We start from the raw sequence: 115,343 nt of genomic DNA, 5'->3' as shown, positions 1-115,343 counted from the left end.
AGGTGAAATATAATGACCACTGATTAATTTTAAAAATTCTAAAATAAATGCTTGTGATTTTTCTGTATCATCTACTAAAAATGGATTGATAATTTGTTTGTCCGGTTCTAACCATTTGCCTTCTATTGCCTCGATAAAAATTTTAGAATCATTATTATTAGAGATATAAATTATTGTTGGATCGTATTTAGTCGATTCTGATATTAAAAAGTTCAATAATACGGTTTTGCCGGTTTTCCCCGTACCAAAGATGCAAGTATTACCTTTATTCGTTTTATCATGAAAATTCATGAAATATGGAGTACCTTTCTCGGTTCGCAGTAAAGTTATAGCCTTACCCCAAGGATTATATTGATTACCGAGTGTAGTATTATGAAGAGCGGTAAGAGAAGCAATATGCTCTACGGATAATGGCGACATTCTACGTATAAAGGCAAAGTTAGCAGGTAATTGCGACCAAAATATTGGCTCAATATTAATATCTTCTTTTACATGAATAATACCAAGTTTAAAAAGTTCAGTTGATGCTTTAGCTACGGCTGCATCTAGTTTATTTTCATCTTCTTCTATAACGGCAATTGAAATTTGCTGATTACAAAATTGAAAATCTAAATTAGCTGCCTTAAGCTTATTAATCCCTTTGTGATTAAGTAAAGTTGAGTCGTTAGTAATTTTTAGAATATAATCTTGACCACGCAATTTGGATATTACTTGTTTTTTGCTCACAAAGTAAAATATTTCAGTTATTATTAATTCAATCGGTAACTGTAAAAATTTATCCAGTGTATTAGAAGGAGTTTCATGATATTCTTTTATAGATAGTAAAGAAACGAATTTATTATTTTTCTCATGATCCGTAACTACCATTTTATCGCTGCTAATTGTATAAATACTTCTACCTATTGCATCGGATAAATCTATTATAGGTACCAAACAATCATTATTATTAAGGTTAGCTATGCGATTATATAAAAATAAAGGATTAGAAAAAACATTATCATTTTCAAATATTATACCGAGTTTTTCAGCACCGAATTCGTTTAAATCATTTAAAATATTATTAGTGATATTGTCTAATTTTTGAAAAGCTGAATCTAAGTAGTTATTTTCAAAATCAGTAATTAATTTATTAGATAAAGAATTTATTAAAGAGTTAAAATTTGTGATGTTAACTTTAGCAGAATCATGTACTATAGATATATATAAAGTATTAACGAATTTATCATTCCAATGGTTTTTTCTTTGCCATAAGGTATGAATATTTGCCGGTAATAATTTTTTGTAAGGAGTTGAATCGTCTAAGTTTTGTTTTTCTCTTATTGTATGTAGCCAAAAAGCAAAATCATAATCGGTTATATTCTTTTTTATAGAAACTCTAACCATTTCACGTAAATTTTGTATATTATCGCTTATTTTCTCTGAGGTAATGCCATGTATTTTGATAATTTGTAGTAATTTACCGTCTTTGGTAAGTAAAGTATTTTCATTATAATGACATGCTATAGGTATAAAATTAGGAGCATTATAATTATATATATCTTTGTCAAATTTTCGTAAACCACTAAACACAAATAACCTGAATTTAAATTATCGTTTTGTATACTAGTTCAACTTGAAAAATTGGCTACGTCGTCTTTGTAAGTCCTCGGATGCTCACGTATTAAGTATACGCTCCGCCCCTCGGCTTACAGGCTCCTTGCTCTTTTCCAAGTTGAACTTCGTATAATAACTCTTCATTTCACAGGAGTATATACTAATGAACTTTGCCTGCGTGGATGCTAGGGGCGTCATTGCGAGCAGCCGTAGGTCTCTACTCGATGTCATTCCCGCGAAAGCGGGAATGACATAAGAGCCATGCAACAAAGCCAATTTAACAACAACTAGAAACTTTATATTTTATATTTAATAAACAATTATTCACTATAGGCAATGATTTTTTGTAATCCTCCCATGTAATTTATCAAGACATCCGGTATAGTTATTGATCCATCTTCATTCTGATAATTTTCAAGTATTGCAACCATAGTTCTTCCGATAGGTAATCCTGAAGCATTTAAAGTATGAACTAAGGTAGTTTCGTTACTGCCGAATTCTTTATATCTTGCTTTCATTCTACGTGCTTGAAAATCTCCACAATTAGAACAGCTAGCAATTTCGCGATATTGCTTTTGTCCCGGAAGCCATACTTCTATATCATAGGTTTTTTTTGCCGCAAATCCCATATCTCCGGTGCAAAGTAACATAACACGATAAGGAAGATTCAGTTTTTGTAAAATAGTCTCTGATGCATTAGTTATATATTCATGCTCATTTGTGGATTCTTCAGGGGTAGTAATAGATACTAGCTCAACTTTACCGAACTGATGTAATCTAATCATACCTCTTGTATCTCTACCGCTACTACCTGCTTCTGATCTAAAGCACTGGGTGTAAGCAACATAACGTATCGGTAATTTTTCTCTTGGTATAATAGTATCGGCGACCATATTTACTAAAGATACTTCTGCGGTTGGAATTAGTCTGTAACCATTGGTTGTTGCAAAAGACTCTTCGGCAAATTTAGGTAGTTGTCCTGCATTATACATAGCATTATCTCGAACTAATACCGGAGGTGATATCTCAAAGAAATCCCACTCTTTAGTATGAACATCAATCATAAAATTAATTAAAGCACGTTCTAGCTTTGCTAAATCACCTTTTAACGTTACAAATTTAGTTCCAGAAATTTTAGCAGTTTGTTCAAAATCCATTAAATTTAATTTTATACCTAGTTCAAAATGCTGTTTATTCAAAGCATTTGGATTTGTCTCTCCGTAAGTACGAACTAATTTATTCATACTTGCATCCATTCCGTAAGGTACTTCTTCGTCCGGAATATTAGGAAACATATTTAATAGTTCATTTAATTCGTTATTATTATTTAGATCATGTTCAAGTGCTTCCAACTTCTCATTTATATGTTTGACATCTCTTTGTAACCCTTCAAATTCTTCGCCGCTTTTAGAGGCCATATTACCTAAAATCTTTGATTTTACCTTACGTGCATGCTGCAATTCTTGAATTAAACTCGTAATTTTTCTTTTCTCTCCGTCGAGCATAGCAATTTTACTAGACATAGGTTCAATAAATCTTTGACTAAGCTTTTCATCGAACAATTCTTTATTTTCTCTAATCCATTTGATATTTAACATTTAGTGTCCTCAGTTTTTCTATAAAATTACATATAATTATTGAAGTTTCATATAATAAAAGTAGCGGTATTGCAAGAGCAAACTGGCTTAAAATGTCAGGAGGCGTTAATATTCCTGCAATAATAAAGTTAATTACCACGGCAATGCATCTTTTTTGCTTAAGTGTTTGTACCTTAACTATTTTTAGTATATTTAATATCATTATCACAACCGGCAGTTGAAAGGCGACTCCAAAAGCAATAATTAAATGAATAACTAAATTTAGATACTCGCTAATTCTTGCTTCCAAAACTATCGGTAGGATCATATCACGTTTTTCAAAACTAAGAAAAAAATTCCAAGCTTTCGGCATTACAAAGTAAAAAACAAAAATACTACCGCACCAAAATAAAATAGGCGACATAAAAAGAATAAAAGCGATAATTTTTTTTTCATGGCGGTGTAACCCGGGACTGATAAATAAATAACACTCTAAAGCAATTATAGGTATAATAATAGTAAAAGTAGTAAAAGCTGCAAGTTTAATATAGGTAAAAAATGCTTCTGTAAGCCCTGTATAAATTATATTTCGTACCGTATCACCGCTTAGCTTAGCAAGCGGTTTTAATAAAACACTATAAATATTGTCGCTAAAATAATAGCAAATAGCAAATATAATTATAAACGCAGTAAATATTCTAAGAAGCCTTATTTTTAATTCTAATAAATGTTCTTGAAAACTATATAGTTTCATAAAAATTCTGACTCTTCATTTCGCAGAAATATATATATCAATATTATAAACTTTTTTTAATAATTGTCATATGTTTTTAGAAACATTCACAAAGCCTAGTTTCTTTCTATATATTTTATAAAATATCGGGATAAATAACATGCTAAACAGAGTATTACCTAAAAAGAATACAGGCCAAGTAAGATATTTTGCACAAATACCGCCAAGGCTAGCTAGAATAATACGGCTAAGCGAGCTAAAAGATGCAATAATAGAATATTGTGTGGCAACAAATTCACTATTGCAAAGGCTAGCAAAATAGATAGAGATAATAGTTCCTGCAAAGCCTGCACAAAAATTTTGTACTGTAACAGTTATTATAAATGTCTTTATATCATAGCCGATAGTAGCAAGAATCATAAACATAAGAGGTGACAATAATTGAATAACTCCACCAATTAAGACACTATGAAATATACCCATTTTTGCAGCTAAAACGCCGCTTAAAGCTCCTCCGACGATCATGATTAGTAACCCGTAAGCTTTGTAAATAACGGCAATTTCATGAGTAGTAAAACTTAAATCGAGCAATAAAGGCGAACTCATAGCCATAGGTATAGAATCTGCAGCCTTATATAAAAAGATAAACAATATAATTAGCAGTAAATATTGCTGTTCATTTTTTAAGGAGATAATACTTTTTTTAATAACTTCAAAATATTGTTGTAATCCTATTAAATGAGTAGTTGTATGGTGTATTTCTTGTGATTGTGGTTCTTTGATACATAAAATTACTATAGGTCCAATTAGAGTAATGAATAGAGCCGATTTATATACTGTATTCCAGCCGAAAATAATTGATGAATATAAAGTACCGACGCTGCCAAGTAACATACCTAAACGAAACCCTATGCTACTAAAGGTAAAAGCCATTGAAAGCTCTTCTTTAGATGTAGGTCTCTCAATTCTATATGCATCAAGTACAATATCTTGTGTAGAACTGCAGGATGAAATAATAAATAAGATAATTGCAGTAATATATAAGTTATTACAAGGGCTTATGTTTAAGAACCCCGTCATCGCTAGGATTAAAAATATTTGTGATACCAATGCCCAGCCACGCCTGTGACCGAATTTAGAACATAAAAAAGGTATAGAATATTTATCTATAAAAGGTGACCATATGACCTTTAAGCAATACGGAAAGGCAGCTAGTGATATCGAACCTATTATATCAGTGGTGTATTTTGCTTCGGATAATTGATATGGAACTGTAAAAAAAATTAAATTGAACGTAAGACCGGAAATTAAGCCTAAAAGTAAAATACCGATTAAATATATATGGTTATTTATGTCATTCTTGCATGAATTGATCTTCAACGTCATTGTGAGGAAAAACTGTAAGTTGCGACGAAGCAATCCAGTAAAAAATTCTGATTTACAGAATATTCTATTATTATTTCTGGATTGCCACCACGCTCCTTGCAGTTGTGGCTTTGTTGCATGGCTTGCTTCCACTTCTGTCATCCCGCAAGTTTGTAGCAGGCCCCAGTTAAAAATACTAATATTGTTAGTATTTTTAGTTGTTTTCTGGATACCGTGGTCAAGCCATGGTATGACACCGAACACGTTTTTTGAGCCATGCAACAACGCTTTCAGTCGCTCGCAATGACGATTAGGTACACACGCAATAATGCCTTGCAGGAATGACATAAAGGAATGATTAAAAATTTTGTACATGAAATCTAATAGCTTTAAATAGTTACTTAATATTTCATTTTTAGGTAGTAAGGAGCGACTTTGGAAAATATTTTACCGACTACCGGTATTTTAGTTACAATAGTGCTGATTAAGAAAAAGGAAGGAATAACATTTCCTTTAACCATAATTAATTGCTGCTTGGTATCAATATTACCTGTCATAGTAAAATCAAAGAACGGTCCATGTGCTTCCGTATCAAAAATTGTAATTATATTTCCTCTATAATTAAATTTACCGATCATATCTTCAAATAAAATATTTTTATTATTAGTTATTGAACTAAGAAAACCTGGCAACGAAACAAAGGAAACAAGCCGTGTTAAAAAAGGAGTATCGACTACCGTAAAATGTTTTATAGAAAATTTGCCGTCTAATATTGGCACTATTTCACCTTTTTTTACTTCATATCTTTTTGTATTTAAGTTGATGTTAATTTGACCGTTTTGCATAGTGGTATACATTCCAAGTCCCTTAAGCAATGCTCCGGCATTATCGGATTCAATGAACCATTGTTCAAACGTTTCCTTAGCAGTAAGCGACATCTTAACTTTTTTATTATCAATATTAGCATTTAGAAAGCCGGAGAAACACCGCACTTTATCACATTTAATTGCTAAATCAAGATTATCTAGAATTATATTATTCTTTAAAAGTATTTTTGATATATTAGTTTTTAAATTAATATTACGTGTAGAATCTCCCGCTTTTTCTAAAAACTGCATCATATTAGCATTTGATAAATCTAATCTGTTGCCATAAAGTGTCGTATTAAGATTATGGTTATCTATAATTATGTTTCCTTTTAAATCCGTATGATTATGTTTAACAGAGGCTAGATTAATATTATAAATATTTTTCTTAATTAAGGCATTACCGTTAATTTTTAGATTATCCTGCCCTGAAAGGTTAAATACAATATTTCTATCGAAATTTTTATCATTTAATTTAGTATATAAATATAAATTGGCTTTTTTATATAATTTTTTATGAATAGATACTTTATCTATATAAAATTCTAAATTATTAAGATTAGAATTAACAGTAATAAAACTCTCATTATTATGCTGTTTTTTATACTCAAAATTTAAAACGGTGCTGCCTGAAATTAATTTAAATACTCCAAATCTTTGATTATTTGCCGCAATATTGCTTTTTATTTTAAGTAAACACTCATTATTTTTATCCGATATATCATGATCATAAGTAAAGCTGCTTGCATAATTATTAATGTTACCTTTACCGCTAATATTTAGTTTATTATCTTTAAAAATACCTTTGGCTTCACCGTTTTGTAATAGGATATTATTGTCTAAGGTGTTAAAAGAGATATTTGTTAATGTTGACAAAACATTATAGCTATTAGGGATATTGGGGCTAATAGGAATTATTAGCTCTATTATTGAATTTGCCGTTCCTTTGATTTTTTTAAGATCAATATTTTGAGCTTTAATATTTTGATATGCATCATTTGGAACAAAGGCAATTAAGTCATTAATTTCACCTTTAGCAGTAGCATTAAAAACAAATTGTGATTTATCCAGTCCTTCCCATTTGAAAGTCATAATACCGTCTGAAATGACACTTTGACCGCTATATGCTTCATTAATTAGAAATTTTATTTCCGGTCCTGAAATGATTATATTAGTATCAACTTTAGTCAAAGGTGGTAAATCTGTATGATATTTATATTCAAAATTCGAGATATGTAAATTTGCTTTTAAATTATCTTCTACTAAAATATTTTTTTTAAAAAATTTTTTATCTAATTTAATATTTAATTCTCCGTTTTGGATGTAACCTTGTTTTATATGTTCTCGTAAATATGAGATTATAGGATTATTAGGAATGATTTTTTCGACTGTTTGATAAATTATTAAAGGCATATTTGCGGCAGCTGCACTTGCATCGATATTTTTATTGGTTATTATACCGCTTAGTGATAAAAAAGCTTTGTTCCCAAAGGTGAGTTTGCAATTAACAGTCTTTGGATTATCTTTAGAATAGGTGGTTTTATATGAGCATAAAGCATTTCCTAGAGGTAAGTCTGCTCCTTGCTCATCAGTTAGGATATCACTTTTTATTGAAGTTAGTCGTATGTCGGTTAGGGAATTTTTTTTAATTATATTTAACGCATAATCACCGGTCGTTGAAGTATTTATAATCTCTTCATCGTTATTTGAAATTACGGAAATTTTATCGATATTAAAATTAGCCTCTATTAACGAATTAGAGAAGAAATTTTTGAAATTAAAGAAAAGATTAAAATCGTTAATTTCTCCTCTAGCATTATCTATAAGACTTAAGGAAATTTTATCTATGGATAATCGGTTTTCTTTAAATTCTAAATTATGTAGTACAGCCTTTATATCATTTTTACTTAAATACAATTCAATTATTTTTTTCAAAGGTTTATTTAAGTGTCCTTTATTTGCACTATAAACAGTTAGAGTTATAGCCAAAGATAATGAAATCAGAATTATAAAAATACTAATAAAGGTTTTTTTAATAAAATTCATTTGAGCTTGTAAATCTATTGAAATATGATAAAAGCTTTATATACTCGGGTAGAACTGCAAAAATTGGCTACATCATCCTACAAGTACTCCGGTACTCACGTATTAAGTATACGCTCTGTTCCTCGTCTTGTGGACTCCTTGTACTTTTTGAAATTGAGCTTCGTCTATACTACTCTTCATTTATTTGAGGTATACACTTGGAATATAAAGTATAATTTTAAAATTTAATATAAAAATCACAAAAAATTATGAATATTACATTTATCGGTAGCGGATATGTGGGATTAGTCTCAGGTATTATTATGGGCTATTTAGGTCATAATGTTACTTGTCTTGATAATGATGAGGTTAAAATATCCAAATTAAATAAGCGAATATTACCGATTTATGAAGCTAAACTTGATGAGTATCTGAAGCAAGCTTTAGAATCTGATAGGTTAAAATTTACAAATATTTATAATAATGAACTTCACAATGCTGATGCAATATTTATTACGGTCGGTACACCTTCAAAAGGGTTGGGAGAAGCGGATTTAAAATATGTTTATGATGCTATTGATAAAGTTTTCGAGCATATAAATAAAGATTGTTTAATAGTCATAAAATCTACCGTTCCGCCGGGTAGTTGCAGTAATATTATAGCTTATTTAAAATCAAGAGGCTTTTCATTTAATGTTGCTTCTAATCCTGAGTTTTTAAGAGAGGGTAGTGCGGTAGAAGATTTTTTATATCCTGATCGTATAGTTATCGGTGTAAATAATAAAGAATCAGAGGAAATATTGCGAAAAATTTATGCACCTTTACAAGGTGCAAAGTTTGTGGTTACCGATTTAGTGACGAGCGAACTTATTAAATATGCTTCAAATAGTTTCTTAGCTACCAAAATTGCTTTTATTAATGAGATGGCTGATTTATGTGAAAAAATCGGCGGTAATATTAAAGATTTATCTCAAGGTGTAGGACTTGACCAAAGAATCGGTCAAAATTTTTTAAATGCAGGACCTGGTTTTGGCGGTTCGTGCTTTCCAAAAGATATTCTAGCATTAAATAATCTTGTAAAAAATCATCATATAGATTGTAGGATTCTTAAGGCAGTCATTAAAAGTAATAAGCAGCGTCCAAGTAATATGGTAGATAAAATAGCTACTTTGTTAGACGGAGATTTAAAAGGTAAAAATATAGCAATTTTAGGCTTAACATATAAAGCAGGAACAGATGATGTAAGAGCAAGCCCTGCCATCGCAATTGTAAAGATCTTATTAAATAAAGATGTATATGTTAAAGCATTTGATCCTATCGGTCTTGAAAATGCTAAAAAGAATTTGGAACATAAAAATTTGCTATATTTAGATTCAGCAGTTGACGCCTGTAAATCAGTAGATATTATAGTTATTGTAACTGAATGGTCAGAATTTAAAGAACTTAATTGGCAAGAAATTTATGATTTAGTAAAATCGCCGATAATCATTGATCTTAGAAATATACTAGATAATGAAGCAATGAAAAAAATCGGTTTTAGATATTATGCAGTCGGAAGTAAAATTTAGTCTTGTCGTTAAGGCTTCCGATGTTATTCCCGCGTAGGCGGGAATATTTATCTCGCTTTACCCTGGATTCCCGCCTATGCGGGAATGACATAAGGAGTCATACAGTAAGACAATAAACTTGAACATTAATTTAAAATGCGACCTGAATTTATTCATTTAAGAACTCAAAGCTCTTATTCTTTTCTAGAAAGTGCATTAACGATTGAGAAGGTAGTAGAACTTGCTTCATCGAATAAAATGCCTGCTATTTGTTTGGCAGATAAGGGAAATTTATTCGGCTCATTAGAGTTTGCATTATGTGCAGTAAAAAAAGGACTGCAGCCGATACACGGAGTTATTCTAAATATAAAATACGATATAGATATTTTTGCTCAAATTTTGCTTATAGCTAAAGATGAAACTGGTTATAAAAATTTACTCAAACTATCAAGCCTTACTTTTACTAAAAATGATCGTAAGATATGCGATCATATTAATTTTGAAGATTTAATCGAATATCAAGAAGGATTAATAGGATTATGCTGTTATACCGACGGTATTGTCGGAAAATGCTTGCTAGCTCGCAACGAGGAGCAAGCGATGCTGTTTGCACGTAAATTACAGGAAATTTTAGGAGATCGTTTTTACTTTGAGATTATGAGACATGAGCTACCGGAAGAACAGTTTATTGAGGATAGTTATATTAGAATTGCTGCCGAGCTTGCTATTCCGCTTGTTGCTACTAATAAAGTTTTGTTTAGTGAGAAAAGCATGCATGATGCACATGATGTATTGTTATGTATATCAGCCGGTGTTACTAAAGAATATCTGGATCGAAAAACAGTTAGCGAAAATTGTTATTTTAGATCACCGCATGAGATGATAGAGCTTTTTTCCGATTTACCTAGTGCCATCCAAAATACCGTGAATTTAAGAGAGCGTTGTTATTTTGCCGCACATGCAAACCCGCCGATGCTGCCTAATTTTGCCACCAAAGATATTAGTGAAACGGATTTAATTAAAAAAGATGCAACAGAAGGGTTGCTTGCAAGGCTTGCTGCAAAGTTTAAATCTGAAAATATTGCGTTAGAGAATCAAGAAGCATTGAAAACCGAATATTTTGCTCGTCTTAATTATGAGCTGGATATTATCTGTAATATGAATTTTGCCGGTTATTTTTTGATTGTATCGGATTTTATTAAATGGAGTAAAAAAGAGGGGATTTTAGTCGGACCGGGTAGAGGATCGGGAGCAGGCTCGGTTGTTGCTTGGAGCTTGCTTATTACTGATCTTGATCCGATTAAATTTGGCTTATTATTTGAAAGATTTTTAAATCCTGAACGTATTTCAATGCCTGATTTTGATATTGATTTTTGTCAGGAAAGGCGTGAGGAAGTAATTAATTACGTACGTTCCAAATACGGTAATAATAGAGTAGGACAGATTATAACTTTCGGTAAGATGCAGGCAAAGGCTGTAATTAAGGATGTCGCTCGTGTGCTTAGCTTACCTTATAAATTCGCTGATTATCTAACGGAGCTTGTCCCTTTTAGTGCAGTTAATCCAGTTAGCTTAGAACAGGCAATGCGTGAAGTTCCGGAGCTTGCAAATGCCGCTAAAGGTAATGGGTTGTATAATTTAGATGGTGAAGCGGAGTTAATTAAGTTAGTGATTGATACTTCGTTAATTCTTGAGGGGCTGCATAGGCATTCCTCAACTCATGCTGCAGGAATCGTAATAGCAGGTACTGATTTAGTCGATATAGTACCGGTATATAAAGATTCTAACTCCGATATGCTGGTAGTCGGTTATTCTATGAAATATTCCGAGATTGCCGGTTTAATTAAATTTGATTTTTTAGGGCTACAAACCCTAACGGTTATTACCGATTGTAAGAAACTGCTTAAAGAGCAAGGGATAGAAGTAGATTTTAACAATATGACGTTTGATGATAATAAGACTTATCAAATGTTGTGTAAAGGTAAAGGAGTAGGCGTTTTCCAATTTGAAAGTATCGGGATGAAAGATGCACTTAGACGCCTTAAACCTGATTCTATACATGATTTGATAGCTCTTGGTGCGTTATACCGTCCTGGTCCTATGGAAAATATTCCTACCTATATAGCTTGTAAGCATAAATTACAACAGCCTGATTATTTACATGAGCTATTGAAACCAATCTTAGAAGAAACTTACGGAGTGGTGATATATCAGGAGCAGGTACAAAGAATTGCTCAGGTTCTTGCAGGTTATACGCTAGGAGCTGCCGATTTACTTCGGAGAGCAATGGGTAAGAAGATAAAAAAAGAAATGGAGGAGCAGGAAGAAATTTTTGTTAAAGGAGCAATTGCTAATAATATTTCAGAATCTCAAGCTAAATCCATTTTTGCGACCGTGGCTAAATTTGCCGGATACGGTTTTAATAAGGCACATGCTGCGTCTTACGGTGTTATTTCATACCAAACTGCATATCTTAAAGCTAATTATCCTGCTGAATTTTTAGTAGCATGCTTAAATCTTGAATTGAATAATCACGATAAAATTAATTTATTTTTACAAGAAGCAAAAGATAACGGCATAAAAATTATTGCACCTAATATTAATATTTCTGAAGGGTATTTTAGTGTACAGTTTTCGGACACTGTCATCCCGCATAGCGTAAAGCCTGTCATACCGCGACTTGATCGTGGTATCCAGGAAATTTCAAAAGATACCGTGGTCAAGCCACGGTATAACATCGCGGGTGCAATAATCTTCGCCTTAGGTGCTATTAAGGGAGTTACGCCGAATTTCGGTAAGTTAGTAACGGATGAGCGAAAAGCAAGAGGGGCGTTTAAATCAATTACTGATTTTATTGAAAGATTACCCCCAAAATCTATTAACAGTAAATTATTGGAAAATTTAATCAAGTCAGGCTGTTTTGATGAGCTGCATGATAATCGATTGCAATTATTGTCAAGCATTCCAAAATTGCTTTCTTATTCAACTGCATATCACGAAGAGCAGGAATCTAATCAATTTAGCTTAATTAAAGTTTCTAGTTTAAGTCCAACTATTTTAGTATCAAGCGATTATGCCGATAAAAATACTTTAGCCTTTTATGAATTTGAGGCTATGGGTTTATTTATCTCTAATCATCCTCTTACGGAATATCAAGAAATATTTAGTCGTTTAAATATTTTAAATACTGCGGATTTGCATAATAACTTACCTGATGGTACTAACCGAGTAAATCTTGCCGGTGTAATACAAAAAAAGGATTCCCGTATGTCGGCAAGAGGTAGGTTTGTGACGCTTGTGCTTTCCGATCCTGAGAATATCTTTGAACTTAGTATTTTTAGTGAGGAAGTTTTAAAAGATTATGTACATTTACTTGATGTTAAAAGTTTGGTAGTTGTTAATTGTGACATAGTTAAAGATGAGGGAGGAATAAAACTAACGGCAAAAAGCTTTTCATCAATTGAGGATGCAATTAATAATAAACAATTTGAACTACAGTTTTATCCACAAAATCATGAAGAATTACGGCAGATAGTAAACTTGCTTGCAGCTCGTATAAATAATGAAGATCAGAGTAATGCTAAAGCTACAATCTATTTACAAAGCGCAGATGTAAAGAATTTTGTAGCAAAAATTACATTACCTGAAAAATTCTTGCTCCAAGGGCAAGATTTTGAGATTTTAAAAGGATATAGTAAATAGCGTAGTTGTTGAGTGGTTCGGTTTTCCACTATCATTCCCGCAAGGCATTGTTGTGTGGATATCGGGTCATCATTGTGAGCAGCCATAGGCTGCGTGGTAATCTCATGAAATAATAACAAACTTGAGATTGCGGACGTACAATTACTTCGTAATTTTCCTCGCAATGACGAAAAAACCGAGCCATGCAACAAAGCCAATGCCTCGCAGGAATGACATCGAAACCTTGAGTCAACTTTTTATAGACAATACCTGAATTGACAGTAAAATGAATCTATAATATATAATTGAGTAATATTCTTTGATGTTTTTTTACCGCTAAATACTGCATTATTATTTTTATTATCGCTAAGTTCCATATATTTTGTTAGTCGATGTTTGTCTGCTATTAACTTTGCTTCTTTTTCTAAATTGATATTTTGCTCAAGATTTGGGTCTTTAATTAATTCTTTAAAATAATTACTTATGGATTTTAATCCCAATTTTCTCGTTAATTTACTTAAATACTTATAAAATTTATTTTTGATAGTTTGTTTTTTAGGTTCTGAATTTTTATTGAATGTATTATCGGTTTTAACTTCTTATTTTTTATCTTCTAATACTCCTGTATTAATTGATCTTTTGGTGTTTGATTTAGTTTTGAATTATCTGCTCTTACCCCAGCACCGGCATTATATATATACGATAATTTTTTCCGTTTTCTTTAGAATATTTTATAACATTTGTATGTAATCCTGTATTAGTAGGAGCATTAGAATATGATAAATATGCTTCTCCGGTTTTTTGCAGTTTATCATATATTTCATCTGTAGTTTTTTCTAAAAATTTTTTTAACTGTTCTGCTGGTGGTAATTCAGTTGAGCTAGTTAATTTACATAAAAAGGATTGCTTATAAATCTCATCTAAGCCATCCATAAAATGGTCTAATTTTTTACCTGTATTTTCGTCAGGATTTAAAGCTTTATACGCTTAGCCGTTATAAATGAACTGAGCCTAAATTATAATCTTTTGTGGATTTATCATAGTTACGGGCATCGTCAAAAATTTCGCAGTACTGAGTTGCTTTTGCTTCATACTCATATTTCCATATGTTATTTAAGGCTTGAGTGATATTTTCATAATGTTCTTTCAGCTTATTCTTGTTTAGAGCAGTATTTGTAAGTTGATTATCATAATTTTCTAAGTTACCGAACTTTCTATCATTATTTACATTAACCATATTTTCAACTAATTGGTTAAGCAGAGATCAAAATAATCATGTATTATGAATAAATGTCAATAATTACTCACCTCAATATATCTACTTTATCTAATTGTTCCAATGTAAAATTTGCGTCTTCTCGGCCGAAATGACCGTAAGAAACAGTTTGTTGATAACATGGAGTGCGAAGCTTAAGATGTTTAATAATTCTTCCTGGACGCATATCAAAATGCTGTGTTATGAGCTTAGTAATTTGTTCGTTGCTTAATGTGCTAGTACCGCAAGTTTCAGCATAAACAGATACGGGAGCAGCTACGTCTATTGTAGGATATTTGTATTTCACAGCGATCGGTAAGTTCTGCTCCTACTATATTCTTAGCAATATAGTGTGCCATGTAAGCAGCCGATCTATCTATTTTTGTTGGATCTTTTCCAGAAAAGCAACCGCCGCCGTGTCTTGCCATTCCTCCATAGCTTTCCACGATAAATTCCCTACAGGTTAAACCGCAATCTGCAACGGGACCGCCTATAAAAACCGACCCGTCGGATTAATTAGGTATTTAGTGTCTTTATGCAGTAAATTGCTTGGTAATGCCTGTTTAATAATTTCTTCCATTACTGCTTCAATAAGGTCTTTTTGTTGTATTGCCGGATGATGCTGAGTTGATAAAACTACTGTATCAATGGCAATTGGTTTGTTATTTTCATATCGTAACGTGACTTGAGATTGTGCATCGGGTCTAAGCCAAGACAAGATATTTTGTTTACGTAAATATACTTGCCTTGTCATTAATAAATGAGCGTAGTAAATCGGTGCGGGCATGAAACTATCCGTTTCATTACAGGCATAACCGAAAACCATACCTTGGTCTCTATTTCATCTTCATTTGCATTGTCAACACCCATAGCTATATCGGGTGATTGTTAATGATAGCTGAAATTACGATACAACAGCTACCGTCAAATCCATAATTTGGATTATTATAGCCGATTTCTTGTATCTTGCTACGTACTATTTGCTCAATATCCACATAGGTACTAGGCCGCTCACTAAAACTAGACCGGTGGTTACAAATGTTTCACAGGCAACACGACCGTTAGGGTCTTGTTTTAGTATCTCATCAAGTACCGTATCTGAAATTTGATCGGCAATTTTGTCCGGATGCCCTTCAGAAACTGACTCAGACGTAAATATAAAATTTTTCATACATTACGCTCCTTTTAAAATTCTTCAACTGTTATATTAATATATTTTTATATGCTTATTTTATCAAATATGTATACTGTATTATATGTTGAAGTTATTTTTCTGGATTCCCGCTTTTGCGGGAATGACAGCAAGTCATGCAATAACACCGCCTTTAGCTAGGAATGATATACCTTCAATGAATTTCCATCCAGTTATTACCTGCTCTAATTTCGGTTATAATCGGTACATCCATATTAGTAGAATTTTCCATGATTTTTTTAATAATAGGTGTTATAATTTCTACTTCATCAATCGGTGCTTCAAATAGTAATTCATCATGAATTTGCAGTACTAATCTTGTTTTAAGTTTACGTTTTTCTATTTCTTGATCTAGATTGATCATAGCAATTTTAATTATATCGGCATTAGTGCCTTGAATCGGAGCATTAATAGCCGCACGTTCTGCGAATTGTTTAAGCTTTTTATCATGAATTAGAGGTACAAAACATTTTCTGCCAAAGCAATTTGTGACATAGCCGTTGCTACTTGCAAAAGCTTTTGTTTGCTCCATATATTCTTGTACTCCTTTATATTCAGCAAAATATTTCTTGATATATGCGGATGCTTCGCCGTGAGTAACGTTTAATTGCTTAGCAAGCCCAAAAGCACTTATACCGTAAATGATACCAAAATTTATAGCTTTTGCTTTACGCCTATGTTCGCTAGTTAGTTCGTGTTTTTGTAAGTTAAAGATCTGACAAGCAGTTTGAGTATGGATATCGTCTTTATTGATAAATGCTTGTTTTAGTGCATCTATATTTGCGATATGGCTTAATATTCTAAGCTCAATTTGAGAATAATCGGCAGATATTAATTTATAACCTTCTTCAGCAATAAAAGCTTGTCTGATTTGATTCCCCTCACTAGAGCGAATAGGTACATTTTGTAGATTAGGTTCCTGTGAGCTAAGTCTTCCTGTAGTGGTAGAAGTTTGTAAAAATGTCGTATGTACTCTATGTGTTATATTATCTATCTGTTTCGGCAAACTATCGGTGTAGGTATTCTTTAATTTTGTTAGTTGCCTCCATCTTAATAACAAATCTGCAATATTATATCCATGCTCACTAAGTTTTTCTAATATTTCCGCTCCCGTTGAGTAAGAGCTTGCTTTAGCTGAAGCTTTACCGAAAGGTAATTGCATTTTTTCGAATAAGATTTCGCCTAATTGTTTTGGCGAACCAATATTAAATTTGGTTCCGCTAAGAGCAAAAATTTCTTCTTCAAGTTTTAGAATTTCTGTTCCAAATTCAGCGGATAATTGTTTTAGGTAATTAGCATCTACTGTAATACCCACTTTCTCCATTTTATCTAAAATAAAACAAATAGGTAAATCAATGTTGCTATAAAGTCTAAAGGTTTTGTTGTCTTTAAGTTCCCATATAGTTTGCTTATAAAGTGTGATAAAGTTTATTACTATTTTTGCTGATTCGATAATTATATTTTCTATCCAAGTTTCTTTCAAAACTTCTTTAAATAAATTTTTCTGTGATAAACCGGCAGATAACGCATACTGCATTAATTCTAAATCTTCTATAGCCTTAATGTCATGAGATTGGTTTGCATAAAATTTAAGTAGAGGTTTAAGAGAGTAAGTAATTTTTTTTATGGATTTATCGGTTAGTAAATTGAAGATTATATCCGAAAACCAGTTGTTATTAGTTTTAGTATTATAAGAAAATAGATCATGAAAAGTGTTTGAAATTTTAATAATATAGCTTTGGTTTTGCAGTGATAAAATAAAAGCAAGATTAGCTCCTTTATGCTGTAATAAATATATCCCGAATATTCCTATTTTCGTGGCTTCTTTAGCAAAGTCTGCTAACTCATTAGCATTATTAATTTCTTTTATTTCCGTTACTTTATTATCTGCTATCTCTTTGTAGTCGTTAATTTTAATATCCAATAAATTTTCTACTCTTTTATATAAAGATCTAAAACCGTATTCCTGTAAAAATCCTGTTAATTTATCGCTATTTGGAGGTGACCATTCTAAATTATTTAGCTGAAAATCTAAATCAACATTAGAATTAAGCCCTATTAACTGCCATGAAATTAACGCCGTTTCTCTTGAATTTTGTAAAGTTTTACGTTGTTTTACGCTTGAGACTTGGTCTAAAGAGTTAAATATATTTTCTACAGAACCAAATTGTGTTATAAGACTACTTGCAGTTTTTGGTCCAATAGATGGTACACCCGGAATATTATCCGATCTATCGCCGATTAAAGCCATTACTTCACGTAATTTATCAGAAGTAGTGCCAAATTTTTTAACCACATCATCCTCCGTAATATATTTCCCTTTTAACGGATCATATATCTTGATGTTTTCAGTCATTAGCTGTAATAAATCTTTATCGGAAGAGATAATGACTACATGTTCGCCAAGTGCAGCAGTTTTAGTAGCAAAGGTTGCGATAATGTCATCGGCTTCATAACCGTTCTTCTCTAGAATAGGAAAATTTAAGTTACTTGCAACATCACGAACTAAAGGTAATTGTACAATTAAATCTTCAGGGGGTGGAGGGCGGTTAGCTTTATAGTCGGGATAAATCTGATGGCGAAAATTTTTCCCGCCGCTGTCAAATACTACAGCGACATGTTTAGGCTTAAAGTCGCTCAGTAATTTTAGCAGCATTGAAGTAAAACCGTAAAGAGCACCGACAGGCTCGCCTTTTGGTGAAGTTAAAGGCTGTTGTGCATAATAGGCTCTAAAAACAAATCCGTATCCGTCTATGAGCAATAAGGTATTTTTTTGAGTCATTTTATGATTTTATTTTTAATTAGATCGTAATTGCGAGGAAATTACGTAAGTAATTGACGAAGCAATCTCAGGAGTTTATTATTACTTCATGAGATTACCGTGTAGCCTACGGCTACTCGCAATGACAACTCAATATTCGTGCGGGCAATGACGTAGCAAAACCTCACAACCCCACTATATTTCTAGCAAAATCATGTTGGTTGAATATTTTTAAGTCCTCTATCTTCTCACCTATACCGATAAAGTATAAGGGTAAATTAAATTTTTGTACTACTCCGACAATTACGCCCGCTTTAGCACTGCCGTCTAGTTTAGTCACGATAAGCCCTGTCAAATTAGTAGCATCATTAAAATGTTCTACTTGGTTATAGGTATTTTGTCCGGTAATAGCATCAATGACTAAAACGCTATGAGTGGGGGCATTCTCGTCTAGTTTTTTTATAACTTTTACAATCTTAGACAGTTCATCCATCAAATTTTTCTTATTATGAAGCCTACCTGCTGTATCGATAAAAAGTATATCGATATTTTGTTTTATCGATTCTTCCATCCCGCGATAAGCAACACTTGCGGGGTCAGCCGATTCTTCACCGGTAATAAGTAGTGCATTTGCTCTATCTGCCCAAGTACTTAGCTGATTTACAGCAGCTGCTCTAAAAGTATCGCAGGCTGCAACTGCTACTTTTTTACCTTGTGCCGAGTACATTGCAGCAAGCTTACCTATAGTCGTGGTTTTACCTGCTCCGTTAACACCGCAAACTAAAATTACGTTTAATTTATTTTCGCTTAAAGTAAAAGGAATTTCTGATTTTGATAGCTGCTGCTCTATTAATTTAGCAAGGGCTTCTTTTACTGTATCACTATCTATTTCTTTGTCAAATTTTACCTTTTTAAATTCTTCAATAATATTAGTTACTACCAAAACACTCATATCACTTGAGATAAGTAGCTCTTCTAGCGCTTCTAGAGTTTCTGCATCTAATTTTTTCTTGTAAAATATTTTGTCGATACCTTCCGATATTTTATTAGAAGTTTTAGATAAACTTTGTTTTAATTTACTAAATATCGAAATCATATTAGATAGTTTTTTGTTTTATGGATGTTGGTGTTACGCCTGCATGAGTATCAAATCGTAATTGCGAGGAAATTACGTAAGTAATTGACGAAGCAATCTCAGGAGTTTGTTGTTATTTCATGAGATTGCCACGCAGCCTATGGCTCGCAATGACGATTAGGTATCTACACAGATAAGCCATCTTGCAATGATGACTAAGGTACTTATCTCTTTTTCTTATTTTTGCTTTTGTTTTTATTTCCGTCAATGGTTTTATTGAATCTACCTAAATTTTTAACAAATTTTTGTAGTCCGTTAAGTTCTGTTCCATATGTCCTAGTATATTCATGGACTATTTCTATATCTTGTCTATGAGAATCATCTATTACTACTACTTCCTGCATAAAGTTATTAGCATCAAACGTAATTTTTACTATCTTCTGCTTTTCAATTTTTGGATTGAGCCAAGCTCTTTGAGACATAACTCTTTCAACATAATACCAGGTATTTTGGGAATATTCCGGTACTATAGTAGGCGTACCTATTAACTCTACGACTTCTGTTTTATTTAGTTTTTTAGACTCTAATTTTACAAGTGCCGAATCATCTATAGATTGCCCTCTATTTTCGATAGTTTTGCAGCCGCTTAAGGAAAAAAAGGCTAATATACTAAAAATGTATGTTATAAAAATTTTCATAAGTTTAATTTTATCTAGATTTTATTACAAGATTATAATATACTGCTTCACTAATTTGACAAATACTTTTTAATTTATATTTAGAGAGGCTAATAATGGCAGTTCCAAAGAAAAAAACATCAAAATCAAGACGTAATATGAGACGTTCGCACTTAGCACTTGGCAAAGTTAACGTAATAGTTGATTCGCAAACCGGTGAATATAAGCTTCCGCATCACGTTTCTTTAGTCGACGGTACTTATAATAATCGTCTAGTAGTAACAAAGAAAATTAAAACTGAAGAAGAAGTAGCCTAAAAGATTTATGACCTGTAAAATTATTGGTTGCGGCGGGTATCTTCCTTCAAAAATAGTTAGTAATGATGAGCTTGCAAAATTCGTAGATACTAACGATGAATGGATTAGAACAAGAACAGGTATTACGCAGCGTCATATAGCAGGTGATACAGAATATACTTCCCATCTTGCTTTAAAATCAGCTGAAAAAGCTATAGCAGATGCAGGGATATCGGTAAATGATATTGATTTAATTATTACATGTACTACTACTCCCGATAATAGCTTCCCTTCGGTTGCCTCTAAGCTTCAAGGTTATCTTGGTTTAACTAATATACCGTCTTTTGATTTACAAGCAGTATGTGCCGGCTTTGTTTATGGTTTACAAGTAGCAAATTCTCTTATCTCATCAGATAAATATAAAACTATTTTGCTTATAGGAGCCGAGAAAATGACGTCGTTATTAGATTGGAATGATAGGACTACTTGCGTTTTATTCGGTGATGGGGCCGGTAGCGTAATATTACAGCGTAGTAGTGATGATTCCGGTTTAATAGATAGTAATATCTTCTCAAGCGGTGCTGATTATGATGAAATATTATACACAAACGGTGGTGTAAGTATGAACGGTATTAGTGGCAAAATAGTTATGCAGGGGCAAAAATTATTTCGTCATGCAATAGAAAAAATGCAACAATCTATAAAAGATTTACTGCATGCTAATCAATTCAGTGTAAGCGATATTGATTATTTTATACCTCATCAAGCAAATATCCGTATTATAAATAAACTCGCTGAACTATTAAATATAGAAGAGCATAAAGTAGTGAAAACCGTAGACAAACATGCTAACTGCTCTGCTGCTTCTATTCCGCTTGCTTTGAGTACTCTCAAAGCATCAGGCAAAATAAAAAAAGGTGATATTCTACTATTTTCAGCTATCGGTGCAGGTCTTACTTGGGGCAGTGCATTCATTAGATGGTGAATATACTCGTTTTATTAGACATCTTTGGAAACTCTACTACTAGAGGTAATTTGTACGTTGATCCTGTACTCGAATCCTCACGTACCTCTATGTACGCTGCGGTTCTGCGTGCCGTGTCTCCTTCAAATTCCTCTCTATAAGCGAGTTTCTGAAGATGTCTATTTGAAAAATTGGCAACACTACTTATTTGCTTATAATTCTCACATATTATATATACGCTGCGGTTATAAGCTTCAAAATCGATTCCTCTTTTCCTCATTAAACTGCATCTATCTATTTATCCAAAGTATATACTTGTATTAAATGATATTTTTACCACATTTATACATGAGTAATTGCATTTTATAATATTTTAGCCTTTAAACTAATAAAATAATGATATATACTAACTCACATAGCTTTTGGTTAGTTTAGTTTTATGACTAGCTAAAATGAATTCAATATTAATAAATTATAATCTCAAGGAGTTTAATTATGAAAACAAAAATTACATTAGCTTTTCTTGCATTATGTATGCTTGCAGGGTGTAATACAACAAAAAGAGCACCGCAATTTGACGGTAATATGAACCAAAGTGAAGAAACTTCATTAATGAAAGATTTCGAGAAGCATGCAGGAAATGCAGTATGGTTTGCTTTTGATAGCTCTGATTTATCACCAAAGGCTAAAGAAGCCCTAGAGAGACAAGCTTGCTGGTTATCAAAGCATCCTGAAGTAAAAGTTACTGTTGAAGGACATTGCGATGAAAGAGGTACCAAAGAATATAACTTAGGTTTAGGTGAAAGAAGAGCAGCAGCAGCGAAAAAATTCTTAGCTCATAAAGGAATCGATCATAACAGATTAAATACAATCTCTTATGGTAAAGATAGACCTGCTATGATGGGTAATACTGAAGAAGCTTTTGCCTATAATCGTAGAGCTGTAACAGTTTTACACCACTAAAATTATTTACTGATTATAGTATCCTAAAAGGTCGAGTTTACTACTTGGCCTTTTTTTTACTTATAACTTGATGTTATTATTGCGAAAGCGTTGATGCGTGGATACCAAACCGTCATTGCAAGCCATAGGCTGCGTGGCAATCTCATGAAATAAAAACAAACTCCTGAGATTGCTTTGTCAATTACTTTGTAATTCCTCACAATGATGAAAACACTGAATCATATTGTCCTGTTTTTTAGGCGATACCTCAAAAATATAAAAATTTTACTAGACTTAACTGCATAATAATTATATAAATTTCAAATGAAAAGGGGCTGTAGCTCAGTTGGTTAGAGCACGCCGCTCATAACGGTGTGGTCGTAGGTTCAAGTCCTACCAGCCCCACCACACAAATTCTTATTTAAATTCGCATTAGCACTGAATTTATAATGATTAATCTAAAAACACTTTCTTGGTATCTTACTAAATTATATTCTAAGTGTTTCTTTATTATATTATTTCTTTTAATCGGGCTATTAATTATCTCAAATGTTTTTGATCTTTTACAAAAATTCAAAAATATTTATGTTCCTTTTAGTTTTTTTTTGAGACTTATCTTATATAAGATTCCTTATTTACTAGGTCAAGTATCTTCATTAATTAGTTTTACCGCTATGTTATTTTTTCTTAGAAATCTAACAAAAAATAATGAATTAACGGCTATGTTATCTAGCGGTATTCATATTTGGCAAGTGCTTGTTATTCCATGTATTGTAACTTTAATGTTAGGTATAGTTTTTACGACTATATTGAATCCTATCAGTACTATAGGCTTACAAAAATATGAGTTATTAGAAGCAAAACTAACTAAAAAAGCCTTGAGTGAGGGTATAATATCTAAATCAGGCTTATTATTTTTTGAATCTTTAAATGATGAAACTCAAATTATCCAAACACAATTTATTAATGTTGCCGAGAAAAAATTAAATAATATTACAATTTTATTTGTTGATCATAATAATTCTTTTTTAAAGAGAATTGATGCATTATACGGTATTATTGAAAATAAAATGTTACATTTAAGTAGAGTTAAGGTTTTTACAAAAGAAGAAACTAAGGCTTACAATAATTTAACTATGCAGACAAATTTATCAATTAATAGTTTAGTAAATAAATTTATTCGTCCTGAAATGGTTTCTATTTGGGCTTTACCTAAATTAATTAATGAATTATTAAATTCAGGTTTACCGGCTATTAATTATCAAATTTATTATTACAAGCAATTATTTAAGCCTATAATGATGATGGCAACCGTAATTTTAGCAAGTTGTTTTATTAGTCTTAAACAGCGTGATAATTCCCAAGAAAAAATACTGCTATTAGGTTTATTTTCAGGTTTTATAGCATATTCGTTATCAGAAATATTATTAAAAATACTTACTTATAATAATTTGTCTTTAATTGCTGCTATTTTATTACCTAGTATGCTAATATTTTTTATTAGTAACTTTATTATGTTACATTATAAAGAAATTTGATATAGACGAAGTTTAATTTGAAAAATTGGCATTGTCGCTTCTCATTGTTGATCCTCACTTAGTATTCTACGCTGCGGTCAAAAATTCCGAGGCTTCTTGCTCTTTTCCAAATTAAACTTCGTCTATATCAAATTTTTATTTACTATGGGACTGTTTATTTTGTTAACAGTTCTATAGAAGTGTTTTTAGAATTTAGAGAGAAAAAATAAAATGATAATGAAATTTTTGGAAGGGTTTTCTTCCGGTATGGCCATAGATCTTGGTACGGCAAATACTATTGTCTATCAAAAAAATTGTGGAATTGTTCTAAGGGAACCTTCTGTTATTGCGTTAATAAAAAAAGACGGTGCTTTTGTGCCTTATGCTTATGGTCATGAAGCAAAAATGATGCTTGGGCGTACTCCTACGGATATTGAAGCAAAAAGACCTTTAAAAGATGGTGTTATTGCCGATTTTAAGGGTGCAGAGGAAATGATAAAGTATTTTATTAGAATGGTACATAATCGTCGCTCTTTTTTTGGGCCGACAATTGTTATTTGTGTGCCTTCCGGTTCTACGCCAGTTGAGCGTCGTGCTATCCAAGAAGCAGCAGAAAGTGCAGGGGGTAGGGATGTCTATTTAATTGAAGAACCTATGGCGGCAGCGATCGGGGCAGGGCTACCCGTAACGGAAGCAACCGGTTCAATGATTGTTGATATTGGAGGAGGCACTACCGAAGTTGCAGTTTTGTCACTAGGGGGCATAGTATATGCAAGGTCGGTAAGAGTCGGCGGTGATAAGATGGATGAAGCTATTATCTCATATATAAGAAGGCACTATAACCTATTGATAGGTGAGGCTACTGCCGAAAAGATAAAGCAAGAAATAGGTACGGCTTATGTAGATGAAAACGCTGAGCCGAGAAAGATGGAAATTAAAGGACGTGATTTAATTTACGGTATTCCTAAAGAAATGATATTGAACGAAAGACAAATTGCTGATAGTCTAATTGAACCGGTAAGTCAAATTGTTGAAGCGGTAAAAGTAGCACTAGAAGCAACACCTCCTGAATTATCTTCAGATATAGTTGATAAGGGAATTGTTTTAACAGGCGGCGGCTCATTATTACGAAATCTTGATTTTGTTCTTAGTGAAGCCACTAAATTGCCAGTAATAGTTGCAGATGATGCCCTCTCTTGTGTGGCACTTGGAACAGGAAAAGTACTTGAAGATTTTACAAAGCTAAAACATGTACTATTTAAACAGGATTAAAAATGGCAATACTTGCAAATAGAGTAAAAAATTCTTCAAATTCATTAGAATTAATAAGAATAATATCAAATACTCTTAAGCGTTTTTTTGTTATATTTGGGCTTGGATTGTCTGTATATTTATTTTTTGCTACACCTAAAAAAATATCTAGTATATCACTTGAAGTAACCGGTAGTATAGTATCAATCGGTTTAGCAGTGTATGAAGATATATTTGAATATATAAATTCAATAACACAAAAATTTGTTTATTTTCAAGATTTAGAACGAAAAAATATAGAACTTAAACTTGAGATAGCAAGATTACAACATTTACAAAGTGAAGTAGAATTGGTAAGAGCCGAAAACATTGCATTAAAAGATTTGTTAACGATTGCTGAGGAAGAAGAATTTGAATATATTACTACTAAATTACTGAGTGTTTCCTTTAATCCCTTTTCTAGAACTGCTTTGATTTCTGCAGGTAAAAAGCAAGGCATTGAACCTGATCAAATCGTTGTTAATGCAGGAAAATTAGTAGGAAAAGTAATAGAAGTGAGTAATAATTATGCGAAAGTAATGTTAATTAGCGATGTTAATTCTAGAATACCTATTAAAGCTAATTCTTCAAGAGAACAAGGTATTTTAGCAGGTAATAATAATAATAGTAAAATTTTATACTTGCCTAACAATCATTTAGTACAGCAAGATGAGGAGATAGTAACCTCTGGATACGGTAATATTTATCCTGCAGGTATTTTAGTGGGCTATGTGTCTAAAGTGACAGAACATGATGTTATGGTAAACGTAGCAGCTGATCTATCTAAAACGGAATTTGTACAAGTATTATTGCCTAAGGAGTAATTTCTGTTTTGTTTGTACTCTATGTCATTACCGCGTAGGCATTGTGGCATGGATCGGTACAATCCCCTGTGTGTCACCCTGTGGCTTGACCACGGGGGGTCTAACAATAAAAAATACTAGCAACAAAGTTTTCCCGTGTAGGTGGGGATTCAGCAAAATAACTTCAATATTGCTACAGAAGTTATATATTTGATAAAATAACCATATAAAAACTTGTTTTTATATGGTTTTACTAGATTTTTGCCTATGCGGGAATGACATTGAGTAGGCTTTTCGATCCATGTAATAAGGCTGGTAATACTCGACACACTTTGTATATATCTATCCTTTATTTATTCAGAGGTTATTAATATGGCACTTGCTACTAAAGTAAAAGAATTTTTAGAAGAAAAATTAAAACAAGAAAAGATAGATCGTAAATATCTTGCCGAAGTCACTAATATCCCTTATACTACTGTTAGCAGGATTATGAGAGCGGAAGCTAATCGTGAATTCAACCCTGAAATAGATACTATTTTAAAAATAGCAAAATATTTTAATTGTACTATGGATGAGGTAATAAAAAGAAAAGTACAGAATAATTCATAAAGCTTGATACAAGCGAATTTTGCATGACTCGCCTGTACTCACGCACGTAGTTTACCTATTGCTTTCGCAGGCTTGCATTTAAATTCATCTTGTCTAAATCTTTCTGAAATATGCTGTACCTACGAAATAAAACATAAAATATGACAACAAAAAATAAAAGAGTTCTTCAGAAATGCGCTTATAGAGAGGAATTTAAAGGCGACATGGAACGTAGCACCGCAGTGACGTCTAAATTACCTCTAGAAGTAGAACTTTCGAGGAACTCTAAAGGACTGATTATAATTTTATCTTCCCCTTCAGGTACAGGTAAGTCGAGTTTAGCTAAAGCATTATTGAAAATAGATAATAATTTGCGTTTATCTATTTCGGCAACTACAAGAAAACCACGTTTAGGAGAAGTAGAGGGCATAAACTATTACTTTAAGACCGGTCTAGAGTTTGAAGAATTAGTTAAGCAGAATAAATTCCTTGAATATGCTAAAATATACGATAATTATTACGGTACGCCTAAAGAATATGTCGAAATGTTATTAAATCAAGGCTTGGATGTTTTGTTTGATATTGATTGGCAAGGAGCACGGAGTATTAAGGAAAATGCTACTAATGTTGTTGCTATATTTGTATTGCCTCCTAATATTGAAGTATTGGAACAACGCTTAAGAAATAGAGCGACCGATAATGAAGAAGCAATAAAATTACGTATGCAGTCGGCACAAAACGAAATATCACATGCTAATGAGTATGATTATGTAGTTACTAACGATGACTTTGACCGGACGCTTAAAAAAATACATGCGATTATAGTTGCAGCACGAGACAAAGCGTTTTGACTTTGTCGTTTTTTCTTTCTATACTGAGCATTAGACGTTATGTTTCTAATTTTCATAGTACTAATTTAAATGTTTAGAAAACAATTCCTTTCATCAATAATAAAACATTTTAAAACTCATAAAGTTTGTGCCTTGTTAGGACCAAGGCAGTGCGGAAAAACTACACTTTCTAAACAATTCGTAGAAGCTTATAATATTCCTAAAATCAATATTTTTGATCTTGAAAATCCTTTAGATTTAGCAAGATTAAATGAACCGATGCTTGCTTTGTCTGATCTACAAGGATTTGTTATTATTGATGAAATTCAGTATAAACCGAATCTATTCCCTATTTTAAGAGTTCTTGTTGATACAACTGATATTAAATTTTTAGTACTAGGCAGTGCATCAAGAGACTTAATTAAACAAGGTTCTGAAACACTAGCAGGTAGAATAGGTTATATTGAAATGACACCGTTTACCTTATCTGAAGTGTCAGGTACTCAGCAATTATGGATACGCGGCGGATTTCCTTTATCATACCTTGCAGATGATGAAGAGTTAAGTGCTTTATGGCGTCAGAATTACATTAAAACATTTTTAGAAAGAGATATACCAAATTTAGGTTTTACAATTCCGTCTCTGCAGTTACGTAGGTTTTGGTTAATGCTTTGCCATTATCACGCTAATATATTGAATGCTTCAGAACTTGGAAATTCTTTATCTATCTCATATCATACCGCAAAGCATTATTTAGATATTTTAGAGGGAACTTTTATGATCCGTATTTTGCAGCCTTGGTATGAAAACCTTAAAAAAAGACAAGTTAAGACTCCAAAAATCTTTTTTAGAGATAGTGGAATATATCACGCTTTATTAGGCTTAAATAATTATGAAGCTTTAAGCACTCATCCTAAAATAGGTGCATCATGGGAAGGATTTGCCTTAGAACAAATTGTTAGATATTATAAAGCCGAACCCGAAGAATGTTATTTTTGGTCATCTCATAATGGAGCGGAAATAGATCTTTTAATTTTTAAAAATGGGAAACGTTTGGGGTTTGAAATTAAATATACAAATACACCGAGCATTACAAAATCAATGCAAATATCTTTAGAAGATTTAAAACTTGATCAAATTAATGTAATATTTCCAGGTGAGATTAGCTTTAAATTGTCAGAAAAAATACAGGCAATAGGTCTTTCGAGCTTAATTCAAAATGATACAAAAGCTGCAACTATATAGTTACAGCTTTTAGAATGTTATATAATGTTATATTATTTCACATACGCCTTTAGAAGCTTTACCGGCAAGTTTGATATCTTTGGAAGTATTATCCACACAATTACCTAAATCTTGATTATATTGATGGACTTGACTACTCGCTTGCATAGCTTCTTTAAATATTGCGTTATGTTTTTGCTGTTGTTCTTCAAATTGTACTTTTGCAGCTTCTAAAGCTGCTTTTTTTTGTTCAGGAGTTAAATTTTTAAATTTAGACATAATAATTACTAATTTAGTTAAATTCCTCTCGTTTTATTATTTGTAACTTTAATATTAGGAGTACGAGTAGGAGATAAACTCCCAGTATTAGTATCTTTTACTTGTGTTTGTTCTCTGATTTTATTAGCTAAAGATTTAGTTTTACCCACGTTAATTTTATTTAGTACTTTATTATGATGCTCTATATCTTTTACAACGCCGTCTGTCTTAATTGCTTTATGCTGATGTTTTAGAACTAAATATTTTTCATATGCATCTAAATATTTTTCTGGTTCTTTTTTATAACGCTCTTTAATATCACTTCCTAATTTCTTTATTTTATCTTTATTTATGTTGTGTTCTTTTTCATGTTTAATAATTTCTTGATCTAATATTTTTTTACTATTTTCAATCTTCTCTACATATGCCTTATGTATTTTTAACATTTCTTGGTGAAATTCTAATTCTCCTTTTAATTCGTTAACTTTTTTGGGTGCTAAGCCTTTTTCTTGTAATTGTTGTGATAAATTCGTTATTGTTTTATTTAATTCATTTAATTCTGTATGTGCTTGTTTGTGTTCTTCAGTTATTTTTTTATGGTTTTTATGTAATACTTTATACGCTTGATTTAGTTTAAATATTTCTTCATGAGTTAATATTTCACGATTTAACTCTTCATGATCAATAATGTTTTCCTTTTCTAGTTTATTTATTATCTTATCTAAACGCTTATTACTTTCTGCAATTCTTTTAGTATCTTTAGTAATATTTTTTATAAATTCATTATGCAAATTATTAAGTGCAGCAACTCTTTGTGCGATTTCTTTTTCTTCTTCGGCAAGTTTTCTTGCTCTTTGTGATTTTAGAAATTCTTCTTCTTGAACCCTAGCTTTCTCAATAGATTGTTCTACTTCATAGTGCTTGAGCTTAGTTTCAGCAGTCTCTTTTAGATTGGATATGTCAAAATTCAAGCCATATGAAGCTGCTTCGCTTTGTAAACTACTCAATGCTCCTAGAATTATTTCTATTTGAGAGCGAGAATAAGCATTGTTAAGATGCTCTTTTAAATTATCGAATTTATATTTTAATGTAGCTGTTATATCAGATATGCTCATCATCTTTAATATTAACGCTAAAAAACGTTAACAAAAGTTAATAATTAAGTCAAGAAAATTTTAATAAAAATTAATCTTGTATTTCTAGCCATTGATTTAATAACTCGTCTAGTTTGTTTTGATCATTAATTAGTTGGCTAGTAATGCTGTTATATTTTTGAGGATTATCTAAATATAGATTAACGTCTTCAAGTTCTTTTTCTAAGTGTTTGATGGATATTTCTAGCTTTTCAATATAGTTGGGCAATGTTTCAAGCAAACGCTGATATTTATAAGATAGCTTTTTATTTAGAGGTTCTTTTTGAGCAGTTAGTGGTAGTGGTTTTGAAGCTTTTTTTGCTATAGGAGAGGTAGTAAAATACTGCTTATAATCTTCATAACCTCCTGTTAAATCATGAATTTTACCTTGAGCGAAAACTAAAGTTCTAGTAACTAACCTCTCTAAAAAGTCACGATCATGGCTCACGACTATTAAAGTACCTGAATAATCTGTAAGTATATCTAGTAAAATTTCCAGACTATCCATGTCGAGGTCATTAGTCGGTTCATCTAAAATTAACAGATTGCCAGGGTTCATTAGAATTTTTGCAAGTAATAATCTATTAGCTTCACCGCCTGATAAAATAGCGGTTTTTGCATTAAGTAGTTTAGGATTAAACATGAATTGTTTTAAATAACCGGCAACATGCATGGTTTTACCGTGTGGCAAAAATACTTGATCACCGCCTGTAGGACATAAAGTTTGTTGTAATGTATGATTAGGCTCTAGTTTTTCTCTATGTTGATCAAAATATGAAATATCTAAATTACCGCCATATATAATTTTGCCGCTTTCAGGGGTAAGCTGTTTTGTTAGTAGTTTGATAAAGGTAGATTTGCCTGAGCCATTTGCACCGATTATACCAATTTTCTCGCCGTTTTTTACACGAAAGCTAAAATTATCAATAATTTTAGTATTTTTATAACTAAAAGTAATATTATCTGCTTCAATAATGAATTTACTTTTAGCTATATTTTCGGCAAGCTCTGCCCTAACTCTTTGTGTTGAACTAGCTAGTTTTGCAGTCTGTTCTTGTGTTATTGCTCTTAAAGCTTTCAAATCCGCAAGTCTCTTTTGATTTCGTTTACGTCTAGCAGTAACACCGGCATTTAACCATTCATTTTCTTGAGATAATTTTTTATTTAATTTCCGAAGAGCGGCTTCTTCTTGGTCTATGATAATTGTTTGCCATTCATCAAAAAATTTAAATCCTTTATCGGATTTACGTAAAATTCCTCTATCAAGCCACCAAATTTTATTAGTAACATTTGAGAGGAATGTTCTATCATGACTAACGCAAATAATAGCACCCTTATAAGATTTAACAAATTCTTCTAACCATTCGATTGTTGCAATATCTAGATGGTTAGTTGGTTCATCAAGTAGTAATATTTCCGGCTCTAATATTAAAGCTTTAGCAAGGCTTGCTCTGCTCAGTTGACCGCCTGAATAAGTGGATAAATTATCTGTTCCGTTGATTTGTAATTTTTCTAGAATTATATCGATTTGGTATTTATCTATTTCTTTTGTACTATCTGTTTGTTGTAAGACAAAATCATAAACAGTTAGATGAGTTTTTATAGGAATATCTTGTCTTAAATAACCGGTTGTAACTAAAGGATCTTGAAATAATGCACCGTTATCTAACTCATAATCACCTGATATGACTTTCATTAAGCTTGATTTCCCGCAGCCGTTACGTCCTATAAGACAAATCTTATCGCCTGTGTACAAATAAAGCTCTAAATCAGATAAAATTACTTTATCCGCAAAACTTAAGTTACCGTCTTTAATGTAATAAATTGGGGTCATAGTTGATTATTGGCTAGTTTTTATGTCATTCCTGCGAAAGCAGGAATCTAGAAAAATAACCTTAATATTGGTACAAAATTACATATTTGATAGAATAAACATATAAAAATAAGTTTTTATATGTTTTACTGGATTCCTGCTTTCGCAGGAATGACTTTAAGTTAAAGGTTGGTAAACGAAGTTTAATTTGGAAAAGCACAAGGAGTCCATAAGACGAGGAGCGGAACGTATACTTAATACGTGAGTACAGTGCTTATAGGACTTTGTGCCAATTTTTTAAATTAAACGAGTATACTCTTAATCACTAAACTAGCATTAGTACCACCGAATCCGAACGAGTTGGAAAGCACGTAATCTATCTTAGTTTTCTTAGCTTTCAGTGCAACTAAATCTATATTCACCTCATCCATAGGGGTATCTAAGTTTAAGGTTGGCGGTGCAATCTGGTCTCTAATGGCAAGAGCTGAAAAGATAAACTCAACACTTCCTGCTGCACCAAGCAAATGTCCTATTGATGATTTAGTAGAAGACATTAAAACTTTAGGATTCGCTTCTAAAAATAATTTTTGTACGGCTGCTAATTCTATTCCATCACCAAGTGTAGTAGAAGTACCGTGTGCATTAATATAATCAATCATATCGGGCGTGATAGTTGCATCTAGCATTGCGTCTCTCATCGCTCTATAAGCTCCTCTACCTTCAGGATGTGGAGCTGTCATATGATAGGCGTCACCTGTAGAGCCGTATCCTATAACTTCACCGTAAACTTTAGCCCCTCGATTTAAGGCATGCTCATATTCTTCTAAGACTACAACGCCTGCTCCTTCACCCATAACAAAGCCGCTGCGGTCTTTATCCCAAGGTCTTGAGGCTTTTTTAGGATTATCGTTATATTTAGTACATAATGCTCTAGCAGCAACGAAACCTGCAACTCCGACAGGTGTAACTGGAGCTTCCGCACCGCCTGCTATCATAACATCGGCATAGCCGTGCTTTATCATACGCATAGCATCGCCTATAGCATGTGCCCCTGTAGAGCAAGCTGTTACTGCCGTTTGGTTTGGACCGCTAAAACCGTATTTTATAGAAACAAGACCGGATAAAAGATTAATTAATGAAGCGGGGATAAAGAAAGGACTAACTTTGCCGTTATTTTCTTGATAAAGTTTGATAGAGGTATCTTCGATCATTTTAAGCCCGCCGATTCCTGAACCTAATATCAAGCCAGTTCTATCACGAGATTTTTCATCGTCGGGTAACCAGCCGCTATCTTCAACTGCTTCGGTTGCGGCTGCTACTCCGTAATGGATAAATTTATCCATTTTACTTAGTCTATTAATGTCATCTGCTTGTGTGAAATTTTCAAGTTTAAATCCATCTTTCTCAGAGTTATCTATAAGTCCAGCAATTTTACACGCAAGTTTAGAAGTGTCAAATTCTGTAATAGTTTTTATACCGCTTACTCCATCTACAATGTTTTTCCAAGACGAGTTAACATTAAGCCCAACAGGAGTAACAAGTCCAAGTCCGGTAATAACTACTCTTTTATTTACTCTTTGATTCGACATTTTTAATTATCTATTAGGGATTTGTTATGCAGATTAAGATTGGCGTTCTTTGATATATTGTATAACATCGGATACGGTTTTAATTTTAGTGGCTTCATCATCAGGGATATCAATACCGTATTCAACTTCTATTGCCATCATTAACTCTACGGTATCAAGGCTATCAGCTTTCAAATCTTCTATAAATCTTGAATCCGTAGTTATTATCGATTTATCTTTATTTAGCTTTTCAGCAACCATTTCAATAACTTTCTGTTCGATCTTATCCGTTGTACTCATAATTTTGAACTCCATAAATCATTTAATTTTATATGCTGTATAATAGCGGTTATTCAGCTATTAGACTTTATTTTAACTGTATGAATATTTATTTAAAATATGCATCGCATTTTATCTTTAAAAGAACTTCTAGCACAAAAAATTATTTTATGCTAGCACAAAATAATCTTATTAATTTTTATACCATTAACATACCGCCGTTTACATGTATAGTTTGACCGGTAATATATGATGCCTGATCGCTTGCTAAAAATGCAACTGCGTTTGCCACGTCTTCCGGCATACCGTAAGTGCCTAGCGGAATTTTTTGTACTATAGCTTCTCTTTGTTTTTCATTTAGTTTATCGGTCATATCTGATTTAATAAATCCTGGAGCTACTGTGTTAACCGTAATGCCTCTGGTTGCAACTTCGTAAGAGAGTGATTTGGTCATACCTATTAAACCTGCTTTAGAAGCACAATAATTAGCCTGCCCGGGGTTACCTGAAATTCCTACTATTGAAGAGATGTTAATAATACGTCCATACCTGTTTTGTATCATTTTTTTTATTGCTTCACGATTTAAAATAAAATTTGCTTTTAAATTAATATCAATAACTTTGTCAAAATCTTCATCTTTCATTCTAATTGCTAGCGTATCGCTAGTAATACCGGCATTACATACTAAAATATCTAACTTTGATGCTTTAGATATTAAATTGCTACATTCTTCCTTATCGGCAAGATTACATACTTCTATCGTATAATTATCTTTTACAACCTTTCCAAGGGATTTTAATTTTTCCTCATTACTACCGCTAATAATTACATGGCTTCCGAGTTTGTGCAGTAACCTCGCTATAGCTCCGCCTATGCCTCCTGAAGCTCCCGTAATTAAGGAAGTTTTACCTGTTAAATCAATCATTTTCTTCCTCCGTTTGATCAAGATTTATATTAGTAATTTTTGACGATTTTTCACGTATTATTTTCTCAATTTCGTTGGAAATTTGTGGATGTTCTTTTAAATATTGTTTGACGTTTTCACGCCCTTGACCTATACGTACGTTCTTGTAGGAAAACCAAGAGCCGGATTTCTCAACAATATCAAGCTTAACTCCAAGGTCGATTATCTCGCCTTCTTTTGAAATACCTGAACCGTACATTATATCAAAATCTGCAGTTTTAAATGGAGGAGCTACTTTGTTTTTGACTACTTTTACTTTGGTTTGGCTGCCTATTACTTCTTCTTTGTCTTTAATGGAGCCGATTCTTCTTATATCGATCCTAACAGAAGCATAGAATTTTAAGGCATTACCGCCTGTCGTAGTTTCAGGACTACCGAACATCACACCTATTTTCATTCTGATTTGATTGATGAAAACAGTAATACAATTGGTGCGATTAATTGATGCAGTAAGTTTACGCAAAGCCTGGCTCATTAACCTTGCTTGAGAAGCCATTTGAGCATCACCCATTTCGCCCTCAATCTCTGATTTCGGTACTAAAGCCGCAACACTATCTATTATTATCATATCAATACCGCTGGAGCGAATTAACGTATCGGCAATTTCTAGGGCTTGTTCACCTGTATCGGGCTGTGAAATAATAAGCTCATCAATATTTACGCCTAATTTTTTAGCATAAGCAGGGTCTAATGCATGCTCGGCATCAATAAAAGCACATGTACCACCCTTTTTTTGAGCTTCTGCAATTAAATGCAATGTTAGAGTGGTTTTACCTGAGCTTTCAGGACCAAAAATTTCGATGATTCTACCTTTGGGAACACCGCCGATTCCAAGAGCTATATCTAGCCCAAGTGAGCCGGTCGATACGGCCTCTATATCAACATGCGGACGCTGCCCTAGTTTCATTACCGAACCTTTACCGTAGCTTTTTTCAATTTGTGCGAGTGCTGCGGCAATGGCTCTTTCCTTATCTGTATTTGACATAAATTTCCATATTATAAACTTACCAATTAAAATATAAGCTTGAGAAAGAAAAATCAAATTTTATTTATGTTATTGTGCTTGTAAGATTAAATCTTGACTTCCATAATAGGTGATGCTTAGATGTTAAATTTACTTGTGTTATGGTTAATTGATTTGGACTTGCTTACTATGTTACCAACTGAATTAACCTAGGACTATTAACAAAAGAAATTTTAAAGCTAATTAAATTACTTGTTAACAGTCCCATAGTTCTCGAAAAAGATAGATTTAGTAAAACCCTTATTAAATAACTTATCACATATGGTACCATAATTTCTGCAAACTGAATATATCGCTAAAGATAATTCATCATCTATATCTTATAAATTTAGATGGCATATTTTAATTATTTTAAGCATTTGCTTACTTTTGGTATCGATGGATGCTACAGTCTTGTATGCTGTTATGCCTACTATAATCCTTGATTTAAAACCATCTAATTTATAACAATTATGGATAATCAATGCATATGCATTAATATTATCAGGTCTTCTCATTACCGCAGGTGCATTAGGGGATAGATTTGGTCGTAAAAGATTATTACTTTAGGGGCTTTTAGTTTTTTCCATCGCTTCAATGTGAGTTTATGTATTTGATAGCTCATGGGGATTAGTATTATGTCGTGCTTTACTTGGGTTAGGAGGATCAGTGATGATGCCTTCCACTTTATAATACACATGAACGTATGATCGCAATATCCGTGTGGGGAATAATGGCAACCGTAGGAGCAGCTATAGGACCAGTACTAGGAGGAGTATTGGTTGAGCTTTTAAGTTGGCAATTTGCATTTTTTAATAAAAATGCACCTATTGCATTAGTAATTATTGTTTTTGGTATAGTTTGGATTCCTAAATCATCTAATCCTAGTAATGAACCCATGGGATTGGATAGGAGTATTTCAATCGTTTTTTGGGATGGCAGCTTTAGTTCAAGGCATTAAGATGTTGGCTAAATACGGTATTATGAATCTAGCATCCGGCTGAATGCTATTAATTGGCATTGTGTTACTAATAATATTTACCTTACGTTATGCCAACTTAAAAGTGATGATCCGTTAGTGGATATGCATTTATTCTTAATTAGCAATTTTAGTATAGGAGTAATAGTTTATTTGCTGATTACGTGTGTCTTAGGATCCATAATGTATCTTATGTCCTTATGGTTACAGTTTATCAAAGGGTTAAGTCCTTTGTATGCAGGTCTTTATATGTTGCCTGCAGCAGTTTTTGCTTTAATTGCATCTTTAGTTATGCCATATTTATTCACACGATTTATCGCACGTGTAATAATGTTTAGTAGGCTTATCTTTACTACTATATAATTGATTGTACCTAGTATATTAGACTATAGAGATTTATTATCGAATACTATATTATATATCTTGGATTGCTTGGTATAGGAAGTAGTCTATGCCTCTCTACACCGTAACAGTTATGATGAATGCAGTACCGGCAGAGAGATCTGGAGGTGCAGCAGCATTACAAGAAACAGCATATGAATTAGGTATAGCTGTTATTGTGAGTATTACGTCTTTATATATATAGTAACAATTTAGTAATGCCTCACGGTGTTTCTGTATCAATTGCAGAAATAGCTCATGACTCAATCGGTGAAGGAATAATTATTGCGCAACAACTACCACCTTCATTTGCTCACGAATTAATTAAGGAGGTTAATATTACTTTTATAAATGCATTTAATATAGTAGCTATTATTCTAGGAATAATCATGCTAATATTGGCGGGTGTGATTATGTATGTTCTTCCTCCTTTTAAAGCATCTACCTCTCTACATTAATATGATGAAACTGGTATAGAAACCTTACCGTCTTTTGCTATTTTTGCACTATTTACCATAATGGTTAATAATGATCTTAGTGCTTATTTTTATAGTAGGTAGTTAATAAAATGAGATGATGATATTGTCAAGGTTATAAATCATTACTAAATATTTTTTCTCATTCTGTTAAGCGTTGTTCTATTCTTTCGATATAGCTTTTTGTTATAGGTCTTTCTAGTAAATCTGCTATCTCGGCTCTTAGATTTTTTTATTTTCATTTAAAATAAATTCTATGATGAGTCTTGAGATGGTTTTAGTATTGTGGTCAGACATATTTGTTCCCGATTAATTAAACTTAAACTGCTTAAGTTTCAACCACCGAAGAGAAATAAACTCTTGGTAGTCGGGGGAGTAAGAAAAGCATCAACGATAGCCATAATAACCTTTAGGTTCTAAGCTTAAGCTTTAAACCTTGGACATAACTATTATAACCCCGACCGTGAAGTCGAGGATTACATCAGTTTTGTAAGAAATGTTCTCACTTTTGGCAGAGGTTTCGACACCCCGAAATAGCACTTTGCTACTCTAAGCATCATTTTATATATAACTTTCAAAAAGTCAATTATGGTTTGTTATGGTACTAACAACGTTCTAGGTTTCTATACCTAAGGAGTTATATGGTGATGATACATCGGCTAATAACGGCATTTCGCAATTTTGATAGTCAATCTCTGTGTAACAAGGATTAAATAGCTCAAATATTTCTATAATGCTTTCTTTATATTCTTCAGACTTGGGATTTGCTGTTCGTATAATTGTTATTAAGCGTGCAAAGTTGCTGATAGTCTGAAAACTATCATCACCGCCAAGACTCTTACATATTTCATGCAATATTCCGCTTGAATCATCTAAGTTTATTGCTATAGCGGATGGGGAATTTAATTTTACAATTTCATTATTTAAATTAATTAGTGGTAGTATTGAGAATTCATATTCCTTAATAGATTTTGCTAGTTTTATAATATCATGTAAATTATTTATTTTTATAACTTCATCGAATATAACTGCATTCTGCTTAAAATTTTCATATAGTAGTTCTACAAATGCTAATTCTTTATTCTTCATTACTAAATCTAAATTTTCATTTTTTATATTTCTTCCCTTATACCAATCCCATCCATATTTAATGCAATACCCTAAGATCGTACCTACAGCTAATGTTCCTAATGCTATTCCAGCTATATAAGCACCGCTGCTATATCCACCGTCATTTGTATCATTGTTAGGTCTTTCTGTAGTAGTAGGGTCAGTGTAAGCTTTACCGAGTTGATCTAAAATATTTTTACCTAGTGCTGTAGGAGAGACATTATCTAAAGAGAGACCTAAGTGATTTAGAGTATTTTCAAGAGTATTTATAAACGATTCACGAGGGATTAAAGTTTCTTTATAAGCGTTATAGTTTTGTAAAGCACTCATAGCTTCTTCTTTAGTGCATTCATTTAAACCTAAGAAATCAGCTCCGCTAGTTTCGGTAATATTGCCTTGAGAGAATATATAATCATTCATTACTTTATAAAGTTGACTAAGAATACTAACCGTACCGTTTTGATGAGGTGTTACGGGTTGTTGTAAAAGTATATGAGGATTATTTTCAGCATCGATAAAAACATTATGTATTGGAATATTTAAACCATTGTTGCACTCTTGGTGTAGTATTGAAAAATCATTTGGGGACTCATTGAAAGATTGTTCAATGTTTTTCCAATTACACTGTGTATTATCCACTATATAACCTTTTTTAAAAGCTCCTTCAATAGTACTATATACTGATGAAAATATAGTACTGCTTAATTTATGAATGATGTGGTTTACATTACCCGGTAAACGGCTTACTATTTCATTGCTAAATATAGGCATAACGCATTTAAAATTTATATTTAATATAGATACCATAATGTTACTCCTTTAATTAATGAAACGTGGTTTCTAAAGTATGTTAATGTTTTTGTCAAGATAAAGTTAAAATAAATGAATATATGGAAAGATTTGAGAAAGATGATTGTTATGCTGTAATGTTTCGTTTTTTCGTCATTGCGAGGAGAGACACAGTCTTGACGTGGCAATCATTTTGTACTAGACTTCTTGCATAACCTATCTTATAAAAAGGAATTTACAGGAAACGGATGTGAGTACCGGATTGAAGTACAAATTATCTTTAGAAGGAGGTTATGCAAGAAATCTACTGTTTCATGAGGTTGCCACGCTCCTTACAGTCGCTCGCAATGATGATTTGGTGTCCATGCAATAATACCTTGCGGGGATGACATAGAACGAGCTATACAATATTACTTGCCTATGCAGAAATTTTTAAAGATCTCGCCTAGTATTTCTTCTACGTTGATAACACCCGTAATGGCACCGATGCAGCGTGCCGTCATTCTAATATCTTCAGTTGCTAGAACTAAATCATTATCTAAGCTAAAAGCCGTTAAATGTGAGAGAGCTTGTTGTAAATAGTTACGATGACGCTGATTTGTTATATAAGGAGTTTCGGTAAATCCTGCCATATTTTCGGCAATATTTTCAATATTTTTTAATATACTTGAAAGAGCAATATTATTTTTTACTGAAACTCTTAAGCATTTATATTTATTTTCAATAGAAAAGATTTTACTAGCTTCGATTAAATCGATTTTATTAATTATTGTGATAGTATTTTCATCAATTAAATTAATAATATCTTCATTTATAGAGGAGTCTAATTTTTCGGCATCAAACATTATAATTTTAATATCTGCTGTTTTAGCTGAATTTATAGCTCGTTTTATACCTTCCTGCTCGATAATGTCACTACTTTCTTCTCTTATACCTGCTGTATCCTGTAAAATAATAGGATAGCCGCCAATGTCTAAATGTCCCTCAATTATATCTCTAGTAGTTCCTGCAATATTTGAGACAATCGCTATATCTCTCTGCATTAAGAAGTTTAGTAAGCTAGACTTACCAACGTTTGGCGGACCGATAATTGCAAGCTTAAGACCACTTCGTAGTAATTCTCCTTTTCTGTTATCATTAAGATATTCCGATATTGTATTTACAAGAATTGTATGAGTATTAGTAACTTCATTAAGGACGGTATCAGGTATATCTTCATCCGGGAAATCTATATAAGCTTCAAGCAGAGAGAGAATTTTTAAAAGCTGACTACGCCAATTATTATATAATGCTTCAAGTTTGCCGCTTGCTTGTCTAATTGCTTGCTTATGCTGCATTATAGTTTCGGCATTAATTAAATCGGCTATCCCCTCTGCTGCTGTTAAATCAAGTTTGTTATTTAAAAAAGCTCTTTTGGTAAACTCTCCTGCTTCTGCCAAACGAATACCAGCTATATTTAATAATGCATTTGTCAGCATTATAGATATAGCTTTACTGCCATGCGTGTGAATTTCGACTACGTCTTCCCCGGTAAAGCTACCAGGTGACTTAAAATAAACAACCATAACATTATCGATTAGCTCCTTAGTTTCAGGGACTGTAATTTGTTGATAATACATTAATCTCGATTTAAAGTCCTTTCTACCGGTAAGTAGCTGTAAAACTTCTAAACTTTTAGGACCAGAAATCCTAAAAACTGCTACGCCTGCTTTACCGAATGCAGAGCTTTGTGCAAATATCGTTTCCACTTATTTTCTATGCCTCTTGCTTAAGTTATTTTATATAATATAATAACAACAGAAATAATCATATTATTATTTAAGAAAATCATGACCCCAAAAACAACCTCTTTAAACTTTAGCCGTTTAAATTGTCAAATCCCGAATTATAAAACTAAAATTCTAGAACTTAGCAAGGAACGTGAGTCAAGTTCCATATATATAGATTTTGTTCAAAAGTTTTTAAATTATATTCCGATAGATTATGATTTTGAGAATAGAGCAAAATTATTCCAAAATTTTGCAGATGAAGCCTTTAAGTTTTTTAAGCAAAGGATAGCAAGAGCAAGAAAAATAGCAATAACAAAGGCAGTTATCGAAAATGATCCGGCAATAAATGTCTTGATATTACTTGATAATAAGCCGCATATTGTTGATTTTATCATATGTCTGCTTAAAAACATGAATTTACAAACTAAGTTTTTACTCCATCCGGTAATAAACTGTGTCCGAAATAGTAAAGGAGAATTAGAAAAAATATTAGAAAATTCTGTGTCGGATGAAAAATCAGAATCAATACTACATTTAACCATTTTAGGAAATTTTGACGATAAAACTACTACATTTTTAACCGAGGCTATAAATGAAAGATTAGAAAAGTTAGAGCAAAGCTATAGCCATTTACCGCAATTACGCACAAAATTACAAGATTTATCTAAAAATATAATTGATAATTATAAATTAAATTTTAAAGAGGCTAAAGAATTCTTAAATTGGTTACAAAACGATAATTTGGTTTTATTAGGGACTCTTGATTTTGAAGTAAAATCTTTAAAATTAAGCAATGAAATAGGAGCAGCAAAAATATGGCAAGAAGTAAAAGACGAGATTGATGATATTATAAAATGTTCTGCTAATCCTTTATATCAAAATCAATTAATAATACTCGGTAAAATAAATAGTGCGTCGCTTATCCATTCAGATAATTTAATCGACTATATCTTAGTGAAAAATTTTGACTCTTCGGGTGAATATATTTCGGGAAGTATAATTTTCGGTATATATAATTCAAATATGTATTACCATTCAATAAGTAATATTCCAATCCTACGACAAAAATTTAATTTTGTAATTGAGAAAGCCGGTTTTGCATTATCTGGTTATAATGCCGATAAGTTAAGAATTTTAATGGAGTCGTTACCGAGAGAAGCTTTAATACAAATTGATCAAGGCGATTTATATTGTATGTGTTTACATATGCTCTCAAGTATGATGAGTAAGAAGCTTAAATTATTTATTCAATATGATTGGTCTAGTTCTTTTCTTAATATCATAATTTTTCTGCCACGAGAACGTTTAACGGCTGAAATCCATAATATGATAGATTGTTATTTAGCAGAAAAATTTGGTAGTAAAATTTTATCCAACTATATCACCGAAGTAGCCGGTAATTTTTCTTATCTTTTTGTAACGCTTGAAGCACAAGGGGAACATAAAATAAATTTTGAAGCAGAAATAATACAGCAAGATTTAGATCGTATCTCTACATGTTGGAGTGAAGATTTTTATTTTAAGTTTTCTAAAAAATTCGGCGAGTATCAAGCAGGTATTAATTTAAAGCTTTTTGATAATGTTTTTTCGGCAGATTATCGGCAAAAATTTTCTCCGGAAATAGCTTTAGTAGATATTGAATATCTAACGGAAGCAAGTAAGTCACAAAAATGTATGTTTAATCTAGTGTCTGTAAATGAAACGGAATTTTACTTAAAAATATATAGTCCAAAAGTAAAACTTGCACTTTCTAACATATTGCCGCCAATAGAAAATTTAGGTTTTAAAGCAATTGATGAACAAACTTTTGCAATTAAGGAGGCTCTCGAAATCAAAGAAAGCTGGATATATAATTTTATCTTAACTTCTATTGTACCTGTAAAGGATAATATTACCGAATTAAAAATAAATGTTGAAGAAGCTTTAGACAAAATGGCACTTGGGATGCTTGCTAATGATTCTTTAAGTAAATTAATAGTGCTTGCCGGTTTTAATTGGAAGCAAGTTAAACTCGTCAAAGCTTTAACAAGATATTTACATCAAACGGGATTTAGTTACGGTAAAGGCTATGTACAGTTAACGTTACTTAAACATCCCGAATATACAAAAATGTTGGTAAATCTATTTGATATAAAATTTAATCCTAAACATTCGGATAATAATTGTGACGTAATTAAAGATAAACTAAATAATTACTTAGTAACCGTTGAGATGAGTAGTGAAGATAAAGTACTACGTAATATGCTTGGTATAGTTAATGCTATTACTAGAACAAATTACTATCAACCACATAAACATATTTTTTCATTTAAGTTTGATTCTTCAAAAGTACCGGATTTACCTAAACCTGTTCCGTTTGCCGAAGCATTTGTTTATTCTAGAAATTTTGAAGCTGTGCATTTAAGAGGCGGGCCCGTATCACGCGGAGGGCTTAGATGGTCGGATAGAGCAGAAGATTATAGGCTTGAGGTCCTTGGGCTTATGAAAGCACAAATGACTAAGAATTCTGTTATTGTCCCTGTCGGTTCTAAAGGCGGATTTTATGTTCATTTTACTGAGGAAGGGCTTACTCGTGATGAATATATGGAAAAAGTGGTAGAATGCTATAAGAATTTCCTTAGAGGTTTATTAGACATAACTGATAATATCATTGACGGTAAAGTAGTACATCCAAAAGACGTTATTATTTATGATAAAGAAGATCCTTATTTAGTGGTTGCTGCCGATAAAGGTACAGCCTCATTTTCGGATTATGCTAATAGTGTGGCAAGAGAATATAATTACTGGCTTGATGATGCTTTTGCTTCCGGTGGTTCTGCAGGTTACGATCATAAAAAAATGGCTATTACTTCCAAAGGAGCTTGGATTTCCGTAACTAACCACTTTAAAACTTTAGGGTTAGATGTCCAAAAAGACCCTATTACCGTCGTAGGTATAGGAGATATGTCGGGAGATGTGTTCGGTAACGGTATGCTCAGATCAGAGACTATTAAGTTAGTTGCTGCCTTTAATCATAAACATATATTTATTGATCCTACTCCTGATCCTTTATCAAGTTTTAATGAGCGTTTGCGTTTATTTAATTTAAAGGGGTCTAATTGGTCTGATTATGATTCTAAGCTTATTTCTAAAGGAGGCAAAGTATTTGAACGCAGTAGTAAATTAATAAAATTATCGCCGGAAATTAAAAAATTACTTGATATAAATGATAATGAATTATCACCGGAAGAATTAATTAAAGCTATTTTAAAAGCAGATGTTGATTTATTGTGGAATGGTGGAATAGGCACTTATATCAAAGCTAAAACGGAAAATAATTTAGAAATCGGTGATAAAGCAAATGATAACCTTAGATGTAACGGTGAAGAAATTAGAGCAAAAGTTATAGCAGAAGGCGGTAATGTTGGGGTATCACAGAGAGGTAGAGTTGAATATGCTAAAAAAGGCGGGCGCATAAATGCTGACTTTATTGATAATTCAGCAGGTGTTGATTGCTCCGATCATGAGGTAAATATCAAGATTGCTTTAAGTAGTGCGATAACCTCAGGAAAAATTACTTTAGAAGAACGTAATAAACTTCTAAACGATATGACAAAGCAAGTTGAGGAGTTAGTATTACTTGATAATTATAAGCAAACCGAAGCAATAACAATTATGCAACTATCTCCTACTTTAACTGTTAATATACTTAGTCAATTTATAGATATTTTAGAAGAAGAAAAAGTATTAGAGCGGGAAAATGAATTCTTGCCTAGTGCAGAAGAATTGAATAGCAGAGCTATTAGCGGTGAAGTATTAACTCGTCCTGAGCTTTGCATATTGCTATCATATAGTAAGAGATCTGCTTATCATGAGTTAATTAATTCTACTTTTTCCCATGATAAATATTTTGATGCATATCTTATAGATTATTTTCCTGAAATGATGCAAAAAAAGTTTCGTAATGAAATTTTATCTCATCCACTTAAACATGAGATTATTAAAACTGTTACTATAAATAAAATAATGAATCAGCTTGGAGGACCGCTTATTAGTATTGTAAAGCGTGAGATTGGGGCTCCTCTTTGTGATATAATAAGGTCATATACCATTATTTGTGAAATTTTTGATCTTGATGATATATGGGAAACGATAAGTAAGCTACCTACTAATATTGATTACAATGTAAAAATCGACATGTTTACCGAAATAACGAAATTAATGCGTCGAGGTATTTCGTGGTTTATTAAAAATTTAAAACATCCTATTAATATTAGTGAAACTATAGAAGAGTTTAGAGTTCCTGCACAAAACTTAAGAAAAACGGTAGATACTTTATTAGTCGGAGAAACTAAAATAAGATTTGAAGAAAAATTAAATTATTATACCACTAGCGGGGTAGAGGAATCATTGGCTGCTACTATCGCTACATTTGACAATTTAATTTCAGTATTTGACATTATATATGTAACACAACAGACTTCAGGGAATAATAAAGAGATAGCAAAAGCTTATTTTGTTATAAGTGATATGTTTAGTCTTGATTGGTTACGTAAAGCTTGTGATAAGCAATTGAACGATTCATTTTGGCGTCGCTTAGGTATTCAATCGCTAAAAGATGATTTATATGACAAACAACGTAGATTATTAATAAAAATAATTAATAAATCTAAAACAACTATTGATTTAGATTTATGGATTGATAATTATAATAATAACTTAGTTAGAAATTTGCTTGATTTTATTAAAGAAATTAAAGCTCAAGAAACTATAGACTTAAATATAATTATTTTAGCAAACAAGAAATTTGAAATATTCTTACAAAAACTTGAGTAAATTATGTCGTCAATGCTTAAGCAAATTAGGTTAGATTCAGGTAAAACTTTAAATCAGGTATCTAGTGATTTAAAAATTAGAAAAAAATATTTAGTAGCTTTAGAAGAGGGTGATTTTGATGTTTTACCGGGAGAAGTATACGTAAGAGGTTACTTAAAATTATACTTGGATTATCTTAATGTAAAAGATAGAAATGCAGAGCAGATAGAAGCTACTAAACAGGATGAAACCGAAAAATTATTAAATAATAAAAGAGCTACGGTGATAAATTATAAACGTAAAAAACAATTAGTACTTATATCTATTATAATGTTATCAATTATTATTGTAAGTCATCCATTCATAATTAACGCTTAAACGAAAATGGATAATGAAATATTAGACTGCTTACAGAATGAAGCTAATAAAGAGGCATTTGAAGGAGACACGGAACGCGGCACCGCAGCGTACATAGACGGACGTGAGGATGCGAGTACGGGATCGACGTACAAATTACCTTTAGAAGCAAGTTATGTAAGCAGTCTAAAGAAATTAATGGAAGAAGTAGAACATAAACTCGATGATTTGTTGAGTATGCTTGTAAATAATCAAAATGAAGTTCAAAAATTACAAAACGAAAATAAAGCATTAAAAGATAATTATATAATAATGCTAGATCAAATTAACATTTATATTAATGAACTTGAAGAAATAAAAAAACAGCAAAAATAATTATGTCAATTGTTACGGTAACATTAAATAACAAGAGTTTTCAATTATATTGTAATAATGGAGATGAGGAAGAATTACTATCTTTAGCGAATAAATTGAATGATAAAATAGCGGAAATTAAACTTGGTAGTCCCACAGCCTCTTTTGAGCTATTATTAGTTATGGCATTACTTAATGCACAAGCTGAAATAGCTAGTCTCACAGAAAAACTTAATAAAAATGGTCTTCAAAACAATCATCCCGACGAAGAAAAATTCGCAGAAACCTTAACTACTATAGCAGGTTACCTAGAAAACCTTGCACGTAAAATGGGAAAGTGATATATTAGCTCTTAGCTGCTTGGTTCGTGAGCTTAATATTAACCTAGGACTACCACTAACTTTTAGGACATCGTCCCTGTCTAATACTAATTCAGTTTAGATATATGAAGTCCACCTTTACATAAAGGTCTTTGAAGGATTTTAAGTAACGGCCAAAGCGGTCATGTATACTCGTTTAATTTGAAAAATTGGCTACGTTGTCTTTTGCTGATAATCCTCACGTACTAGTATGTACACTGCGGTTATCAGCTTCAAGACGCCTTGCTCTTTTCCAAATTAAACTTCGTCGTCTACCTACTTTTCGTTTACTCACAGTATACCTTTAAAATGAAACAAACAAAATCACGCAATAAAGTTCTCGGTGCTTTTTTAGGCACTATTATTGAATATTACGACTATAGTTTATATGGTTTTTCAGCGGCAATTATCGCTGATAAATTCTTTTCAGTCAGTACTGATCTATTAACAAAGCTTGTAAATGTTTTTGCCGTTTATGCAGCAGCATATTTATCAAAGCCTATGGGTGCTTATATTTTTGGACGTATAGGGGATATATACGGTCGAAAAAAAGCCTTAAGTTTTACGATTATCGGTATTGTAATCCCTACCTTAATAATAGGTTTATTGCCTGATTATTCCTCGATAGGAGTTTGGAGTACAATAATTTTAATTTTATGTCGCTTCATGCAAGGTATTTTTATTGGAGGGGAATATGACGGTGCAGCGATTTATGTTATTGAACATTTAGGAGCAAAATACCGATTTACTGCCTCGGCAATCACTAGATGTACAGGAGTAATGGGTTTATTATGCGGAATCGGTGCAACTAATTTCTTTAATTCTCATATTTTTCCGGAGTGGAGTTGGCGTATTCCGTTTTTACTAAGTTTACCATTTGCATTAATAACTCTTTATTATCGCCGGAAATTTGATGAAACACCGGAGTTTAAAAAAGCACACTATAGCCAAGATTCTATTGAAAAACTTAGCTCTATAATTAAAAAGCAATGGAAAAATATTGCACGGTTAATATTTTTAGCCGGAGGTTTTGGAGCAACATATCAAATTGCGATCATCTTTATGAAGCAATATTTACCGATCGTATTACCTTCAGTCGGTATTATTATGAGTGCTTTTTCGGTCTTAATAGTAATATGTTTTGCTGTTTGCATGCCGATTGCCGGTTTTATTGCCGATCGCTTAGGAGCTAATTCAGTATTAAAAATCGCATTTATATGTACTATTACAGCAAGTGTATTTTTTGTGATAGCAGTAAAATATCAAATGACTAATTTAGGGCTTGCAGCTAGTTTAATGTTAGCTGCATCAGTTGCACCTTTTAATTCTCTTGCTCATAGTATAGTTATTAAGTCTTTTGTAGTTAAAGAACGCTATCGTGTTATAAGTTTAGGACATAATATCGGCTCAATGTTAATGTCCGGTACTGCTAATTATATTTGTGCAAAGGTAATAAAATCATTTGATTTTAACCTATTCCCGATTTTATATCTTTGCATGTTTGCCGTACTTGCTTATTCTATGACCATATTATTTAACCGTAATAGGTAAAAAATAAATCTTGACGATAACTTTAAATGTTATGAATAAAATTTTTCATAAATCTATAATTGTTATTATCTTATGTATACAAGGAAATATTAGTTTTACCGATGCAAACGGAAGTATATACGTTAGATATTGGTCATTGCAAAGAACGTAAATATAACTATGAAGATCATTTGGAAGAATTGTTGAAGCAAGAAATTTCTTTAGCAATGCAGAAGAATGGTTTAAGAGTTAAGCTATTGTACAACAAAGATATTAGAACACAAAAGCTTGATGATTTAGTATCTCGTTTCCGTAGCTCCTATAATAATACTTATACTGCTTTATATACGCCTTTATTATGGCCTGAAGGAAAAGCTTTCTCAATGACTCAAAATATAGGTGAACCTGTTATAATGTTAGGAGAAAAAACAGGAGCTGATATATTTGTATTGCTTCATTATGTGCAAATGATAAAGACTAATGGAGCTCGTACATGTGACTTTTTAATGAGTGCTTTGGGTTGTTCAGTAAGGAATGTAGATAATATATTTATGTCTATAGGAATAGTAGAAGCAAAAAGTGTTAGAATATTATGGACTAATGCAACGCCCCAAGCACAACCATTTAGTAGCTCTATTTTCTCTTCTCGTGATAAATCAGAAATTGGCAATTTTTATTCAGTAATAAATATGCTTTTATCTCCATTATAAACTGAATTTTGTGTTGTTCAGGGGTGGTTGGTGTGGCTTATTATTCCTCTCTGTCATTCCGTGATTTATTCATGGGATCCAGTAAAACATATAGTATGGGTAGACAAAACACATCTAATTTAAGTGCATAAACTATAAATCATTTTTATCAAATAGGAAAAGTTCATCTATTTCAGGGGTAATCAACTTATTTTCATCAATATTATGTTTTTTCATAGTTTGTCGGAGTTCCAAAGGAACGGCATTAAATGCTTCATCAGCTAATTATAGAAAATATTTAGCGCCTAAGTCCAAATGAGTAAATACGGCTTCTTCAGGATGCATATGCACCGGTTTCATAAACCATATGTTTTTTCCCGATCTCTTTAAAAAGATTATCGTTATAACCCGAATCACCTATAAAACAAATATTTCCTATCTTAGTTTTAATGATCAAAGTTCCCTATAATGCTTTATTTTTATCAAATATTCCTCTAGCCGACAATGCTGTGTCGGTTCTAAATAAAATTCTACATCGCCTTTAATTTCATCTGCTTAGAAACTTTTTGAATTTAGCTGTATTTCTTGTTCTTTATATGACTCTCCCCACCCTAAGGTAACAATTTCTGCATCGGTAATATGTTTTGTGATTATTACGTCATGCATTAGCGGTGTAATAATCTTAGGCTTATCTTGTACCCATAAATCTTTAATTGTTCTGATGTCTAAATGGTCATAGTGATTATGGCTTATTAATATAACATCTATTTTAGGTAAATCGGTAAAATTAATACCGGGTTTTACCACTCTCGTTGGTACTGTAAAAGTAAAAGGACTAACCTGCTCCTACCATACCGGATCGGTTAAGATATTTAAACCGTCTATTTGAATTCAAAAGGTTACATGTCCTACGTAGGCTACTCGTACAGCGTCATCTCGATCGCTTGATACTAATGAATTTTGTGGAACTCGTCTGTAGTCACGTACTAATGTACACTGTGCAGATTCGTCCTTAAATTCATCTTGTCTGAAGCGATCGAGATTTAACTGTGTATTTTTACTGCTAGTTATTTTTTGTGGTGGGATATCAGTGGAAGTAAACGGCAGTGTTGTCGGCCATTTTGGTCGTTTTGAAGTTATTTTCCATTTTAGAATATAAAGTAAGGTTTTAAGTTTTATATTAGGCTCAATATTGAACAACATATTTTTATTTAGATAGACCTTCCTTTCGGTTTATGAGAGCTTTTAACTTGTTCAGCAAAAGATTTTGTCTTTTTATTTGTTGGTTTATGAATAACCTCTCTAGCTTTTTCTCCTATCAACATGGCTTCTTGCAGTATATCTTTTGGTAGTTTAGCTATAGATGCCGATATTTCCGGAGTTTGTTTTATTTCTACCGTTATCTTTTTTTCTTTATTTATATCTCTGCCTATTACTTCATCTAGTGGAACATTTTTATAATCTGCAAGAGCAACAATTGCTCCCATATCAGGCATTTTTGTACGACCATCTAGAAAATTTTTCCACGCTGTTTCATGAGTACCTGTTTTTTCACTTAACTTATACGGGGTTATATTGTCTGTTTCTAATATATTCAGTACAAATTTTTTAAAATTATTTCTAATTTCTTCTGGATCATCTTTATTTGTTTCTGATATATCGTTAATCCGATTAAATAGTTCTTTTGACCTTATATCTTCGCTCATTATTTTTTCCTGTAAAATTTACTCCTAAAAATTGAGAGTTCAAATAACTTCATAGATAGTCTCTTGGACTTATTTATTAATATATAACTAATAAATAGTAAATAGAAGATAATTATAATGAAAATAATAAATTTAAGCTATTGAATTAAGTATTTAGGTCTTATATATGAAATTTAAATTAATCTATTTTAACTTTTTTTGTCACAAATTATAAAATTTTTTGTAGTATGAGCCATGTCTGTTCCACTTCTTTTTCTATAAATTAAATTTCAGATGCAGAATCTAAGATATTTTAAAAAGATTATATAAATTAAAAATTGTTTTTTCTGCATCTTGATCATTTATGAATAAGGTAATTTTAACTGCTGATAATTGTATCATGTGAACATTTATATTATCGTTCGTTAACTTTGATAATATCGTTTCAAGTAATTTACAATCATTTTTAATCCCATAACCAATAAGAGAGATTGTAGCAATTTCGGTATCAAAAGTGAAATCTTGTATCTGCTTATCATCTTTTAAATTAGTCAGTAAAGCTTGTAAATTATTTTTATCGGTTAAATTTGTAATAAAACTATATTCTTCATTATTTTTTATTTCTTGCATAAACTCAATATGATTATTATTTTGTGTAATCATATTTGCAACTTGCAAAAAACTTAAAGACATGCTCTTTACAGATATTTTTAATAAATTTTTATTAGAAGTAATGCTGTTAATAATCCCATTCTCCATATTTTTATCCTTTGAAGTGATTAACGTACCTTCTGTATCCTGTGAAAATGTTGACAGAACACGCATATCTATTTTATACCGCATTACTAACTCTCCGGCTCTAGGGTGTAGTACTTTTGCTCCACTTGATGCTAGTTCTAACATTTCTAAAAAATCTATTTCTTTTATCTTCTTGGCATTTGGAATAATTCTTGGATCAGCAGTAAATATTCCCTCTACATCGGTATAAATATCACATCTATCGGCTTTCATAGCTGCAGCGATTAAGGCGGCAGTAGTATCAGAGCCTCCTCTGCCCAAAGTAGTTAACCTATGGGATTTGTTAATTCCTTGAAAACCGGCTATTATAGGGATGGTATTTAACTGTAAATATTTTTCTAGTAAATCTGTAGTAATTGATTCTACTAAAGCTTTACTATGATTATTATCGGTGAGCATCGGTAATTGCCAAGCTAGAAATGATCGCGCCTTTATGTCTTCTTCTTGAAGAGCGAGCGCTAGTAATGAAGCAGTGACTATTTCACCGCTAGAAAGTGCTACATCATATTCTGCAAATTGAGAAATGTTATTAAGGCTTGATACTTCATTACACAATGTGACAAGTTGATTAGTAACACCTGCCATAGCCGAAACTACTACAATTACTTGGTTATTTTTAGCTATTTCGGTTTTTATGATAGGAACGATTTTTTTTATTCTATCAATATTTGCAACGGAAGTGCCACCGAACTTTTGAATTATTAAGGCCATAAGTAAAGAAAGCCTAATATACTATTATGTTATATAATTAATTTCCGCCTGTCGTCATCTAGCGCACTTACAGACATTATTGTGTGGAACGGTTTTCAATTGTCATCTCGCGATTGATCACGGGATCCAGCTTAAAATACTAATAATATTAGTACTTTAAATTATTTTTATGGACCCTTTAGTCAAGCCACGGGGTGACCAAGTGGATTTTACCAATCAACGTAACAATGCCATAAAAAGCATTTTTCGTTCCACGTAACACTAGTAGATCAAACCGCAATACTTAAGTACTTGCAATTTCTTTAACATTCACGATTTTATGATTTCGCTTAGTTAAAAATTCTACTCTACCTTCTATCAAAGCAAATATTGTATGATCTTTGCCAAGCCCTACATTCATTCCAGGATGAATTTTTGTGCCGCGTTGTCTAACTATAATATTACCGGGTATTACATATTGTCCATCGGCTTTTTTAACTCCTAGCCTTCGACCGGCCGAGTCTCTTCCGTTTCTAGAACTACCACCGGCTTTTTTGGTTGCCATTTTATAATTCCTTTTAAGTTATTATTATTGTTTGGTAATATCTAATATTTTTAATTCCGTCAATTCTTGACGATGACCGGCTTTACGACGATAATTTTTTCTACGCTTTTTCTTAAAGACTATAATTTTATTATCTTTAAGTTGGTTAGTAATTTCAGCCGTAACGACAGCCCCTTTAACTATTGGAGTCCCAATAAAAGAAGGCTTTGAGTATTCGCCAATCATTAAAATTTGATCAAACTGAATTTTAGAGCCAAGTTCTCCATCAATTTTTTCGACTTTAATAATACTATTTCTGTCTACTTTATATTGTTTTCCACCTGCTTTTATAACTGCGAACATGAAAACTATCTCTTTAAAAATTTATAAATATTTATCGTATCATATTATTATATTAGAAATTAGTCAATGATCTTTTTTTATAGCAAATCTATTGTCGAATATCTATTAACACAAATATAATTGCGTATTGAGTTACCGCAGCAAATATTGCGGCTAGCAAATCATCAAGCATAACGCCGATACTGCCCTTAATATTTTGGTCCAACCAATTAATAGGCCAGGGCTTTACTATATCAAAAAATCGGAATAGACAAAAAGGTAATACGAAAAGTAATATAATATTTATTGTGAGCGGACTAAAATATTTAATTAAATACGATTCATTAGCAAATAAAGCAGAAAAAAATACTAAAACAATAGTTAGCATTTGCCCTACTACTTCATCAATGACCACTTCTTTAGGGTCTTCTGAATTTGTATAATTTAAATATATTTTAGTAAAATAAGTGCCGAGTATTAAGAGTATCAAACATAGGCTAAAGCTTATAATAAATATACTGACAAGTTGAGCTTCACCGAGAGTAAGACTTAAGAAAGGAATGATTATTTTGTTATTAACAATAAAATATATTAAGAAATAAGTTAGAGGGAAAGCAGCAATCGATCCAAAAGTGCCTGGGCAGTATTTTATTTTCCCGATATAAAAAAAAGTAGCAACAAATTCTGAAAATTGTTTTTTAGTAAACATTTCTTTAATTATTTTATCCTAGATTAGAGCTATAATATCTTATATAATTAAATTTTAACTTATACAGCAAAAAAAATATCATGGGAATGAGCTTTAGCCATTTATTAATAGTTTTATTAATTATTTTTGTATTATTCGGTGCCGGCAAATTACCGCAAGTCATGTCCGATCTTGCTAAGGGTCTTAAAGCGTTTAAAGACGGCATGAAAGACGACGGTAGTGATAATGATAAAAATAAATAATTAATCTTTAGTGTCCCTTTGTCATCCTGTGGCTTGACCCGCCTTGTTGCATGGCTTGAAAAACCTACTCAATGTTCATTCCCGCTTCCGCGGGAATGACATCCTGAACATTCGTACAACACATGGTCAGGTCACTGAGTGACCAAGATACAACAACGCCCTAATTTTCTGAAACAGTAGAATATATCCCATTCTTTTTCCTAATAATATCATATCGTCTCTGAGCTACTCCATCGATAAAATAAATATTACCGGATAAACCTATATAAGGTTGTCTACTGTTCATTCTATTTAAAAACCTTTCAGATGCAAATTCATTGCCTATATAGTTTGCAGTCATACGTCCTAAATCATAAGAAAGAAGATGCATGAAGCCTATATGGTTAATACCTAAGTCTTTTGCCCTATCCGGAACGTTGCTATTGAGTAAATTTAAAGAGCCGGTAAAGCTAATATCGATATTTTCAGGGTAATCGATATCAATACGATGATCACCGATTAAAATAGCCTTTTTATCTAAATTATATTTACGAATACTATCAGCGAGTAGGTTTAAATTTTTTGGATCGTCTGATAGATAAATAACCGGTTTTGTCGTGTCGCTACGTTCATTTATAATATCGGTATTGTCTGAAATATTTCTTGCAGCTTTTGCTATAGATTCAGGATTATCCTCATAAAATTCAGTGCTTGATAATGATGCATTGTTCTGAATCAATATATTTTGCATTACTTGACTAATAGTTTGCGAATGCTTCCCTTTAGGTAATAATGCCATAAAATCTTTATGGTTGTTACTTGCGTAATAATTAATGATACGTATCAGTTGTTTTAAAGGTGCATGACCGAATACAAATAATTTATCTTCTGCAAGAGCCGGATTATTTGACATAGTTATTATAATAATATCATTTGCCTTTGCTTTTTCGGCTATTAGAGAGGTAAAGTTAGAATATAGAGGACCTAAAATAATTTTAGTTTTACGTGCTACTATTTTATCCATAGCGGCTAAAACGTTTTTTTCGTCTGAACCATCGTAAGAAGTAACATGTATGTAAGATTTGATTCCGTCGTTAAGTCCCATTTTAATTAAATCTTTATATTGTTTCCCGACAATACTATCAGGACCCTGATTTGGCATTAAAATTGCAATCTCAATTTCTGTTTGTTCTTTTTTAGGAAAACTTATAGGTTCTTCTTTAGGAGTTTGACAGGACGTTAAATATATCAAGCAAAAAAATGATAGAACGATTCGTAGTTTATGTTTTATACTAGCCATAATGTTACTTAAAATTAAAAAACTATGATTAGATATCTTTCCAAACCGGGATTATATATTGTTTCAACACCGATCGGTAATTTTGAAGATATAACGCTTCGTGCTATATCGACTTTAAAAAATTCGGATGTTATCTTATGCGAGGATACTAGAATATCACAAAAATTGCTAGCAAAACATGATATTCATACAAAATTACAAATTTATAATGATCATAGTGACGAGAAAGATAGAGAAAATATCATAAGTTTAATAAAATCGGGCAATATAATAAGCTTAATTTCTGATGCAGGGACTCCTTTAATTTCCGATCCCGGCTATAAGTTAGTGAGAGGTATACGCAATCTTAATTGTCATATAGACGTAGTACCGGGAGTATCTGCACCGGTTACTGCTCTAACTTTATCGGCTCTTCCTACTGATCGATTTTTATTTCACGGGTTTTTACCTAAAACTATAGAAAGTAAGAAAAAGATTTTTTCTGAACTAGTAAATCTTAAGGCTACTTTGATTTTTTTTGAAACGGCTCCTCGTTTGATAAATACTTTATCGGTAGCTAAGGAAATACTAGGAAACCGAGAAATATGTGTAGCTCGTGAGTTAACTAAACTGTATCAAGAAATAAAAACAGGGGATATAGATGAAATAATAGAGTTCTATCAAAATAATATTTTAAAAGGTGAGATAGTATTGTTGATTTCAGGAAATATACAGGAACAAAACCAACATAAAAATTTAGAAAAATTTATAGAACTTTGCTTAAGTAAAAACTTAAGTAGCAAAACTACTACCGAACTTGTTTATGACAAATTCAAAGATGTTTATAGTAAAAAAGAGATATATAGATTGGTGAATAAGCACAAGATTTAATATAAATTTATAGTAGAATATTTACCTCAGAATATGCTAAAATAAAGAGAAGATCACATTCAGTAACATAATAATATGTTAAAAGTTAATCCGAGAGTAGATTTAGCATTTAAAAAAATCTTCGGAGTAGAAGAGAAATAAAGATTTATTGATATCGCTTATTAATTCGATAGTAAGTGAGAAAGATCAGATTGTAGAAGTAACATTACTTAATCCGTATAATCCAAAGAATTTTAAAGCCGATAAACTATCTATACTTGATATAAAAGCTAAAAGTAAAAGCAGTAAAAGGTATAAATCGCAATCCAAGTAACCGATGAAGTGGATTACGATAAAGGAGCTTTGTATTACTGGGCGAAACTGTATACGGAGCAACTGAAAGAGGGATCAGATTATGTGGCATTAAATAAAACAATAGGGATACACATACTTAACTTTACCAGTATTACAGATACAGATGAATATCATAATTCCTTTCAGTTAAAGGAAATAAAAAGTGGTTTAGTATATTTTAAAGATATAGAGTTACATACTATAGAGATTAATAAATTTGCTAAGCATCCTAAGGAGGAGTTATCTGATGTCGTCAAGAAAGTTAAAAATGCTTTAGATATATGGCTAGCATTTTTAACACGTAATGATTTATTAAATAAAGATAATTTACCGAAAGAATTGGATAATGATGTATTGAAAAAAGCATTAACCGTGCTTGAGGTAATAAATTTAAATGATGCAGAAAGAGAGGAATATGAAAATCGTTTAGAATTGCTTAGAATTGAAACTAGTGCTTTTAAAAAGATGAAAGATGAAGGAAGAGCTGAAGGCGAAGCTAGAAGAAATATTGAAATAGCAAAAGAAATGCTAATTGATAAAGAGCCTCTAGAAACAATAATTAAATATACTAAACTTTCAAAAGAAGAAATAGAAAAGCTAAAAGCAGAAATCGATAAGGCAGAAAAATAAAAAGTCGTCTGCGATATATACTCCGAGTAAATGAAGAATCGGCAGACGACCCATTATAAAAAATAGTATATTTAGTTAGCTGAGCTGTGAGGACAGCCGCAACCTTTTTGAGGCTTATTGCTTTCTGCCGAATCTTTAAGTTTTTTACCGGCTGCCTGCATATCTTGACCTGCACCTTGCATTGTATTACAAGCACTTGTTAAGAAAGCTACAGCTACTAATATAGAAGTTATAAGTGCTGAACGCATAAATTTTACCTTTATCAAATTGAGCTTAAATATTATGAAGTAAGCAAAAAATTGTCAACTTGAAAATATATTAAAATTTAAAGTATTTGTACACATCACTTAGCCGTATCTTTATAATCACATAAGATATTGTGTTGATAAAATATTAATTTTTAGTATTGCTTTAAGAATTAATATTTAAAAGATTTATAAAATGAAAGAAAAATCAATGATCAATTGAAAGAAGCACTATCTTTTATGAAAGACGGTGTCTTAGATTGTACAAATTTAGAGGGAATAAGCTTACAAGAGATTTTTAATTTTCTTCAAAATTTATATAGTAAAGGATAAAATTATCGCTCTTGATATATCAACTTATGAACATTGGAAAGAAGTAAATGATTTTATTTTGCAATTAAATGATAATTCATCTTTTAAGCCCCAAACTATAGAAATTTATACCTGCTATAGATATATGGAAGATATTTTGAATTTAAGATTAAAAACAGGCATAAATATTACTAATCATATTGATGTTAATATGACAGATCGTGGAAAAGAGGATTTATTAAAAAAATTCTTAGAGAGATTTAAAAAAAATAATTTTACTAAAGATGAAGAACAGTTAAGTCAATTTATAAAAGCTGTATGTAAAGAAGATAAAACCCCGGATGGAATCGAAATGCAATATGGGTGAGCTTTACGGCTTGGTTCTAAGTATAATTTCAGTAAAATAGATAAAATATTCTGATTTACAGGGTATTTTTAAAAAGTTACAAGAGACACAAATACAAAAAGTAAATTCAGAAATTCATCATTATAAACAGGAAGCTGATTTACATTTTTATATGGTAAAAGTCAACGGAGCGAATATGTCTGCTTGGCAAGATTTTTTGGGTAAGCAGAGTAGCTTTCAAAGTTCTTATCAAGGTAATGATCTGGTGATAAAAAGTTTTAAGGGGAAGTATGCCTTTTCCGCTAGCTTAGATTATCATGATCAAGGCTTAACCTATGTATTATGTAGCCTTTGTTTCCAATAAAATATGATTCGCGTGATATTTCATCTATAGAGATGTTTATAACCATGCTGACTTCTCAAAATGCAAGCTTTATTTCGCATTCTGGTATAGCAAGACTTCCAATATATCAAGAAAAACCTTTTATTATAAAACATAAAAATCTTGTAGTTAAACTTCATAGTTTTATTGCCGCCTGTGCCAAAGATATTTATTCTAATAAAAAAGCATATATGATTACTGTACCGGTAAAAGAAATGACACAAATAATTCTTAAAGAATATGAGAAAAAAGGAGTTTTAGATAAAATATATATAGGACATCAGCAAGAAAATTTAGATAATAAACAAACCCCTATAAAACTTATTGAGGATAATGACTAAACTTTATTTAGTCTTTATGATAAAAACGGTAATATATTACATGAATTAACTAGTGCACAAATTGAAGGAGAATTCGCTTGGTTTTGCAAACATCCGTATCTATGCAGGGGGCAAGGTAAAAGGTGCATCGTTCGTTACTTGTCATTTAGAAACATTAGCAACACTTGATCCTAAACCTAATTCTATAGAACATGAATATTATTCAGAAATAATTGGTAATTTATAAGATTTACTATAACTCATTATTTAAGGTTAAAATAATAATCGCAATACTCTTTAATAGGGCAGATGTCGCAATCGGGTTTTCTAGCTTTGCATATATATCTGCCGTGCAGAATTAGCCAGTGATGGGCATGCGTTAGCCATTTTTTATCGATAATCTGCAGTAGCTCTTTTTCTACTATTTCAGGAGTACCGCCTTTAGCAAGCCCGATTCTGTTGGCTACTCTAAAGACATGCGTATCAACTGCCATTGTAGGCATGCCGAATAAGCAATTTAGTACAACATTAGCAGTTTTTCTGCCAACGCCCGGTAGTTTAATTAATGCCTTAAAATCATTCGGTACTGAAGCTTGATAATTGCTTATCAATATTTTACATAATGCGATAATATTTTTTGCTTTGCTGTTAAATAGTCCTATAGATTTTATATATTTTTTAAGTCCTTCTTCGCCGAGTGCTAAAATTTTTTCTGGTGTATCATAAGTTTTAAATAAAGATTTAGTTGCTAAATTTACTGATATATCGGTGGCTTGAGCAGATAATATTACCGCTACTAATAAGGTAAAATCATTCTTATATATTAATTCGGTTTTCGGATTTGGATTATTCTTGCTAAAAATCTCAAAAATTTTATTCACTATTTGTGCTTGCATATATTGCTATAGAAAGTGTATTTTAGAAGATAAATTATTGAGTCTTAAAATGCTAGAAAATAAAAATTTTAAATTTATAGAAAATGAGATAAAAAATAATAAAGTAGTATTGTTCATGAAAGGTATTAAAAAGTCGCCTGCATGCGGGTTTTCAGGAACCGTAGTAGCTATTTTGAATAAATTAGGTGTAGAATTTCGTGATATTAATGTACTTTTTGATGCTGAATTACGTGAAGATTTAAAAAAATTTAGCGACTGGCCGACATTCCCACAATTATACATTAACGGAGAATTAGTCGGCGGGTGTGATATTGCTAGAGAGTTATATCAAAGTGGAGAACTTGAGAAGATGTTGAAAGCGTATACTCGGTGAATTTCAAAAATTGGCGTATTCGTCTAGTAAGTGCTGCGGTGTTCACGTATTCAGTATACGTTCCGCTCCTCGCCTTGCAGACTCCTTGCTCTTTTTGAAATTGACCTTCACTACTACTCAACCTTAATATTTTAAGTACATAAACATATAAAAACATGAGCAAATATTTAGAATACCCCGAAGTAGAAAGTAAAGAGCAGCCGCCGAAGAAGCTAGTAGTATTACTGCACGGTGTCGGCTCGGACGGACATGATTTAATAGGACTTGTGCCTTATATCAAAAATTATTTACCCAATTGTCATTTTATTTCCCCGCATGGTATTGAGGCTTATGATATGATGCCTTATGGTAGACAATGGTTTAGTTTGCAAGACCGCAGCCCGCATATTATGGCAAAGCTAATTGCAAATAATATTTCTAAGGTTGAAGATATAATAAAGCAAAAGCAGGACGAGTTAAATCTAACCAATAAAGATACTATCATTATTGGCTTTTCTCAAGGTACGATGATAGGATTATATTTAACGCTAGTTCAAAAAGAGCCGTTTTTCTGTACTATAGGTTTTGCGGGTGCATTAATTCCACCTATGGAAGTTAATAATAAGCTTACTCCTATATGCTTGATTCATGGGGAATTAGATGAGGTGGTCGGTGTTAGCGAGATGTATAATGCTTCAAACTATTTATCTAAGCTGCATATAGAGCATAGCGGACATAAATTAACGTCTCTTGCTCATTCAATAGATGGACGGGGGCTTGAGATTGCGATTAATTTTATAAATAACCGTCATTGCGAGCAGCCGTAGGCTGCGTGGCAATCTCAGGATTTTGGTATGAGATTGCTTCGTCAAAATTTTCAATTTTTCCTCGCAATGATGATTAGATATCCACACAACAAAACCAAAAAAATATGAGGATGAATGAATATTTTTAATAATAATTTACACGAAACGGATAAAGAGATTAATGAAATAATAAAACATGAAAAGCTACGTCAAAGTAGTGTAATCGAGCTTATTGCATCAGAAAATTTCGTAAGTCCTGCTGTGCTTGAAGCTCAAGGGGCGCTTCTGACTAACAAATATGCCGAAGGATACCCAAGTAAGCGATTCTATAACGGTTGCGAGGAAGTAGATAAAGCTGAAAATTTAGCTATAGAACGAGTAAAAAAACTCTTTAACTGCAAATATGCAAATGTCCAACCTCATTCAGGATCACAAGCAAATCAGGCTGTATATCTTGCTTTATTACAGCCGGGTGATACGGTTCTTGGTATGTCCTTAGATAGCGGCGGGCATCTAACTCACGGTGCAGCGCCTAATATGTCTGGTAAATGGTTTAACGCCGTTTCTTATAGCGTAAATAAAGAGACTTATTTAATCGATTATGATGAGATTGAACGCTTAGCGGATTTGCATAAACCAAAATTACTTATAGCCGGTTTTTCTGCTTATCCTCGTAATATTGATTTTGCAAAATTTAGAGAAATCGTGGATAAAGTAGGAGCTTACTTTATGGCAGATATTGCTCATATTGCAGGACTTGTTGCCACAGGTGAGCATCAAAGCCCTATTCCTTATGCTCACGCTGTTACCTCTACTACTCATAAAACACTTAGAGGTCCAAGAGGTGGTTTAATTTTATCTAACGATGAAGAGATAGGTCACAAAATAAATTCTGCATTATTTCCAGGACTACAAGGTGGTCCGTTAATGCATATAATAGCTGCAAAAGCCGTAGCTTTTTTAGAAAATTTGCAGCCTGAATATAAAAGTTATATTCAGCAGGTAATAAGTAACGCTAAAGCTTTAGCAAGTAGCTTGCAAGAAAGAGGATATGATATATTAACAGGTGGTACCGATAATCATATTGTTTTAGTGGATTTGCGTAAAGACGGAATCACTGGTAAGCTTGCCGCAAATTCTTTGGATAGAGCAGGGATTACGTGTAATAAGAATGCTATCCCGTTTGATGAAACTTCGCCTTTTATCACTTCAGGCATTCGCCTTGGTACTCCCGCATGTACTACTAGAGGCTTTAAAGAAAAGGATTTTGTATTAGTCGGTCATATGGTAGCAGATATTTTAGACGGCTTAAAAAATAATGAAGATAATAGCGCTCTTGAGCAGCAAGTATTAAATGAAGTGACAAAATTAATTGAATTATTTCCGTTTTATGGCTAATTTAAATAAACGACCTGATTGGATAAAAGTAAAAGCTCCTAATTCTACAGAGTACTATAATACAAAAGATTTAATAAAGAATCTGAGATTAAATACTGTGTGCGAGGAAGCTGCTTGTCCTAATATTGGTGAGTGCTGGTCAAAAAAACATACAACTGTGATGATTTTAGGTTCGGTTTGTACTAGAGCTTGTAGGTTTTGTAACGTTAAAACGGGTAGACCGGATTTACTTGATCCGTATGAACCGCAAAGGTTAGCGGAGGCGGTACAAAAGCTAAATCTTAAGCATGTAGTAATTACTTCCGTCGATCGTGATGATCTTGAGGATGGCGGAGCGTCACATTTTGCGGAGTGTATTAGCGAAATCCGAAAATCATCGCCAAATACTACTATTGAGATTCTAACACCCGATTTTTTAAGAAAAGAAGGAGCAGCTGAAATAATAGCAAACGCAAAACCTGACGTTTTTAACCATAATGTCGAAACAGTACCGTCTTTATACAAAACGATTAGACCGGGGGCTAGATATTATAATTCTTTAAGCTTACTTCATAATATTAAAAAATTATCTCCTGAAATTTTTACAAAATCCGGTATGATGGTAGGACTTGGGGAAGAAATAAATGAAGTAGTACAGGTTATAGATGATTTAAGAGAAGCAAAGGTTGATTTCCTAACTATCGGGCAGTATCTGCAGCCTACCAAAAATCATGCTGAGGTCGCAAAATATGTTACGCCGGAAGAGTTTAAATATCTAGAGCGACTAGCAAAAACAAAAGGATTCTTGATGGTTTCGGCAAGCCCGCTAACCCGTTCTTCATACCATGCCGATGAGGATTTTCAAAAATTAAAAGAGAATTACCAACAAAAACTGGTGTCTTAAAATATCATGCTTATTGCCTGTGTGGTCAGTTTTCATAGCTATTATCTTTGTTTACTAAAGTAAATAATCCTTATGTTGATTAATTTATATATATGATATCATATGTGTAACACACGTGTATACGAGTATTTTATGCAGAAGAAATTGACAATTACTATAGATGAAGCGGTTTATTATAGGCTTTATTCTGTAATAGGTGAACATAAAATTAGCAAATTTATTGAGCAACTTGTGTAAAACCTTATGTAATTAATGGGAAGCTTGGAGCCGCTTACAAAGCCATGGCTCAAGATACAAAAGCTGAGGAGAAGGCCAATGAGTGGGTAGAAGGGTTAATAGAACGCGATTTTTATGAAAAGAGCTGAGGTATGGTGGTCGACTTGAATCCTTTGTTAGGTGGAAAGTCGCTAAGGTAAGACCGGCAATAATGACTCAAATGCTTCATTAAATCGTGTACAAGTAATACCTTTAACTAGTAACATCGATCAATGCTATCCTTGTGAAGCCTACGTAATGATAGGTAGCAAAAAAGGTAAAGCCATGACTGATCGAATAATGACAGTAAGCAAATTAAGATTAAAATCTAAAATTAACGTTATCTCTAATGAAGATATACAGCTTTTAAAATATGCTCTTAAGTTACAGCTAAGTCTATAACGACTATTTATTCAATATTTGGTACAATGATAAACGTAGAAATTGTAAGACACTACAACAAATGGCGTGAGCATAAGCAGATAAATAAGAGTTTAATCAAAAAAATAACTCAAAATATTTTATTGCGGTTTGATAATTTTAGTAAAATAAAACAATTTGAATTATCAATTTTACTAACAAATGCTGCAGAAATATTGATCTTAAACAAACAATTTCGTAATATAGAAAAAGCTACTAACGTTCTTTCTTTTCCAAGCAACGAATTAAATTGGCAGGATTTATATTCTAAACTTGAATTTTTAGGTGACTCTGATTATATGCATTTAGGTGATATAGCATTTTGTTATGAGGTAATATATAATGAATCGTGCGAGCAGCACAAAACTTTTGAGAATCATTTTATTCATCTTTTAATACATAGTATTTTACACTTAATTGGTTTTGATCATCAAAATGACACAGAAGCAAATATTATGGAAAATCTAGAAATTGAAATATTATCATATTTCGGTATTTTCCCCCCTTATTAACTAAATAAAAAAATTTATGTTAAAATCTTCAAAAAAAGAAGATTCTAGTAAAAAAAATCAAAATAATAAGTTAATTTTTACTGTACGAAAATTATTCTCTCCGATAAAAAATTTTTTTAGAAAAACAAAAACGCCCGATAATTTTTTTGGTGTCATAAAACGCCTTAAAATTAATAGCCAAAAAATGACTTTAGACGAGCGTAATATTTTAGCTAATTTATTGGAGCTAGAAGATAAAACTATTGAAGATATAATGGTACCGCGTTCCGATATTGCGGCAATAAAATTAACTACGAATCTAGAAGAATTAAGTGAGTCTATTAAGTTAGAAGTCCCACATACACGAACTCTTATATATGATGGTACTTTGGATAATGTAGTAGGGTTCATTCATATCAAGGATTTATTTAAAGCATTGGCTACAAAGCAAAACGGTCGTTTAAAAAAGCTTATACGTAAGCATATAATTGCAGCTCCTTCTATGAAATTATTAGATTTGCTAGCAAAAATGCGTCGTGAGAGAACACATATTGCAATAGTTGTTGATGAGTATGGCGGTACTGACGGTTTAGTTACTATTGAAGATCTTATAGAAGAAATAGTAGGACGAATAGATGATGAGCATGATCAGCAATTAGATAGCGATAATTTCAAGGTTATTAATAACTCAACAATTATTTCAAATGCACGTGTTGAAGTAGAAGTGCTAGAAGAAATAATAGGAGAAAAGCTACACAATGATTATGATGAGTTTGATACGATAGGTGGATTAGTATTGACTAGAGTCAGTAGTGTTCCGGCTATCGGTACTAGAATAGATATTTCAGAAAATATTGAAATTGAAGTTACGGACGCAACTCCTCGTTCTTTAAAACAAGTCAAAATTAGACTAAAAAACGGTTTGAATGGTCAATGAATACGAATTGAGAGTCGGTGTGTCCTCTAAATTCGTTAAAAATATTTTATTATTATATTGCAGCTTGTGCTTCATTTCCTATCATCGGACTTTCTTGCGAAGTTGCGTCTGTATAATGCTCATATGCTAGCATTGCTCCCATTGTGGCTACTATATCGGCACCACATTTGAGAAGAAAAGCCGGAGATTTAAGTAAATCACCTGCTATCACATAAATTCCAACAGCACATGCTCTTACTACTGCAAGCTTACCATACCAAGGGGTTGGTATCATCACTTCTAAATAATTCGACTATTTTGTTAAGCATAAAAATAAACCTAATTAGTTAATATTAAATTTTAGTTATGCGATATATAACTAAACATTAACTAATTGTCAATGATAATTACCATGAAACATGGACAATATAATTTCATTTGACTTAGCAGAGAAATTTGAGTTAAATATCAAAGCCCTATACATAAAAAATTATCATTATGAATGAATTACATATTAAACTACAAAATTACAGTAGTACATATCCTGAAGAAATTGTTACAAAAACAAAAATGCTTGAATTTTTAAATGAATATGCAAACCCTTTTAGCTGCGATTTACAAATAGGACATTTCACTGCTTCGGCTTTTTTACTTAATAATGATAAAACTAAATTTTTATTGATGCACCATAAAAAGCTTGATAAGTGGCTTCAACCAGGCGGTCATTGTGATGGAGATAGTAATATATTAAATGTAGCGGTTAAAGAAGCTATAGAAGAATCCGGAATCAATGAAATCAAAACGATAAATAAGGAGATTTTTGATATAGACATCCATTATATTCCGCGAACTCATAAGGAGCCTGCTCATTATCACTATGATGTACGATTTTTACTAAAAACAGTAAATAATGATAATTTTATAAAAAATAACGAATCAAATGAACTTAAATGGTTTAACTTTTCTGATGATTCAAAATTAGATATTGAGCTAGAACGTTCCGTTACTAGAATGATAGAAAAGTTTATGACAATTAACCATCCTGCTTGTTAAATATAAATTATTGCCCTATAATAAATATCCAGATTCAATTAATAAGAACAGATATCCGAACTCTCTAGCAGGCAAAGTTATTACTATTAAACTTAAGGATTAACCTCAGCCTCATAATTTTATAAAGAGTGAAATTGATTCATAGTAACATCGATAGTTTTATGCTGTAAGGTTCCTAGCTAAAAAGGGCATTACCCGCGTGGATCACAAAACGCGTTCGGTGTCATACCGTGGCTTGACCACGGTATCTTGGTCACAGACTTGTATTCTTAGATCCCGTGGTCAAGTCGCGGGATGACAATAATTTATTTTATGCTATTTTTTGATATTCAAAATATATTTTTCTTACTGCATAAATCCACGCTAAGCATACGAAAGTAAATACCAACATTAGAATTGGTGAGATTAAGGTAAAAGTAGCGGTTGGAACTAAAGTAAAAATAATAGATTGCACAAGACCGCTAGAGGATTTGCCGACTTTTGCACTTATCACGTCAACCGCAGCTTTGCCTTTAGTTTTAAGCTCCTCATCAAGAGGGATATATAACATTTCTCTTGAAGTATCCCATATAGAATATTTAGTACCTTTAGCTAAAATATTTTGAATACCACCGATTGAAACGGCAAGAGCCAGAGGTGACATTAAAATTGCTCCATCAAATAATGATAAAATTTGTTGGTCAAATACGATAAGTACAAAGAACAAAATGCCGGTCACCATTATTATAACCGGTGAAATCACTGCTGCTACAAACCAGTTGTGCATACGCATAATGTTATTACCGATGATGGTCATAACCATTATTGCCACGCCTGTCCAAAGTATATACAGACTGTTAAATTCAGCATAGGTATTTACAGTCGGATATAATTCCTTAATTTTTGCTTTCCATACGGCTTCGACTAAGTTAATAGCAAATCCGAAAGCTGCCGAACAAATTAAAAGTAGCCATAAATATTTTGATTTCGCAATATATTTAAAGCTTTTAATTAGCCCCATACGTTCTGAAGTTGAGCGACCGCTTTTTGCTTTAGCATAAAATAACGGATTAGTAAAAACGTTCTTGCTAATAAATCTAACTAACAAACAACAAATAATAGCAACAATTGCCACAATTGTCGTGGATACTTGAACTAAAGTGATTTTACTATCCGAAATACTCATAAACTTCTTAATAATAGTATCTTCCGATGATAGATTCATCATTAAAAAGCCGACTAATATTAAGGAAGAGTTGCCGAATAGCGAAAAGAGAGTATAAAATCTTTTTGCTTCTTCGGTAGTAGTAAGTTCATTAGCAAACTGCCAAAATAATAATACGTAAAAAATATTAGGCCAAAGCTCGGCAAGACTATAATATACTATATAACCCCAATTACCTACTAATGAGATGTACCACTTAAAATGAGGATAACGTTCCATCCAGTCAGCTAGATTATCGGGATGTACATGAAAAATATGAATATTAGGATAGATTACAAAAGTGAATAGAACAAAAAAGCTGATAAAAAATGCACTTAAATAATAAAAGATCTTTTCAAAAGTAAGATAATTAATCATTTTAGCATAAATAATCACGAATAAAGCAGCGGCAGGCGTAACGCAATAAACTTTAGCAAAACCTGCTATTTCTGCACTAATCTCGGAGATTAAAATACTATCTTTTAAGATGCGTAAAACATTTTGATTAAATAAAATACAAAACATTAAGGTACTCATCGGAATAAACTTTCCGAGTTCGTAATTATGCACAGGCCAAAATGCCGCTCTGAATTTGTTTTTAAACGATCGTGATGAGGTACTTAGCATTATAAATCCCTAAGGACAAAAAAAAAACTTAAGCACTTCAAGATTTTATGAAAAGAGATTTCCCCTAAAACTTTAGAGCCTATATACTTGTTATTACATTCTGAAGGTGCTGAACTTATACAATATATTTAGCCTTTTGTCAAGAATTACTAGATACTCTCAATGCTAGATAGTAATAAAATACAGGAATATTTTGACCTTTATAATAATTATACAAAGACACATAATTTAGGTAATTAATATTTAAAATCAGGTAAAATAGTAATGCAAACAGAGCATTATAGGGTGTTGTATTACTCGGCGTTATCCCGTGGTTTGTCCAGAGGTTTCAGTAAAAATAAATTAAAAATGGATGCCCGCTTTTGTGAGAATGACAAAGGGGAAGTCAGGAATGACATAGAAAGAAGTCAGGATGACATCAAAACTTTCCTAATCATCCTCTCTATCTTCAACTCACTGGAAATATTTTTTTTAGCTCGTGACAAAAGTTTTATTGAAAATTTGAGAAGCTACGGTGAAGTTTATTTAATAGATTGGCTAGAGATTGAGGAACCTAAATATTTACTAGACGACTATGTGCATAAAATAATCGAAGTAATAGATAATTTGAAAATTAAAGACATTAATTTAATAGGTCATTGTATCGGCGGTAACCTTGCGATAGCTACAAACGTACTTATGCCTAAATTTATCAAAACTCTGACTTTACTTACCTGCTCGTGGGATTTTTCTCATTTTTTCTATATAAGAATGTTGAATCGATATTTAAAACTAGATAGTGGCATAGACAATTTACCGATAATTCCTAAAATTCATATTCAAATTTTATTTTTTCTTTTATTCCCTGATTATTTCAATGCTAAATTAAAAAAATTTTTCTCTATAACTTCCGATAAGGAGCAAGAATTAGCATTGAGAATAGAGAATTGGCTTATGTCAGGTAATAGTATATCTAAGGAGGTTTATAATCAAATTATACAAAATATATTAGATGAAAATATGTTTATAAATCTTAAATGGAAAATCGAATAATTTTATTATTGATCCGAGTTTAATTCATTGTCCTGTATATATAGTAGCAGCAGAAGATGATCAAATAGTATCTAAATTTTCCATTTTACCTTTGCAAAAATTATTAAAAAACTCTAAGCTTATAGATGTAGCAGGCGGACATGTTAGTTATTTAATAAATGATAAACTAGATAAAAAGAAAATCCAAACTATAACTAAATTAGATCAAGAGTTTTTAAATGATTATAATAACCATCAAGATAAGCAAGAGCAACCGACAAACACCTATTGCTGGTTTAACTATAGATGAAAACGGTAAATATATTGAAGGATTGATGGTTATCTCTACTGCTGCTTATGCTCTCGTTAGAATCATGAGAGATGAGTTCCAAGAAAAAGAATTAAAAGATTTACCAAATTTTGTAGATAATAATAACAGCCTAATAGAGGAAGTATTTTAGAAAGTGATAGATATATTTTAAGGATAAAAAGCAAGATTCTTGAGTTAAAACTCTAGATTTAAAAATGATTAATCTTATGATTGATCTTGTAGTGCAGAAGTTAGAAATTGACAAAAAATATTTATTTAGCCGCTCTGAAATATGCTTAAGAAGAGTTACCTCGCATAAAAAGAAAAAAGATAAACCGGTAATTTATAATTTTGCTGCTCCTTCCTTAGAAATGTTTAATAGTTTTTTTCTAAGACCATTAGATTTTGTACGAAGTAATATAGAAACATTTGACTCGGAATCAGCAATTGCCAAATATCTCGGTAAAGAAGATAAGCCGGATTCCATAGATGTTTTAAAGCATCAAGAAAGTCTACAAGAACTGTTATCTCCATTTATGATGCAACCGACGCGTTGGTGTTCATCGCCGAGTCACTCTCTTGCGGTACTGCAAGCTGTTGCGATTAATTTGGTATGACCCTCTTGTCAGGAAAGCTTTTTGCTGTTAATGGTCTACCTGGTACAGGAAACCACTATACTTTTTGATCTTATAGCAAATATCTATGTAGATCGTGCTTCATATTTAACAACTTTAGAAGATCCTAAGGAGGGGTTTCAAAATAAAAAATCTTCCTTACATACACCAAATTTTGATTATCATGTTAATTCTTTAAAATCGGAATTACAAACTTACGGTATGGTTGTTGCATCATCTAATAACAATGCCGTTGAAAATATATCTAAAGAAATATCGTTATATAGTAAAATAGATAAGCTATATAATAAAGTTTAAGTTATTTTAAATAACTTTTATTGAAAGAGGAAAAAGAGAAAGATAGGGGTATATTTGCTGCGGTGCTCGTTAATCATGGAAATAAAAAGAGATTTTCAAATAAGTTTTGGAAATATAAAGATGAAGAAGAAAACGATGATAAGAATGATGAAAAACATACAATGCTGTAATATCTTAATCTGCTAGTTAATAATAAATGTAAAGATAAAGCCCCTGCACATTTTAAACCTGAATATTGTAATTCTATAGATGAAATTAATAATGAATGGAAAGAAGCGTGTGCTGGTTTTAACAATTTATACAGTGAAATTCATGAAATTTATGAAAATATTGCATCAGTTATTGAATTTAATAAAAAGAAAAGAGAGTTAATTAAGGAAGAGGATTTAGGAGTGATATATGTAGAAAAAAAGAAGAGTAAAATGAGTTAGAATTAGAGCTTGATTATAAAAGCTCTAAAATACTTGAAATTGATTGTGAAATAAAATTATTAAATTTGGTTTTTTTTGAAAAAATTCATGCATTTTTTAAAACCGCAAAATACAATTCTTGCTATGAGCAAAAAAGGGATTTAATTAAGCTAAAAAATAAATCTTCAGAAGAAATTGACCGGATAAAAACTGATATTAAGAATATTAAAGCTGCAATTAAGAAAATTGAAGCTTCTGTAGAAGAAATAAAACAGCTTAACGACGATATAAGCTTGGCTATCGTAAGTTTCAAAGATAAATATTGCAATATTAAGGATTTTGAAGAAGATTTATTTTGGAAAAATTGGCAAGAAAATTTTTAACTGACAAAATTGCTTGGCAAAATTTCTGTATGGTCATACCTGTTGTGTCTACAACTTTTTACTCATTCGATAAAATGTTGGCAACATCCGAACATAATGAAATTCCTTGGTGATTTATTGATGAAGCAGGGCAGATACCGCCAAAATACGCAGCTAGTGCTATTTACAAAATCGAAAAAAGTCGTAGTAGTCGGTGATCCGCTGCAAACAGATCCTATTTCTATATTAAAGCAAGATTTAATGCACAAATTATGTGAACATTTTAAGGTTTCATATCCTGAGTGGTCACCTTCGGAAGTTTCATTGCAAAACCTAGCTGACCGTAATTCTTTATATCAAACAAAAATAGATGATGTTACGGTTAGTGTCCCTTTATGAGTGCATAGAAGATGCCAAAATCTGATGTTTAAAATATGTAACAAATAGCTTACGGTGACAAAATGATTTTTGCTACCTCTGACTGTAACTCTGATATTAGAACGATTTTAGGTACTTCAAAATGGATAGATATAAAAGATAATAAGGTTCAACGTTATAAATATGAATCGGAAGCCGAATTTCAAAAATTGCTAGAGTTATTAAAACCAAGTATTAAAAGAGAAAAATGGGGATGATGTGCTCAAACAAATTGACATTATTATAATGTATAAAGATTACAGCAATCTATTCGTAGAAAAGTGAATGAAATATATGACGATTCAAGATATGAGAAAACAATTCAAGCATTTGGATATAAAAATATCGCCACTATTCATGCATTTCAAGGCACAGAAAACGATACGGTAATAATACTACTAGAAGCTCAGCATCCTCTTGATAAAGGTGCACGAAATATAATGACGCAAAAGCCAAACGTTTTAAACGTCGGTATTAGCAGAGCTAAAAATAACCTTTATATTATCGGTAGCCTTGAGATTTGGCTGAAACATAAATATATGCCGGAAATCTTATACTTAGATAGCACTACAAGAATTAAGTAAAAAATGAAAGAACAAAAATTATTTATAAATGATATGAATTATATAAATCAACACTTGGAAATACAGAAGGAGTACAAGGTTGGTGTTGGGGTTTGTGTCACAAATACGATAGTAGTTTACCTTATGTTTCTTGGCGTACTAATGAAGATATAAATGATATAAGAAGGATAGTTTCGTAAGGCGTAAATAATATATTTAATGAAGTAATAGATGGTTTTCGCAACATAAGTGATATAAAATTGGCTACCTTAGAGGAAGTAACACAATTAAAAGATTTAGTAGCAAATGATAAAGTAAAATTAGGATGTACCATGTGTAATAATGGTAGCACAGACTGTAGTAATAAAGAAGAAACGTTGAAATCTTTATATTTCCGACCCAACCCTTGAGCTTTATTTAACACTCAATTCTGGTAATAGGTGCAATTTTTATACACAAAAACTGAAAAATTTTGGTATAAACAATTAATTCTATTAAAAAAAATTTTTACAAAAAGTCCTCCAATCCCTTATTTTACGAGGAATAGCCCCTAGTTTGTATAGTGTACATATTGTTAGAAAAAAAATGACTAAAATTGGTGAAATTTGTAGAAAATAACTTATAAGTAACAGAAAATATTAGAGAAAAGTCTATCATAAACTAACATATGAATAGCATAGAACATATGAGTAGGTTTGTATTAAGAGCTAAAATCCTTGTTAAACCAAGGCAATAAGGCGATAATGTGTACTTACGAACCTAAATTTGAAATTCGGAAATCTTGATTACTCCTTGGCTTTTCCATTCGATCAACTACAAGAATTGGCTAACTGTCCAGACTGGCGGAGAGAGAGGGATTCGAACCCTCGATACGGTATGACCCATATAACGGTTTAGCAAACCGCCGCCTTCGGCCACTCGGCCATCTCTCCAGTTATGGCTTTACTTTATATCATCTAATAAGCAAAGTTTCTAGAATTATTTTATAATTTTTCTAACTAAATATATTTTCCGGCTTTACAGAATTGCCCATAATCAAAGCTTCCTTATCACATCCGGATAGCCCTTTAAAGTCCATATACCAATAACTAGGTAAATCATCCCAACTACGGAAATATTCAATATATTTGTAAAAGTGTTTAGCCTTGGCTTCGAGAGTTTTAATATCCGTGTTATCATCACAAATATCAAAAAGTTGTTGGGTTATGTAATAAATAGCTTTAGTATCATTTTTATATTTATCTATTAAGTACTCTATAATTTCGATTCGCTTGTTTAAGCTAAGATTATAAGAGTCTGAAATTAACAATGTTCCAAAATTCTCACTATCACTACAGATGCTAAATAATATGTTCTGAATGTTCTCAAATAATTTCTGATATTTAACTAAAAATCTATTCCAAGTTATTGCTTTAAGATTGACAAAACTCTTATAGTCTTTTGGTTGGTATTCGGGAATATATTTTTGTAACGGAAAAATTGAGGTTATCTAAATTTTGATGAAAATTGTTTAATTCTTCAAAATATGCAGCCATAAAAATGATTGTACACTGAGTAATAAGAAAATCTACAAAATAAAATTGATGATATTGGAATATCTGCTACTAACTTGCTGTCTAGTTTTCTAATATCATTTACTATATCACCTATATATTTTAACTCTTCATCCGTGTGATCTACATATTTAATATTTAAATCTTCAAAGGTAATAACTTTACCTTCGGCTATTTTATCTATTATTGTATAGTTTTTAATTATAGGTTCTTCATAATTAGCAATAATATAAATTTTCGGATTATATATATCTTTGAAGTTATTTCGCAGCATATTTTTTACTGCTTTTACCGTATTTTGATTAAGCTCTAATATATGAGAATATTGGTAAGTAATAAACTTGCATGATCTATTTTATTAAAAGGAGCAACATACCATGTATATTCACCTTCTTTAATGTCTTTTTGGATAAGAGCAATATAACATTCTTCTTTTAAAAATGTATCATTAGTATCTGTTAAGGCTAAATAAAATCCTCTATTACCTTGTCTAAATAGCTCTGCCAATCACTAGTGAATAATTCTAGCAATTGCTTAAAAAAACTAAAACTAATTTGCATATAATTAATATTAAGTTAATTTAAAAACTTTATGAATCAGAAGTTATTAGAGACAGTTATTGACTAATGTTATCTAAACAATGCTGTAGTTCTTCTAAATTACTTATATTACTTAACTTATATGGATAATTAATTTTCCGGAGCATATTTGTTAGTACGCTTCCTACCCCTATTTCTACTATATGCGCGATTTCTAATTTGTGAAATAGTTCTAAAGTTTCACGCCATCTAACTCGCCCGCATATCTGAAGCATTAAATTTTGTTTGATTTCTGTAGGATCTAGAGTAGGTTTTGCGGTATAATTTTGGATTATCGGTATCAGAGGTTTATTAATTACAGCTTTATCAAGAGCTACTCGCATTTTTTCTTCTGCCGGCTTCATTAAGCTACAATGAAATGGAGCACTGACTTTCAGCTTTATCGCTTTATAACCTAAATCTTTAATTATACTAATAGCATGATCTATAGCTGTGGTCTTGCCGCTAATAACTATTTGTCCTTCGATGTTATCGTTGGCAATTTGGCATAAATTTATTTTGTTGATCTCTTCTAATATTTCTTCAAGTTTTTGAAGCGGAATATTGATACAAGCCGCCATGCTTCCCTCACCTTCAGGACATGCTTCCTGCATAGATGTACTACGTATATGCAGTAGTTTTGCTGCTGTCTCAAGGTTAATACTTTCGGTGCTACATAAAGCACTATATTCACCTAGCGAATGACCGGCAGCATAATCGCAAAGACTATCCAAACTTTTACCGGTTTCAGCTTTGATAATATTTATTATTGCCATAGATACTGCCATTAATGCCGGTTGTGCGTTAGTGGTTAAGGTAAGTTCTTCAGAAGGTCCATTAAAAATTATATCAGTGAGTTTTCGGTTTAGTACTTCATCAACGATTTGAAAAGTTTCTTTGGCGGGTTTAAAATTATCATAAAAATCTTTTCCCATGCCGATCAATTGCAATCCTTGACCGGGGAAGATAAAAGCTGTTTTCATATTTTGTATTATCGATTGAGTTTATTAATAGATTTTATTAAAATTTTCTAAAATAGTCAAATTATTTTAAGCATTTTAACACTGTTTTTCAATTTTTACGCTATATATAATTTTTACAAAAGTATTAATTTTTCTTAGCTCTATAACTTGATTACTTCCGACTAGTACTAGTAAATTAAACTAAGAAAATATAAACAAGGAAATTAGTTATGAAGTTAAAAGAATATTTTAAAAAGTTAGAAAGTACAGCTTTTGGTCCGTGGCTTGCTGCATTTAAAAAATTATTTAGTAAAGAGGCATTAGAAGAGGCAATACTGAATATAAAACTAAAGGAATCTGAAAAGCAAGAGGTTAATAAAAAAGATTTAGTTATTTTATCTAATAATGTTATTGAAATTGGACAAAAAGATACAATAGTGCATGAAGTTTCAAGAGTTAACCAAGATAAAGAAAATATAGGTTTGGTATTTACTCTAATTACCAATATTCAATTAGAAAAATTTGCAGAATTTATCTCTAATTGACCGAAAAAACATAGTGAATTTAAGGATTACTTTCGTAGTGAAGAACAAAAAGATGGGTTTTTTAAAGAAGATTCTTATAAAAAAGTTGTTAATAAAGGTAAATTAGTTGAAAAATTCCAAAACTCATATAAATATAATTATGAAAAAATAGAACAAAATGTTCATGAATTACAAGCTTATTTAGATTCATATGAATATAATTGTGGTATTCTTAAATCTGATTTATTAAGGCATGATTATTATCATAATGCATAAATTATTATGCTATCTATTTTAGAAGTAGCGGTTTCAATAAAAATCTTATTAATTTTCTTATGACAATATCTATAAATGATTTAAATTTAAGATATAGGAGTTAAATTGAAATAAAAAATATTTAAGTTGAAATTCAAATAAATGTTACTACTATTATGTAGTATCTAACTAAATTCTGTGAAATTAATGATGTTTGATCAGTTAAATATCTTATATCCCCTGTTAATAAGTATTTTTATTTTTCTTGTTGTAGTTGTTATTTCTAAAATAACAAAGTATAAACAAGCCTTAAAAGAAAAAAATTTAAGTATTATTCCTTATGACCTTTTTCATAAGCATAATGCAGGGATGGTAATTGTTTAACCTTTCTATTTTAATGCTTGCTTTATTTTTAAAGAAACTTTCTAAAATTTTTAACATAAGACGCTATTTAAATATATGTGCGTCTTAATAGTCTATTATATTTAATATAGCAGCTACTAATTGAGAGATTGATCGCAAGTTTGTTTGGCTATTTCATACCAGCAATTTTTAGGAGTGGTAGATTTATTACTAAAACCGCATATAATCAGCCTGTCTTTAGCTCTTGTCATTGCAACGTAGAGTAGTCTTATATATTCTTGCAAATCTTTTAATTTTTCAGCTTCTTTCAGCTCTTGCAAAAACTCAGGAGTATCGGCAGCATTAGCAGAGAAAAACATTTCTCCTTTATCATCCCAAATAAATTTATTGCTGCTTATCGGTAAAGTAGTAGAATCGCATAATATAACAATAGGAGTTTCAAGCCCTTTAGAGCCGTGGACGGTCATTACTCTTATTTTGTCTGAATGCTCTATATCACGTTTAATATAGATATCGTTATTCTCAAACCAAGCAACGAATCCTTGCAGTGAATTATCTATATCATTTGCATAGTTTTTGCTTAATGTTAATAGCTCATTTATCATATCATCACTATCATCATCGTAAAGCTCTCGTAAATTTAGATTATGTACCACTAAATCAAAGAAGTTCTCAACAATCGATGTTTTATAAATTTCAATTAGAGAATCTAACTTATTATATATCTCCTCATGTGAAGGGAGTATATCCCATAAGCTATTCTCACGTTTATTTACAAGAAGTTTGTATAATTGCTGCTCGCTTATTCCAATAATCGGTGATTTTAGTAAACCGGCAAGATTTAAATCATCATCAGGTAGTAACACAAATTTAGCTAATGAAATTAAATCCATTATAGTTAGATTTTCTTTAAGGTTCATTCTATCGCTTACCTCAACTTTAAGCTTAGCTTTGCTAAGTTCTTTGATCAGATTATTACTAAATTCATCTCTCTTTCTGACTAATATCATGAAATCTTTTTCAGATATTCTGTTTGCAGTAGACGGTAAAATTTCTTCGCTTTCTATTTGTTCTTTTATAAAATTTACGATTTTTTCTATGAGTAAATCGGCAGCAGATTTAGAATTTTCATAATCTTCAGGTAGTGCCCAAAAAAGCTCTTCTTGTTTTTCACTCGTCACTAATGGCCAAACCGTTACAGAGCCTTGATGTGTACGAAATGAGGATATTAAAGGATTATTCGCAAGGAATAAACTCGGGTAATTGGATTTTATATTTTTTAAAACATTATAAGTAAATTGTAAAATCTCTGTACATGATCTATAAGAATATTCAAGGGTGATATTTTTGAATTTCTTATTAGCATTTGTAAGATTTGCTTTTAGTCGCTCATTTACTAAGTTGAAATTACGAAGATCAGCCCCTTGAAAACTGAAGATCGATTGTTTATCATCGCCGACTATGAAAACACTATTATTTGGCCTCTCTACAGCATTAAACTCTGTTATTAAAGTAGTAATAATATTCCACTGCGAGAGGCTTGTGTCTTGTGCTTCATCGACAAGAATATGATTTATCTCGCTTTCAAGCTTATGCAGCAACCACTTATGAGTAGTTTTATTATTTAGTAATTTCTCGGTGTAGTAAATTAAATCGTCGTAATCGAGTAAATTATTTTCTTCCTTATATGAATCGTATTTTTTTAAAATAATATGCGCAAGTTTAGTAAGTAAGTTCGTATGATATTCTAGCTCTTCTATGCGACGCAGCTCATCTAATCGGTAAATTTCAGAGGTAATTTTTTCTAGCTCTAGTAATAATTTAGGATATTTCCTTATTAATTCTTTCGATAAAAGGCTTTTTCGTTTTTTCCCATCTTTGGTAAAAAAAATTTCTTTCGGTGCTATCTCCACATCATACTCGGCAAATAAGTTTTTTACCTTATCGTAAATATTATTTAATTCCCCTAACGCTAATCTTTTATTAGATATTTCTTTGGGAATTTGCTTATTTATAAATAACTTTCTGAATTTAATTTGCTGCTCGATTATCTCGGTAAAAATATCTTGTAGAGTTATTTCATGAAATCGGTTAAGTAAAATTTTCATTAAGTCATTATGTTCATCGCTTAAGTAAATTTCGTTTCTGATATTTAGGAAGATATCTTGTAATTTAGTTTCTTCAAGGATTGTAAATTCTGGTGTTATGCCGGCTTCTGAGGGAAAAGTGTTAAGGATTTTTTGACAAAAAGCATGTATTGTATAGATATTTAAAAGCTTATTGCTATTTAGTATTTTATCATATAAAGTTTTTGCGTTTTCTGTGTCTTGCGGCGATGGCTTATTGCCGCTCATTAAGAAAAGTGCTTCTTCTAGTTTCTCGGCGTTGCAAAGAGAAAGATATTTAAGTCTGCTATTAATCCTTACTTGCATCTCTATAGCTGCAGCATTAGTAAAAGTAAGGCATAAAATATTGGAAGGCTCTACGCCCGTTATTAACAGACGTAAAAATCGATCGGTTAGGATTTTGGTTTTACCGGTACCGGCAGATGCCGATACCCAAACGGAGTAATTAGGATCGGATGCTTCTCTTTGTAAGTCACTCATTTATGTATCGATTTTCTACTGTTACCCCGTGGCTTGACCACGGGGTCCAGTCTTTTTAATTATTTTTCTGGATCCCGCTACAAGCTCGCGGGATGACATCCACAGCCATATAACGACGCCGATAAATTACATATATTACGATTAAAGAAATAGCAAGTCCAAACCAAGTTAGGGCGTATTCTAAATGGTCATTTCTGATTGCTGCTAAATGATTTATTGCAAGAGGTAATAAAATATCTAGATTGCTAATATCTTTTCCTTCCGCAATAATATAAAAATTCTCAAGATCTAAGCCTAACACTTTGGATGTTTCTTTTAAATTTAGCGTTAGCCACACATTATTTTTTATATCATTAGCAGGTAAGTAGATACGAGTTTTTTCTGATGGCATGGTAACACCGATAATCTCGTGCTGCCGGTCGGTTGTAGCTTGCGTGATAATATTTTTATTGCGATTACTGAACCAACCTCGTGCTACTAAAATAACTTTATCTTCTATGGTTTTAAAAGGAGTAACTAAATAATATCCGTCTTTTTCACTCGACATTGACCTTCTACCGTATAAATATATGTCTTTATTAGGCAAAAATTGACCGGTAATTTTTACTTTGTGATAAGGTAAACCGTCTTGAATTTCTGCTAAATTAATTGCAGGTGAGGTTAGGTTAGCTTGCATTGAAGCTAAAAATAATTTCTTTTCTTTTAAACGACTAAGTTGCCAAAAGCCTAAAGAGATAAGTATTGTAAAGGTTATAAATACAAGAAAATTTGTTTTCATAGATAAGGGGATTATTGATAATCGTTATTGCGAGCGACTAAAAGGAGCGTGGCAATCTCATGAAATAATATAAAATTCCTGAGATTGCCACGTCGAGGCTTTGCCTCTCCTCGCAATGACGTTTTACTAAGCAGTTTTTAAAATCCTACTGAGAAACTCTTTATGTTTTTGCAGCTCTTCTTTTGTAGGTTTAATAACAATAGTAGTTTGTTCTGTTTTGTTATTTACTTGATTAGTTGCTAAATTATTTATTACGGCAGATTTATCAACCATTTTAAAAGCGGATTGTCTACCGCCCATTAACTCTACATATACTTCTGCAAGTAATGCGGCATCTTTCAAAGCTCCGTGAAGCTGCCTACCTGAATTATCAACTTTAAATCTTTTACATAATGCATCAAGATTATATTTTGAGCCTGGAAATATGCTTCTAGCCATTACTAAAGTATCAATAGTATTTGCTAGTTCCAAGAGTTTAATGTCGGTTCTTTTTAATAATGATAATTCATGATTTAGAAATTTAATATCGAAAGGAGCATTATGAATAATCAGTTTGCTATCTGAAATAAACTCTAAAAAATCATCGGCTATTGTATGAAATAGAGGCTTGTCTTTTAAAAATTCGCCGGATATGCCATGAATTCTATAAGCCTCAAACGGCATATCTCGCTCGGGATTAATATAAAAATGAAAATTCCTGCCTGTTAATACCTTATTTACCATCTCAATAGCACCGATCTCAACGATTCGATGACCTTGTTGTGGGTCAAGTCCCGTAGTCTCGGTATCTAAAATTATTTCTCTTAAACTCGACATTCCAAATCCTTTATTAGTTTCGCTATTTGTTTTTCCAAGTCTAACATATCAACGCCGCTATTTATAGCAAAATCTGCTTTTGCTATTTTGCTCTCTTGTGATAGTTGAATTTCTTTGATTTTATTATAAATTTCTATATCAAACGAAGATCTCGTTATTGCTCTTTGCATTCTTCTTTCTTCAGAACAGTATATTGTTACGACAAAATCAAAATATTTCTCAAATTTAGCTTCATAAAGCAGCGGTATTTCGGCAAAGCCAAATTTGGAATTAGCATTTTCTTTTTGAAATAAAATGAGTTTATCTATTAGTAAAGGGTAAATAAAATTTTGTAGTTTTTCTCTAGCTAGGTCGTTATTGTAAATTAAATTACTGATTTTTCTAATATTGAACGACTCAAGTTCAGGTAGTAATTTTAAAATCTGAGTTTGCAAAACTACATCTTGATATAATTCTTTTATGCATCTATCGGCACAAAAAGTTTTATATCCTTTTTCTGCTAAATAATCCAACATAAAAGTTTTACCCGATGCATAGCTACCGGTAATACCTATTGCTAACATTTTGTTATAAAAATTTTATGTTCATTAGCGAGTTTTATAGTTAATTCCTCTTCGACTATAATTACGTTATTTTTTTGAATCGCTACCCCTTTGTAATTATATTTAGCAAGATTCTTTATAGTATTAGGACCGATCGTCGGCATATCTAGTCTATTATCTTGACCTAATTTCGCTATTTTTACTAATACTCCTCCATGAGGATTTTTACGTAAATCTGCACATCTCGTTATTAAATTATCCGTTCCTTCGGCAGCCTCTATACCAAGTATATAGCCACTTTCAACTATAACCGATTGTGCGATATCGAATGCACTTAGATGATTCAATAATTTTATTCCAAGCTCAATATCATTTTTATCTGAACTTATAGGGTTAGTATCGGTTATAATATTGGAGTTACCTTGTTGATTTTTATATATTTCATTACTTGAAATTACCTTGAAACCGTAACTTTCAAAAAAATCCGCTACTATTTTTAGCAAACTATCATCTCCTCGAATTTTTTGCCCAACTATTTTGAAAAGCAATAAACCGCCTATTTTATCTACGGCTAAATTTTTAAAATTTGGTCTATTAACTCCACCGATAAAAATAATATTTTTTACCTTATGCTCCTTAAAATATTTTATAGCTTCCCCGACCATACCGATTTTTAAAATCTTATATTCAAAATCTTTAATTTGCTCTATATCAGCTTCGTCTTTAATTGCTGCGATATAGCAATTACCGCCTTGCTTTGTATAATTACCTGCTATTAAGTAAGGTAATGAACCTCTGCCGGCGATAATTCCAAGATTTGGTAGCATAATTAAGTTTTTAATTTAGAATTCTAACCATTTATTATAAGTCCATTTTTAATATAAATCTAGAATTCTTATTTGACCTTTACATTTTAATCAAATTAAGGCATAATATTTGGTGCTAATATAGCTATAGTAATAAACGTAATTTAGAATAGAGGTTGCGGACTCGGGGGCAGTACCCGACGCCTCCACCAAAACTTTCTAAATAACTTGCTCCTAAAGGTAATTTGTACGTCGATCCGGTATTCGAATCCTCACGTTAATTGCGTGTACCCTGCGGTTCTTTGTTCCGTGTCGCCTTCAAATTTCTCTTTATTCGCTAGGTCATTTAGAAAAGTTTAAATATGTAATAACTCTTAAAGAGTAGACAATACGAAGTTCATCGAGTATTTTTTGGGGGCGAAATAGGATCGACGTGCCTAATAAAAAGATTGCTTTTACTCGGGATGATTCCGCCGATGGCTTGTGCCATATGGGTCAAAACAAAGAAACGCAAACGATAATAATCGTTCTGTAGGTCGTTTAGCTTTAGCAGCTTAATCCTACGCGGCTGGAGGGTGTGCCGGGCAACAGAAAAACCCTCACTTATACTTGTTTAATTTGAAAAATTGGCATTGCATAAAAACGGTTGATCTTGTCATTGCAGGCGAACGTAGAGAATGTGGCAATCTCATAAAGTAGGACTTCTGAGATTGTTTCGTCAAAACTTACAGTTTTTCCTTGCAATGACTTAAACTGTTCAAATTAAACTTCGTCGACCTATTTTTATTTATTTTTTTCGTATGAATATTGAATATAAAAAATTTGTGCATGAATATATGCTAGAATTTGTGAAAAAAATTCTAACAAAAATTCAGCATGAAAATTTATATTGGGATCAGTTAATATACATATCGTACAGAACCGATAATCCTGCGGTAATTTTACCTTCAAAAGTTAAACAGGCATATCCGAAACAGATAACAATAGTACTGCAATATCAGTTTGAAAATTTAATAGTAAATGATACGGGCTTTTCTTTAACGGTAAGTTTTGACGGTGTTAAAGAAATAATTTACGTACCTTTTGATGCACTTATTAGCTTTGTTGATTCCAATAATAATTACAGTCTCACTTTTAGTCAGTCGTTAAATATACATGAAAATCCTCAACATGAAGAGGCAATAAGTAATAATAAAAGTTATCAGACTTCATCATCTTCAAGTCCAAATGTTATAATGTTAGATAAGTTTCGTAATTCTTCTAAACCTAGTTAATGCATATTATGGATTCAAAAGTATTGATATATACTGATGGTGCATGTGCGGGTAATCCAGGTCCCGGAGGGTGGGGAGCTTTGCTTCAATTTAATGATACTAGCAAAGAAGTATTTGGGTATGAGTTAGATACGACTAATAATCGTATGGAAATTACGGCAGCACTTGAAGCCTTGAGGATTTTAAAAAAATCTTGTAATGTTGAGATTTATACCGATAGTAAATATTTGCAACAAGGAATTACCGCTTGGATTCATAATTGGATAAAAAATAATTGGTGTAAAAGCAACAATAAACCCGTTAAAAATGCCGATTTATGGCAAAAATTATACACAGAATTGAGTAAACATACTATTATTTGGAAATGGGTAAAAGGTCATGCAAATAATAGCGGTAATATTGCTGCCGATAAACTTGCAGTGCAAGGAAGAGAAACTGCTATAGAAATTTTAAAATGTCGTGGATAGATAAGTGTTTTATTACTTTTTTTCACAAAAAAGTAGGAGAAGATGAGTTTTTGAATCAATATTATGAAAGCCGTAATATTGATTATTTAGGGCGTCCAAGGAGGTTTGTTATTTATAAAAATGTAAATGAACCTACAAAAATTCCGCCAAGTTGGCACGCTTGGTTACATCATTTAGTAAATGAGATACCAAAAAATATTCAGCTTTTTCCATGGCAAAAGAATAATAAAATAGTTAAAAAGCTGCCTAAAACATCAAATCTTAAATATAATAGATGGCAACCGTAATTAATAAAATATAAAAAACAATGCAACAGAACATTATTGAAACAATTATAGGCTTTGTAGTATTAATTATTGCTTTGCTATTTTTGATTTTTGCTTACAAAACAGGTAGTTCTATAACTAGCTCAAAAGGATATCAGGTAACTGCTCATTTCCAAAGTGCGGAAGGGATAGCAGTTGGAAGCGACGTAATGATTTCAGGTATAAAAATCGGTAGTGTAAAGCAAATTACTTTAGATCCAAATAGTTTTGATGCAAGTGTATATCTAAATATTAATGATGATGTTAAAATACCTAAAGATTCTAAAGCCCAAGTAGTCACCAGCGGGTTACTTGGAGGTAAATATATTTCAATTGTACCAGGTAATGACGATGAAAATTTAGCGGCTAATGAAGAGATAAAATATACTCAATCAGCAATTAATATTGAATCATTAATTAACAAAATTGTTTCTTCATTCGGTAGTAAGTAGAAGTAATACGAAATAAAAAATCATTAAATTTAGCCGAATCTAGTTTAGATTCGGTTTTTTTATTGTTTAAGCTATTGTAAAGTTCTTATAAGAGGAGCATCGTATAAGTTTTGTAGGCAAAATAATTTGCTTAACAAAATGTAAACTAATAAAGGAGTAAATTATGAAAGAATCAAATTCAAACTCTGCTAAAGCAGATGTCGAAGGTATCAAAAAAGATATTGAAAGCTTAGTGTCAAGATTACGTAATTTAAAAGGTAATCCGGAGATATTCTAGATGAGCAGTTAGGTAATTTATCATCCCGTTATGGAACATTATAAAGATAAAGGAATGGATAAAGGTAAAGCTAATGTAGCGGATTTATGTGAGTCGACACGTGACCACCCTTTGCGGAATTTTGCTTACGCTTTTGGTGTAGGTGTATTGCTCGCTATTCTTATGAAATAGGTAATTCCATGTTAAAATCTCTAATATATGAATTATTAAAAAGTAGCATTAAGCAAGAAGAGAAATCTGATGGCAAACCATTTGTCTATTTTTTTAATATTCTAGGTTTAGTTTTTAATAATTATTGCTAATTATTGTTATTGTTCGGATAGTCTGGAATTTTATTTTCTTATGCAAAGCGGAATAATTTCTATTATATCTTCTATGGTTATTGAAGCTGTGAGATGTTATTTAAAATACAAAAATAGATATCGTACTTTAGATTGTTTAAGATCAAAAAGTAGAGAGTTAGTAGAGAGCATCAGTACGTCGTTTACTGACTTAGTCTCAACTAAGACCTTAATAAGATATTTACCTACGATAATTTGCTATGTTCCAAGTACCGTAATGACATTTTTAGTATGTACTTATATTAAAAGAAAATTCTTAAAAAATGTTACATATCCACTTTTAGGTAAGTAATAATTTATCTCTCGGTTTAGGTAACTCTAAACCGAGCTTTAAATAACTCTGTCTTACTTAAAAATATAGTTTCAATATTAAGCTCTTGATACTGCATTTGGTAAGGTTCGCTTATACGACTTCGTTAAGCTCACTCTTAAATTTGTTATTTGAGTGTCTGATTTTGTTTTTGGGAAATCTACATTATCTTAGCCAAGTGTATGAAAGTGTTTAAGCTTTCTTCATCGTCTTTGGTCATTATATAATGTACTTTGACATATATAAGCATTTGATGTGTTTTGTCCGATATTTTATTTTTCTCTAACAACACATATGATTTATGAGTATTGTTATGTTCATCTTGTATACTAAACACTTTATTTACTGTAACTGATTTATCGGATTTTGATATAAAATCATAAAATAGTTTAAAGAATCTCTAAATAATTCGCTTAATTGCTTATCATTTTCAAGTTCTGCATATGATAACTATCTTGCAGTTTTCAACTTAAAATATGATTTAATCATTTCAAGAGCAGAATATCTATCGCAGTTATTATTAAGAATTTTATATAACATTTTTTTATCAAAATATGCAGGTATTATTTTTAAATCCTTATTAATAATTTGCTGTTTGTAATAAGATAATTGACGCATAAACACGATAAAAGTAGCTGTAAGACCTACAACTAAGATAGAGTATAAATTTAGTGATTGAAAAAGCATATTTTGAATATATTTAATTATAACTACCAATGATAGTATAGTATTTTTACTTTTCAATCTAAAAATGAACCATTATTACTGTATATTATTTATTTTTTCTCTCAATTAGTTTATTTATCACATATCTATCCATGCTAAAAAATAAAGTAAATTTAAAGTACTAATTGTTAGCTTGTTTCTTGCTTTTAACGTTACTATTTGCTGGGGAATACAGTTAAATCTATATAATTACAACTATAAAAAACATCGCAATATATTATAGCTTCTTTCTATCAATTCACGGAATATATTAAGTTGTACTTCCTTTGCTTATTTATCGTGTAAAGTGAAATTTTCTATTGACTTTTATATAAAACAGTATAAATTTCTTTACAATTTAATTTTTTGCAAAGAATTTATTCTAGGCTATGAAAAAGAACAGAGAAGTTTAACAAGCGACCAAAAAGCAGCCACAGGAATTTTATCTACAGCTACTTTTCTTGAGTATTGTGATTTAATGTTGTACGTCCATTTAGCAGTATCAATGCATTGTTCTTTCCTACATATGATGCGAGTGCAGCTGCTCTTCTCTCTGCCTTTACCTTTTGTGCTACCTTTATATTTAGACCACTAGGAGCATATGTTTTTGGTTGAATAGGTGATAGATATAAATTAGAAAATCTACTGTTATTATCTACCTTAATGGCTTTATCCTGTATAATTATACTTATGAACAAGTAGGTTATTTTGCTGCTGTATTAATCACAATTTGCCGTGCAATTCAAGGTATAGCTTCTGTAGGTGCAATAGTAGTAGCAGAACTTTATTTAACTGAAATTACAAAACCACCTATACAATATTCCGTAGTTTCTTTTATTGCCGTAGCATCAGTAATTGGGACAACTGTAGCTTTAGCTATAGTATCTTTAGTTACTACTCAAGGATTTAATTGGCGTCTTGCCGTTTGGATAGATGCAATTATTGTAGTTGTGAGAGGTTACGCTAAAGCTCATCTTAGAGAAACGCTTGATTTTGTAGATGCAAGTGCTAGACTTTTACGAAAATATGAAAAAGCAAATATTGACAAAAAAGAATTAAAAAACGATGAGATTTTTTACCAAAAACCTAATAAGAAGACAACTATATATTTTTTCATAATGGTTGTGCTTGGCCCATATTTTCTACTATACTTATATTACTTGTGGTGAAGTTTTAAAGAATGCATTTGGATATAGTGCAGCTCAGGTTGTTCATCATAATTTTATTATTTCAATGTTCCACCTAGCTAGTATGTCTTTAAATATGTTTTCTAAGTTATAAAATATATCCTTTAAAAATTCTTAGAGTAAAATTAGCTTTACTCTTATATTGATTCTATTTGCACCATACCTTTTAAAAAATACAACTACACCTTTCCGGCTTCTTTTAATTCAAATAGGTTTGATAATATGTTCATTTGATACTGTTCCTGCTGTTTCAATCTTTTTTAGGCTCCGGTTTTTAAACGCTTTACAGTAGTATTATATATGCTGTTTCTAGAGCCTTAATGTGTATAATCACTTCGCTTGGAATTATATATTTAACAAAATATTTGGGTCAATATGGTTTGTTTGTTGTGATGGTTCCATTACTTATAATTTGTATGTTTGGTCTAAATCATTTTCAAAAGTTGGAAAAAGAAGCAGGTTATTCATAGTGAATAATGATATTTATCTTTGTATAAAAACCTATAGCAAATTTCATTAAACTTTTCTTCAATTTCATAACACTCTAAATGTATAGCAACAACTAGAAACTTCTTAAATGTTTCCACAATGATCTGCTTCGCTTTTTCAGGTTATTTAGCTCCTAATGTTTGTACATTATGAATACGATCAAATAATTTTATAAGTGCTGTATCCTATCTTTTTTGCTTAATTAATAGGTTTAAGCTTTCCTCGACACTGATTTGTCCGTGAGGTTTAATTCTAGTTAAACCTTCTACATGTTTTGCTATTTACTTTACCAAAAATTTCGATGATCAGCTTTTCAGTAAGTTCTGTATCCTCAATAGTATAGTGGAAGTAGAGCAGCATTTATCATATTAGAAGTAAAAAGCTTAGGCGCTTCGTCTGCTACAAACTTTGCAAGCATAATCTCTACTTCGATCGGGTGCGAATAATACGGATCACCTGACTGACGCATTTGTGCACCATGATATTTACGAGCGTAGTAGATACCTGTTTTAACTGCCTCTATATCAACAGGATTTTTTACTTTAGTGTTTAAATATTCGAGTTTATCAACTAGCTTTTTAGCGTAAACACAAATTTCAAACTTTTCTTTCCAAGAGTTTATATCTTCCATAAAAGTTATTTTATTTATATTAATAATAGTTGATTACAATTAAAGCAAAAGTGTAAAAATTGTAATAACAAATAATTTTTTAACTTTAAATAGATTAATAGTTTTTGGTTACATTGTATTTAAACAATTTCATTTTGTGTTATTATTTATTTTTGCTTCTTGTTCTTGCTGTCATTTATACCCTGCTGCTTTTTCTTCTATATATTTAAAAAAGAAATAACAAAAAGTTAAAAAACTAGTGAGAATAATAGCAAATGTTATTAATATTAACTTAAGCTCTTTCCTTGCATTGTGAGCTTTTAAACGCTTTTCCTCCTCTTCATCTATTATTCACTCAAAGGTTAAAGTTTCTTCTTCTTTATTTTCCATATTTTAACTCTTATAAATTAAATTATATTATGAATGACAGAGTTTAATTATCATTTTTAAGAAAAGTAATCTATAAAGTAATTAAAATAAGTCAATGACTATAATTATTTAGAGTTGAAAAGATTATCATTACGCGGGAATGACATCGGAAGGCTAAATTACAGCATAAAACAACTGCTTTTAGGTGATATCTGCTTTTAATCTTAATTTTTATATTCCAGGATAAACTATAGTATGCTAAGATATTGCTTTTAAAAATAAGTGATTATCAGTGTCAAAATTTTCTTTTAATATTCATCATCAGCATAAAAAAGCTAGAAGCGGTATTATCGTAACCGCACACGGTGAGATGCGTACACCCGCTTTTATGCCAGTTGGAACTAGAGGAACGGTTAAGGCAATGCTACCTGAATCGGTAGCAGAAACGGGGGCGGATATATTGCTTGGCAATACTTACCACTTAATGCTTCAGCCGACTGCCGAACGTATAGTACAGCTTGGTGGCTTACATAAATTCATGAATTGGGATAAGCCGATATTAACCGATTCTGGCGGTTTTCAGGTAATGTCGCTATCGAAGTTATGCAAGATCACCGAAGAGGGAGTAAGTTTCAGCTCTCATATTAACGGCGATAAATATATGTTAACTCCTGAGCGTTCTACCGAAATACAATATCTGCTCGGTAGCACAATCACTATGGCTTTTGATGAATGTACGCCTTACCCTGCAACCTTTGAAGAAGCTAAAACTTCTATGCAGCTTACGACTAGATGGGCGAATAGATCACGTAATACTTTTGTTAAGCGGGAAGGCTATGCACAATTCGGTATTATTCAAGGTAGCGTTTACGAAGAATTACGTGAGCAATCGGCTAAGGATCTAGTAGAACTTGATTTTGACGGTTATGCTATAGGTGGACTTGCAGTAGGTGAGGGGCAGGAGCTTATGTTTAAAGTACTTGATTATGCTCCTGATTTTCTGCCGCAAAATAAGCCGCGTTATTTAATGGGAGTCGGTAAGCCTGCTGATATTATAGGTGCGGTTAGCAGGGGTATCGATATGTTTGACTGCGTAATCCCGACACGCTCAGGTCGCAACGGTCAGGCTTTTACGAAATACGGTACGGTAAATATCCGCAATAGCAAATATGCCGATGATAACAAGCCGCTAGAACATGATTGCCTATGTCCTGCTTGTAGAAACTATAGTAAAGCTTATCTACATCATTTAGTTAGAATCGGTGAAATACTTGGCTCTATGCTAATGACATGGCATAATTTAACATATTTCCAAAATCTCATGAGCCGTATTAGAGCATATATTAAACTAGGTAAAGATTTTGATTTTGATTCTTAAAGTGACTAGTTATAAAACATGCCTTATTACATGTAAACGTACTTAAGTAGGTTATGTTATGAAAAAAGTTTGTGCAGATCACACTTAAGTGATTGTAACTAGACAAAAACAAAAACCGGTGGGTTATTATGTCGCTTGAAGATCATAATGCTATGGAGGAAACTATACTGGTTAAAAAGTCCTAAAAATGCTGAAAGACTAAAACGAGCAATTAGCGATTTTGAAGAAAATAAAAATTTTAGGAATTGGATTTGATTGTAAATTAAAATAAAAGTATGAACTACTAATGCAAAATATTGATTTAATATCTGAAGAGGAAGCACAAAAATTACTAGAAGAACTCGCTGATAAAATTGCAGCGTATAACCATGCTTATTATATAGAAGATAATCCTTTAGTTTCTGATAGCGAGTATGATCAGCTATTTAATACCAATCTCAAGTTAGAACAAAAATTTCCTCATTTAATTTTAGAAAATAGTCCTAGCAAAAAAGTAGGGGCTAAAATAGCAAATAAATTTGCTAAAGTTACGCATCAAGTGCCCATGCTATCTCTCAGTAATGCTTTTGATGAGCAAGATGTGAGAGATTTTGTAGACCGCATAAAAATTTTCTTACGCCTTAATGAGTTTGCTCCTATCTTTTGTGAACCTAAAATAGACGGTGTGTCTTTTTCTGCTGTTTATAAACACGGGGTGCTTACAACGGGAGCTACAAGAGGTGACGGATATGTCGGTGAAGATATAACAGCAAATATTAAAACAATCAAAAATTTTCCTCATAAAATAGATAATGTTCCGGAGTTTTTAGAAGTACGAGGGGAAATTTATATTGAAAAACAAGATTTTTTAAATCTAAATAAAGAACAAGAAGAGCAGGGCAAGGATAAATTTGCCAATCCTCGTAATGCTGCTGCCGGATCACTTCGTCAGCTTGATTCTTCTATTACGGCTAAAAGACCGCTCAAATATTTTGTATATTCAGGAGGGGTAACTGAACAGAATCTCGCTTCTTCACAAGATCAATTACTTACAAAATTAAAAGAATGCGGCTTTAACATTAATGAAATATCTAAACTTGCGAGTTCTGAAGAAGAAATTTTTGCCTTTTACGAATATCTCAAAACAAATAGAGAAAATTTACCTTATGAAATTGATGGAGTAGTATATAAGCTAAATGATTTTGCACTGCAAAATAGAATGGGCTTTATTGCACGAAATCCACGCTTTGCTACCGCTCATAAATTTCCTGCAATAATAGGACAAACAAAGTTACTTTCTATTACTGTACAGGTCGGTAGAACTGGTACGTTAACGCCAGTAGCCGAACTTGAACCCATAGAAATAGGCGGGGTCACTGTTAGTAGAGCAACATTACATAATTTCCAAGAAATTGCACGAAAAGATTTGCGGATTAAGGATTATGTATTCCTGCAACGTGCTGGTGACGTTATTCCTAAAATCATGGGAGTTGATTTTGATAAACGTCCTAATGATACAGAAACGTTTGATACTCCTTTATTTTGTCTGTCATGCAATTCTAAATTGCATTATACGCCTGAAGATATTATTATACGCTGTGATAATGGCCTTAACTGCCCTGCTCAGAATTATGAGCGTATCCGTCATTTTGTATCGAAAAATGCTATGGATATTGAGGGGCTTGGGCGTAAGCAAGTTGAGTTTTTAATAGATAAGGGATTGATTAGTAATCCTTTAGATATTTTCTTTTTAAAAGAAAAAAATGACTCTAGCTTAGCAAAACTTGAAAATATGGATGGATGGGGTAAAAAATCAGTAGAAAATCTTTTTAAAAATATAGAAAAATCAAAAAACGTTAGTTTGCCAAGATTTATATATGCATTAGGCATAAGGCATATCGGTGAACAAAATGCTAAATTACTTGCTAGAGAATTTGGCAGCTATAATAATTTTATAGCTCAAATGGAATTGCTTAGAACAAATGAGCCTGATATTTATCAAAAACTAAACAATTTAGAAGGAATCGGTGATAAGATTTTAGTAGATATTATTGATTTTTTTGATGTTAAAGAAAATATTGAGCTTATCAAAAAACTTGGTGAAATATTAAATATTGAAGATTATAAAGAGACTAGAGAACAGAGTAGTTTAACGGACAAGATAGTCGTATTTACCGGTAGTTTACCGACGATATCTAGAGCAGAAGCTAAAGCAACGGCTGAGAAGCTTGGGGCTAAAGTTGCAGTTGGCGTATCATCGAACACGGATTTAGTTGTAGCCGGCGTTGATGCAGGCAGTAAACTTAAAAAAGCTAAAGAGCTTAATATTAAAATTATTGATGAAGAAGAATGGCTTACACTTATAAAAAATGTTTAAAGCAAGGCATTGCTAACTAAATGATAGTAAATAAAAAACTCGATGTCATTCCCGCTTTCGCGAAAATGACATCGGAAAGCTAAACTACACTATAAAACAACTTTTTCTAGGCAATGCTAAACTTTTTGACAAAGATAGAACAGTTATTACAAAACATATTAATAAAATTCTAAAAGAAAGAAAACTATATAGTATGTGCAAATTTTGTACATACTGCCGCTGATGGTAAAACATACCAAGTAGAATACTATAATTTAGATATGATAATATCAGTAGGATATAGGGTAAATTCTAATAGAGGGATCGCTTTCAGAAAATGGGCTACTAACTTACTTAAAGAATGTCTAATTAAAGGTTATAGTATTAATCTACACTGCTTTTACGAAAGATTGCACAGTAAATTATACTATGATATAATATATAATTACTGTAGCTAAATTAGACGAGATGCCTAAATCTACTAATACGAGAAGCCATTAAAAATTATTTACGTGAACTAAAAGAAGATAGAGCAGATGCAGAAACTGCTTTAGCAAGAAGCAATAATAAAAGTGATAAATTACTTACTTCAACAGAAGCAACGGAATTCTTAAAAAAGAAATATGGTTTATAAAGTATATGCTCTATGTCATTCCTGCGAAAGCGGGAATGACATAGAGCCATGCGTGCGAGTTGGTCATAGAAGTGAAATTTATGATTAATTTAAAATGAACTATCGTCATATTTATCATGCAGGCAATTTTGCCGATATAGTCAAACATTTAGTCCTAATTAGTATTTTAGAACAGCTCAAGAAAAAAGAAAAACCTTTTGTGGTTTTAGATGCTTTTACTGGGCCAGGTCTTTACGATTTAAACTCGGAGGCGGCGTCTAAAACTCTAGAAAGCGATACGGGAATTAATAAATTACTGCAAGCTACCGATCCTATTCCTCAGCTCTTACAAACTTTTTTAAATATAATAAATATAGCAGGCAAAAGTCACTACCCAGGTTCACCTTTTATAATTAAGCAATTATTAAGACCAAATGATCGCTTAATTGCCTGCGAACTTCATCCAAGCGATTATTTAAGTTTAAAAAAATTATTACCAAATGATACGCATAATATAGATGCTTATAATGCTATCAAAGCTTTGCTACCATTTAAAGAGAATAGAGGATTAATTTTTCTTGATCCGCCTTTTGAAGTAAAAAATGAGTTTCAAAAATTACTTGAAGCACTTAAAAAAATTAAGCTACGAGTTCTTAATAATACTGTCTTAATTTGGTATCCTATAAAAGATTTATCTTTAGTCCGTGATTTTTACCATAATTACAAAAATATCGGATTTAAAGAAACTATGATTATTGAATATGAGCTTTTAAATAGTGATAAAAATATGGTAAAGTGTGGGTTAATGTTAATTAACCCTCCAAATATTAGAGGAGAATTAGAGCAATTAACAGAATATTTAAGTGGCACTCTTAATTTGAAATTTACATACATTTATCTTTAATGTCTTTTAAAAAATATATCTTTTTACTGTTTATAGTTTTTCTTGTTCAAGGTTGTAGCAGTATTAAAAAATCTAGTGATACTACGTTACTTGCTACTACTTCATCTCAATTAAAACAAAAATATAAAATCAGCCATGCGGATTTAGTAGTACAGTATGATTTAACAAACAAAAATAGCAAATGTATATATGCAAAAAACTTAGGTCTAATAATTAATAACCCTAAACAAAATAAGATTTTTTTACACAAATTACATAATAAAAACCCAGCAGAATTTAATAAAGCAGCCGAAATAAAAATAGCTAATATAAAAGCAGTTGTAACAAAACTACATTCAAAATATAAGTTTCTCTCTAAACCGGAAGCTAGCTATTTTGCAAAAAAACAAACTCATAGGAATAATATCTCAGAATTAACCAAGCTTGATAAAATAATTAGTACAATACCACTTATGATGCCGGAATATGAGCCGAAAATTACTAGCCATTACGGAACTAGGACAAGTCCTCATAAAAAGAAAAGAAAAAAGAAATGTTTCCATAGCGGTATTGATTTACAAGCTAAAAAAGCAGCACCGATATATGCGGCAGCAAGCGGAATTGTTATAAAAGCCGCTAGAGCACCTGATTACGGGAATTTTGTTGAGATTAAACATGGACACAAATTTGTTACGAAATATGCTCATTTAAAAGAAATGTCAGTCAAGGAAGGAAATAAAATTAAGCGTGGTCAATTTATCGGTATACAAGGAAGCACTGGTAATGCAACGGGTGAACATTTGCATTTTGAAATTCTGTTAGATAATAAAGCAATCAATCCGTTTGACTTTATTTTTAACTACTATAAATGTTAAACTATGATCAAACTTTTATATCCTGAATTTTGGCAGAAGCGAAATATTATAGCTTATTTGCTTTTGCCTATAAGCTTGATATATCAATTTTTAGGCTATTTACGAGCTAGTTTAGCACGTCCTATTATGTTGCCTGCTAAAGTTATTTGTGTCGGTAATTGTAGCGTAGGAGGTACGGGTAAGACGCAGATAGTAATGTATCTAGCCAAATTACTAAAAGCTAGAAATGTAAGTTTTGTAATAGTAACTAAGGCTTATGGTAGTAACCTTAAAAGTGCAACTACCATACATCAAGGACATACAGCATTAGAGGTAGGAGATGAGGGGGTAATACTTGCAAAGTACGGAGCAGTTATTGCTACTAAAAATATTAAAGAGATTGTGCCGTTAATTAACGAACTTAAACCTGATATAATAATAGTTGATGATTTCCTACAAAATCCTTATTTTCATAAAGACTTTACTATAGTCTCAGTAGATAGCCAAAGGCTTTTCGGCAACGGTTTTCTAATTCCTGCCGGTCCTTTAAGACAATATCCAAATAAAGCCCTTGATGCAGCTGATTTAATTTTTTTAGTCAGTAGCCACCAAGATAAAATACCGCAGATTTTAACTCCTTATGTCAATAAGTTAATAAATGCTCAAATAGTTCCTTCAAATAATATAGATAAAACTAAAAATTATTTTGCTTTTAGCGGTATCGGTAATCCTGAGCGTTTCTTTGCGACTTTAAAAAATTACGGATTAAATATAACCGGTTACAAAATTTTTCCTGATCATTATAATTATTTACAAGCAGATTTAGAAAATTTATATTCATTAGCTAAAGAGCATAATGCTATCTTAGTTACTACAAGAAAAGATCATGTTAAGTTTAATGATTTAAATAATAATATTGTCTGTCTAGATGTAGAATTATCTATAAACCATCCTGATTTATTAAATGAAAAAATTTTTAAAAAAGCTTAGATATTTAATTGAGTATTTTATCGTTGTTATATTTCTGAAAGTAATAGGAATATTCGGTGTAGATAAAGCGGCGGATATTTGTAGTTTTATAGCAAGAAAAGTCGGTATATTATTTGCTGTTAATAAAATTGCTAGACGAAATATTAAAGTAGTATTCGGTTATATGTGTGATGTTGAAAAAATCATAGATCAAACTTGGGATAATTTTGGTAGGTTTATCGGTGAATTTACATATGTTAGCAAGATGGATGAAGCCGAGTTAGAGCGTAGAATCGCAATAATCGGCATAGAAAATATTAAAAAACTTGAAGGACAACCTTTTTTATTATTTAGCGGTCACTTTGCCAATTGGGATATTAGTATTAAGATTCTTCATAAATTTTATCCGAAAGTTGCCGTAATTTATCGTAAAGCAAATAACCCATATGTTAACAAGTTGGTTAATGAAAGTCGTGCCGGTGATAAATTAAGACTTATACCGAAAGGTCCTGAAGGTAGCAGAGCTTTAGTCAGGGCTATCAAGGAGAGTGAAGCTATTGTTATGCTTGTTGATCAAAAAATGAACGATGGAATTGAAGTGCCTTTTTTAGGGCATCCTGCTATGACTGCAAGCGCCATAGCTAAAATTGCTTTGCAGTATAAATATCCAATTATACCTTGCCAAATCATTAGAACTAAAGGCAGTTATTTTAAAGTAATAGTTCATCCGCAATTAAAGTTGGAGCAAACCGGCGATAATAAAGCCGATTGCTATAATATTATGCTTAATATTAATCAAATGCTAGGAGAATGGGTTAAGCAAAATCCTGCTCAATGGTTTTGGTTTCACAATAGATGGAAGCAATGAAACGTCATTGCGAGCAGCCGTAGGCTGCGTGGCAATCTCGTCCAATATCCTGAGATTGCTTCGTCAATTGCTATGCAATTTCCTCGCAATGACAAAAAAATGAGCCACGGTATGACATTTTAAGAAAGCATAGTCCGTAATTTCTCAAGTACTTCTTGAGCGTGATTTTTAGCATTTACCGACCGCCAAATATGCTTAACTATGCCTTCCTTATCAAGTAAAAACGTAGCTCTATCAATACCCATATATTTTTTACCGAACATTGATTTTTCTATCCATACCCCTAATTGTTCGCATAAATTTGAATTTGCATCAGAGGCTAAATCAAATCCTAAACTATATTTTTCTTTAAATTTATCATGAGAGTCAAGCTTATCTTTGGATACTCCGATAATTACCGTATTAAGTTTATCGAATTCCGGTTTTAGCTTGTTAAAATCTTGTGCTTCAATAGTACATCCAGGTGTATCGTCTTTCGGGTAAAAATATAATATTACGAATTTTCCTTTTAAATCCGATAGTTTAATTACGTTATCTTGACCTATGTGTAAAGATAAATCGGGAAGTTTTTTTCCTAGTTCTAATGTCATAACACCCTCAAATTTATTTGATACAATAACTATATATTCAATATGTACTTTTTAAAATTGCTTTTTATAATTATATTATTTATGATACCGGTATATAATACTTAAGTTTAATTTTTATTAACTATTTCAATAAAGAAAGAGGTTTTATAAGAACTATAAGTGAAGCACTTGAAGAATTACATTAACATCTTAAGGACTCTGCTAAAATTATTACTGTCGATTTTAATAAAAAATGTCATGAAGTAGCAGATAAATTATCCGTCAAAATTAATGATTTAGAGGCATATGCTAAGGATAGTAAAGACCATTCTTTAGAAACTATAAAAGCGCAATATAAAAATTTAACGAAAGAGTTACAGGATTATCAGAAAATTAAAGATGATAAAGTGGAAGAATATAGATAGACTCTTGTGAAAAAACTTGATGATTTAAGTAAGAAAGTTGAACAATATAATAATAAACATAAATAATTGGAGAATATAATGAAAAAATTTTTAATAACCTTAGGTGCTACCGCTACTTTATTATTAACACCTAGTATTTTTGCAGATTTGCCTACCAAGGATGAAACAACAGCAAATGAAGTACAAACTGCAGAAGTAGCTACAAGCAGTACAAAAACAATTACCGAAAACTTACAGGAATTAAAAGACAATTTAACAAATCTAGCACAAACGGGAGCCGATAAATTTAATCAGACCTTAAGCAATACTTATGATCAGATAGCCCAAAGCGTTACAGAGATAAAAAAGAATGTGAAAGATCAGAAAGATAAACAAGGTGAAGAACTGCAAAAATCTATAGATGCTGTAAAAGCAAAAATGGAAGCTTATAAAAAAGCAGGCAGCAAGAAGCAAGAAAAAATACGTCAGCACCTAGTGGATAAATTAGAAGAGCTAAATAAAAATATTAACGAATATAATAACGATGAAGAAAAAGCAAATTCGTAATTTTTTAACGTCATTGCGAGGAGATGCGTAGCATCGACGCGGCAATCTCATAAAGTAGGATCAACTTCTGAGATTGCTTCGTCGCAACTTATAGTTTTTCCTCGCAATGACTGCAGACAATACACCCTTAAAAACCGGTATTATTTATGACTATTACCAAAGCAAAAATTGCAGCTATGTTAAGCTCTAAATTGGGTTTTTCAAATCATTTATGCGAGGAAATAGTTCATACGGTTTTTTCTAATATTTTAGAAATAGCAAAAGCGCAAAAATTAACTTTAAAGAATTTTGGTAGCTTTGAGGTGAAACAAAAAAATCCACGTCCCGGAATAAATTTTCATACCAAAGCACTGGTAATTATAGAATCAAAAAAGCATTTACGTTTTGTCCCTTCTTCTAAATTAAAAGCTTTAATTAATGAATCTACTCGATGAACTTCGTTATAATTTGTTGGCTTGTTGTATATCTCAGAAAATGCTTTTTATGTCATTCCCGCGAAAGTAGGAATCCAGTAAAACCTATAAAAAACTTGTTTTTTTAGGTTTATTGTGTCAATAATGTGTATCAATATTAAGGTTATTTTTGGGACTCCCGCCTACGCGGGAATGACATAAAACGAGCCATGCAACAAAATCTGTATTCGGAGTATATGACAAACAATAAGCTAACAAAAAAATATTATTCTGCTAGTGAAGTGATTAAGCATTTAAATATTGCTTTACATCAATTAAGATATCTAGAGACAAAAAGCCCTGATTTATCTAATTATAAAATAAATAATAGAAAATATTATACTGCTAATGATATTGATCTACTCCAAAAATCTTTAAATAAAGATATTACATCTCTTTCTACCGCTAAAATCGATATATTACTTACCAATTTCCATAATTTGTCTCTTCAAATAAAAAAAATTCTTGCCGATTCCTCGATGACGTGCGTATAGTACTTGTCATATCACGTTTTAAAGAAAAGAACATATTATGACAATAAGACAAATGGTAAAGCCAGTAATTATAGGTATATCTGGTCCTGAATTAACCGATGCCGAAAGAGAATTATTTGAAGAGCATAATCCTTTAGGTGTAGTTTTATTCCGTCGTAATATTAGAAAGAATGATAACGGTGCGCAGGTTAAAGAAGCCCTTATTAAGCTTATTGCAGATATAAAAGAAGTATTAGGGGAAAATACTATCATCTCTATAGATCAAGAAGGCGGTAGGGTACAAAGGCTTATAGCACCGACTTTTTATGACGCTCCGGCTGCTCAAACTTTTACTGATCCCCAAGCATGTAAACAAAATTATAGTGATATTGCGAAAGAGCTGAGAGAAGTAGGCATTAATCTAGATTTTGCACCGGTAGCGGATTTGCTCCACGAAGGAGCAGACAAGATAGTCGGCGATAGAAGTTTTGGTGGGGAGCCGGAAGTAGTCGTGCCTTTATGTTTAGCTGCTATAGACGGATTACAAGAAGAGAAAGTCGGGGCTTGTATAAAACATATTCCGGGCCATGGTAGAGCTACGGTGGATAGCCATAAAAAATTACCGATTGTCGATGTTGATATAGAAGAGTTAGCAAAAACAGACTTTAAAGTATTTAAGGAGCTCGCGAAGCACGATAATATTAAACTTGCTATGACGGCACATATAATTTATAAAGCTCTTGATCCTGAGAATCCTGCCACCCTATCAAAAAAAGTGATAGACTATATTAAAAATAATATCGGCTTTAAAGGGCTGATTATTTCCGATGCAATAGATATGAAAGCTTTAAGCGGTAGTATGGCAGATATGACCAAAGAAGTTTTAGATGCAGGCGTAGATATAGTACTTGAATGTACCGGAGAATTTAACAAAATGTCTGAAGTTCTATGTAGTGTTTCGGAAAGTTCTATAGATAAATTTTCTGACTTGTTTATTGCGTAATGCTATTATTCATTTAATGTCATACCGCGGCTCGACCGCGGTATCTTCTTAGGACCCAGTCTGTGATAAAATGGCTATTAAGGAACTTATCCAATTAATCTAAGTTAAAATTAATTAAACAATTATATTGAAAAAATTTATTTTTACTATTAATCTGTTTTTTAATTTTTAGTTAAAGAATTAATTTTATAAATAAGCTATAGGTAATCTTTACTAAGATATAGAGATATAAAGAATTTTAGGTAGCAGGAGGGGATTTGATTTGTGATATTATTAATCTGCTTAAAGAAGATTTAAATAAAGCAGATATAGAAAATGAGATATATATGCGTCTTAAAGAACCTTATTCTGTTTTAAAAAAGATGAAAAGGAAGGAAGTGCCGATTGATGCATTGAAAGACTTAATTGCATGTAGGATTATAGTTAAATCTAAAGCTCTATGCTATAATGCTTTGGACATAGTTAAGAGTTCTCCGCATTTAGATTGGTTATACACCAAAGATTATATCAATAGACCAAAAAGTAACGGCTATCAGTCTCTTCATAATATAATGCAGCTTTTACACTCTAAACGTAATTTTGAAATACAGATAAGAAGTGAAAATATGCATAAAGATGCGGAGCTTGGTAGAGCAGCTCATTTAAATTATAAAGAAGAACAAGACCGTCATTTGCAAAAAGTTTTTGACATTACTAATGACACGATACTTTTTAAAGCACGTCAAATGGTGAAACAATTTGAAGGATTCGAAGAGCAAATTGTAGAATATGAAAAAGAAATTATGCGTATTTGGCATACTAAATACGACGAAATGCTAAAATGGGCAAATACTGCTGAAGTGCTAATATTTAACAAAGATTAGGGGGATAATTAGTTCGTCATCCAGTGACTTGACCATGGGATCCAGTGCTTGGTGTCATACTGCGAGCTTGTAGCGGTATCCATCTCAAAAAATCAAAAATGTGTACTTATTAAGTTATTTTTTTTGGATCCCGCGGTCAAGCCACGGGATGACACTGATAAGGCATAACGCCAATGTGGTAAAAATATAACATTTATTAAAACTTTATAAAAAAACTATAGCGATGCTTGTAATTATATACAATATATAGTATGCTCAGCCCGTAGTTTAGAAACTATTGAAACAAAATATTAGGTTATTTCTTTATCAAATGTGGGATATCTTGACTCACGTTTGATAAGCTTGTTTTAATACTAGGTACTAAATTTTAACTTAAATATAGGACAAAAATTATGGCTCAAAAACCAAATTTTCTAAAAAAATTAATTTCCGCAGGGTTGGTAACTGCTTCTACAGCTACCATAGTAGCCAGTTTTGCAGGTTCAGCTATGGGTGCTGCTATACAGCAGAATAGAACAACAAACGGCGCTGCTACAACTGTTGATGGTGCGGGATTTGACCAAACTGCCGCTCCTGCAAATGTTGGAGTTGCTCTAAATGCAGTTATTACTGCTAATGCTAATAATGGTATTAATTTCAATACTCCAGCCGGTAGTTTTAACGGTTTGTTGTTAAATACTGCAAACAATTTAGCAGTGACAGTGAGTGAAGATACTACCTTAGGGTTCATCACTAATGTTGCTCATAACGCTCACTCCTTTAACCTTACGCTTAATGCCGGTAAAACTCTTACTATAACAGGTCAAGGTGTTACTAATGCACAAGCTGCTGCTACAAAAAATGCTCAAAATGTTGTTGTACAATTTAATAATGGTGCTGCTATTGACAATAATGATCTTAAAGGTGTAGGAAGAATAGACTTCGGTGCTCCGGCTTCTACATTAGTATTTAATTTAGCAAATCCTACAACTCAAAAAGCTCCTCTTATACTTGGAGATAATGCTGTAATAGCTAATGGTGTTAACGGTACATTAAATGTTACTAATGGATTTATTCAAGTTTCAAATAAAAGTTTTGCTACTGTTAAGGCAATTAATATCGCTGACGGTCAAGGTATCATATTCAATACTGATGCTAATAATGCTAATACTTTAAATTTACAAGCAGGTGGTACTACTATTAATTTTACTGGAACAGACGGTACGGGTAGATTAGTATTATTAAGTAAGCATGCTGCTGCTACCAACTTTAACATTACAGGAAGTTTAGGCGGTAATCTAAAAGGTGTTATCGAATTTAACACTGTTGCAGTAGACGGTCAACTTACAGCTAATGCAGGCGCTGCTAATGCAGTAATAGGTACTAATAATGGCGCAGGTAGAGCTGCAGGATTTGTTGTTAGCGTAGATAATGGTAAGGTAGCAACAATCGATGGACAAGTTTATGCTAAAGACATGGTTATACAAAGTGCTAATGCAACTGGGCAAGTAAATTTTAGACACATAGTTGATGTTGGTGCAGACGGTACTACTGCCTTTAAAACAGCAGCTTCTAAAGTTACAATAACCCAAGACTCAAACTTTGGTAATACTGATTTTGGTAATCTTGCAGCACAGATTAAAGTTCCTAATGCTATAACCCTTACCGGTAATTTTACAGGTGATGCTAGCAATCCCGGTAACACTGCAGGTGTGATAACTTTTGATGCTAACGGTACTTTAGAAAGTGCTAGTGCAGATGCAAATGTTGCGGTGACAAATAATATTACAGCAATTGAAGCATCAGGTGCCGGAGTTGTCCAATTATCAGGAACACATGCTGCCGAGTTACGTTTAGGAAATGCCGGTTCTATCTTTAAACTTGCTGACGGTACAGTTATAAACGGTAAAGTTAACCAAACTGCTCTTGTCGGCGGTGCTCTTGCAGCCGGTACTATTACCTTAGACGGTAGTGCTACAATTACCGGCGATATAGGGAACGCTGGCGGTGCTGCTGCGTTACAACGCATTACTTTAGCTAACGATGCTAAAAAAACATTAACACTTGGTGGGGCAAATATTATCGGTGCTGGTGGTGGAACGATTGATTTGCAAGCTAACGGTGGTACTATTAAATTAACAAGCACTCAAAATAATATTGTAGTTGATTTTGATTTAGCTATAGCTACTGATCAAACAGGCGTTGTTGATGCGAGTAGCCTAACAAATGCTCAAACTTTAACTATTAACGGTAAAATCGGTACTATTGGAGATAATAATAAAACTCTTGGACAATTTAATATTGGCTCAAGTAAAACAGTTTTAAGTAACGGTAATGTTGCTATTAACGAGTTAGTTATTGGAAATGACGGTGCAGTACAATTCGCTCATGATACTTATTTAATAACAAGAACTACAAATGCTGCCGGTCAAGGTAAAATAATATTTAATCCTGTTGTCAATAATGGTACAACTCTTGCAGCCGGTACAAATTTAGGTAGTGCTACAAATCCACTTGCAGAAATTAATTTTGGATCTAAAGGGGTTAATGTTGATACTGTATTAAATGTTGGTGAAGGTGTAAATTTATATGCTACTAATATTACTACTACCGATGCTAACGTAGGTTCTTTCGTCTTTAATGCCGGTGGAACAAATATAGTAAGCGGTACAGTCGGTGGACAGCAAGGTAATAAGTTTAATACTGTAGCATTAGAGAACGGTACTACTGTTAAGTTCTTAGGTAATGCAACATTTAACGGTAACACTACAATTGCAGCTAATTCTACCTTACAAATCGGTGGTAACTATACTGCAGACTGTGTTGCATCTGCCGATGGTACCGGTATAGTAGAATTCGTTAACACCGGTCCTATTACCGTAACATTAAACAAACAAGCTGCACCTGTTAATGCTTTAAAACAAATAACGGTTTCTGGTCCCGGTAACGTAGTGATTAATGAGATAGGTAATGCAGGTAATCATCATGGTGCCGTGACTGATACGATTGCTTTTGAAAATTCAAGTTTAGGTGCAGTTGTATTCTTACCTAGAGGCATTCCATTCAATGATGCAGGCAACACAATGCCTTTAACAATTAAAAGTACCGTAGGTAATAAAACAGCTAAAGGTTTTGATGTTCCTAGCGTGGTTGTTTTAGGTGTTGATAGTGTCATCGCTGACGGTCAAGTAATCGGTGATCAAAATAATATCGTAGATCTAGGTCTTGGAAGCGATAACGGCATAATCGTTAATGCTACTACATTATATGCAGGTATCAGTACTCTAAACAATAATCAAGGTACTGTCACACTTAGCGGTGGTGTTCCTAATACCCCTGGTACAGTTTATGGCTTAGGCACAGGTATTGGCGCTTCAAAGTTCAAGCAAGTAACGTTTACTACAGACTATAACAACTTAGGTAATATTATTGCAACTAACGCAACAATTAATGACGGTGTAACTGTTACTACAGGCGGTATAGCCGGAATAGGTTTTGACGGTAAAATTACTCTTGGAAGTGTTAACGGTAACGGTAATGTAAGATTTGCTGACGGTATATTGTCTAATTCTACAAGTATGATTGGTACTACTAAAGCTAATAATGGTACTGTAACTTATTTAGGTAATGCATTCGTCGGTAATATAGGTGATTCAGATACTCCTGTAGCTTCTGTTAGATTTACAGGTAGTGATAGTGGTGCAGGATTACAAGGAAATATTTATTCACAAGTCATAGACTTTGGTACTTATAACTTAGGTATTGTAAATTCTAATATAATTTTAGGCGGCGGTGCTACTGCTATTAACGGTAAAATCGATCTTGTTACAAATACTTTAACATTTGCAAGTGGTACTTCAACATGGGGAAACAATACTTCTATTGAAACTACTTTAACATTAGCAAACGGTAATATAGGTCACATCGTTATCTTGGAAGGTGCGCAAGTTAATACAACAACCACAGGAACTACAACCATTAAAGTACAAGATAATGCCAATGCAAATTTCAGTGGTACACAAACTTATACTTTAATCCAAGGTGGTGCTAGATTTAACGGTACTTTAGGAAGTCCCAACTTTGCTGTAACCGGAAGTAATCGTTTCGTAAATTACAGTTTAATACGTGCTGCTAACCAAGATTATGTAATAACACGTACTAACAATGCAGAAAACGTAGTTACTAATGATATCGCAAATAGTCCGTTTGGAGGTGCACCGGGTGTAGATCAGAACGTTACAACATTTGTAAATGCAACTAATACTGCAGCATATAATAATCTTCTTTTAGCTAAAAATAGTGCTAATTCTGCTAACTTTGTTGGAGCTATCGTTACCGATACAAGTGCGGCCATAACTAATGTACAATTAGATTTAGCTAAAGATATCCAAGCTCAACTTGGTAACAGATTAGGTGCTCTTAGATATTTAGGTACTCCTGAAACTGCTGAAATGGCTGGACCTGAAGCTGGAGCAATATCGGCTGCGGTTGCTGCAGGTGACGAGGCTATTGATAATGTAGCTTACGGTATATGGGCAAAACCTTTCTATACTGATGCACATCAAAGTAAGAAAGGTGGTTTAGCTGGTTATAAAGCTAAAACCACCGGTGTCGTAATCGGTTTAGATACGCTAGCTAACGATAATTTAATGATCGGTGCTGCTATCGGTATCACTAAAACTGATATAAAACATCAAGATTATAAGAAAGGTGATAAAACCGACGTTAACGGTTTCTCATTCTCTCTATATGGTGCCCAGCAGCTTGTTAAGAACTTCTTTGCTCAAGGTAGTGCAATATTTAGCTTAAACCAAGTGAAGAACAAAAGTCAGCGTTACTTCTTCGATGCTAACGGTAATATGAGCAAGCAAATTGCTGCCGGTCATTACGATAACATGACATTTGGTGGTAACTTAACAGTCGGTTATGATTACAATGCAATGCAAGGTGTGTTAGTAACTCCAATGGCAGGACTTAGCTACTTAAAGTCTTCTGACGAAAACTACAAAGAAACCGGTACAACAGTTGCAAACAAGCAAGTTAACAGCAAATTTAGCGATAGAACCGATTTAATAGTAGGTGCTAAAGTAGCCGGCAGTACTATGAACATAACTGATCTTGCGGTATATCCAGAAGTTCACGCTTTTGTGGTTCACAAAGTAACCGGTAGATTATCTAAAACTCAGTCTGTATTAGACGGACAAGTTACTCCGTGTATCAACCAGCCTGACAGAACCACTAAAACATCTTATAATTTAGGTTTAAGTGCAAGCATAAGATCTGATGCTAAGATGGAGTACGGAATCGGTTACGATGCTCAGATTTCAAGTAAATATACTGCACATCAAGGTACTCTAAAAGTCCGTGTAAACTTCTAATCGCTCCCGATTAGCAAGTTTATAAGTTCCTCCAGAAAAAAGCCCTCTTTGAAAAAAGGGGGCTTTGTTTGTTCTTTCTTCCCGCCTACATGCCTTGTTGCATGGCTCAAAACCTATTACATCCCCGCGTAGGCAGGGATCCAGAAAAAAGCGAGATAAATCGAGCTTTTAATTTTACAAACTTATTGTGTATAATCTTTAAATTACTGGAGTCCCGCTTTCGTGGGAAGGACATAAACGAGCCATACAACAACCCTCAGCCTATTCGAGAATGACATCACCTACTTTTCCCCCCGTGCAATACCTTCACTAACCTCAAATTTTATTGACTTCTAGTTGAAAAGATATAAATTTTACAGCTAAGAATTTAAAATTAATAAATATTATGAAAAAAATATATGTTAGTGATTATTATGTTTCTAATAAGCGGAAGTATATTTGCTCAAAGCCAAATATCCAATTTCGTTGTACCGGTTAGCTATTTTATAAATCATGTATCCCAATTGGAAAAACTTAAAGGAAAATCTTAATAAATATAAGCAATCTAGTGTAGTAGGGATAAGCTGTATGGGTAAAACACAGCTTGCTAGAATGTACGCTTATGAAAATAAAGATAACTATAACATAATTTGGTTGATTGATTGTAATCTAAATATAGAGCCGCAATTACTCAAATTATCTAAAACTATTAATACCGAGGTAAAATTACCGGTGATTTCAGAAGATATGGCAGTGATGAAGAAAGATTTAATGGTTTATTTAGTAAGTAAAGATAAATGGTTATTGGTGTTTGAGAATTTAAAAATAGGCGAGAATAAGTATTAATTGGGAGTATAAAGGTAATATTATATTTGTACCCAAGACGATGAATTATTATCTAACATAGTCAAAGCAAACGCTTTCACTAAGCCGGAAGCTGCATTACTTGCAAAAAATATATTGGAAAATAAAAATCTGGAATTAATAAATTGTTTGACTCAAGCATTTGGAGGTTATCCGATTCTCATAGTTCAAGGAGCACAAATATTAAATCAAATACAAGGTTTAAACTTAGAGAAATACAAGAAAAAGATAAAAGCCTCTAAGGATAAAATTGAGCTAAATATAAAACTTGTTAGCAATGAATTAAAGCCTAGTGCCAAGAGATTACTAGATGGGATAGCATTGCTTAATAATCAAAGTGTTTCAAAAGAATTATTAAATTCTATTACTGAAGATAAGCATAGTCTAGATGATGATATTTATCAGTTTTCTAAATTTGCTTTGATCTCTAATATTGAACCTAATGAAGTTAATCCGATATTTGAAATGCATGATGGAAAAAATATTACAAATAAATAGAGATAAAGGAAATAAAGAATATCTTAAACGTAGTGTTACTAATCTTTTAAATTCTATACCTAAAAGTTTAGTAAAGGGGCGTATTTTTAGAAATGCTAAAACTATACCGGATTAATTACAAAAAATGCAGAAAAATACGATATATCAATATATAAAATTTTAGAGTTATAAATTTATTAATACAATATGCTAATTCTTCCGATTTATATAACTCAAAAAATTAGTAAATTGGTTTGATAAAAACGATCAAAAAGGTAAATTTAAATTATGGACAATGAATAATGAAGAAAAATTTGCTTATGCTGCATATTTAGGATGCATAGGGTGGTATTATAGAACTTGGTCAAATCCTAAAAAAGCAATTGAATAGATACGAAAGCTAAGCAGGTATTTGATGAAGTGAAAGTATATGATTCCATAAAATGTGATGTAGTTTTCGGTTCGGCTATATCCAATATTCAGCTAGGAAATCTAGAAGAAACAGAAAAAAATATCCAAATGATGGAAGATATGTTCAATCAAAATCTAGTAGATCAAACTGACATAGCAACTATATATTATGCAAAAGCTAAATTATTTAATATCTAAGGTAAAAATTATGAAGCATGAAGAAGAATTGACGATACTATAAATGCTTGTATCGAAAACGGGATGAAACCTCAAGATTTATTTCTTACCGGTTCATATCTCATTAAATTAGATGTATTAAATAATCTTAAGAAATATAAGGAAGCTCTTTCTTTATTAGAATAAGTATATGATATGAATAAGTCGAGTAAAAAAGAGACAAATCAAGTATTTGGACGAATTTTTACCCAAAAATCAAGAGCAAAACTAGGTTTAGGTGATGTTACCGAAGCTCTAGAATAAAAAAGCTAAAGCAATTTTTCTTAATGATCCAACTAGACCTAACAAAGAGATTATTATATCACCGGATATAGATTTGGCAAAAACGTTTGTTGCTGAAGGGGATGCACTAGTGTTACTTGAAGGGGATGCACTAGTGTTACTTAATCAAAATGAGGAGGCGGTAGATGCTTATGCTACTGCTGAAAATATATATTGGAATAATTATAAAGAAAATATGAAAAATGTGTATGAAATAAGTAATATGTATTTTGCAGAGTTGTACTTTACCTAAGAAATTTTGGTATGAAAAATTCCGTAATAATCAGATAGAACAATTCGGTGCTGATCATCCGAATAGTATTAAAATTTTAAACCTTAAATGTGATGGTGCAAATTAGCTAGAATTTTTTCTGATTAGTGCAATAAAAAAACCGGACGCGGTAAGAATAATTCCAAGCCAAATAAAGCTTATCATTGGCTTGTAATATATTTTAGCATGGATTATATCGTCGTCTATATTACTTAAAACTGCGTAAAGATCATATAATAAGTAAGAGTATATATCACTTTCTTGCGATAAACTCTTTTCAACGATATAAAGTCTATTTTCCGGCTTTAATATAGTTATATTACGGCTATTATCCTCAAGCCAAAATTCAGCGATTTGTCTATAATAATTTTTACCTTGAGCAAACTTAATATTTTGCAATGTTACTTTAAATTCGTTAAATGTTTTACTTGTTCCTACTCTGCCGGTAAAATCCATTTCACTTTGTAATAATGTATTCATAGTAATACTAAAACTAATTAGTGCAAAACCAAAATGCCCAAGGATCATACTAGCGTTACTTGCTTTAAGTCTATTTCTACAATAATTAGTTTTAACCAAAAGATAATGAATATTATGAAGCATAAGAAATATAGATGCGATTATAGTTAAAATCGATATAACACTAAATGTTACTTTTAATGATATTAAATAAGTAATTATTAGAGATAATATTAGAATTATAATATGTTTTTTAATAGAGCTGCTGGTAGTAAATAATCCTATGGTACCAAGAATAGGGATAACGAATATAATAAAATTATTAACAAAAAATGTTTCACTAATAATAATAGATTTATCGTCGAATAAAGAGTAAATTGGCGGATAAAGTGTGGCAGCTATTAGCACAATAAGGCTAAGAAGGAGGAATATATTACCAAGGAGTATGGAGTTTCCACAATTCGTCATTGCAAAGGCACGAAAGTGGCTGTGGCAATCTCGGTTAGTTTCCTGAGATTGCTTCGTCAATGCTAATGCATTTCCTCGCAATGATGTGGTAGTATACCACCCAATACTACCAATCCCCATAATCAAAAATATCCCAAGCAAGTATATTCGTCTCTCAGGTGAGAATGCAAAAGAGTGAATTGAGGTAATAAAACCGGAACGTACTAAAAAAGCACTAAATATTACTAATAAAAAAGTAATGATGGATAAAATTACTGTCCAGTTTTGCATACGTCTGGTTTTTGTTGTTACAATTATAGAATGATGGAGCATAATTCCGGATAACCAAGGAAATAGTGAAATATTTTCTACCGGATCAAAAAACCAAAATCCGCCCCAGCCGAGTTCTCTATATGCCCACCAAGAACCAAGGCTAATTCCTATGGTAGTAAATAAGATACCGATATTGGAAAATGTTTTGAGAAGTCTTATGTCATTAATGGATTCCCGCTTTCGCGGGAATGACATAAGTGGGTATGAGAATGACATAGCAGCACAAACAATAGTAAACGGTACTACATAGCTAACATAGCCTAAATAAAGCAGAGGAGGATGGATGCTCAAAGCAATATCTTGTAGCATTGGGTTTAAGCCTAACCCTTCTTTAGGAACGAAAGAAAACACGTTAAAAGGATTGGAGGTAAAGTAAATAAAGCTGCTAAAAAATAATTGTATGGCTGATAGAATAATAATAGATAACAATTTAAGACGGTTATCTTCAAGTAAAAATATATAACAGCAACTAACGATTTGTAATAAACAAAACCATAATAACATTGAGCCTTCGTGGCTCGACCAACTACCGGCTATTTTATATATTAAAGGTTTTAAAGTACTGGAATTTAAGAAAACATTTTGTAGTGAAAAGTCAGAGATAATAAAAGAATAGACTAGGGTAAAAAAGGCAAGTATAGTACATGAGGCAGCTATGTAGAAGGGGCAAGTAATGAGGTAGTTGTCATTCCCACGAAAGCGGCAATCCAGTCTATAAAATAGAGATTTTTTATGGCTTCCCGCTTTCGCAGGAATGACATAAAAGACAAAAGACAAACCGATAACCGACAAGTACATTGTTGTTAGTAGTAAAAAATTACCGATTTCACTCACTGCTTATTGTTGCCTCGGTAGTAGGTAATACGGTAATTTTTACGCTATCAATCTTATTGGCAATTTTCTTTAAAATAATTACCTTTAAATTAAATATTTCAATTACTTCCCCTTGATTTGGAATTCTAGCAATTTTATGGATTATTAATCCTGCTATAGTGTTTGCATCTTCATCCGATAAATTCCAATCAAGTTCTCGGTTAATATCTCTAATAGTCGTAGTTCCTTTTATAATGAACTCGGTATTAGACTTCTTAATAATTTCATTATTAAGTCTATCATGTTCATCAGTAATGGGTCCTACGATTTCTTCTATAACATCTTCAAGAGTAATAATACCTAGTAGAGTACCATACTCATCTACAACACAAGCAAAATGATTATTACGTTCTCTAAATGCATGTAGCTGGTCTACTACAAGTGCATTCTCAGGGATAAACCAAGGTGGAGTTAGAAGTTTATTAATATCAACTTTTTTTGCATCATTATTATTTTCGTATAATGCTTTAAGCAAATCTTTGAGATTGAGAATCCCTATTATATTATCTCTATTATCTTGCCACAAAGGTATACGTGTATGAGCACCCGATAATAAAGTTTTAATTATCACTTCATGAGGTAGGTCGATATTAAGGGCTATAATACTACTTCTGTGAGTCATAATTTCCGATACCGTCATATTACGTATATCTAATATCCCGCCGAGCATATTACGATCAGATTTATAAACTCCGCCTTCTTGATGGTAATGCTCAATCACGCCTCTTACTTCTTCCGTTCCTGATATTTGAGGATTTAAATTAATACGAAATATGAAGCAAAATATTTTTGTAATGTAATCAAGAGCAATATTAATAGGTTTGAAAAGCTTTAAAAATATTACGATAGTTGAAGCCATTTTTAATGCTAATTGTTCAGGTTTAGCAACGGCTATTGCTTTCGGTACTACTTCGGCAAAAACAATAATTATAAAAGCCATAACGCCGGAAGCAACAATGGGTCCATTATCTCCAAGAAAGCTAATAAAGAGAGTAGTAGCAATAGTGGTACAAACAGTATTGATTAAACTATTACCTATTAATAAAGTTCCTATGACCTTTTCTTTTTTCTTAAGAACCTCTAAAATTGTTTTAGCACGCTTATTACCGGCGATTTTAAGCTTATGAATCTTCCCTGGGGAAGAAGCGGTAATAGCAGTTTCGGTAGCGGCAAATAAAGCAGATAAGGCGATCATTATTATAATAACGATCACAAGTATGGTAGTCATTCTTTGTTAAAATATAAATTAACTATAAATAATTATATTAGTAATTATAGATTTTGCCTAATGTTTTTTTGTTATCAACGACTCCTTTCAGTATCTTTTGTTTTTCGGCTGTTAATAAGATTGTGAAATTTGTTATTTGTCGATGATGTCTTGCGTGATTCGTGTCCAATCGTTATTGCTTGTTGCTGTATTAATAATGTATTAGCTTGAGCTTGCCTTAAATTTATACCTTGGTCTTTAGATTCTTCAGTAGTTAGAATTTTTTGCCCTTTAGAGAGTTTGATCGCACTATCGCATACGAAAACTCCGCAATCATATACATTTGCTTGTTGCTTGGTATTTAGGTCTGTTATTTTTGCATCGGGATAAATTTCGGTAATATATTCTGTTACTTTTGGTTGAGATTCCAATGGCTCACCATAGGGATCATTATACATAAAGTTTATATTACCTTTATCATCTTTACTAGCCATTAAGAGTAACCAATGTTTATGTCCTGTATTTAGTGGTATAATTGCAGGCTTATTATCTAGTATTAAATCCTCTACTGTAACACGAAGAGTATCTTTTAGTATTTCCGGCTCTTCTAAAGAGGCATGATGAAATATAGAGAACATATTCTTATCTATATTTGCTTCCAATATATTTTTGATATCATCTTCAGTGTATAAATAAGTAGGTTGTTTTATATTTCCTGTATTATAAACACCAACTTGATCTTCAGTATTTATAACCAGTGATGATTTTTTTTCAGGTATCTGCTGTTTTGGTTCTATTATTGGTTTGGCTAATTGTTGTTCTGCTTTTAGAGATTCCTTATACATTTCCTGTGGAATTCCTAATTTTTCCCATGGTTTTTGATTATTAGCGGGAGCTTGTTGTTGCGGTGGATTTATAGAAGATGCAACAGTGGTTAGTGGTTCTTCTGTTATTGTCGGCTTTGCTTCCGTGGTTGGAGTTGTTGATTCGTGAGTTTTAGGTTCTTCTTTTTTGCCGAATATTGCTTCTTTAAAACTAGTTATTATATCTTTAAAATAGTTAAAAATTCTTTTAAAAAAACCTTGCGGTTGTGGTTGGTTTGCTTTTGGAGGTTCATATGATATTGTTTGTTCTACTTGTATATCCTTAGGTCTATCATTCATAACTTTCTTTGTATTAATAAAATTAAAGTCAATAGGATTTACATCAGTTTTACCTAAATCTTTTTGAAATTGCCTAGATATTTGTGATACATATTTTTTTAAGTTTTCAGCAGCATTATTTGCATCTTTTAAGATTTCATTAATTTCGAGTTTCAATCCGTAAATTTGATCTTCAGAGGTAATACCGAATTTAGCAGTGATAAGATTTGTTGCTTCGTCTGCAGAAAGAGGCCAAGTTTCTATAATCACTCTACCGCCTTGATTTTTAGCGTTTTTTATTATTTTATCTAGCTTTTCTTTATCAGGTATTGTACCGGAAAGTAATTGATCAATTTTACGATCAGATACAAGATTATTAAAAACAGATGTTACTAAATTTATATCCGTAATTGTAGTGGCTTTATCTTTTGGTACTATACCATCGGCTATAGATAAATTTTGATCTGCTTCATTTGTAAAAAAAACATGATCAACTTTTTTCATAATTTGCTTCCAATAAGCTTCTAGTGCAGAATTTTGGGGTAATGAATTATATTGATCAAAAGTAATAGTAGTTTTTATATTTAAATTTTGTAAATTAATTAAATCTTGTACCTTAAAAATGGGTTGTATATTATTGTTATTAAGTTGAATATTAAAAATCGGTGTTTTGCCCTTTTTGTGGGATTCTTGTAAGATCTCCGAAAAAATACGTTCTTTATCGGGTATATGTGATGCTTTATTAACTTCTAGCCGGATAATAGGCAGTTTATTTTGAGTTTCCTGCTTGTTTATTTTCTCTAATATCCGATCTTCATCTCCAAGTAACAGAGTAAATATAATAGGCGCAGCCATTACTAACCTTTATTAAAAGAATGTTGGGTTCTGTGAAAATTTCTAATTGATTTGCTATTTTAAGATATTTTTGAGCAAAAATTATAAGGTTTTTGAAGGAATAGTTATTCATATTGCAAAAAAATCTTATAATTTGCAGCAAAAAAGAGCCAAAATTAAATCTTTTTAGAAATCTTCACAGAATCTACATATAATTATTAGAATTTTTGAGCTTTAAATCAAGCTATATTTAATAATCTGTGCTTTAGCTTATATAATTTATCCATTTTATGTGCTAATGCATGGTTATGTGTTACCATAATAATTGCGGTATTTTGTTCTTTTGCTACTTTTAAAAATAAATTAAATACTTCATTTGTAGTTTTGGGATCTAAATTACCTGTCGGTTCATCTGCTAAAATAATTTTCGGCTTATTAATTAAGCTCCGAGCTATAGCGACCCGTTGTTGTTCTCCTCCCGATAATTCTCCAGGCATATTATAGAGTTTTTTCCCAAGCCCTAAATCATCTAATATCTTTGTTGCATCTTCTATTGCTTCTTTTTGATCAAGACCACTAATAAGCCTTGGCATAATAACATTTTCAAGAGCGGTAAAATCTTTAAGTAAGTGATGTTGTTGATAGATAAAACCTAAATAATGAAGACGAATTAGATGATATTTTTGATACTTGCTATTTGGTATGATGACTTGACCTTTTGTAGGTTTATCAAGCAAGCCGGCAATATGTAGTAAAGTTGATTTGCCGCTACCTGAAGAACCTATTATAGCGATTAATTCACCTTCATTAACCGTTAGATTAAGATCATCTAGTACTCTAACAATAGTTTTGCCTTGGCTGTAATGTTTTGAGATATTTTTTAAAATGAGGACTGTATTATTCATATCTTAGGGCATCCACGGGATTTAATTTTGAGGCTCTATAAGAAGGATAAATTGTCGCAAGAAAACAC

121 protein-coding genes, 2 tRNA genes, 2 other RNA genes and 4 pseudogenes (2 of these 129 running past the window's edge) are annotated in these 115,343 nt (G+C 31.9%); 74 read left to right on the top strand and 55 right to left on the bottom strand.

Annotated features, from left to right (window positions below):
- From BTU51_RS06845 to BTU51_RS06815, 6 genes are all read right to left on the bottom strand, one after another.
- On the bottom strand, positions 1-1,569 hold the 5' portion of the coding sequence (locus tag BTU51_RS06845; protein ID WP_012151327.1) for a VirB4 family type IV secretion/conjugal transfer ATPase. It extends 864 nt beyond the left edge of the window; the window shows 1,569 of its 2,433 coding nt (coding positions 1-1,569); it begins with the start codon at positions 1,567-1,569; its stop codon lies beyond the left edge, outside the window.
- Positions 1,570-1,653: 84 nt separating this feature from the next.
- Positions 1,654-1,869, bottom strand: a complete 216-nt coding sequence (locus BTU51_RS10075) for a palindromic element RPE5 domain-containing protein (RefSeq protein WP_012262598.1) — start codon at positions 1,867-1,869, stop codon at positions 1,654-1,656.
- A gap of 44 nt (positions 1,870-1,913) precedes the next feature.
- Positions 1,914-3,191 carry a serine--tRNA ligase gene (serS, locus tag BTU51_RS06830; protein ID WP_012151326.1) on the bottom strand — a complete coding sequence of 426 codons (1,278 nt, stop codon included), beginning with the start codon at positions 3,189-3,191 and terminating at the stop codon, positions 1,914-1,916.
- Positions 3,169-3,924, bottom strand: a complete 756-nt coding sequence (gene tatC, locus BTU51_RS06825) for a twin-arginine translocase subunit TatC (protein WP_012151325.1) — start codon at positions 3,922-3,924, stop codon at positions 3,169-3,171. Before tatC ends, serS begins: the two co-directional genes overlap by 23 nt.
- 66 nt (positions 3,925-3,990) lie before the next feature.
- Entirely contained in the window at positions 3,991-5,643 is a 1,653-nt protein-coding gene (locus BTU51_RS06820) for an MFS transporter (RefSeq protein WP_012262597.1), read from the bottom strand.
- Positions 5,644-5,669: 26 nt separating this feature from the next.
- Positions 5,670-8,180: a YhdP family protein gene (locus BTU51_RS06815; protein WP_012151323.1), complete on the bottom strand. Its 2,511-nt coding sequence runs from the start codon at positions 8,178-8,180 to the stop codon at positions 5,670-5,672.
- A 248-nt stretch (positions 8,181-8,428) separates the two neighbouring features.
- On the opposite strand from BTU51_RS06815, the gene BTU51_RS06805 reads away from it, so the two are divergent.
- Together BTU51_RS06805 and dnaE are read left to right on the top strand one after the other, a co-directional pair.
- Entirely contained in the window at positions 8,429-9,727 is a 1,299-nt protein-coding gene (locus BTU51_RS06805) for a UDP-glucose dehydrogenase family protein (protein ID WP_012151322.1), read from the top strand.
- Between the two features lie 135 nt (positions 9,728-9,862).
- Entirely contained in the window at positions 9,863-13,408 is a 3,546-nt protein-coding gene (dnaE, locus tag BTU51_RS06800) for a DNA polymerase III subunit alpha (RefSeq protein ID WP_012151321.1), read from the top strand.
- A 236-nt stretch (positions 13,409-13,644) separates the two neighbouring features.
- Here dnaE and BTU51_RS06790 read toward each other — a convergent pair whose 3' ends face one another.
- From BTU51_RS06790 to BTU51_RS06745, 7 genes and pseudogenes are all read right to left on the bottom strand, one after another.
- Positions 13,645-13,887 (bottom strand): hypothetical protein, encoded by a 243-nt coding sequence (locus BTU51_RS06790; RefSeq protein ID WP_012151319.1) that lies wholly within the window; start codon positions 13,885-13,887, stop codon positions 13,645-13,647.
- Positions 13,888-14,059: 172 nt separating this feature from the next.
- A complete protein-coding gene (locus tag BTU51_RS06785; RefSeq protein ID WP_012262595.1) occupies positions 14,060-14,320 on the bottom strand; it encodes a hypothetical protein in 261 nt (86 codons plus the stop codon).
- A 61-nt stretch (positions 14,321-14,381) separates the two neighbouring features.
- On the bottom strand, positions 14,382-14,624 hold the full coding sequence (locus tag BTU51_RS06780; RefSeq protein WP_012262594.1) for a hypothetical protein: 243 nt from the start codon (positions 14,622-14,624) through the stop codon (positions 14,382-14,384).
- Positions 14,625-14,691: 67 nt separating this feature from the next.
- A pseudogene (metK, locus tag BTU51_RS08380) lies at positions 14,692-15,813 on the bottom strand (methionine adenosyltransferase).
- 175 nt (positions 15,814-15,988) lie between these two features.
- Positions 15,989-18,616: a DNA polymerase I gene (gene polA / locus BTU51_RS06755; RefSeq protein ID WP_012151315.1), complete on the bottom strand. Its 2,628-nt coding sequence runs from the start codon at positions 18,614-18,616 to the stop codon at positions 15,989-15,991.
- Positions 18,617-18,779: 163 nt separating this feature from the next.
- Positions 18,780-19,691 (bottom strand): signal recognition particle-docking protein FtsY, encoded by a 912-nt coding sequence (ftsY, locus tag BTU51_RS06750; protein WP_012151314.1) that lies wholly within the window; start codon positions 19,689-19,691, stop codon positions 18,780-18,782.
- Positions 19,692-19,894: 203 nt separating this feature from the next.
- Entirely contained in the window at positions 19,895-20,368 is a 474-nt protein-coding gene (locus tag BTU51_RS06745) for an outer membrane protein assembly factor BamE (protein ID WP_012151313.1), read from the bottom strand.
- Between the two features lie 95 nt (positions 20,369-20,463).
- Between BTU51_RS06745 and rpmF the strand changes: the two genes are divergently transcribed.
- Complete coding sequence (rpmF, locus tag BTU51_RS06740; RefSeq protein ID WP_004997395.1) at positions 20,464-20,664, top strand: 50S ribosomal protein L32; 201 nt, start codon at positions 20,464-20,466, stop codon at positions 20,662-20,664.
- A gap of 7 nt (positions 20,665-20,671) precedes the next feature.
- Positions 20,672-21,628: a beta-ketoacyl-ACP synthase III gene (locus BTU51_RS06735; RefSeq protein WP_010977768.1), complete on the top strand. Its 957-nt coding sequence runs from the start codon at positions 20,672-20,674 to the stop codon at positions 21,626-21,628.
- On the opposite strand, the gene BTU51_RS06730 is transcribed toward BTU51_RS06735, so the two are convergent.
- On the bottom strand, positions 21,618-21,887 hold the full coding sequence (locus BTU51_RS06730) for a palindromic element RPE1 domain-containing protein (RefSeq protein ID WP_012151312.1): 270 nt from the start codon (positions 21,885-21,887) through the stop codon (positions 21,618-21,620). The two genes, BTU51_RS06735 and BTU51_RS06730, sit on opposite strands and share 11 nt — an antisense overlap.
- 215 nt (positions 21,888-22,102) lie before the next feature.
- On the opposite strand from BTU51_RS06730, the gene pal reads away from it, so the two are divergent.
- From pal to BTU51_RS06680, 8 genes are all read left to right on the top strand, one after another.
- Positions 22,103-22,570 carry a peptidoglycan-associated lipoprotein Pal gene (pal, locus tag BTU51_RS06725; RefSeq protein WP_012151311.1) on the top strand — a complete coding sequence of 156 codons (468 nt, stop codon included), beginning with the start codon at positions 22,103-22,105 and terminating at the stop codon, positions 22,568-22,570.
- A gap of 310 nt (positions 22,571-22,880) precedes the next feature.
- Positions 22,881-22,957: transfer RNA gene (locus BTU51_RS06720), tRNA-Ile, on the top strand.
- 41 nt (positions 22,958-22,998) lie between these two features.
- Positions 22,999-24,087, top strand: coding sequence for an LptF/LptG family permease (locus BTU51_RS06715; protein WP_012151310.1), 1,089 nt, complete (start codon positions 22,999-23,001; stop codon positions 24,085-24,087).
- A gap of 210 nt (positions 24,088-24,297) precedes the next feature.
- Positions 24,298-25,338 carry a rod shape-determining protein gene (locus BTU51_RS06710; RefSeq protein ID WP_010977764.1) on the top strand — a complete coding sequence of 347 codons (1,041 nt, stop codon included), beginning with the start codon at positions 24,298-24,300 and terminating at the stop codon, positions 25,336-25,338.
- A 2-nt stretch (positions 25,339-25,340) separates the two neighbouring features.
- Positions 25,341-26,180: a rod shape-determining protein MreC gene (mreC, locus tag BTU51_RS06705; RefSeq protein ID WP_012151309.1), complete on the top strand. Its 840-nt coding sequence runs from the start codon at positions 25,341-25,343 to the stop codon at positions 26,178-26,180.
- A gap of 351 nt (positions 26,181-26,531) precedes the next feature.
- Positions 26,532-26,768: a helix-turn-helix domain-containing protein gene (locus tag BTU51_RS06700; protein WP_004997409.1), complete on the top strand. Its 237-nt coding sequence runs from the start codon at positions 26,532-26,534 to the stop codon at positions 26,766-26,768.
- Between the two features lie 140 nt (positions 26,769-26,908).
- A complete protein-coding gene (gmk, locus tag BTU51_RS06685) occupies positions 26,909-27,598 on the top strand; it encodes a guanylate kinase (protein WP_012151308.1) in 690 nt (229 codons plus the stop codon).
- A 69-nt stretch (positions 27,599-27,667) separates the two neighbouring features.
- On the top strand, positions 27,668-28,822 hold the full coding sequence (locus BTU51_RS06680) for an ATP-binding protein (protein WP_012151307.1): 1,155 nt from the start codon (positions 27,668-27,670) through the stop codon (positions 28,820-28,822).
- A gap of 27 nt (positions 28,823-28,849) precedes the next feature.
- Here BTU51_RS06680 and BTU51_RS06675 read toward each other — a convergent pair whose 3' ends face one another.
- The 7 genes from BTU51_RS06675 to recA all read right to left on the bottom strand — a co-directional run bounded on the left by BTU51_RS06675 (position 28,850) and on the right by recA (position 35,801).
- Positions 28,850-29,080 (bottom strand): hypothetical protein, encoded by a 231-nt coding sequence (locus BTU51_RS06675; RefSeq protein ID WP_012151306.1) that lies wholly within the window; start codon positions 29,078-29,080, stop codon positions 28,850-28,852.
- A gap of 17 nt (positions 29,081-29,097) precedes the next feature.
- The gene (gene roaM / locus BTU51_RS06670) at positions 29,098-30,168 is read right to left on the bottom strand and encodes an actin-based motility regulator RoaM (RefSeq protein WP_012151305.1); all 1,071 of its coding nucleotides are present in this window, start codon (positions 30,166-30,168) and stop codon (positions 29,098-29,100) included.
- A 76-nt stretch (positions 30,169-30,244) separates the two neighbouring features.
- The gene (locus tag BTU51_RS06665; RefSeq protein ID WP_012151304.1) at positions 30,245-32,026 is read right to left on the bottom strand and encodes an ABC-F family ATP-binding cassette domain-containing protein; all 1,782 of its coding nucleotides are present in this window, start codon (positions 32,024-32,026) and stop codon (positions 30,245-30,247) included.
- A 281-nt stretch (positions 32,027-32,307) separates the two neighbouring features.
- Positions 32,308-33,594: a beta-ketoacyl-ACP synthase II gene (fabF, locus tag BTU51_RS06660; RefSeq protein ID WP_012151303.1), complete on the bottom strand. Its 1,287-nt coding sequence runs from the start codon at positions 33,592-33,594 to the stop codon at positions 32,308-32,310.
- 33 nt (positions 33,595-33,627) lie between these two features.
- Positions 33,628-33,888 carry an acyl carrier protein gene (gene acpP, locus BTU51_RS06655; protein ID WP_012149091.1) on the bottom strand — a complete coding sequence of 87 codons (261 nt, stop codon included), beginning with the start codon at positions 33,886-33,888 and terminating at the stop codon, positions 33,628-33,630.
- Between the two features lie 163 nt (positions 33,889-34,051).
- Positions 34,052-34,777 carry a 3-oxoacyl-ACP reductase FabG gene (fabG, locus tag BTU51_RS06645; protein WP_012151300.1) on the bottom strand — a complete coding sequence of 242 codons (726 nt, stop codon included), beginning with the start codon at positions 34,775-34,777 and terminating at the stop codon, positions 34,052-34,054.
- The gene (gene recA, locus BTU51_RS06640; RefSeq protein ID WP_014362415.1) at positions 34,770-35,801 is read right to left on the bottom strand and encodes a recombinase RecA; all 1,032 of its coding nucleotides are present in this window, start codon (positions 35,799-35,801) and stop codon (positions 34,770-34,772) included. The genes fabG and recA overlap by 8 nt, the downstream gene beginning before the upstream one ends.
- A 751-nt stretch (positions 35,802-36,552) precedes the next feature.
- On the opposite strand from recA, the gene BTU51_RS09525 reads away from it, so the two are divergent.
- The 3 genes from BTU51_RS09525 to BTU51_RS06625 all read left to right on the top strand — a co-directional run bounded on the left by BTU51_RS09525 (position 36,553) and on the right by BTU51_RS06625 (position 37,637).
- Positions 36,553-36,780, top strand: coding sequence for a hypothetical protein (locus BTU51_RS09525; RefSeq protein ID WP_012151298.1), 228 nt, complete (start codon positions 36,553-36,555; stop codon positions 36,778-36,780).
- Between the two features lie 469 nt (positions 36,781-37,249).
- Positions 37,250-37,384, top strand: a complete 135-nt coding sequence (locus BTU51_RS09810) for a hypothetical protein (RefSeq protein ID WP_012151297.1) — start codon at positions 37,250-37,252, stop codon at positions 37,382-37,384.
- A gap of 13 nt (positions 37,385-37,397) precedes the next feature.
- On the top strand, positions 37,398-37,637 hold the full coding sequence (locus BTU51_RS06625; RefSeq protein ID WP_012151296.1) for a hypothetical protein: 240 nt from the start codon (positions 37,398-37,400) through the stop codon (positions 37,635-37,637).
- Positions 37,638-38,270: 633 nt separating this feature from the next.
- Here the strand turns inward: BTU51_RS06625 and BTU51_RS06620 are convergent.
- Together BTU51_RS06620 and mnmE are read right to left on the bottom strand one after the other, a co-directional pair.
- Positions 38,271-39,572 (bottom strand): DUF5460 family protein, encoded by a 1,302-nt coding sequence (locus BTU51_RS06620; protein ID WP_012262587.1) that lies wholly within the window; start codon positions 39,570-39,572, stop codon positions 38,271-38,273.
- 392 nt (positions 39,573-39,964) lie between these two features.
- Positions 39,965-41,302 carry a tRNA uridine-5-carboxymethylaminomethyl(34) synthesis GTPase MnmE gene (gene mnmE, locus BTU51_RS06615; RefSeq protein WP_012151294.1) on the bottom strand — a complete coding sequence of 446 codons (1,338 nt, stop codon included), beginning with the start codon at positions 41,300-41,302 and terminating at the stop codon, positions 39,965-39,967.
- 81 nt (positions 41,303-41,383) lie between these two features.
- Between mnmE and BTU51_RS06610 the strand changes: the two genes are divergently transcribed.
- The 7 genes from BTU51_RS06610 to BTU51_RS06580 all read left to right on the top strand — a co-directional run bounded on the left by BTU51_RS06610 (position 41,384) and on the right by BTU51_RS06580 (position 49,427).
- Positions 41,384-46,138, top strand: a complete 4,755-nt coding sequence (locus BTU51_RS06610) for an NAD-glutamate dehydrogenase (RefSeq protein ID WP_012262586.1) — start codon at positions 41,384-41,386, stop codon at positions 46,136-46,138.
- 3 nt (positions 46,139-46,141) lie between these two features.
- On the top strand, positions 46,142-46,495 hold the full coding sequence (locus BTU51_RS06605; protein WP_012151292.1) for a helix-turn-helix domain-containing protein: 354 nt from the start codon (positions 46,142-46,144) through the stop codon (positions 46,493-46,495).
- Positions 46,496-46,501: 6 nt separating this feature from the next.
- Entirely contained in the window at positions 46,502-46,849 is a 348-nt protein-coding gene (locus BTU51_RS06600) for a palindromic element RPE1 domain-containing protein (RefSeq protein WP_012151291.1), read from the top strand.
- A 2-nt stretch (positions 46,850-46,851) separates the two neighbouring features.
- Positions 46,852-47,169: a cell division protein ZapA gene (locus BTU51_RS06595; protein ID WP_012151290.1), complete on the top strand. Its 318-nt coding sequence runs from the start codon at positions 46,852-46,854 to the stop codon at positions 47,167-47,169.
- 9 nt (positions 47,170-47,178) lie between these two features.
- Positions 47,179-47,337: non-coding RNA, 6S RNA (gene ssrS / locus BTU51_RS06590), on the top strand.
- A 159-nt stretch (positions 47,338-47,496) separates the two neighbouring features.
- Positions 47,497-48,738: an MFS transporter gene (locus tag BTU51_RS06585; protein WP_014362414.1), complete on the top strand. Its 1,242-nt coding sequence runs from the start codon at positions 47,497-47,499 to the stop codon at positions 48,736-48,738.
- A gap of 101 nt (positions 48,739-48,839) precedes the next feature.
- The gene (locus BTU51_RS06580) at positions 48,840-49,427 is read left to right on the top strand and encodes a hypothetical protein (RefSeq protein ID WP_012151287.1); all 588 of its coding nucleotides are present in this window, start codon (positions 48,840-48,842) and stop codon (positions 49,425-49,427) included.
- Between the two features lie 534 nt (positions 49,428-49,961).
- Here BTU51_RS06580 and BTU51_RS06575 read toward each other — a convergent pair.
- The 7 genes from BTU51_RS06575 to BTU51_RS06540 form a co-directional block, all read right to left on the bottom strand.
- Positions 49,962-50,213, bottom strand: a complete 252-nt coding sequence (locus BTU51_RS06575) for an MBL fold metallo-hydrolase (protein ID WP_012151284.1) — start codon at positions 50,211-50,213, stop codon at positions 49,962-49,964.
- Positions 50,214-50,297: 84 nt separating this feature from the next.
- Positions 50,298-50,609: a palindromic element RPE3 domain-containing protein gene (locus BTU51_RS06570; protein ID WP_012151283.1), complete on the bottom strand. Its 312-nt coding sequence runs from the start codon at positions 50,607-50,609 to the stop codon at positions 50,298-50,300.
- 8 nt (positions 50,610-50,617) lie between these two features.
- Positions 50,618-51,112, bottom strand: coding sequence for a helix-turn-helix domain-containing protein (locus tag BTU51_RS06565; RefSeq protein WP_012151282.1), 495 nt, complete (start codon positions 51,110-51,112; stop codon positions 50,618-50,620).
- A 282-nt stretch (positions 51,113-51,394) separates the two neighbouring features.
- Positions 51,395-52,600 carry an aspartate kinase gene (locus BTU51_RS06560; protein WP_012151281.1) on the bottom strand — a complete coding sequence of 402 codons (1,206 nt, stop codon included), beginning with the start codon at positions 52,598-52,600 and terminating at the stop codon, positions 51,395-51,397.
- A 283-nt stretch (positions 52,601-52,883) separates the two neighbouring features.
- Positions 52,884-53,144 (bottom strand): 50S ribosomal protein L27, encoded by a 261-nt coding sequence (gene rpmA, locus BTU51_RS06550; protein WP_012151280.1) that lies wholly within the window; start codon positions 53,142-53,144, stop codon positions 52,884-52,886.
- A gap of 24 nt (positions 53,145-53,168) precedes the next feature.
- Complete coding sequence (gene rplU, locus BTU51_RS06545) at positions 53,169-53,486, bottom strand: 50S ribosomal protein L21 (protein ID WP_004997480.1); 318 nt, start codon at positions 53,484-53,486, stop codon at positions 53,169-53,171.
- An 88-nt stretch (positions 53,487-53,574) separates the two neighbouring features.
- On the bottom strand, positions 53,575-54,174 hold the full coding sequence (locus tag BTU51_RS06540) for a phosphatidylglycerophosphatase A family protein (RefSeq protein WP_012151279.1): 600 nt from the start codon (positions 54,172-54,174) through the stop codon (positions 53,575-53,577).
- An 80-nt stretch (positions 54,175-54,254) separates the two neighbouring features.
- Between BTU51_RS06540 and tatA the strand changes: the two genes are divergently transcribed.
- The gene (gene tatA, locus BTU51_RS06535) at positions 54,255-54,416 is read left to right on the top strand and encodes a twin-arginine translocase TatA (protein WP_004997483.1); all 162 of its coding nucleotides are present in this window, start codon (positions 54,255-54,257) and stop codon (positions 54,414-54,416) included.
- A 160-nt stretch (positions 54,417-54,576) separates the two neighbouring features.
- Here tatA and BTU51_RS06530 read toward each other — a convergent pair whose 3' ends face one another.
- The gene (locus BTU51_RS06530; protein WP_012151278.1) at positions 54,577-55,695 is read right to left on the bottom strand and encodes a penicillin-binding protein activator; all 1,119 of its coding nucleotides are present in this window, start codon (positions 55,693-55,695) and stop codon (positions 54,577-54,579) included.
- Between the two features lie 24 nt (positions 55,696-55,719).
- On the opposite strand from BTU51_RS06530, the gene rsmI reads away from it, so the two are divergent.
- From rsmI to BTU51_RS06515, 3 genes are all read left to right on the top strand, one after another.
- Positions 55,720-56,565: a 16S rRNA (cytidine(1402)-2'-O)-methyltransferase gene (gene rsmI / locus BTU51_RS06525; RefSeq protein ID WP_012151277.1), complete on the top strand. Its 846-nt coding sequence runs from the start codon at positions 55,720-55,722 to the stop codon at positions 56,563-56,565.
- Positions 56,566-56,713: 148 nt separating this feature from the next.
- Complete coding sequence (locus BTU51_RS09740; protein ID WP_012151275.1) at positions 56,714-56,878, top strand: PD-(D/E)XK nuclease family transposase; 165 nt, start codon at positions 56,714-56,716, stop codon at positions 56,876-56,878.
- Between the two features lie 8 nt (positions 56,879-56,886).
- A complete protein-coding gene (locus BTU51_RS06515) occupies positions 56,887-57,528 on the top strand; it encodes an Rpn family recombination-promoting nuclease/putative transposase (RefSeq protein ID WP_012262582.1) in 642 nt (213 codons plus the stop codon).
- Positions 57,529-57,599: 71 nt separating this feature from the next.
- On the opposite strand, the gene BTU51_RS06510 is transcribed toward BTU51_RS06515, so the two are convergent.
- On the bottom strand, positions 57,600-57,776 hold the full coding sequence (locus BTU51_RS06510; protein WP_012151273.1) for an entericidin A/B family lipoprotein: 177 nt from the start codon (positions 57,774-57,776) through the stop codon (positions 57,600-57,602).
- Positions 57,777-58,164: 388 nt separating this feature from the next.
- Between BTU51_RS06510 and BTU51_RS06505 the strand changes: the two genes are divergently transcribed.
- From BTU51_RS06505 to BTU51_RS08370, 3 genes are all read left to right on the top strand, one after another.
- Positions 58,165-58,452 carry a hypothetical protein gene (locus tag BTU51_RS06505; protein ID WP_012151271.1) on the top strand — a complete coding sequence of 96 codons (288 nt, stop codon included), beginning with the start codon at positions 58,165-58,167 and terminating at the stop codon, positions 58,450-58,452.
- A gap of 330 nt (positions 58,453-58,782) precedes the next feature.
- Complete coding sequence (locus BTU51_RS06495; RefSeq protein WP_012151269.1) at positions 58,783-59,154, top strand: hypothetical protein; 372 nt, start codon at positions 58,783-58,785, stop codon at positions 59,152-59,154.
- 52 nt (positions 59,155-59,206) lie between these two features.
- On the top strand, positions 59,207-59,380 hold the full coding sequence (locus BTU51_RS08370) for a hypothetical protein (RefSeq protein WP_012262579.1): 174 nt from the start codon (positions 59,207-59,209) through the stop codon (positions 59,378-59,380).
- 16 nt (positions 59,381-59,396) lie between these two features.
- Here the strand turns inward: BTU51_RS08370 and nth are convergent, their stop codons facing one another.
- The gene (nth, locus tag BTU51_RS06490) at positions 59,397-60,029 is read right to left on the bottom strand and encodes an endonuclease III (RefSeq protein ID WP_012262578.1); all 633 of its coding nucleotides are present in this window, start codon (positions 60,027-60,029) and stop codon (positions 59,397-59,399) included.
- 49 nt (positions 60,030-60,078) lie between these two features.
- On the opposite strand from nth, the gene grxD reads away from it, so the two are divergent.
- From grxD to tlyC, 7 genes and pseudogenes are all read left to right on the top strand, one after another.
- A complete protein-coding gene (gene grxD, locus BTU51_RS06485; RefSeq protein ID WP_012151266.1) occupies positions 60,079-60,402 on the top strand; it encodes a Grx4 family monothiol glutaredoxin in 324 nt (107 codons plus the stop codon).
- 155 nt (positions 60,403-60,557) lie between these two features.
- A complete protein-coding gene (locus BTU51_RS06480; RefSeq protein ID WP_012151265.1) occupies positions 60,558-61,208 on the top strand; it encodes an alpha/beta hydrolase family protein in 651 nt (216 codons plus the stop codon).
- Between the two features lie 114 nt (positions 61,209-61,322).
- Complete coding sequence (glyA, locus tag BTU51_RS06475) at positions 61,323-62,585, top strand: serine hydroxymethyltransferase (protein ID WP_012151264.1); 1,263 nt, start codon at positions 61,323-61,325, stop codon at positions 62,583-62,585.
- Complete coding sequence (gene lipA / locus BTU51_RS06470) at positions 62,578-63,468, top strand: lipoyl synthase (RefSeq protein ID WP_012151263.1); 891 nt, start codon at positions 62,578-62,580, stop codon at positions 63,466-63,468. Before glyA ends, lipA begins: the two co-directional genes overlap by 8 nt.
- A gap of 435 nt (positions 63,469-63,903) precedes the next feature.
- Positions 63,904-64,125: pseudogene (locus BTU51_RS06465) on the top strand (type II toxin-antitoxin system PemK/MazF family toxin); the annotation flags it as partial.
- 26 nt (positions 64,126-64,151) lie between these two features.
- Positions 64,152-64,655 carry an rRNA maturation RNase YbeY gene (gene ybeY / locus BTU51_RS06460; RefSeq protein WP_012262576.1) on the top strand — a complete coding sequence of 168 codons (504 nt, stop codon included), beginning with the start codon at positions 64,152-64,154 and terminating at the stop codon, positions 64,653-64,655.
- A gap of 16 nt (positions 64,656-64,671) precedes the next feature.
- Positions 64,672-65,571: a hemolysin C gene (gene tlyC / locus BTU51_RS06455; RefSeq protein WP_012151259.1), complete on the top strand. Its 900-nt coding sequence runs from the start codon at positions 64,672-64,674 to the stop codon at positions 65,569-65,571.
- A gap of 52 nt (positions 65,572-65,623) precedes the next feature.
- Here tlyC and BTU51_RS06450 read toward each other — a convergent pair whose 3' ends face one another.
- On the bottom strand, positions 65,624-65,845 hold the full coding sequence (locus BTU51_RS06450) for a hypothetical protein (RefSeq protein WP_012151258.1): 222 nt from the start codon (positions 65,843-65,845) through the stop codon (positions 65,624-65,626).
- 326 nt (positions 65,846-66,171) lie between these two features.
- Between BTU51_RS06450 and BTU51_RS06445 the strand changes: the two genes are divergently transcribed.
- A complete protein-coding gene (locus BTU51_RS06445; RefSeq protein WP_080582450.1) occupies positions 66,172-66,603 on the top strand; it encodes an NUDIX hydrolase in 432 nt (143 codons plus the stop codon).
- A gap of 310 nt (positions 66,604-66,913) precedes the next feature.
- Here BTU51_RS06445 and tlc5 read toward each other — a convergent pair whose 3' ends face one another.
- On the bottom strand, positions 66,914-68,413 hold the full coding sequence (gene tlc5, locus BTU51_RS06440; protein WP_012262574.1) for a GTP/GDP exchange transporter Tlc5: 1,500 nt from the start codon (positions 68,411-68,413) through the stop codon (positions 66,914-66,916).
- Positions 68,414-68,761: 348 nt separating this feature from the next.
- Here tlc5 and BTU51_RS06430 point away from each other — a divergent pair, with 348 nt between their 5' ends.
- The 10 genes from BTU51_RS06430 to BTU51_RS06410 all read left to right on the top strand — a co-directional run bounded on the left by BTU51_RS06430 (position 68,762) and on the right by BTU51_RS06410 (position 72,439).
- Complete coding sequence (locus BTU51_RS06430; RefSeq protein WP_014362496.1) at positions 68,762-69,445, top strand: alpha/beta hydrolase; 684 nt, start codon at positions 68,762-68,764, stop codon at positions 69,443-69,445.
- A 91-nt stretch (positions 69,446-69,536) separates the two neighbouring features.
- On the top strand, positions 69,537-69,734 hold the full coding sequence (locus BTU51_RS08910) for a hypothetical protein (protein WP_012151254.1): 198 nt from the start codon (positions 69,537-69,539) through the stop codon (positions 69,732-69,734).
- Positions 69,664-69,885 carry a hypothetical protein gene (locus BTU51_RS08360; RefSeq protein WP_041472558.1) on the top strand — a complete coding sequence of 74 codons (222 nt, stop codon included), beginning with the start codon at positions 69,664-69,666 and terminating at the stop codon, positions 69,883-69,885. The genes BTU51_RS08910 and BTU51_RS08360 overlap by 71 nt, the downstream gene beginning before the upstream one ends.
- Before the next feature lie 64 nt (positions 69,886-69,949).
- Entirely contained in the window at positions 69,950-70,351 is a 402-nt protein-coding gene (locus BTU51_RS09520; protein WP_042442168.1) for a hypothetical protein, read from the top strand.
- Between the two features lie 30 nt (positions 70,352-70,381).
- Positions 70,382-70,666: a hypothetical protein gene (locus tag BTU51_RS09515; protein WP_230453550.1), complete on the top strand. Its 285-nt coding sequence runs from the start codon at positions 70,382-70,384 to the stop codon at positions 70,664-70,666.
- Between the two features lie 20 nt (positions 70,667-70,686).
- Positions 70,687-70,836 (top strand): hypothetical protein, encoded by a 150-nt coding sequence (locus BTU51_RS08710; RefSeq protein WP_012151252.1) that lies wholly within the window; start codon positions 70,687-70,689, stop codon positions 70,834-70,836.
- A 326-nt stretch (positions 70,837-71,162) separates the two neighbouring features.
- Positions 71,163-71,459, top strand: a complete 297-nt coding sequence (locus BTU51_RS06420) for a hypothetical protein (protein WP_012262572.1) — start codon at positions 71,163-71,165, stop codon at positions 71,457-71,459.
- Positions 71,460-71,555: 96 nt separating this feature from the next.
- Positions 71,556-71,837, top strand: coding sequence for a hypothetical protein (locus BTU51_RS06415; protein ID WP_230453549.1), 282 nt, complete (start codon positions 71,556-71,558; stop codon positions 71,835-71,837).
- 62 nt (positions 71,838-71,899) lie between these two features.
- Complete coding sequence (locus BTU51_RS08705) at positions 71,900-72,073, top strand: hypothetical protein (protein WP_162839891.1); 174 nt, start codon at positions 71,900-71,902, stop codon at positions 72,071-72,073.
- Between the two features lie 63 nt (positions 72,074-72,136).
- A complete protein-coding gene (locus BTU51_RS06410) occupies positions 72,137-72,439 on the top strand; it encodes an AAA domain-containing protein (RefSeq protein ID WP_230453745.1) in 303 nt (100 codons plus the stop codon).
- 819 nt (positions 72,440-73,258) lie between these two features.
- Here BTU51_RS06410 and BTU51_RS06400 read toward each other — a convergent pair.
- The 5 genes from BTU51_RS06400 to fabD all read right to left on the bottom strand — a co-directional run bounded on the left by BTU51_RS06400 (position 73,259) and on the right by fabD (position 75,532).
- Positions 73,259-73,350, bottom strand: a tRNA-Ser gene (locus BTU51_RS06400).
- Positions 73,351-73,412: 62 nt separating this feature from the next.
- Positions 73,413-73,727 (bottom strand): hypothetical protein, encoded by a 315-nt coding sequence (locus BTU51_RS06395; protein ID WP_012151249.1) that lies wholly within the window; start codon positions 73,725-73,727, stop codon positions 73,413-73,415.
- A gap of 209 nt (positions 73,728-73,936) precedes the next feature.
- On the bottom strand, positions 73,937-74,245 hold the full coding sequence (locus BTU51_RS06385; RefSeq protein ID WP_012151248.1) for a hypothetical protein: 309 nt from the start codon (positions 74,243-74,245) through the stop codon (positions 73,937-73,939).
- Positions 74,246-74,280: 35 nt separating this feature from the next.
- A complete protein-coding gene (locus BTU51_RS06380; protein ID WP_012151247.1) occupies positions 74,281-74,478 on the bottom strand; it encodes a hypothetical protein in 198 nt (65 codons plus the stop codon).
- Positions 74,479-74,587: 109 nt separating this feature from the next.
- Positions 74,588-75,532, bottom strand: coding sequence for an ACP S-malonyltransferase (fabD, locus tag BTU51_RS06375; protein ID WP_012151246.1), 945 nt, complete (start codon positions 75,530-75,532; stop codon positions 74,588-74,590).
- Between the two features lie 209 nt (positions 75,533-75,741).
- On the opposite strand from fabD, the gene BTU51_RS06370 reads away from it, so the two are divergent.
- Positions 75,742-76,056: a hypothetical protein gene (locus tag BTU51_RS06370; protein WP_012151245.1), complete on the top strand. Its 315-nt coding sequence runs from the start codon at positions 75,742-75,744 to the stop codon at positions 76,054-76,056.
- A 734-nt stretch (positions 76,057-76,790) separates the two neighbouring features.
- Here the strand turns inward: BTU51_RS06370 and BTU51_RS06365 are convergent.
- From BTU51_RS06365 to BTU51_RS06345, 5 genes are all read right to left on the bottom strand, one after another.
- A complete protein-coding gene (locus BTU51_RS06365) occupies positions 76,791-79,259 on the bottom strand; it encodes a UvrD-helicase domain-containing protein (protein WP_012262570.1) in 2,469 nt (822 codons plus the stop codon).
- Positions 79,260-79,314: 55 nt separating this feature from the next.
- Positions 79,315-80,037 carry an SURF1 family protein gene (locus BTU51_RS06360; protein ID WP_012151242.1) on the bottom strand — a complete coding sequence of 241 codons (723 nt, stop codon included), beginning with the start codon at positions 80,035-80,037 and terminating at the stop codon, positions 79,315-79,317.
- 126 nt (positions 80,038-80,163) lie between these two features.
- Positions 80,164-80,853: a DNA polymerase III subunit epsilon gene (gene dnaQ, locus BTU51_RS06355; protein WP_012151241.1), complete on the bottom strand. Its 690-nt coding sequence runs from the start codon at positions 80,851-80,853 to the stop codon at positions 80,164-80,166.
- On the bottom strand, positions 80,841-81,416 hold the full coding sequence (gene coaE, locus BTU51_RS06350) for a dephospho-CoA kinase (protein ID WP_012151240.1): 576 nt from the start codon (positions 81,414-81,416) through the stop codon (positions 80,841-80,843). The genes dnaQ and coaE overlap by 13 nt, the downstream gene beginning before the upstream one ends.
- Positions 81,410-82,222 (bottom strand): LpxI family protein, encoded by an 813-nt coding sequence (locus BTU51_RS06345; protein WP_012151239.1) that lies wholly within the window; start codon positions 82,220-82,222, stop codon positions 81,410-81,412. The genes coaE and BTU51_RS06345 overlap by 7 nt, the downstream gene beginning before the upstream one ends.
- Positions 82,223-82,296: 74 nt before the next feature.
- On the opposite strand from BTU51_RS06345, the gene ssrA reads away from it, so the two are divergent.
- From ssrA to BTU51_RS10060, 7 genes and pseudogenes are all read left to right on the top strand, one after another.
- Positions 82,297-82,805: a transfer-messenger RNA gene (ssrA, locus tag BTU51_RS06340) on the top strand.
- A gap of 196 nt (positions 82,806-83,001) precedes the next feature.
- A complete protein-coding gene (locus tag BTU51_RS06335) occupies positions 83,002-83,475 on the top strand; it encodes an SspB family protein (protein ID WP_012151238.1) in 474 nt (157 codons plus the stop codon).
- Positions 83,475-83,942, top strand: coding sequence for a ribonuclease HI (gene rnhA / locus BTU51_RS06330; RefSeq protein ID WP_012262569.1), 468 nt, complete (start codon positions 83,475-83,477; stop codon positions 83,940-83,942). Before BTU51_RS06335 ends, rnhA begins: the two co-directional genes overlap by 1 nt.
- Entirely contained in the window at positions 83,930-84,229 is a 300-nt protein-coding gene (locus tag BTU51_RS06325) for an NADH-ubiquinone oxidoreductase subunit NDUFA12 family protein (protein WP_004997578.1), read from the top strand. The genes rnhA and BTU51_RS06325 overlap by 13 nt, the downstream gene beginning before the upstream one ends.
- A gap of 20 nt (positions 84,230-84,249) precedes the next feature.
- Positions 84,250-84,699, top strand: coding sequence for an outer membrane lipid asymmetry maintenance protein MlaD (gene mlaD, locus BTU51_RS06320; RefSeq protein ID WP_004997581.1), 450 nt, complete (start codon positions 84,250-84,252; stop codon positions 84,697-84,699).
- 163 nt (positions 84,700-84,862) lie between these two features.
- Positions 84,863-85,147: pseudogene (locus tag BTU51_RS10065) on the top strand (hypothetical protein).
- A gap of 171 nt (positions 85,148-85,318) precedes the next feature.
- Positions 85,319-85,609: a hypothetical protein gene (locus BTU51_RS10060; RefSeq protein ID WP_012262567.1), complete on the top strand. Its 291-nt coding sequence runs from the start codon at positions 85,319-85,321 to the stop codon at positions 85,607-85,609.
- Positions 85,610-85,787: 178 nt separating this feature from the next.
- Here BTU51_RS10060 and BTU51_RS10055 read toward each other — a convergent pair.
- A pseudogene (locus tag BTU51_RS10055) lies at positions 85,788-86,344 on the bottom strand (hypothetical protein).
- A gap of 440 nt (positions 86,345-86,784) precedes the next feature.
- Positions 86,785-87,030 (bottom strand): hypothetical protein, encoded by a 246-nt coding sequence (locus BTU51_RS08905; RefSeq protein ID WP_041472478.1) that lies wholly within the window; start codon positions 87,028-87,030, stop codon positions 86,785-86,787.
- Here BTU51_RS08905 and BTU51_RS08900 point away from each other — a divergent pair.
- Positions 86,965-87,501 (top strand): MFS transporter, encoded by a 537-nt coding sequence (locus BTU51_RS08900; protein WP_329518431.1) that lies wholly within the window; start codon positions 86,965-86,967, stop codon positions 87,499-87,501. The two genes, BTU51_RS08905 and BTU51_RS08900, sit on opposite strands and share 66 nt — an antisense overlap.
- A gap of 838 nt (positions 87,502-88,339) precedes the next feature.
- Here BTU51_RS08900 and BTU51_RS06300 read toward each other — a convergent pair.
- On the bottom strand, positions 88,340-88,639 hold the full coding sequence (locus tag BTU51_RS06300) for a bifunctional (p)ppGpp synthetase/guanosine-3',5'-bis(diphosphate) 3'-pyrophosphohydrolase (RefSeq protein WP_012151232.1): 300 nt from the start codon (positions 88,637-88,639) through the stop codon (positions 88,340-88,342).
- A gap of 171 nt (positions 88,640-88,810) precedes the next feature.
- A complete protein-coding gene (locus BTU51_RS10250; protein ID WP_458693784.1) occupies positions 88,811-88,969 on the bottom strand; it encodes an RC1041 family protein in 159 nt (52 codons plus the stop codon).
- Between the two features lie 310 nt (positions 88,970-89,279).
- Here BTU51_RS10250 and tgt point away from each other — a divergent pair, with 310 nt between their 5' ends.
- From tgt to BTU51_RS06250, 7 genes are all read left to right on the top strand, one after another.
- Positions 89,280-90,365, top strand: coding sequence for a tRNA guanosine(34) transglycosylase Tgt (tgt, locus tag BTU51_RS06290; protein WP_012151231.1), 1,086 nt, complete (start codon positions 89,280-89,282; stop codon positions 90,363-90,365).
- A gap of 286 nt (positions 90,366-90,651) precedes the next feature.
- On the top strand, positions 90,652-92,721 hold the full coding sequence (gene ligA / locus BTU51_RS06280; protein ID WP_012151229.1) for an NAD-dependent DNA ligase LigA: 2,070 nt from the start codon (positions 90,652-90,654) through the stop codon (positions 92,719-92,721).
- A gap of 188 nt (positions 92,722-92,909) precedes the next feature.
- Positions 92,910-93,158 carry a RhuM family protein gene (gene rhuM, locus BTU51_RS06275; RefSeq protein ID WP_075807930.1) on the top strand — a complete coding sequence of 83 codons (249 nt, stop codon included), beginning with the start codon at positions 92,910-92,912 and terminating at the stop codon, positions 93,156-93,158.
- Positions 93,159-93,428: 270 nt separating this feature from the next.
- The gene (locus tag BTU51_RS06265; RefSeq protein ID WP_012151228.1) at positions 93,429-94,217 is read left to right on the top strand and encodes a 23S rRNA (adenine(2030)-N(6))-methyltransferase RlmJ; all 789 of its coding nucleotides are present in this window, start codon (positions 93,429-93,431) and stop codon (positions 94,215-94,217) included.
- Positions 94,217-95,071: a M23 family metallopeptidase gene (locus BTU51_RS06260; RefSeq protein WP_012151227.1), complete on the top strand. Its 855-nt coding sequence runs from the start codon at positions 94,217-94,219 to the stop codon at positions 95,069-95,071. Before BTU51_RS06265 ends, BTU51_RS06260 begins: the two co-directional genes overlap by 1 nt.
- A 3-nt stretch (positions 95,072-95,074) precedes the next feature.
- Positions 95,075-96,040 (top strand): tetraacyldisaccharide 4'-kinase, encoded by a 966-nt coding sequence (gene lpxK / locus BTU51_RS06255; RefSeq protein ID WP_012151226.1) that lies wholly within the window; start codon positions 95,075-95,077, stop codon positions 96,038-96,040.
- Positions 96,015-96,887 (top strand): lipid A biosynthesis lauroyl acyltransferase, encoded by an 873-nt coding sequence (locus tag BTU51_RS06250; RefSeq protein WP_012151225.1) that lies wholly within the window; start codon positions 96,015-96,017, stop codon positions 96,885-96,887. Before lpxK ends, BTU51_RS06250 begins: the two co-directional genes overlap by 26 nt.
- Positions 96,888-97,006: 119 nt before the next feature.
- On the opposite strand, the gene bcp is transcribed toward BTU51_RS06250, so the two are convergent.
- Positions 97,007-97,477, bottom strand: coding sequence for a thioredoxin-dependent thiol peroxidase (gene bcp / locus BTU51_RS06245; RefSeq protein WP_004997602.1), 471 nt, complete (start codon positions 97,475-97,477; stop codon positions 97,007-97,009).
- Positions 97,478-97,959: 482 nt separating this feature from the next.
- On the opposite strand from bcp, the gene BTU51_RS06235 reads away from it, so the two are divergent.
- The 11 genes from BTU51_RS06235 (at position 97,960) to BTU51_RS09490 (ending at position 109,057) form a co-directional block, all read left to right on the top strand.
- Positions 97,960-98,427: a hypothetical protein gene (locus BTU51_RS06235; RefSeq protein WP_012151224.1), complete on the top strand. Its 468-nt coding sequence runs from the start codon at positions 97,960-97,962 to the stop codon at positions 98,425-98,427.
- Positions 98,428-98,573: 146 nt separating this feature from the next.
- Complete coding sequence (locus tag BTU51_RS06230) at positions 98,574-98,861, top strand: HU family DNA-binding protein (RefSeq protein WP_012151223.1); 288 nt, start codon at positions 98,574-98,576, stop codon at positions 98,859-98,861.
- Between the two features lie 215 nt (positions 98,862-99,076).
- On the top strand, positions 99,077-99,373 hold the full coding sequence (locus BTU51_RS06225) for a MerR family transcriptional regulator (protein WP_012151222.1): 297 nt from the start codon (positions 99,077-99,079) through the stop codon (positions 99,371-99,373).
- Positions 99,374-99,410: 37 nt separating this feature from the next.
- Positions 99,411-100,355: a beta-N-acetylhexosaminidase gene (nagZ, locus tag BTU51_RS06220; RefSeq protein WP_012151221.1), complete on the top strand. Its 945-nt coding sequence runs from the start codon at positions 99,411-99,413 to the stop codon at positions 100,353-100,355.
- A gap of 257 nt (positions 100,356-100,612) precedes the next feature.
- A complete protein-coding gene (locus tag BTU51_RS06215) occupies positions 100,613-101,218 on the top strand; it encodes a guanosine polyphosphate pyrophosphohydrolase (protein ID WP_012151220.1) in 606 nt (201 codons plus the stop codon).
- 392 nt (positions 101,219-101,610) lie between these two features.
- A complete protein-coding gene (ompB, locus tag BTU51_RS06205; protein WP_012262562.1) occupies positions 101,611-106,575 on the top strand; it encodes an outer membrane protein OmpB in 4,965 nt (1,654 codons plus the stop codon).
- Between the two features lie 492 nt (positions 106,576-107,067).
- On the top strand, positions 107,068-107,400 hold the full coding sequence (locus BTU51_RS09500; RefSeq protein WP_230453547.1) for a hypothetical protein: 333 nt from the start codon (positions 107,068-107,070) through the stop codon (positions 107,398-107,400).
- Positions 107,401-107,514: 114 nt separating this feature from the next.
- Positions 107,515-107,916: a hypothetical protein gene (locus BTU51_RS09495; protein ID WP_080582447.1), complete on the top strand. Its 402-nt coding sequence runs from the start codon at positions 107,515-107,517 to the stop codon at positions 107,914-107,916.
- A complete protein-coding gene (locus BTU51_RS08345) occupies positions 107,888-108,031 on the top strand; it encodes a hypothetical protein (RefSeq protein WP_155105210.1) in 144 nt (47 codons plus the stop codon). The genes BTU51_RS09495 and BTU51_RS08345 overlap by 29 nt, the downstream gene beginning before the upstream one ends.
- Positions 108,032-108,315: 284 nt before the next feature.
- On the top strand, positions 108,316-108,504 hold the full coding sequence (locus tag BTU51_RS06195; protein ID WP_042442132.1) for a hypothetical protein: 189 nt from the start codon (positions 108,316-108,318) through the stop codon (positions 108,502-108,504).
- A gap of 355 nt (positions 108,505-108,859) precedes the next feature.
- Entirely contained in the window at positions 108,860-109,057 is a 198-nt protein-coding gene (locus BTU51_RS09490) for a hypothetical protein (RefSeq protein ID WP_012151215.1), read from the top strand.
- 102 nt (positions 109,058-109,159) lie between these two features.
- Here the strand turns inward: BTU51_RS09490 and BTU51_RS06185 are convergent, their stop codons facing one another.
- From BTU51_RS06185 to BTU51_RS06165, 5 genes are all read right to left on the bottom strand, one after another.
- Positions 109,160-111,148: a heme lyase CcmF/NrfE family subunit gene (locus tag BTU51_RS06185; RefSeq protein WP_012262561.1), complete on the bottom strand. Its 1,989-nt coding sequence runs from the start codon at positions 111,146-111,148 to the stop codon at positions 109,160-109,162.
- Positions 111,141-112,415: an HlyC/CorC family transporter gene (locus tag BTU51_RS06180; protein ID WP_004997632.1), complete on the bottom strand. Its 1,275-nt coding sequence runs from the start codon at positions 112,413-112,415 to the stop codon at positions 111,141-111,143. The genes BTU51_RS06185 and BTU51_RS06180 overlap by 8 nt, the downstream gene beginning before the upstream one ends.
- A 74-nt stretch (positions 112,416-112,489) precedes the next feature.
- Positions 112,490-114,391 (bottom strand): Ulp1 family isopeptidase, encoded by a 1,902-nt coding sequence (locus BTU51_RS06175; protein ID WP_012151213.1) that lies wholly within the window; start codon positions 114,389-114,391, stop codon positions 112,490-112,492.
- A gap of 218 nt (positions 114,392-114,609) precedes the next feature.
- Positions 114,610-115,275, bottom strand: coding sequence for an ABC transporter ATP-binding protein (locus BTU51_RS06170; RefSeq protein ID WP_012151212.1), 666 nt, complete (start codon positions 115,273-115,275; stop codon positions 114,610-114,612).
- On the bottom strand, positions 115,268-115,343 hold the 3' portion of the coding sequence (locus BTU51_RS06165) for a lipoprotein-releasing ABC transporter permease subunit (RefSeq protein WP_014362405.1). The gene runs 1,172 nt beyond the window's last position; only the last 76 of its 1,248 coding nucleotides appear in the window; its start codon lies off the right edge, out of view; the stop codon is at positions 115,268-115,270. The genes BTU51_RS06170 and BTU51_RS06165 overlap by 8 nt, the downstream gene beginning before the upstream one ends.

The organism is Rickettsia rickettsii (genome assembly GCF_001951015.1).
GTDB lineage: Bacteria > Pseudomonadota > Alphaproteobacteria > Rickettsiales > Rickettsiaceae > Rickettsia > Rickettsia rickettsii.
The sequence above is the reverse complement of the archived record's forward strand: the minus strand, read 5'-3'. Positions and strand labels throughout refer to the sequence as shown.

Bases quoted from the DNA above. Each gene is read 5' to 3' on its own strand.
- serS (WP_012151326.1), bottom strand. From the start codon at position 3,191: ATGTTAAATATCAAATGGATTAGAGAAAATAAAGAATTGTTCGATGAA.
- tatC (WP_012151325.1), bottom strand. From the start codon at position 3,924: ATGAAACTATATAGTTTTCAAGAACATTTATTAGAATTAAAAATAAGG.
- BTU51_RS06820 (WP_012262597.1), bottom strand. From the start codon at position 5,643: ATGTACAAAATTTTTAATCATTCCTTTATGTCATTCCTGCAAGGCATT.
- BTU51_RS06815 (WP_012151323.1), bottom strand. From the start codon at position 8,180: ATGAATTTTATTAAAAAAACCTTTATTAGTATTTTTATAATTCTGATT.
- BTU51_RS06805 (WP_012151322.1), top strand. From the start codon at position 8,429: ATGAATATTACATTTATCGGTAGCGGATATGTGGGATTAGTCTCAGGT.
- dnaE (WP_012151321.1), top strand. From the start codon at position 9,863: ATGCGACCTGAATTTATTCATTTAAGAACTCAAAGCTCTTATTCTTTT.
- BTU51_RS06785 (WP_012262595.1), bottom strand. From the start codon at position 14,320: ATGGATGGCTTAGATGAGATTTATAAGCAATCCTTTTTATGTAAATTA.
- BTU51_RS06780 (WP_012262594.1), bottom strand. From the start codon at position 14,624: ATGGTTAATGTAAATAATGATAGAAAGTTCGGTAACTTAGAAAATTAT.
- polA (WP_012151315.1), bottom strand. From the start codon at position 18,616: ATGACTCAAAAAAATACCTTATTGCTCATAGACGGATACGGATTTGTT.
- ftsY (WP_012151314.1), bottom strand. From the start codon at position 19,691: ATGATTTCGATATTTAGTAAATTAAAACAAAGTTTATCTAAAACTTCT.
- BTU51_RS06745 (WP_012151313.1), bottom strand. From the start codon at position 20,368: ATGAAAATTTTTATAACATACATTTTTAGTATATTAGCCTTTTTTTCC.
- rpmF (WP_004997395.1), top strand. From the start codon at position 20,464: ATGGCAGTTCCAAAGAAAAAAACATCAAAATCAAGACGTAATATGAGA.
- BTU51_RS06735 (WP_010977768.1), top strand. From the start codon at position 20,672: ATGACCTGTAAAATTATTGGTTGCGGCGGGTATCTTCCTTCAAAAATA.
- BTU51_RS06730 (WP_012151312.1), bottom strand. From the start codon at position 21,887: ATGAGGAAAAGAGGAATCGATTTTGAAGCTTATAACCGCAGCGTATAT.
- pal (WP_012151311.1), top strand. From the start codon at position 22,103: ATGAAAACAAAAATTACATTAGCTTTTCTTGCATTATGTATGCTTGCA.
- BTU51_RS06715 (WP_012151310.1), top strand. From the start codon at position 22,999: ATGATTAATCTAAAAACACTTTCTTGGTATCTTACTAAATTATATTCT.
- BTU51_RS06710 (WP_010977764.1), top strand. From the start codon at position 24,298: ATGATAATGAAATTTTTGGAAGGGTTTTCTTCCGGTATGGCCATAGAT.
- mreC (WP_012151309.1), top strand. From the start codon at position 25,341: ATGGCAATACTTGCAAATAGAGTAAAAAATTCTTCAAATTCATTAGAA.
- BTU51_RS06700 (WP_004997409.1), top strand. From the start codon at position 26,532: ATGGCACTTGCTACTAAAGTAAAAGAATTTTTAGAAGAAAAATTAAAA.
- gmk (WP_012151308.1), top strand. From the start codon at position 26,909: ATGACAACAAAAAATAAAAGAGTTCTTCAGAAATGCGCTTATAGAGAG.
- BTU51_RS06680 (WP_012151307.1), top strand. From the start codon at position 27,668: ATGTTTAGAAAACAATTCCTTTCATCAATAATAAAACATTTTAAAACT.
- BTU51_RS06675 (WP_012151306.1), bottom strand. From the start codon at position 29,080: ATGTCTAAATTTAAAAATTTAACTCCTGAACAAAAAAAAGCAGCTTTA.
- BTU51_RS06665 (WP_012151304.1), bottom strand. From the start codon at position 32,026: ATGACCCCAATTTATTACATTAAAGACGGTAACTTAAGTTTTGCGGAT.
- fabF (WP_012151303.1), bottom strand. From the start codon at position 33,594: ATGTCGAATCAAAGAGTAAATAAAAGAGTAGTTATTACCGGACTTGGA.
- acpP (WP_012149091.1), bottom strand. From the start codon at position 33,888: ATGGAGTTCAAAATTATGAGTACAACGGATAAGATCGAACAGAAAGTT.
- fabG (WP_012151300.1), bottom strand. From the start codon at position 34,777: ATGATTGATTTAACAGGTAAAACTTCCTTAATTACGGGAGCTTCAGGA.
- recA (WP_014362415.1), bottom strand. From the start codon at position 35,801: ATGTCAAATACAGATAAGGAAAGAGCCATTGCCGCAGCACTCGCACAA.
- BTU51_RS09525 (WP_012151298.1), top strand. From the start codon at position 36,553: ATGGCAACCGTAGGAGCAGCTATAGGACCAGTACTAGGAGGAGTATTG.
- BTU51_RS09810 (WP_012151297.1), top strand. From the start codon at position 37,250: ATGCCTCTCTACACCGTAACAGTTATGATGAATGCAGTACCGGCAGAG.
- BTU51_RS06625 (WP_012151296.1), top strand. From the start codon at position 37,398: ATGCCTCACGGTGTTTCTGTATCAATTGCAGAAATAGCTCATGACTCA.
- BTU51_RS06620 (WP_012262587.1), bottom strand. From the start codon at position 39,572: ATGGTATCTATATTAAATATAAATTTTAAATGCGTTATGCCTATATTT.
- BTU51_RS06610 (WP_012262586.1), top strand. From the start codon at position 41,384: ATGACCCCAAAAACAACCTCTTTAAACTTTAGCCGTTTAAATTGTCAA.
- BTU51_RS06605 (WP_012151292.1), top strand. From the start codon at position 46,142: ATGTCGTCAATGCTTAAGCAAATTAGGTTAGATTCAGGTAAAACTTTA.
- BTU51_RS06600 (WP_012151291.1), top strand. From the start codon at position 46,502: ATGGATAATGAAATATTAGACTGCTTACAGAATGAAGCTAATAAAGAG.
- BTU51_RS06595 (WP_012151290.1), top strand. From the start codon at position 46,852: ATGTCAATTGTTACGGTAACATTAAATAACAAGAGTTTTCAATTATAT.
- BTU51_RS06585 (WP_014362414.1), top strand. From the start codon at position 47,497: ATGAAACAAACAAAATCACGCAATAAAGTTCTCGGTGCTTTTTTAGGC.
- BTU51_RS06580 (WP_012151287.1), top strand. From the start codon at position 48,840: ATGCAAACGGAAGTATATACGTTAGATATTGGTCATTGCAAAGAACGT.
- BTU51_RS06570 (WP_012151283.1), bottom strand. From the start codon at position 50,609: ATGTTGTTCAATATTGAGCCTAATATAAAACTTAAAACCTTACTTTAT.
- BTU51_RS06565 (WP_012151282.1), bottom strand. From the start codon at position 51,112: ATGAGCGAAGATATAAGGTCAAAAGAACTATTTAATCGGATTAACGAT.
- BTU51_RS06560 (WP_012151281.1), bottom strand. From the start codon at position 52,600: ATGGCCTTAATAATTCAAAAGTTCGGTGGCACTTCCGTTGCAAATATT.
- rpmA (WP_012151280.1), bottom strand. From the start codon at position 53,144: ATGGCAACCAAAAAAGCCGGTGGTAGTTCTAGAAACGGAAGAGACTCG.
- rplU (WP_004997480.1), bottom strand. From the start codon at position 53,486: ATGTTCGCAGTTATAAAAGCAGGTGGAAAACAATATAAAGTAGACAGA.
- BTU51_RS06540 (WP_012151279.1), bottom strand. From the start codon at position 54,174: ATGTTTACTAAAAAACAATTTTCAGAATTTGTTGCTACTTTTTTTTAT.
- tatA (WP_004997483.1), top strand. From the start codon at position 54,255: ATGGGAATGAGCTTTAGCCATTTATTAATAGTTTTATTAATTATTTTT.
- BTU51_RS06530 (WP_012151278.1), bottom strand. From the start codon at position 55,695: ATGGCTAGTATAAAACATAAACTACGAATCGTTCTATCATTTTTTTGC.
- rsmI (WP_012151277.1), top strand. From the start codon at position 55,720: ATGATTAGATATCTTTCCAAACCGGGATTATATATTGTTTCAACACCG.
- BTU51_RS06510 (WP_012151273.1), bottom strand. From the start codon at position 57,776: ATGCGTTCAGCACTTATAACTTCTATATTAGTAGCTGTAGCTTTCTTA.
- nth (WP_012262578.1), bottom strand. From the start codon at position 60,029: ATGCAAGCACAAATAGTGAATAAAATTTTTGAGATTTTTAGCAAGAAT.
- grxD (WP_012151266.1), top strand. From the start codon at position 60,079: ATGCTAGAAAATAAAAATTTTAAATTTATAGAAAATGAGATAAAAAAT.
- BTU51_RS06480 (WP_012151265.1), top strand. From the start codon at position 60,558: ATGAGCAAATATTTAGAATACCCCGAAGTAGAAAGTAAAGAGCAGCCG.
- glyA (WP_012151264.1), top strand. From the start codon at position 61,323: ATGAATATTTTTAATAATAATTTACACGAAACGGATAAAGAGATTAAT.
- lipA (WP_012151263.1), top strand. From the start codon at position 62,578: ATGGCTAATTTAAATAAACGACCTGATTGGATAAAAGTAAAAGCTCCT.
- ybeY (WP_012262576.1), top strand. From the start codon at position 64,152: ATGATAAACGTAGAAATTGTAAGACACTACAACAAATGGCGTGAGCAT.
- tlyC (WP_012151259.1), top strand. From the start codon at position 64,672: ATGTTAAAATCTTCAAAAAAAGAAGATTCTAGTAAAAAAAATCAAAAT.
- BTU51_RS06450 (WP_012151258.1), bottom strand. From the start codon at position 65,845: ATGATACCAACCCCTTGGTATGGTAAGCTTGCAGTAGTAAGAGCATGT.
- tlc5 (WP_012262574.1), bottom strand. From the start codon at position 68,413: ATGCTAAGTACCTCATCACGATCGTTTAAAAACAAATTCAGAGCGGCA.
- BTU51_RS06430 (WP_014362496.1), top strand. From the start codon at position 68,762: ATGGATGCCCGCTTTTGTGAGAATGACAAAGGGGAAGTCAGGAATGAC.
- BTU51_RS08360 (WP_041472558.1), top strand. From the start codon at position 69,664: ATGATTATAATAACCATCAAGATAAGCAAGAGCAACCGACAAACACCT.
- BTU51_RS09520 (WP_042442168.1), top strand. From the start codon at position 69,950: ATGATTAATCTTATGATTGATCTTGTAGTGCAGAAGTTAGAAATTGAC.
- BTU51_RS09515 (WP_230453550.1), top strand. From the start codon at position 70,382: ATGGTCTACCTGGTACAGGAAACCACTATACTTTTTGATCTTATAGCA.
- BTU51_RS06415 (WP_230453549.1), top strand. From the start codon at position 71,556: ATGAAATTCCTTGGTGATTTATTGATGAAGCAGGGCAGATACCGCCAA.
- BTU51_RS08705 (WP_162839891.1), top strand. From the start codon at position 71,900: ATGATTTTTGCTACCTCTGACTGTAACTCTGATATTAGAACGATTTTA.
- BTU51_RS06385 (WP_012151248.1), bottom strand. From the start codon at position 74,245: ATGCTGCGAAATAACTTCAAAGATATATATAATCCGAAAATTTATATT.
- fabD (WP_012151246.1), bottom strand. From the start codon at position 75,532: ATGAAAACAGCTTTTATCTTCCCCGGTCAAGGATTGCAATTGATCGGC.
- BTU51_RS06370 (WP_012151245.1), top strand. From the start codon at position 75,742: ATGAAGTTAAAAGAATATTTTAAAAAGTTAGAAAGTACAGCTTTTGGT.
- BTU51_RS06365 (WP_012262570.1), bottom strand. From the start codon at position 79,259: ATGAGTGACTTACAAAGAGAAGCATCCGATCCTAATTACTCCGTTTGG.
- BTU51_RS06360 (WP_012151242.1), bottom strand. From the start codon at position 80,037: ATGAAAACAAATTTTCTTGTATTTATAACCTTTACAATACTTATCTCT.
- dnaQ (WP_012151241.1), bottom strand. From the start codon at position 80,853: ATGTCGAGTTTAAGAGAAATAATTTTAGATACCGAGACTACGGGACTT.
- coaE (WP_012151240.1), bottom strand. From the start codon at position 81,416: ATGTTAGCAATAGGTATTACCGGTAGCTATGCATCGGGTAAAACTTTT.
- BTU51_RS06345 (WP_012151239.1), bottom strand. From the start codon at position 82,222: ATGCTACCAAATCTTGGAATTATCGCCGGCAGAGGTTCATTACCTTAC.
- BTU51_RS06335 (WP_012151238.1), top strand. From the start codon at position 83,002: ATGAATATTGAATATAAAAAATTTGTGCATGAATATATGCTAGAATTT.
- rnhA (WP_012262569.1), top strand. From the start codon at position 83,475: ATGCATATTATGGATTCAAAAGTATTGATATATACTGATGGTGCATGT.
- BTU51_RS06325 (WP_004997578.1), top strand. From the start codon at position 83,930: ATGTCGTGGATAGATAAGTGTTTTATTACTTTTTTTCACAAAAAAGTA.
- mlaD (WP_004997581.1), top strand. From the start codon at position 84,250: ATGCAACAGAACATTATTGAAACAATTATAGGCTTTGTAGTATTAATT.
- BTU51_RS10060 (WP_012262567.1), top strand. From the start codon at position 85,319: ATGCAAAGCGGAATAATTTCTATTATATCTTCTATGGTTATTGAAGCT.
- BTU51_RS06300 (WP_012151232.1), bottom strand. From the start codon at position 88,639: ATGGAAGATATAAACTCTTGGAAAGAAAAGTTTGAAATTTGTGTTTAC.
- ligA (WP_012151229.1), top strand. From the start codon at position 90,652: ATGCAAAATATTGATTTAATATCTGAAGAGGAAGCACAAAAATTACTA.
- BTU51_RS06265 (WP_012151228.1), top strand. From the start codon at position 93,429: ATGAACTATCGTCATATTTATCATGCAGGCAATTTTGCCGATATAGTC.
- BTU51_RS06260 (WP_012151227.1), top strand. From the start codon at position 94,217: ATGTCTTTTAAAAAATATATCTTTTTACTGTTTATAGTTTTTCTTGTT.
- lpxK (WP_012151226.1), top strand. From the start codon at position 95,075: ATGATCAAACTTTTATATCCTGAATTTTGGCAGAAGCGAAATATTATA.
- BTU51_RS06250 (WP_012151225.1), top strand. From the start codon at position 96,015: ATGAAAAAATTTTTAAAAAAGCTTAGATATTTAATTGAGTATTTTATC.
- bcp (WP_004997602.1), bottom strand. From the start codon at position 97,477: ATGACATTAGAACTAGGAAAAAAACTTCCCGATTTATCTTTACACATA.
- BTU51_RS06235 (WP_012151224.1), top strand. From the start codon at position 97,960: ATGAAAAAATTTTTAATAACCTTAGGTGCTACCGCTACTTTATTATTA.
- BTU51_RS06230 (WP_012151223.1), top strand. From the start codon at position 98,574: ATGACTATTACCAAAGCAAAAATTGCAGCTATGTTAAGCTCTAAATTG.
- BTU51_RS06225 (WP_012151222.1), top strand. From the start codon at position 99,077: ATGACAAACAATAAGCTAACAAAAAAATATTATTCTGCTAGTGAAGTG.
- nagZ (WP_012151221.1), top strand. From the start codon at position 99,411: ATGACAATAAGACAAATGGTAAAGCCAGTAATTATAGGTATATCTGGT.
- ompB (WP_012262562.1), top strand. From the start codon at position 101,611: ATGGCTCAAAAACCAAATTTTCTAAAAAAATTAATTTCCGCAGGGTTG.
- BTU51_RS09500 (WP_230453547.1), top strand. From the start codon at position 107,068: ATGTATCCCAATTGGAAAAACTTAAAGGAAAATCTTAATAAATATAAG.
- BTU51_RS08345 (WP_155105210.1), top strand. From the start codon at position 107,888: ATGATGGAAAAAATATTACAAATAAATAGAGATAAAGGAAATAAAGAA.
- BTU51_RS06180 (WP_004997632.1), bottom strand. From the start codon at position 112,415: ATGACTACCATACTTGTGATCGTTATTATAATAATGATCGCCTTATCT.
- BTU51_RS06175 (WP_012151213.1), bottom strand. From the start codon at position 114,391: ATGGCTGCGCCTATTATATTTACTCTGTTACTTGGAGATGAAGATCGG.
- BTU51_RS06170 (WP_012151212.1), bottom strand. From the start codon at position 115,275: ATGAATAATACAGTCCTCATTTTAAAAAATATCTCAAAACATTACAGC.